Below are 115,343 nucleotides of genomic sequence, written 5' to 3' on the forward strand. Positions count from 1 at the left end.
ACGGTACCCAGAAAGGCTCGTTCGGCACCGTATTGGACAACTACGGGACGGTCTACGATCAAGCCATGCTGATGGTCGACCTCCTGCGAGCATCCGGTTACACCGCAAGTTTCACGACAGGTGTGATCAAGTACACCGCGGCTCAGCTCAATTCCCTTTACGGCATTGACACGTCGAATGTCTGTGCGGCCATCCACCTGTTGGGTGTGGGTGGAATCCCCGTCTATGCGACGACAGCGGTGAATCCAGGACAATGCCCAGGCAACACGTCGGCACTCGTCGATGTGTCCGTTGGCCATGTCTGGGTGAAAACGGTCATCAACGGTACGTCCTATTACTTCGATCCCAGCTTCAAGACTCACACGTTCAAGACGGGTATCGATCTCGCCAGCGCGAGTACGACCGGGTACAACGCGGCCGCGTATCTCAGTTCCGCCACGAGTGGTGCGACGATCACCGCCAATTACGTCCAGAATCTCAATCGGACAAACATCCGGAATAACCTCACAACATACGCCAACAACCTTGCGGCGTATCTGCGCGCGAACATGCCAACGGCCACAATCGATGATGTGGTGAGTGGCAAATCGATCGATCTGCTCTACGGCGCGATTCCGCACTATACGGCGCCCCCTCTGCAGAATACTGCATACCCTTTGCGGGATGTTACAGACGTTCCGACGTCAATGAAGGTGACACTGAGGATCCAGTATCAAGGGATAGACCAAACATATACGTCCGATGCAATCTATGGGCATCGTCTAACTATTACGTATAACGCGTCGAATCAGCCAATCCTCAGTTTGGATGGTAACGCTGTTGGCAGTCCCGGAATCGCGCCGACTGTTGGCTCGAACACGACCCTCACGATGGTCGTTACCCATAATGCGTTCGGAACAACAGGCGCTGACCAGACCGTCACGCAGACGATCGTCGCGAAACCGGGGAATGTCTTTGCGATTTCCGATGCATGGGGACCAACTAGTCGCGGCCTCGCGAACTTCTTCCAAACGTCACTTGGCAATTTGCGAGCATCCGGCGTCCCTGATACATCGGACGCGGTCGGGGGTACCACGTTGGCCCTGCTTGCCGCTCAGTGGCTCGGCCAGACTTCGCAGGCCTACTACTTGAGCGAACGCCTTTCTGGCACCTCGATCTTGCTATATCACGATGTCGGCGTAGCCGGTTATACCGGCGCGTCCTCCTACGTTGATTTGCCGGGCGGGTTGGTTGGGCTCGCCAACGTTGCCGGAGACTCGACGAAGGAGCCGCTTGCGTTGTATCAATCGGGGATGCATTCAAGCATCCTCGAATCGACCGTAGTTCAGCAGGTCAGCACTATCTCGGCCGCTTCGACAGTGAAACTCATTGATCTGGCGGCAGCTGCTGGGCAGCCAATTTACAACGCGACCTCAGCAAACTACGCGAGCGCGGTACAGCCGAATCTCGTGAATTGCAGCGCATATTTCGGAACATTCAGTAACTACCTCGCTGCCGGATACAACCTGATATTGCCGCAACACTGCGATATTACTGAGAATAGTTGGACCGGTGCGGGTTACTATTTTCTTGGCCCAAACATTTTGGGCTCGATGATCAAAGGAAACCTCGCCGGTGGGTTCATGACCCTCGGTCAATATCTGTCCACGCTTTCCCCGCTGGCGCTGCTCGCGGCGCCGTTTCCGCTCTCGATGTACAACCTTCCGGTCACTGTGCTCAATAATGGCGCCATCCAAATTGGGGCGCCCCTCCAAGGCGAGCCACTCAATTACGTCGGCGACCCGATCGGTCTAGTGGCCGGTAATTTTACGTACAACCGAGATGACCTTTCGTCAGGGGTGGGGGCCTTTCCGCAACGCCTCACCTTCAGACGCATGTACAGTTCGAGCGCCAAGAATCAGGACAGTGTTCTGGGGAAGGGCTGGGCACACAATTTCAATGTGACCGCGAAAGTAAATTCGGACGGTTATCAGGGGATGGGCGAAGATTCTGCACTCGATGCAGTAGCTGCGTTGGTCGAGATGAAGGCGTCGGTGGATTTGCTTGCGGATTCGTCACATCCTATTGAGAAGATGGTCATTGCGACTCTGGGGCAGCGGTGGTTCGGTGATCAGCTGATCAACAATACCGTGATCGTTACACAAGGTCTGAATGGCGAGGTGTTCGTGAAGTTGCCGGACGGCAGCTACAACCCGCCCCCTGGAAATTCGTCGAAACTGATACTGAACGGGGATGGGACGTACAGCTACGATACTGTTCACCACAATGCGATTCACTTCAACTCGTCGGGGAACATCGATACCTACAAGGACGGGAACGGTACGCAGGTCAACTACAGCTATTCCGGAAACAACCTGACCAGCGTGAGCAACGGCTTCTGGCGCACGCTAAATTTCAGCTACACGAACGGACGGATCAGCCAGGTCTCCGACGGTGCTCGAACCGTCCAATATGGCTACGACACGAATGGCAATCTGACGACCTTCACCGACACGATGTCGAAGAGTACGACCTACGGCTATGGGTTGCCAGGTCAGATGACGCAAATCTTTTACCCAAGCTTCCCGTCCGCCGCGGGCGTCACAAATGTCTATGACAGCCTGGGACGAGTCCAGACCCAGACGAATGCGCGTGGCAAAACGTACAGCTACTACTTCGCCGGATCGCGAGCTGTTGAATTAGCACCGGGTGGTATCACGAGGCTCAGCTATCTTGATGTGCTTGGGAATGTGTTACAGCAAGCGGACCCCCTATTCAACGTCACCCAATTCGCCTATGACGGGCAGGGACGGTTGATCACCAAGACGCTGCCACAGGGCAATGGGTTTTCGTACACCTACGACGATGCAACGTGCGCGAGCACCGAAAAGCGTTGTACGCAAAATGTGAAGTCGATCACGCAGTTCGCACCGCCCGGTTCTGGTCTCGCACCACTTGTTCGAAGCTTCACCTACGAGAGTGCATACAACAAAGTTGCAACAGAAACCGATGCGCGAAGCAATACCACGACGTACACCTACGCCCCCTGGGGCGACATCGCGACCGTAACCTCGCCAGTTGACGCGAGCGGGGTAGCGCCGTGGACCGCCTACGATTATTACTCGTGGACACCTACGGGCTTTCCCACGATGTATCTGCTGGCGAAGACAACGGTAAAGACGAGCGCATCCAATACCACCGCGACAACGAGGACCTATGATTGGGCGCACCATGAAGTACCCGCGACCACGACAGTCGACGCCGGCACTGGGACGCTGAATCTCACAACAACCTACACCTACGACGACATCGGCAACCTGACAGTGGTTGACGGACCGCGCACTGACGTGATCGATACGATTACGACGAGCTATGATAGTGAACGACGCCCGAGCGTCGTCACGGATGCGCTTGGGAAGCAATCTCAAACCACCTATGACGCAGACGGCCGGCCGATTGCTGTCGCCCGGCAGATCGGCGCTCAATGGTTAACAAATTGTTCGCGGTACAGCGCGACCGGAAAGGTTATCCGGGCATGGGGGCCTTCGTTGACTGCATCGGCGACAACCTGCCCATCCGAGGCTGCTCCGGTGCCGATCACGGACACCGCGTATGACGATCTCGATCGGCCATATCAGCAAACCCAGTATCTCGCGGCTGCAGATGGCGGGAACAGAGTCACGACGACGGTGTACAACGTTGACGACTCCATCAACACGATCCAGAAGGCGACTGGCACGGCGCAACAGCAAAACTATGTGCAGTACACCTATACGCCGAACGGTAAGCTCAATTTGAGTGCTGACGCGAAGAATAATCTGACCGTCTATGCATACAACGGATTCGATCGCCTGACGAACCGGTACTACCCAATGCCCAACTCACCGGGCTCGGCGAACAGCAATGATTACGACGGGTACACCTACGATCCGAACGGCAACGTGGTCACCATCCGCAAACGTAGCGGAGACACGATCACCCAGACTTGGGACAACCTGAATCGCTTGACCGCACGTAGCTATCCGAACAGTGCAAACAATGTTCAGTTCGGTTATGACCTGCGCGGACTACGCACCGCGTCGCAGTACGCGAATGGCAGCTACGCAGTGTCCTATGCCTGGGACAATGCGGGTCGGTTGCTCAACACGACCGCGGGTGGAAGGACACTCAGTTTCCAGTACGATGCCGCAGGAAACCGGACACAGACGACATGGCCAGATGGGTTCAACACGACTACTAGCTACGATGCGCTGAATCGGCCGAGCGTGATCAAGGAGAACGGAAGCACCGCACTAGCGACGTACACCTACGACGACCTGAGCCGGGCAGTTACGCTCTCTTTCGGAAACGGAACGTCGGTTCAACGCGGGTACGACAATCAAGGCGGCCTCGCGACGCTGACCAACCTACTGACTGCGCCTAGCGATCAGGTGCAGTTCACATATGCACGAAATCAAGTTCTGGACGTGAGTAGCGTCACACCGAGTAACCTCGCATATCAGTGGAGTGGTGGAACGACCGGCAGTCAGAGCTTTACCGCGGATGGCCTGAATCGTTACACGACTGCTGCTGGAGGCTCTGTCGGGTACGACAACAACGGGAACGTGACGAGCTATGGCGGCTGGACCTACAGCTACGATCTCGACAATCGCCTCGTCTCCGGAAGCACCGGTTTGTTTTCGACGGTCGGTCTATCCTACGATGCGGACGGGCGCCTGAGGCAGACCGTCGAGCCGAACGGGCTTTTCGGAAGTATTACTACCAATATGCTCTACGACGGGACACGACTCGTTGCCGAATACGATTCGTCAGGCAATATCCTGAGGCGCTACCTTCATGGCTTGGACGTTGACAACCCGCTCGTCTGGTACGAGGGTTCGGGGACTTCGAACAAGAGTTGGTTGTACACGGATCATCTTGGTAGCATTGTCGCGACGGCCAATGCAGCGGGAGCCAAGACGGCGGCCTATACGTACGGCCCGTTTGGCGAGCCGAACGCGACGAGTGGTATTCGTTTCCGGTACACGGGGCAGCAGTTCATTGGTTCGCTAGCCCTGTACTACTATAAAGCGAGGTTTTATTCGCCGGGGGCGGGACGTTTTTTTCAGATCGATCCGGTAGGCTATCAAGATGACCAGAATCTGTATGCATATGTAGGGAACAATCCCGCAAATCGTGCGGATCCGACCGGTATGACTGGGACCACTTTCGGGGAAGGGGAACTAGTTGCGGGGGTTATTACTAATCAGAGTCATTATATCGATCGTGTAGGGGCGGATAGAGTTAACGCGGTTTCTGGGGCGGCGATTGGGATTGCTTTGTCGCCCGGCTTCGTGGGGGGCACTAGCTTTGGCATGACCGTGGACGGCATAAACTACAACGTTCGAAGCTTTGTTCTTCCAAATGGAAACATTAATTTAGGGACGATTCATCCTGACGATGGCCGTAATATTGGAAGATGAGGGTCATATTTTTTAGGGTGATTATATGTTGAATGATGAATGGGCTATCCGCGATAACGAAATCGAACTAATAAGAGTTCTGCTTGATCATGCATTCCCTGGGGATACCTTATTTTCAGCTCAAATCGAGCAGATGGAGAGGGTGGTGTCATTCAATGGCGACGACACCATTCTGAAGATTGGGTTTGGCCAGAGTTACCATGCAATTAGAAAACAAGTTATCCGTCCAAATCTGAATGGATTTATTGAGGCGTCGGGGATCGACTCCGACGGTGCGGTGGTAAATGTCATGCTTTGGATCACTGACGGAGAAATCAAAGAACTGGAATTTCTTCGGCCTGATTCGAAGCCGGTTCAACGTAAACCGCGTCCTAGCGATCTTTCCGGTTTTCAATCCGCTATTTGAGCGGGAGCAACTCAATACAATACGCGATAGATCAGCAAAACTCCCTTGCCGTCGTCGGTAACGCGCCGAGCAACTCGGTCCGATCGACGAGCTTGCTCGCGATCAGGTGCCGCACCTTGCCTTCCGCCTGCCATACGCCGTAGACCGCGAGCAGCGCGGCGCCGAGCGCTTCCTTCCGAAACTTCTCCAGCAGGCCGGGCCACAGGATCACGTTCACCTGGCCCGTCTCGTCCTCGAGCGTCATGAAGAGCACACCGTTGGCCGTGCCCGGCCGTTGGCGCACCGTGACCAATCCACATGCGCGCGCGAGCTGCCCGCTGCGCAGTGTCGCGAGCTGCTCGGCCGACTGGAGACGATCGAGCGCCAGGCGATCGCGCAGCAGCGCCAGCGGATGCCGGCCGAGCGTGAAACCCATCGCGTTGTAGTCGGTCACGATCTCCATGCCTTCGGAGGCCTGCGGCAGCGCCGGCGCCGCGTCGTCGCGCTCGGTGCCGCGCAGCAGATCCCGCTCGGGCACGGCGGCGGCGGCCAGCCAGAGCGCGGCACGCCGGTTGTCGCCGGCGAGTGTGCGCAGCGCGTTCGCGCGCGCGAGCACCTGCAGGTCTTGCCGATCGAGCTGCGCTCGGCGCGCGAGATCCGCGACGTCAACAAACGGTCGCACCGCGCGCGCGAGTTCGATGCGGCCGGCCACGTCTTCGCGCATGCCGCGCAGCAGCGAGAAGCCAAGCCGCACGGGCGCCGATGTAGTCGGCCCTTCGATCGCAGAATCCCACGTGCTCACATTCACGTCGACGGGCAGTACCTCGACACCACGCCGGCGCGCGTCCTGCAGCAGTTGCGACGGCGTGTAGAAGCCCATCGGCTGGCTGTTCAGCAGCGCGGCGAGGAATACGGCCGGCTCGTGCCGGCGCAACCACACGCTCGAGTAGACGAGCAGGGCGAAGCTGGCCGCGTGGCTCTTCGGGAAGCCGTAGTCGCCGAAGCCTTTGATCTGCGCGAAGATCGCCTCGGCGAATTCGTGATCGTAACCGCGCGCGAGCATGCCGGTCACCAAGCGCTCGTGATACGGCTCCAAGCTTCCCTTGCGTTTCCAGGCCGCCATCGCACGTCGCAGCTGGTCGGCGCGATCGCGTCGCGGCCGCGCTCGTGCTCGAGCAGCAGCGCGAACGCAGCGACGTCCAGCTGCTTCGCGGTGAGCCAGCCCGTCAGCTGCAGGATCAGCCGGCGCGCGACGAACAACAGCGCCTCGGCGTGCTCGACGCGATCCATCAGTTCGACCCGCGTGTCGAACGACGGCGGCATGTCGAGCCAGTCATACGCGGCCGGCGCGGTGCCGGAGACCTGGTCGAGCCAGTCGAGCAGTTGCGTGCCGCACCGCTTCTTGAGGCCAGCGCGCAGCAGGCGCTGTAGGTCCGCGAGCGTTTCGCAGCCGAGTTCATCGAACCACGTCGCGTACCGGCGCGCGTCGGGCGCCACGCCGAGCGGCACGCGCGCGAGCGCGCGGCGCAACGATCGTGCGGACAGCGCGAGGCCGCCGCGCAGGCCGCGGGCGACTATCCATGCGGCCGGGCCGGTGGACGCGACGGAAATCGCCGCGGAGACGCCGAATGACGCGACGACGTCGCGCACGCGCCGGCGCAGCGCGCGGATGCCGTGAAAGAGGCGCAGGCTGGCCGTCACGTCGAGCAGCACCACGGCTTCGTCAGCGTCGACGACGCTCGGTGTGAACTGCAGCAACGCGTCGGCGACGCCGAGCACGAGTTCGCGCTCGCGCGCCACGACGCGGCCGCTGTTGCCGTTCGAAGTTTCTGCTAACGGTGACCACAGATACTGCTAACGGGTAAGCCCGTGGTAGCGCCGTCGGCAAAGGCTGAGAGCGATGTTCCTTTCGTGTCCGCACGCATTGCGAGAATGCAACAAAGGGAGGATGTATGTGCGAAGATTTTGCTAATGCGCCTTCAAGAGCTTGCAATGTCGGATGTGGCTCATGAGCGGCGTAATGAGGAAAGTTGCTCCTGACAAGAGCATGGTGTGCACGTAACCGATGATCAACAATGTGGGTGCGTGCGCAACAATATACCTCGCGTCCAGAAGACAGGGGGCGCAACTTTAATGCCTATTTTCCAAGGCAGGGGAGTCTGTCGACATTGAGCCGTGATGCGCGGCTATGTCGCGTTTCAACACCATCGCTGGGAATTTTACGCATGTCGATGAAATACCTCGCCAGCGACCTTATCGCCGTTCGCTTCCTCAGCTTGACGTTCGCCGCCCCGTATTAGCGAAATCACTGGACACGATTAGCGCACGAACGGACACCATTAGCAGTATCTACGAACTTCAACACGTGAACACGCATATAGGGATGCGCCGGGCGCGCGATTTTGTGGCTGACGATCGTGGCGGAACGTCTTTGCTCGTGGCCCGGAAACTGCCCGACTTTTCCGACTCTTGCCATGCTGCCACCCGCCCAGTGGCACCGTTACCGTTGAGCAGCGAGCAAACCGTGCCTGACTAGAGCGGCGTCCGTGCTGCTTTTTCGGAGCAGGTGCAAGTTTTGCTCAAATGGCTGGCCGTCATTCACCTTTAGACAGAGGGCCAGCCATGGCAAACGCGAACCAGACGCAGCGCATCAATCCTGACCGCGACGAAGCTGATAGTTCGTCAGCGACCGGCGCCATCGCCCTACTTGAGTCTGACCATCGAGCGGTCGAAAAGCTGTTCACTATTTTTGAAAGAACCGCCGACGAGGACCTCGATGCTAAGCACGCGCTCGTTAGAAGAGCCTGCGAAGAGTTGACCGTCCACGCGATGATTGAGGAACAATTTCTTTACCCAGCTGCGCACGATGTGCTATCCGGCGACCCGCAAAAGAAGGTCGACGAAGCCTACGTGGAGCACTTCCTCGTGAAGACGCTCATCGAGAAATTCGAAACCCTCAAGCCCGGTATGGAAGGGTTTGACGCCACTTTCAGGGTACTGATGGAAAACGTCCGGCATCACATCAAGGAAGAGGAGACGGAGCTCTTTCCAGAACTACACTCATCGGGACTCGACATTGCCGGACTTGGTCGCAAGCTCGCACAGCGAAAGGCGCAACTGGAGGCCCGACTACCGAAAGACGCCGGCGATCGGACATGACCGACGACCCAAACATATCGGTAGTCGCCAGCGAATAGACCACTGCCGTGTCGCGCGTGGGTGGGCGACGATGCCGCACGGATTGTCGTGACCGACCCACAACCGGTCGTGTGGGACGAGCGACTATTTCTGATGCCTCACGTCGGACAGTCTTAGCGACATCCTGATGAACTGCTAGAGTTCGCGACGATTGGCCGGCGAGGTCGCGCAACGCGGCGGCGTGGCCGCATCGTCGCTCCCCTTCCACGAAGCGAAGGGATGGGTCCACGGCCGACGTAGCGACGGCAACCGGTGCCGTCATGCACCGGCCACCGCGCCGCTGCCCCGAACACCGCGTTACCCGGCCTCGTCCGATAGTGCGACAGACGCCGCGTGTTGACCGCCACCGCCTCGCTCCGCTGTCGACCCCTCGCTCCGGCGGTAAGCGATATCGGCCCCGAGCGCGTGGAGGAGCGATCGGCCCTTCTTCGTCAGATACGCGCGCCGGCGGCCGGGAGCGCCATGTTCGAGCATGACGAGTTGTCGTTCGAGCAACGCATCGAGTTCGGCGCGATTCATGTCGAGCTGATCGGGCGCCTGGCACACCAGCATCAGCGTCGCGAATTCGTGCGGGCTCAGCATGGCCGCCTCCCGTCGCGCACGGAACCGCCGCCAGCAGGCGTGACGCGGAAAAACGAAACAGGGTGCGGCACGTGTCCAGCGGTGACGACGCGACGGCGCGGCAGCTTCGGTCGGCCGACCGCGGCGGGTTGGGCCGCGCGACGCAACGCGAATGGCTTGCGCGCGGCGCGTGCCCGAGCACCGATCGGCGCGAAGCGACCGTTGCCGTTGCGCGCGACCCGCAGGCCGGCTGGCAGGCCCTTGACGATGCGGGCGACGCGTCGTGGCCGGCGGCCGGCTTCCGTCGGCCGATCGGAGGTAAAGAAAGGATCGTTCATGATTCGCTCCCGGTTGGACCTCGCACGGAGGGCGAACCGGACCACGCGCTCCAGTTCGTCGATCCGCGAGAGGGCTCGCTGACAAACAAATCGAAACACGCAGCGCGTAAGCCGCGACTGCCTGAGCGATACCAAAATAGGACGGCAAGCGCGGATTTCAAGCGCCGTTTTGCGATGATTCGCGCGGCCCGGCGCGGCCACCGTCGACGTCGTACCGTCGCGCGTCGCAGGGCATCGCGAGACGAGCGACGGTCGGACGAACGCGGTTTCTGGTTGGAAACATTTTGTTACACATGCGCTTTCCTGGCCCTCTTGAAGCGCGCTTACCGCGCCACTATTTCGCTTTTCGCCAATCGATGGCACGCCGGTGCGTCGCTGTCTTTATGCGTGCAGGCGCCGGCGGATTCCCTTTTCCAGGTGATCTCATCGCTCAGGAGATGAAAATGCAGATTCGTCCCCTCTACGACCGGGTTATCGTCAAGCGAATCGAACAGCAGCGGACGACAGCCTCCGGCATCGTGATTCCCGATTCGGCCGCCGAACGGCCCGAGCAGGGTGAAGTGATCGCGGTCGGCAGCGGCCGGCTGCTCCAGGACGGCTCGCAGCGCCCGCTGCAGCTCCAGGTCGGCGACCAGGTTCTCTTCGGCAAATATGCAGGCCAGACCGTGAAGGTGAACGGCGAGGAACTGCTCGTGATGCGCGAAGAGGACGTCATGGGCGTACTCGAACCCGAATCGCCGGCTGCCAGGAAAGCGGCCTGAATGCCGATTCGGCCGCGTCGCACGGGTGAGTGCCCGATGCGCGCGGCATCCCGTTCAACGACTGTATCCGGAGCAAGAAAATGACCGTAAAAGACGTGAAATTCCGCGATGGCGCCCGCCAGCAGATCGTCAAGGGCGTGAACGTGCTGGCCGACGCGGTGAAGGTGACGCTCGGCCCGAAAGGCCGCAACGTCGTGATCGAGCGCGGTTTCGGCGCGCCCGTGATCACGAAGGACGGCGTGTCGGTCGCGAAGGAAATCGAGCTGCAGGACCGTTTCGAGAACATGGGCGCGCAGATCGTCAAGCAGGTCGCGTCGAAGACGGCGGACGTGGCCGGCGACGGGACGACCACCGCCACCGTGCTCGCGCAGGCGATCGTGCAGGAGGGCATGAAGCACGTCGCGGCCGGCATGAATCCGATGGATCTGAAGCGCGGCATCGACAAGGCCGTCGGCGCGGTGCTCGACGAGCTGCGCAAGCTGTCCCGACCGATTTCGACCCACAAGGAAATCGCGCAGGTCGGCGCGATTTCCGCGAACTCGGACGACGCGATCGGCAAGATCATTGCCGATGCGATGGAGAAGGTCGGCAAGGACGGCGTGATCACCGTCGAGGACGGCAAGTCGCTGGAGAACGAACTCGACGTGGTCGAAGGCATGCAGTTCGACCGCGGTTACGTGAGCCCGTATTTCATCAACGATCCCGCGAAGCAGGCGGCGTATCTCGACGATGCGCTGATTCTGCTGCACGACAAGAAGATCTCCAGTATCCGCGACCTCCTGCCGATCCTCGAAGCGGCGTCCAAGGCCGGCAAGCCGCTGCTGATCGTCGCCGAGGACGTCGAGGCCGAAGCGCTCGCGACACTCGTCGTGAATTCGATGCGCGGCATCCTGAAGGTCGCCGCCGTCAAGGCGCCGGGTTTCGGCGACCGGCGCAAGGCCATGCTGGAGGATCTCGCGATCCTGACCGGTGCGACGGTCATCTCGGAGGAAACCGGCAAGCAGCTCGACAAGGCCACGCTCGAGGATCTTGGCAGTGCGAAGCGTATCGAGGTGCGCAAGGACGATACGATCATCATCGACGGCGCGGGCGATGCGGCGCGCATCGATGCGCGCGTGAAATCGATTCGCGTGCAGATCGACGAAGCGACGAGCGACTACGATCGCGAGAAGCTGCAGGAGCGTGTCGCGAAGCTCGCGGGCGGCGTGGCGGTGATCAAGGTCGGCGCAGTGACCGAAGTCGAAATGAAGGAGAAGAAGGACCGCGTCGACGATGCGCTGCATGCGACGCGCGCGGCGGTCGAGGAGGGCATCGTGCCGGGCGGCGGCGTCGCGCTGCTGCGTGCGCGCGCGGCGCTGTCGGACATCCGGGGCGCGAATGCGGACCAGGACGCCGGCATCCGGATCGTGCTGCGCGCGCTGGAGGCGCCGCTGCGCGTCATCGCGGCCAACGCGGGCGACGAACCGTCGGTCGTGGTCTCGAAGGTGCTCGAAGGCAAAGGGAACTTCGGCTACAACGCGGCGACCGGCGAGTACGGCGATCTGGTGGAAGCCGGCGTGGTCGACCCGACCAAGGTCACGCGTACCGCGCTGCAGAACGCCGCGTCGATCGCGAGCCTGGTGCTGACGACCGATGCGACTGTCGCGCAAGCGCCGAAAGAGAGCAGCGCCGAGCCGGCTCCCGCGCCCGAACTCGGCTACTGAGCTGCATCGCAGGCCCGCCTGCGATCGTCGAACAGCCGCTGGCCGGAGCGGCTTTACCCGGCGCGCGCGACAGCGGGGAGCGTCGCGCCGCTTTTTTCATGTTTGCGAGACCAACCATGAAGCTCGAACTTTCGATCGACTCCAGGCCGCTGCACGTCGAACTCGACGACGTCATCGCCGGCCTGCTCGCCGCGCGGCTCGGCCTGCCGCCGGAGGGCGACCATCGCGGTGCGATCGGCCGCTACCTCGGCGACGCGGCGGGGCCGTGGACGCTGGATGACGACCATATGCGCAAGCGCGTGATGCGCCGCCTGATTCTCGACATCGCCGATCCGACGCTGGTCATCCAGTACCTGATGGCCGACCAGACCGACCAGACCGGCCCCGGCGAAGCAGGCGCCTGATGCGCGCCGAACGCGCGTCCGTCCGTTCGACGACGCATCGAGCGCTTCCTGTCGCTTCGCCGGCGCGCCGGGATCCTGGGCGCGCGCCCGGGAGCTTCGAGTCAGGCGCCGTCCGGCTTGCCCGGCTTGCGGCCTTGGGGGGCCGGCTGGCCCGTGCCGAGTTCGGCACCCGTCACCGGGTCGCTGTTCGGGTCGGAGGCGAGTCGCCGCGCCATCGCTTCGACGGCGTCCGCCTGCTGCGGCTCGAGCATGCCTTCCGGAATACCGCTGCCGCCGTCGACCGCGGGTTCGGCGGGGCGGATTTCGAGTTCGCCTCCGTGGTTCCATGGCCCGACCAGCGGTGCGGCGTCCGGCTGCATCCGGAAGTACACGTGATCGTACGGCGCCTTCGGCGGCAGCTTGCCCGGCGGGAAGTTCGCGGTGATCGCATACAGCGCCTTCTCGAACGACATCTGGTGCGACACCTCGCGCGTCATCAGGAAGCCGAGCGCGTCGCGAATATCCGGATCGTCGGTCACGTTGATGAGCCGCTCGTAGATGATCTTCGCACGTGCTTCGGCCGCGATGTTCGAGCGTAGGTCTGCCGTCGGTTCGCCGATCGTGTCGATGTACGCGGCCGACCACGGCACGCCGCCCGAATTGGTCAACGGTGCGCCCGCGCCGTACAGCACCTGCGTCACGTGGCTGTCGTTGCCCGCGCCGTGCAGCTTGCGGTACAGCTCGGCCTGTTCGTCGACCGCTTCGGCCAGTTCGCCCTTGGCGCCGCGATTGAGCATCGCGGCCATCGAGCCGATCACTTCGAGGTGGCTCAGCTCCTCGGTGGCGATGTCGAGCAGCATGTCCTTGCGGCCGGGATCCTCTTCGGTGATCGCCTGCGTGAAATAGCGCATCGCGGCGGCAAGCTCGCCTTGCGGGCCGCCGAACTGCTCGAGCAGCAGATTGGCGAGTCCTGGATTCGGCGCGCCCACGCGCACTGTGTACTGAAGCCGTGTGTTGTGGATGAACATGGCATCTCCGTGGAAAGGGTTGCGCGACATTCGCCGGATCGAGACAGCACGAATCGATCCCATGGTCGGCCGCCCGATCCAGCGCATGCGCGATGCCGACCGGTGCGGGCTGCGGCAGGCCCGGCTTCTCGTGGATGCGGGTGCGGTTCCTCGTGCGGCACGCGTGCATCGTGCCGACGGGCGGTGGCCGGGCCGGGCATGGATCGGCGCCGGGCGACGAAGCAGCAATCGTGCGGTCGGCGCGCGACGGGCAGCGTCTCGCGGGCGAAGCTGCCCGCCGCCGATGCAAGGACACCGCATGCGAATACGGCAGAGACGGCGGCGACTCGGGCGCGCGTCGCGTGACCCGCAACCCTGGTCGCCGGATTTTCAAGCGGTTGTCATTTCAACAGCCTGCCGGGCAGCGCCACGCCGGCCTGAATGCGCGCCGTGCGGCATGTCGACGGTGCGCGGGACCGAGCGTCTCGGTGACGCGTGATGCCGGATTCACAAAGGAGTACAGATGACGACGCGCGACGGAAACGCGGTGCCTCCGCATTGCCGGTGAGTCGGACGACGGCAGGCGCGCGGGCCGAGCGGCCCCCGCGCGCCTGCCGGCTCATCGCGCTTTCAGCATTTCGTCGGCGAGCCGATAGGCGCTGACCGCGCGCTTCGATTCGTAGTCCGCGATCGTGGACACGTTGCGACCGGCGTCACGCGACAGTAAACCTTGCAGTGCGGCGGCGGCGAAGAAATCGCGAAGATCCGGCGTAACGGATTTCGCCTCCGGTGGCGCGGCTTCGACGAGCGGATCCGGCTTCCAGAAAACGGGCGACAGCGGCGACGATTTGGATAGGGCGGCTGTCTGTTTGATGCTCACATTCTGGGACAACGGTGTCATTTCTTCCCCTTCGATCAGGTATCAAGTGGCGAAGCAGCGGAATATCCCCGATTGAATGAGCGAGCATCGTTTCGTTCTTTTCTGAGCGGTACTAACGATTGATCGACGCGAATGTTCGCCGGTAATACGAAATCCGTCAAAGAAAATAAATTGGCTCCACCTCGCGGTCGAACGAGCAGGATTCGTTCCCGCTCCGGGGAGGGCCGAAGCGGCGTTTTTCGCGCGCCGGAGTCGATGGTATGTCGGCACGGATGACGTTCCGGTGACGCGCCGTGGGCATCGTCGATTCCGGGTTTTCTGGCACCGACGGCGGTCGATATGGTGCGATTTATCCCGGCACGAACACGCCCATCGCCGCGACCGCCATCGCGAGCGTCGCGAGCCATCCTCCCCATGCCAGGGGGCCTTTGACGGCAAATTCGCCCATGACCCGCTTGCTTCTCGCCATCAGCATCATCACGACCATGATCGGGACGGCGCTCACCCCATTGATGACCGCACTCCAGTAAAGCGCGCGGATCGGGTCGAAATGCATGAACGTGAACGCGATTCCGCCGACGGTCGACAGGGCGATCACCGCATAGAATTCGGGTGCGACGCCCAGTTCTAGCGCGAGACTGTTGCGCCAGCGAAACGTGCCGGCCGCCGCATAGGCGGCCGATCCCGCGAGCACCGGCAGCGCCAGCAGGCCGGTGCCGACGATGCCGAGCGCGAACAGCACGTACGCGAAGTGGCCGGCAAGCGGCTCGAGCGCCCGCGCGGCGTCCGCCGACGTTTTGACGTCGATGTGATGCGCGTTGAGCGTGGCTGCCGCCGTCAGCACGATGAAGAATCCAATTACGTTCGATACGCCCATGCCGAACCACGTATCGAAGCTGATCCGGCGCAACTGCGCGGGCGCCTGGCCCGGCATGCGCCGCAGCGGCCTCTGATTCGGCACGGCGCGCAATTCCTCGACTTCCTGGGACGCCTGCCAGAAAAACAGATACGGGCTGATGGTCGTGCCGAGTACGGCGACGACCGTGGTCAGATAAGCGGCGCTCAGCTGCGCATGCGGCCGCACGATCGCGCGACCGACCTCGGCCCAGCTGACGGGCACGATCAGGGCGACCGCGACGTAGGCCAGCAGCGTCAGCGCCGTCCATTTGAGCAATCGCGAGTAGCGATCGTACGGGACGAAAACCTGCAGTACGACCGACACGCCGCCGAGGCACACGATGTAGAGCTGTTGCGGGCCGGGCAGCAACAAATTGACGGCGGCACCCATGGCCGACAAGTCGGCCGCGATGTTGATCACGTTGGCCGTGATCAGCAGCACGACGGTCCCGTACAGCAGCCATCCCGGGTAGTGCCTGCGCATGTTGGACGCGAGGCCCTTGCCCGTCACGCGGCCGATTCGCGCGCTGACCAGCTGGATGGCCGTCATCAGCGGGTACGTCAGCAGCAGCGCCCACAGCAGTTCGAAGCCGAATTGCGCGCCCGCCTGCGAGTACGTGCCGATACCGGAAGGATCGTCGTCGGCGGCGCCGGTGATCAGGCCGGGGCCCAGGCGACGGACCCACGTGACGGCGTTCGGGTCCGGTTCCGTCGGCTCGGGCTGAAGCAAATCGTTGTCGTTCATGATGGCGCGCCTCCCGAGGAGTGCAGCAGGCGCAATCGCCGTGCCCGCTCGACGGGCGCCTCGCGCGGGGCGGCCCAGGCGGACGCCCTGCGGTCCCGGTTTGCCCGCGATACGACGGCGCGCGACGGGCGTTACGTCGAGCTACCCGCACCGCCGGCGGGCGAGACCGTCGCGTGCATCGCCTGTTCGAGAAGGACATGCGCGGCTTGCCACGCGCGCGCGGCAGCCGCGGAGTCGTTGAACGCCCGCGCTTCGACCGTGGCGCCGTCCAGCAGCATCATGAAGACGATCGCCAGCCGGTTTGCGGTTTCCGCCGGCACGAGGGCTTCGATCAGTTCGGCGATCCATTCGACCATTTTGCGACGATAGCGGATCGCGACATCCGAGATCGGCGCATAAGCGGTGCCGAATTCGGCCAGCGCACGCTCGAACAGGCAGCCGGCAAATTCGGGCGTCCTGAACCATGCCGCGTACCAGTCGAAGATGGTCTTGACGCGCTCGACCGGATCGACGACGTGCTGCAACTGCGCGTCGATGCTGTCGACGATCAGGTCGTAGCGCTGGACCAGCACTTCGCGGATCAGTTCGTCCTTGCTCGCGAAATGCCGGTACAGCGTCATTCGGGCGACACCGGAATCGTCGATGATCCAGTCGACGCCCACCGGGTGGAATCCGTGCCTGGAGAACAGTTCGGTCGCTTTGTCTACCACCAGCTGGCGTTTGTTGGCTCGCACGAACAGCTTCCTCCTCGATATTTCAGCAGCATAGACCGATTATTCTAGCATCGTGCCGCGCAACGGAATCGGCTTCCCGGCGCTGTCCGACGGCATTGCCGCCATGGCAACCATGCTTGCCGAGCCGGTCATCAAGTTATCTTGACTATTAGATAGACCGATATGTATCATTTGGAAACCGTAAGCAGCGGTAGGTATTGTGCGGATTAAAGAGACGGAACAGGGCGGGGTCCCGCTTGCCGTTTTTCGCCGCATCGGATGCTGCAACGATGTTTCAAGTCGACAAGAGAACCTGAGAGAGCCTTGGCATGCGGGCCCGCGCACGATCTTCGCTGCGTCCCGCACCAGCCGGGGGCAGGCTCGCGGGCGAGCGCGCGAAGCAATCCGGCGCAAATAAAACGTGGGGAAAGCACAAATGATTCGCCGTTTACTCGCACCGGGGCTGCTGTTGCTGTTGGCCGCGTGCGCGCAGGATCCGTCCATCACGAGCAGGACCGTGCGGATCTGCGACGACACCGGTTGTTCCGATCGCCCTAAAGATCAGGTCTCCTATCAAAAAAAGGACGATTCGGACGACCGCGACGATCCGCGCATCGCCGCGCTCAAGCAAACCGCGAAAGCCCAGCCGAAGGCCGCCTACGACCTCGGCCTGCGCTACTTCCGCGGCGACGGCGTGCGCCAGGACAGCTACCAGGCCCTCAAGTGGATGCGCGAGGCCGCCGAACACGGCGACCTGAACGCGCAGAAGGCCCTCGGCAGTTTCTACCTGTTCGGCCTCGAGGAAATGGGCTCGGATGCGCGCGAAGCGGAGAAGTGGCTGTCGATCGCGGCGGCTCGCGGCGACAAGGAATCGAAAAAGCTGCTCGAGCTCGCGCGCAAGGCGAAGAAGGGAGACGAAGACGACTGGAAATGGCGCACGCAATGGCGTGATGTCTATTACGGCTACTGGTATTCGGGCTATCCGTACTACGGCGTCTGGAATCAGACGTCCTGGTACTACTGACCGAGCCTGAAGCAACGGGGGCAGCCGCGGGGAGACCACCATCGCGCGCCACGCCGGGGGGCTTATCGAAGTTCGCACGGACACATAAGCCGAACAACGACTCTAATCGATCGACAACGACATGAAGACCAACCTTTCCCAACGTCTCATTCAAGGTGCGCTGGTTGCAGCGCTTGGCGCGTCCGTCGCGGGGTGCGGCGGCGTGGTGACGCCCGGCGGGCAGAACGCCGGCGTGACGGGCGCGGCAGCAGGCGGCGCGAGCGCCGGCGCCGATTCGGGGCTGCAGCGCTGCACGTCGCCGCTCGGCACGATCGCGGTCGATGACGGCCGCAACGCCGACTGGTGGGGCCCGTTCGGCAGCGCGACCAAGATGACGACGATCGACCCGCTGCTGCGCCTGGCGGTGCAGCAGTCGAACTGCTTCGTGATCACGTCGATCGGCAACCAGAAGAGCGACGCGCGCCTGTCGCGCATCACGCAGTTGCAGCGCAGCTCGGGCGAATACCGCGCGGGCTCGAAGCAGCAGAAGGGGCAGCGGGTCGCGGCCGACTACTACATGGAGCCGCAGATCGTGATCAACGACTCGCCGATCGCCGGGATCGGCAGCATGATCGGCGGGCTGATCGGCAACAGCGCGATCGCGGCGGTGGCGGGCCACCTGCAGACGAAGGCGTCGGTCGTGACGCTGACGCTGTTCGACGTGCGCTCGGCGGTGCAGATCGCGGCGTCGGAAGGCAGCTCGACGGCGACCAACTACGGCGCGGCGCTGGGTGGCTTCGGCGGCGGCGTGGGCGGTGCGCTCGCAGGCTTTTCGTCGACGCCGGAAGGCAAGGCGACGGTCGTCGCGTTCATCGATGCATACAACAAGATGGTCGTCGCGCTGCGCAGCTACAAGGCGCAGGACGTCAAGGGCGGCCTTGGCCGCGGCGGTCAGCTCCAGGTCAACTGACGTCGTGGGGCCGGCGGGGGCCGCCGGCCGAGCGGTTCAGGCGAGAAAGTTGCTCGACATCTCCTCGACGCCGTCGCGGCGAGCGCAGGCGCAATTGGAACACGTGCGGGCCCCCTGATCGACACATGTCGACGCAGGCGGGTCTTCGCTCCGGACTGCGTATCGTGATCAATCAGGTGACGAACAAAAGCGTCTTCACTTGCCGGATCGCTATATGCAGCGCCTCATATCGTCCGACGAGCGTCTATACTTTTTGATCGTCATGTCGGCGCCGTGGGCGCTGGCGATTCTTCGCTATTGCCGGATTCGCGCCAGTTCTGCCATCACAACGGTGCTCGCCCATGCGCGGCGCTGGCTTTGAGCGCCCGATAGCCGCGAGAAGGCGCTGGCACCAGGAATGCCCGGCCCGTTCGCGCGCGATCAAATACTCCGGAGGTGTGTCATGACCTGGATCGGTACGTGGCGTAATCAATACGGCTCCACGCTTTCCATCACGGACGACGAGGAGGGCGCCATCCGTGGCGTATTCAGCACCGCGTTGCAGGACAGCGCCTTCTTCGGTCACGATCTGCCTGTCTCAGGCGTCTGGTTTGGCGATTGCATCAACTTCGCGTTCGGCATGTCGAATGACGTAGCTACCGCGATCTGTTCTTTCACCGGCATGCTGCGTGACGGCAAGCTGGAGACGGTATGGCATGTCGTGACCAGCAAGGCGCCTCGGCAAGGCTCGCGATCGTCGGAGTTTGGATGGGCACATGCCGTCCAGACCAATGCGGATACATTCCAAAGAGTCGCCGCGTAACGTACCCGCAAAATCGTGGTTCGGAGCGATTGTAAGCCGCGATGCCCGTCGCCGGCTCGAACGGCGCGGCCATGCGCGCGGCATGCAGGTTCGTGCAGAACGTCGCGACCGGGTCCGGCCGCCCCGTGCAGCCTCGCGCCTCAGTGAGGAGAGCAGCATGTCGAGCACTTTCGCGATGCCGTAGGAGTCGAGCAGCCCAAGATGCTGCTCGGCCACACAGTCGAATGCCACCGCACTTTTGACGGCGGGAAGCCTTGCCGATATTGGCGCACATCACGGGCACGATCCAGATATAAACGAAATGTGATCACTCGCGACCGCAAAATTTTGCACAATGGCGGCAGCGCGGCCTTCCGCCGCGCTTCGCGCCGGCTTCGATCGCCGCCCGACAACCGTGCCCCATCCCCGCTCCGACGTGCCGCCGCCCACCGCCATGGACCAACCGAAACGTATCCTGATCGTCGAGGACGACGCCGACATTGCCGACGTGCTGAGCCTGCACCTGCGCGACGAGCGTTACGAGGTCGTGCACACCGCGGACGGCGCCGACGGGTTGCGCCTGCTCGAACAGGGCGGCTGGGATGCGCTGATCCTCGACCTGATGCTGCCGGGCGTCGACGGCCTCGAAATCTGCCGGCGTGCGCGGGCGATGACGCGCTACACGCCGATCATCATCACGAGCGCGCGGTCGAGCGAGGTGCACCGGATCCTCGGCCTCGAACTCGGTGCCGACGACTACCTCGCGAAGCCGTTCTCGATGCTCGAACTCGTCGCGCGCGTGAAGGCGCTGCTGCGGCGCGTCGATGCGCTCGCGCGCGATTCGCGGATCGACGCGGGCACGCTCGACGTCGCGGGGCTGGCGATCGACCCGATCGCGCGCGAGGCGAGCGTCGACGGCGCACGCATCGACCTCACGCCGCGCGAATTCGACCTGCTGTATTTCTTCGCGCGGCATCCGGGCAAGGTGTTCTCGCGGATGGACCTGCTGAACGCCGTGTGGGGCTATCAGCATGAAGGCTACGAACACACGGTCAATACCCATATCAACCGGCTGCGCGCGAAGATCGAGGCCGATCCGGCCGAGCCCGTGCGGATCCTCACCGTGTGGGGGCGCGGCTACAAGCTCGCCGCGCCGGACGCATGATGAAGCTCACGCTCCCCCAGCGGCTGTCGCTCGTATTCTCGATCCTGCTGCTCGCGTGCTCGGGCGCGTCGGCGTGGCTGCAGATCCGCGCGAACGACATGCGCGAGAAGGAAGTCGTGCAGGCGCTGTCGCGCGACCTGGCCGCCAACATCGCCGGCAGCGCGCCGCTGATGGACGCGAACGGGTTGCGCCCCGACGCCGTGCGCACGCTGTTCGGGCAGTTGATGGGCGTGAACCCGAGCGTCGAGGTGTATCTGCTCGACAACGCGGGGCGCATCAAGGGCGACGACGCGCCGCCGGGCCACGTCAAGCGCGACCGCGTCGATCTCGCGCCCGTACAGCGCTTCATCGCGGGCCAGCCGCTGCCGATCCTCGGCGATGACCCGCGCAGCCCGGACGCGCGCAAGGTGTTCAGCGCCGCGCCGCTGCAGCGCGCCGGGCAACCGCCATCGGGCTACATCTACGTGGTGTTGCTCGGCGAGGCGCACGACCGGCTCGCCGCGCGCGTCGACGCCGGCAACGTGCTGCGCACGACGCTGTGGTCGATGGCGATCGTCGCGCTGCTCGGCCTGCTCGCGGGCCTCGTCGCATTCAGCTTCATCACGCGCCCGCTGCGCCGGCTGACGGCCGCGATGCGCGGCTTCGACGCGAACGGTGCACCCGGCGCGCCCGACACGCCGCCGCCGGTGCTGCGCTTGCCGCCGAGCCGTCGCGGCGACGACATCGCGGTGCTCGAATCCGCGTTCGCGCAGATGGCCGACCGGATCGGCGACCAGTGGCGCGCATTGACGCGCCAGGACCAGCAGCGGCGCGAACTGATCACGAACATCTCGCACGACCTGCGCACGCCGCTCACGTCGCTGCACGGTTATCTGGAGACGCTGTCACTGAAGGCCGACACGCTGGCCGAGCCCGAACGGCGGCGCTACCTGTCGATCGCGCTCGCGCAGAGCGCGAAGGTCGGGCGGCTCGCGCAGGCGCTGTTCGAGCTCGCGCGGCTCGAATCGGGCGGCGTGCAGGCCGAGCGCGAGCCGTTCTCGCTCGTCGATCTCGTGCAGGACGTGTTCCAGAAATTCGAGCTGGCCGCGCAGTCGCGCGGCGTCGCGCTGCATGCGCGGATGCCGCCGCGCGTGCCGGCCGTGTCGGCCGATCTCGGGATGATCGAGCGGGTGCTGACCAACCTGCTCGACAACGCGCTGCGGCACACGCCTTCGCACGGCGAGGTCGAGATCGCGCTGGAGCCGCAGGGCGACCGCGTGGTCGTGACCGTGTCGGATACCGGCGAAGGGATTCCGCCGGCGCGGCGCGAAGGGCTGTTCCAACGGCCGCAGCGGCCGATGAGCGGCGGCACGGCGACGAGCGGCGGGCTCGGCCTGTTGATCGTGCACCGGATGCTGGTGCTCAACGGCAGCGGCATCCGGCTCGTCGACCGGCCCGGGCGCGGCGCGGTGTTCGAGTTTGCGCTGACGGTTGCGTCGCCGGCGGCGGGCGACGCACGCTGAGCGCGGTCGGCGGCGTCAGCCGCCGCGCTTGCGCCGCACGTCGCTCGGCGTCGTGCCGGTCCAGCGCTTGAACGCGTGGCGGAATCCCACGGCATCGCTGAAGCCGAGCGTCAGCGCGATGTCCTCGGTGCTGAGCGTGGTCGTGCCGAGGTAGTCGATCGCGAGCGCCTTGCGCACGCTCGTCAGCAGTTCGCTGTACGACGTGCCTTCGGCTTCGAGCTTGCGGCGCAGCGTGCGCGAGGTCATGCACAGGATCCCGGCGATCGCGTCGATGTCCGGAAATTGTCCCGGCGTGCGGGTGAGCTCCTCGTAGACGCGTCGCGTGATGCCCGACTGGCTGCGCAATTCGTCGAGCAACCGCGCGCAGTGCGACGACACCTGCGCGGCCGTGATCGGATTCGCGAGCTGCGGCGCGCGCGTGAGCCATGCCGCCGGATAGCTGAGCACGTGATGCGGCTGGTCGAACGCGATCGGGCATTCGAGCGCGTCGGCCAGCAGCGCCCCGTGCGGCGGCCGCGGCTGCGCGAACTGCGCGCGCGCGGGCACACACCATCCGCCCATCACGTCCTTGATGATCGTCACGTGCAGCGCGAACTGCATGTCGATCAGGAAACGGTACAGCGGCTCGTCGAGATCGGGTAGCGCGACTTCGTGGCGGTCCGGAAACAGCCACGACGCGGTGTCGCCCTGTTCGACCCAGCGGATCGGCAGCATGCCGTTCGCGAGCCGGTGATATTTGACGGCCGAATCGAACGCGCGCGCGAGCGATTCCGAGCACAGCATCGCGTAGCCGTACATGCCGTAGCTCGACGCGCGCAGCAGGCGGCCGACGCGCACGCCGAGGTCGGGTCCGTCGTACCGGCCGACCGCGTTGCGCGCGGCCGTCAGGAACTGCAACGGCGACGTGAGCGTGAACGGATCCGCGACGTCGGCCGGCGCGAGGCCGGTGCCGGCGAGCACCGTCGCCGGGTCGAGGCCGGCTTGCGCGGCCACGTCGACCAGCACGGCCAGCTTGGCCGGCGTGAAGCGCTGCGCGCGCAACGCGTGGGCGGCTTCGGCGTCGGGCAGCCGGGGGGGACGGGCGTCCGTCGGTTTCAACAGCGCACTGCGCGACATGGCGGGATCCTGCGTCCGAATCGATATCGTTGACGGCCTGCAATTCTGCGCGGGAACGATCCCGTCCGCCACAGGGTTCACCCTGATGGGCTGACGGTACGGCCCGATCGGGCGGGCGTTCGCCGCGTGAAGCTACGTGGACGGGCGCATCCGCGTGTCCGTTTCGATCATGTTTTCGGCCGCCCGGATCATTTGCAAAGCGCGTCGCGCGGGCGATAGTCGCCGCTCAGGCGGCGGCCCGCGTCCTTCCGGCGTGCAGGCCTCCGTGCGAACGGCGCGCAGGCTGGCGTGCCGCCCCCAAGGAGTGAGACATGACGAAGAGACACTGGACCGGGTCGTACGGCTCGATCCCCGCCGAGATCGACGCCGATCGCCATCCTTCCGTCAGCGCGCTGCTGGACGACGCGATGCGCCGCTTCGCCGACCGTCCGGCGTTCCATGCGTTCGGCCGCACGCTCACCTATGCCGACGTCGAGCGCCTGTCGACCGCGCTGGCCGCGTATCTGCAGCAGGTCGTCGGCGTGCGTAAGGGCGATCGCGTGGCCGTGATGCTGCCCAACGTGCTGGCGTTTCCGGTCGTGTTCGTCGCCGTCGCGAAGATCGGCGCGATCCAGGTCAACGTGAATCCGCACTACACCGCGCGCGAGCTCGAGCATCAGCTCAACGACGCGGAAGTCGAGGCGGCGATCGTCTGCGGCGGGTCGATGGGCACGTTCGCGGAGGTGGTCGGCGGCACGCGCGTGCGCACCGTGCTGAGCGTGGGGCGCGAGGATCTCGGCGCCGTCGATGCGCCGGCGGGCACGTGCGACGCACTGCCGCCCGGTTCGACCGCGCTCGCGCACGCCATCGCCGCCGGCGAATCGCTCGCGTGCGAGCCGGTTGCGCTGCGCGGCGCGGACCTGCTGCTGCTGCAATACACCGGTGGCACGACCGGCTTGTCGAAGGGCGCGGCGCTGTCGCATCGCAACCTCGTCGCGAACGTCGCGCAGTTCGCGGCGATCGTGCCGGATGCGCGCCAGCCGGGCGAAGAGGTCGTCGTCACGGCGATCCCGCTGTATCACATCTTCGCGCTGACGGTGAACTTCCTGTCCTACTTCGCGATCGGCGCGCAGAACTGGCTCGTCGCGAATCCGCGCGACATGGACGGGTTCGTCGACGTGCTGAAGGCCGCGCGGCCCACGGTGTTCGTCGGCGTGAACACGCTGTACGCGGGGCTGGCCGGCCATCCGCGCCTGAAGGAGGTCGACTGGTCGCGGCTGAAGTTGTCGGCCGGCGGCGGGGCGGCGGTAATCGACGTGATCTCGGCACGCTGGAAGGCGGTGACGGGCAATTTCATCCGCGAGGGCTACGGGCTGTCGGAAACGTCGCCGGTCGTGTCGTTCAACCTGCAGTCGATCGACAGGTTCACGGGCACCACGGGCCTGCCGCTGCCGTCGACCGACGTGAAGCTGCTCGACGAGCAGGATCGCGAGGTGGCGATCGGCGAAGCGGGCGAGATCTGCGTGAAGGGGCCGCAGGTGATGAGCGGCTACTGGCGCAAACCGGACGCCAACGCGGCCGCGTTCACGGCGGACGGCTATTTCCGCACCGGCGACGTCGGCACGTTCGACGCGGCCGGCTTCCTGCGGATCGTCGACCGCAAGAAGGACATGATCATCGTGTCGGGCTTCAACGTGTATCCGAACGAGGTGGAAGCGGTGGCGACCGCGCTGCCGGGTGTTGCCGAATGCGCGTGCATCGGCGTGCCGGACCCGCGCACGGGCGAGGCCGTCAAGCTGTTCGTGGTGCTGGCGCCGGACGCCGACGTGACGGAAGCGCCGCTCGTCGCGCATTGCCGCGCGAGCCTGGCCGCGTACAAGGTGCCGAAGCTGGTTCGCTTCGTCGACCGGTTGCCGAAGTCGACGGTCGGCAAGATCCTGCGCCGGGAACTCAGCCGCGCCGACTGATGAGGGCGACGCGTCGCGCGGTCGCGGCTGCGCGGCCCGGTGCACCGAAGACCCGGAAGGTGGCGCGCGGCCCGCTCAAGTACAATGCGGTCGGTTCGATCGACGGGGACGTGATGACCGGCTCAGATTCACTTTCCGCCCGGCCCGGGCGTGCGCTGCCGTCGCCGAGCGCGACGGTGCCGATCTCGCTCGTCAACGGCTTTCTCGCGAGCGCGGGCGTGCAGCGCGACGTGGTCGAGCGCTACCTGCGCGGCGCCGGCATTCCGATCGAGCTGCTCGGCGAGCCGCACGCGCGCGTGACGGAGGAGCAGTTCTCGACGCTGTACCGCACGCTCGCGATCGATCTCGACGACGAGATGCCCGGCATTTTCTCGCGTCCGCTGCGCGGCGGCACGCTGAAGTATCTGTGCCTGAGCCTGCTCGATGCGCGCAACCTCGAAACGGCGCTGCATCGTTTCGGCCAATTCTTCCATATTCTGCTCGACGACTTCTTCGTCGAATCGAAGCGCGACGATCTCGTCGCGCAGGTGCTGCTGCGCCCGAACGACGCCATCGGGCCGATCGGTGCGCTCGGCCAGGAGCTGATGCTCAAGCTGGTGCACGGCGTGTGCTCGTGGCTGATCGGGCAGAAAATTCCGCTGCTGCAGATCGAGTTCGCGTGCCCGCGGCCGCGCCACGCGGTCGATCACCTGTACTTCTTCACCGGCTCCGTGCAGTTCGACCGCGAGCGCACGCTGATGCGCTTCAGCGCGGATTACCTCGGCGCGCCGATCCGGCAGAGCAAGCGCAACCTGGGCAAGTTTCTCTCTCGCGCGCCCGGCGACTGGATCTTCGAATCGTTCAGCGAACAGCTCGTGTGCCATCGCGTGCGGCAGTACCTGTCGGCGGCGCTGCCCGACCTGCCCGTGATCGACCAGGCGGCCGAGCACCTGCATTGTTCGGTGCGCACGCTGAGCCGCCATCTCGCGGCCGAAGGGACGACGTTCCAGGTGCTCAAGGACGAACTGCGGCGCGACATCGCGATCCAGCGGCTGACCGATACGCCCGACACGATCGCGGCGATCGGCGCCGACATCGGCTTCGACGATCCGAGCGCGTTTCATCGCGCGTTCCGGCACTGGACGGGGAGTACGCCGGGGACGTATCGGCGGCGCGCGTAGCGCGCGGCGCGTGCCGTCGTCGTTTCGAAGACGGTTCCCATGGCTGGCTCCCATCGGCGGTTCCCATAACCGGCTCCCTTCGCGATGGAAGCGAATCGCGGAATCTCCGAAGCGGCGACCCGCCCTGCGATGCGGACGCGGAATAAATCCGTGATTCGCGTGTTGTCGATAGATCTGCCATCGACACTGTTCCAGGAACGAAATGCGCTCATACACCGATACGCTGGATGCTTCCGTCGCCGCGTGGCACGAATCGATCGATGCGTTTTGCCGCTTGCAGGACGTGGGTTCCGTGACGACGGGCGTGCACGGAACGAAGTCGATCTACAGTGGCGCGCCCGTGCCCGTACTCAATGCGGTGATCGGCATGACGCGCGAGCCCGACGTCGAGGAGATCAGGCGCTTTGCCGAATCGTTCAGGGATTGCGAATTGCCGTGGAGTATCCAGACACGCGCCGTCGGCACGCAAGCCGCGGCAATTCGACGAATCGCGGGCGAATACGGTCTGACGCAATGCGTCGCGCTGCCGTTCATGACGAAGCGGCTGGATGGCGCCGCTGCACCGGCAGCCGGCGATGGCCGTGTGGTCGTGCGTCAGGTGGAGGCAGCGGACAGCGAACGGTACAACAGCACGCTTGCCGCGGGCTACGAGGCGCCGGGCCCGGTGTTTCGACGGCTGAGCGCACCGGCGGTTCTGGAGTCGGACGGGATGATGGGCTTTCTGGTGGAATGGGCCGGCATTCCGGTTGCGACATCATTCGGTGTCCTGCGCAACGATCAGGTTGGGGTATTCAATGTGTCGACCGTTCCCGCGTATCGGCGACGAGGCTACGCGCGAGCGGCGACCCAGGCGGTATTGAACGCCGCGGTCGCCAAAGGCGCGCATACCGCGTTTCTGCATTGCACGCCGGCGGGGCACCACGTGTACGAGTCGATGGGCTTTGCCGCCGGCGAGGCGTGGCAGGTGTACGTCGGCTAGTGACAGCGGGGGGCGAATATTCGACGAAGAACATTCAAAGCGATCGGGCTTTGGTCTCCGGTAACAGGAGAACCGCCAGCAGCACCACGCCATAGGCCGCCCCTGAAAAGATCGCGATGGCCATCGCCAGCCCGATCGAGTGGCTCAACATCCCGACCAGACTCGGAAACAAGGCGCCGATTCCGCGGCCGAAGTTATAGGTGAAGCTCTGGGCATTCGCGCGGAAGCCCGACGGAAACAATTCCGTCAGGTACGCACCGACCCCGCTGAAGATGCCGCACGAGGAAAATCCCAGGGGAAACCCGAGCCAGAGCATCTGCGCGTTGGACAGCGGAAGCGTCAGGTACAGGCATACCGATACGAGCGACAGCGCCGAAAACAACATGAAGTTGCGGCGCCGCCCCCAATAGTCGGAAAGGTACGCGCCGACGACGTAGCCGCAAAACGACCCCACGATGATCACGAACAGATAAGCGCCCGTGTTGAGCACGGAAAGATGCCGCTCGATCTTGAGGAAGGTCGGCAGCCAGATGGACATCGCATAGAAGCCGCCCTGGATGCCGGTGCAGAGCAGTGCGGCCAGTACCGTGCGCCGCAACTGCGAACGGGAGAAGATGACCCATGCCGAGGGCCGGCCGGCGCCTTGTTGCCGGGTGGCGGCCGCGTGCGCGAACACGTCGGGTTCCGGCACATTCCTGCGGATGTACAGGACGAGCAACGCGGGCAGGATCCCCACCCAGAAAAGGCTGCGCCAGGCGAGCGTCTCGGGCAGCACGGAAAACGCGATGCTGTAGAGAATCGCCGCGATACCCCACCCGACGGCCCAGCCGCTCTGCACCAGGCCGACCACCTTGCCGCGATGGGCGGGCGAGACGATCTCGCCGATCAGCACGGCGCCGACGGCCCATTCGCCGCCGAAGCCGAGCCCTTGCAACGCGCGCAGGACGAAGATCTGCTCGAAATTCCCTGCGAAGCCAATCGCGAGCGTACAGACCGAGAACCACAGGATGGTCCCTTGCAGGACCTTGACCCGCCCGTATCGATCCGCCAGGATGCCGGCGATCCATCCGCCGATCGACGAGAAAATCAGCGTCACGGTGCCCAGCAGGCCTGCCTTGCCGCGATCGAGCCCCCAGAGGTCGATCAGCGAAGCCAGCACGAAGCTGAACACCATGAAATCGAATGCATCGGTTACCCACCCGGCGAACGACGCGTTGAACGTGCGCCTGCCCGCAGGACCGAGTTCCGCATACCAGGACGGGCCGGATACCGCGGGTTGCGACACCTGCTCGACATTTCTCGTTGACGTCATCGTGCTGTCCGGGAGTAGAAACGGCCTTGTCAAAGCCGCGCGGGCGAGCGTCGGGCCGCCAGCGCCCGACGGACGACGTCCGGTGACGCGGGGGCTTCGCGGATGCGCACGCCGATCGCGTCATGGATCGCATTCAGGATGGCCGCGGCCGTCGGGACCAGCGCCGGCTCGCCGATGCCTTTTGCTCCGTAGGGGCCGACGGTCGTCGGTGCTTCGACGAAAATCGACTGCACCTCCGGCATGTCGTGCACCGTCGGAATCATGTAGTCGTGCAGATTGTTGTATTGCCCGGGGTGATATTTCTCCATCAGCGCCATGCCGACGCCTTGTGCCACCGCGCCTTCGATCTGCCCTTCGAGCAGCGTCGGATTGACCATCCTGCCGACGTCGTGTGCCGCCACGACCTTGAGTACCCGAACGCGCCCGCTCTCGCAGTCCACCACGACTTCCGCAATTTGCGCGCCGAACGCGTAGGCCGCGTAGGCGATGCCTTGCCCCGCCGCATCGAGCGATGTCGTCGGCGGATCGAAGCTTTCCTCTGCCGCGACGACGTAGCCGTGCGCATCGACGGGCAGGGTCCGGAGATCCAGTGCGACGCCGTCGACGGCGATCCCGCGCGTATCGGACGAAATCCGTGCATCGGGCGCCGCGGCTGCCAGCGCGAGCAGCCGGTGGCGCAGCGTCGTGCCGGCGAGAAAGGCAGCCCGACCGGTGACCATGGTCTGGCGTGACGCCGAAGTACGGCCGCAATCCGGCGTCAGCGCGGTGTCCGGACCGACGATCCGCAGGCGATCGACCGGCACGCCTAGCGCATCGGCCGCGATTTGCGGAATGACCGTGTTCGAACCCTGACCGGCATCCACCGCACCCTGATGCAACACGATCGTGCCGTCGGGACGAATACCGAAGCGGACGGTCGACGGATTCGGCAACGCGGTGTTGCCGCAACCATAGAAGAACGCGGCCAGGCCGACGCCGTGGCGAAGGGGGCCCGGCGATGCGCCATTCAGCGCGGCGACACGGGCTTGCGCTTCACGCCAGGCCGGCCGCAGCGCATCGAGGCACGCGACGAGGCCCACGCTATCGTCCAGGATTTGCCCCGTCGGCAGCAGGTCCCCGGGCCGCAGCGCGTTCATTGCACGAAACTCGAGCGGATCGATGCCCGTCTTGAGCGCCAGCTCGTCGACGAGTTGTTCCTGCGACATCGTCGTTTGCGGGACGCCAAAGCCGCGGAACGCGCCCGCGGGCGTGACGTGCGTATGAATCGCACGCGAGTGCGCCGTGTAGTGGGGAATGACGTACGGGCCGCCAGCATGCACCGGCACGCGATTGGCGACGGCGGTGCCCCACGAAGCGTACGCGCCGGTATTGAAGTCGCCGTCGAACGTCACGGCACACAGTCGGCCATCGGCATCGGCAGCCATGCTGGACGTCATTCGACCGGGATGGCGCTTGGTCGACGTGGCCATCGATTCCTCGCGCGAGAACACCATCGCAACCGGCCTGTCGAGATGCCAGGCCGCGATCGCGAGCAACGGCTGGACCGTCATGTCGAGCTTGCCGCCGAAGCCGCCGCCGACCGCGGTTGCCACGACGCGCACCTGCTCCGGCGGGACGGCGAGAATGCGGGCGAGATCGCCGCGATGCGGATGGGGTGCCTGCGTGGACGAATGGATTTCAATGGTGTCGCCCACGCGTCGTGCCCAGCCGGCCTCGGGCTCGAGGTACGCATGCTCGACGAAACTGGATTCGAACGTTGCGCTGACGACGTACGGGGCGCCCTGCATCGCACGTTCCGCGTCGCCGCGGCGCACGAGCCCCTCGATCAGCACATTGCCGGGACGATCGGCGTGCAGTTGCGGGCTGTCGTCCAGCACGGCGTCGACGATCGCGAGCACCGGGCTCAGCGGTTCCCATGTGACGGGGAAGCGGCTCAGGTCGAGCGCCGCGATGGCATCGCGCTCGCCGACCACCAGTGCAACCGCCTCGAGATGGTGTCGCGTCTCCGTTTCCGGAAGGACGGGCTGGTCCGCGTACGGCGTGGCGACACCGTGCAGATTCATGCCGGGCACGTCGGCGTGGGTCAGCACGCGCCGCACGCCCGGATGGGCTGCGACAAATGCGTCGAGGTCGCCGAACGCGAAACGAGCGCGGTGATGAGGGCAACGGACCGCGCGCAGGAACAGGCTGTCGGCCGGATAGTCGTCAGCGCCGAAACGCTGGCTTCCATCGACCTTTTCGGGCCCGTCGAGGCGCGTCAGCGGTACGCCGACGGACGGCCCTTCGGACGGGGCAACCGTACAGCGCCGCGTGGCAGCACCGCACCCGACCTCCGTCACGGCGTCGACGATCTTCCGGTAGCCCGTGCATCGGCACAGCACGCCATCGATGGCGGCCCGCGCACTGGCGCGGTCGGTCACGCGGCCGGCGTCGATGGCCGCCGCCGCGGCCGTCAGCATGCCCGGCGTGCAAAATCCGCATTGCACCGCCTGATGCGCGAGAAAGGTCTGCTGCAGGCGGCTGCCGCATCGGGTGCCGTCGGCCAGCCCTTCGACGGTGACGACGCGGCGCCCCGCGACCTGCCCCAACGGAATCAGGCAGGCATAACGTGCGTCGCCATCGACGATCACGGTGCAGCTTCCGCAATCGCCCTGGCGGCAGCCTTCCTTGGTCCCGAACTGCCGCAAGTCCGCGCGCAGGTAGTCGACCAGCCGCTGCGACTGGTCCGGCGGCAGGCGCAGCCGCGTGCCGTTGAGTTCGAACCAGTCGAGTGGCGGCGAAACCGGCGCGCTGTCGCTTGCGGTGATTTCGCGAACGTCGGCGAGCTCGTCAAGCAAGGGATGCGCCACGTGCGTTCTCCTCGATGCAGCTTCTGAAAGCGCGCGCCACGGCCAGCCGCGCGAGATGAATGCGATGCAATGCCGTCGCACGGCAGTCGTCGAGCGGGGACAGCTCCGCAAGCGGCGCCGCTTCGATCACGCCGGCCAGCTCTTCGCGCCGCCGGCCCGACAGCGCCGCCTCGAGCATCGGCATCCGCCGTGCAACGTCGGATGCGCCGCCCACGGCAATGGCCGCCGCTTCTACCGTGCCGCCCGCGGACACGCGCAGATGCGCGGCGGCCGACACGACGGCGATCGCTGCGCCGTCGCGATTCGTGCATTTGACGAACGACGTCCGATCCGGCGCGCGCGGCAGCGCAAACAGCACGGCAACCAGCAGTTCGTCCGCGTGCAGCGCGGTCCTGCGGCTGCCGGCCAAGAACTCGGCCAATGGCAAACGGCGCACGCCCCGCGTGCTCGCCAGTTCGACGCGTGCGTCGAGTGCCAGCAGCGGCGGGATGCCGTCCGCCACCGCGGAGGCATGGCACACGTTCCCGCCGATGCTGCCCTGGACGCGAATTTGCCGGGGCCCGACGGAAGCGGCAGCTTCCGTGAGCGCCGCGGGCAACCAGGCTGTCCGGGCGATGGCCTCCCAGGTGCTCGCCGCGCCGATACGGGCAATGCCGTCGCGCTGCTCGATGCCGCGCAATGCGTCGATGCGGCTGATATCCACCCATGCCGATCTGGCGGGCACCAGCCCGATATCCGCAAAGGCATCGGTTGCTCCGCAGACGATGCGCGGCCGCGGGTGCTCCGCGAGCCGGCCGAGCACTTCGTCGATGGTGTTGGCGCGAAGATAGTTCATCGCAAGGGTGCGTGCATCTTCATGGTCACGATGGTCGATATTGGCACCGGCGCGCGCTCAGCCGCCCGCCGACGCATCCTTGCGGACAACCCGCAGCACGCTGTCGATCACGAACGACTCCCAATGACGCACGGCATGCGGCGCATCCAGTTCCTCCCCGAGGAACACGGACAACGTGTAACGGTTCGACGTATAAAAATACGCCGTCGAGATGATCAGCAGGAACACGTCGCGCGCATTCAGGTCGTCACGAAACAGGCCTTGTTCGACGCCGCTGGCGAGAATCTTCGCGATGGTCTGCACCGCATGCGACGAGTATTCGCCCCGACGCTCCAGCTTGGACACGTGCTTGCCCTTGTGCAGGTTCTCCGTGTTGAGCAGCGTGATGAAATCGGGATTGCGCCAATAATAGTCCAGCTTGAAACGAATCACGGATTTGAGCGCTTCCACGGGATCCGCAGGATCGGGCGTCAGCTTGAGTTCCGACTCGTCCATCCGCCGATAGATGCCTTCGAGCACCGCGACGAACAGGCCCTCCTTGCTCCCGTAGTAGTAGTAGATCATCCGGTCATAGGACTTCGCCAGCCTGGAAATCCTTTCCACGCTGCCACCTTCGTAGCCGTAGCGCGCGAAGACCTTCGTCGCTGCACGAAGGATCTTGTCGCGGGTTTCCTGCGCCGCTGCTTCCCGGACGCCGGTTCCACGCACCGGCTTGCTTTTTGCTGCCTGGGCCATACTGCTCCTATGGCGGCCGACAACCTGGCCTTTGCCGCCTCAAAAAACTTCCAATAGCAGGCTTCCTCGACTTTCGTACAGGGAACGCTACATGAACTATGGATTCTACGGAACTCTCTTCGTGACTGCAACAAAACATAAAATCGCCATAAATTCAAAGACTTACTTTTGATGTTGTCTACCGTCCGGTCACTCGGGCGAGCCAGTCTTTCACCGCTTGCAGTTTTTATTTCCGGAAAGTGCTGCTACCATTCGTTTGTGGAGTACTCACTACATGAAACGCCGATTCCAGGTTGTCTTGGGCCGCTGTCCGGTAAGCAGGAGATAGACGAATGAACAACGAACTCGACGATCCCTGCAGCGCTTTCGCTGCGCGGAGTATCTGGAAATCGCCTTCCGACGCGAGCAATCCTGAAATGATCCCGGTCTTCGGCGGAGGTGCGTCTCAATCGCTGCTCGATCTGGACATGCACGCGTTGCGACATGTTTCCCGTGCGACGGCGAACGAGGTCGCACCGGCGGCGCGCATTGGAAAATTGCTCGAGGCCGCGATGCAGGGCGCGGCGGCGACCTGGGGACTGATTGCGGTCATGCGCGACGGCGGCTGGGAGGGTGCCGCCGAGGCGACGGCATCGGGTGCGCCGAACGTCGACGTGGAACGGCTGCCGATCGATCGGCTTCCGGCCTCCATCCTGGCGGCTGCCGTCCATCTGCGCAATGGACTGGTGCTGCACGACGCCCGTGCCGCCGATCAATGGCGCATGGACGACTATGTGCGCCGTCGCAAGCCGCGCGCCGTGATCTGCGTGCCGATCCGGTGCAACGGCGCATTGACCGGCGCGTTGTATCTGGAACACGGTGACGCGCCAGGCGTCTTCACGCCGGCGAACGCCGCGTTGGTCGAGATCATTGCACTGCATGCCGGGTTCGCGCTGGAGAACATTCGTCTTCGCGACGAGCTGGCCGCGCTGCACGCCCGCCTGGGCAGCACCGAAGCACGGATGCACGACACGCTGTCCCAGATGGATCGCGTCGATCGGCTGAAAGCCTATGGGGAGCTGGCGGCGTCGATCGTGCATGAAGTCGCCCAACCCGTCACGGCAATAGACACATCGGCGCGCGCCGGGCTGAAGTGGCTCGACCGCAGTGCCCCGAATATCGATGCCGCCCGCGAGATGCTCGCCCACATCTGTGCATGCGCCGTGCGTGCGCGAACCATCATCAGCGCGCTGCGCGCGAGGGCGCGGCACGCAGCGCCCGTCTTCACCGTGTTCGATCTCGCCGATGCGCTCCGCGAGGCGGCCGAATTCGTGGAAAGCACGCTGGACGCGATGAAGGTGAGCCTGCGCGTCGAAGGGTTCTCGTCCCCGATGCCGATGCGCGGCGAACGCGTGCAATTGCAGCAGACCGTCATCAGCTTGCTGATGAACGGCGCGGAAGCCATGCTTGGCATTCCAGAGGATGAACGAGTGCTCGTGCTGACATGCGAATCGGCCTCCAACCTCCTGCGCATCCGCGTCGACGATTGCGGCGACGGCCTCGATCCGCAGTTGGCGGAGCGCATCTTCGAACCGCTGTTCACGACCAAGCCGCATGGCATGGGCATGGGCCTTTTCATCTGCAAGTCCATCGTGGATGCGCACCACGGTCAACTGGAGCTGACGCCGCGCTCGGAAGGCGGTACTCGGGCAACGGTGACGTTGCCGCTCTTTTCGATGTGACGCACACGGGTTCCATCGCGAGCGGGCGATCAACGGGCGTGGCGGGATGGCGTGCGCATTCGGTAACGGATCGGGTGCCTATACGAACGTATGGGGCGACTTATCCCGACGCGTCATCCGGCTAGCTGCAGATTCAATGGATCGGGTCGGCACCGCGACTTATGCTCGTCCCACCGGTACACGAATCGCATTGACGACGGCTCGAGCGGCAGGTCGTCGAGTCGGATCGCGATGTGGCGGATATGTGATGCGTGTGCGTCGTGACGATGCAGACGACCGGAACGTGCGTGCTTCTCGATACCCGAAATCCAAGGAACCCATCATGAAACTCCGACGAATCGTTGCAAGCGGCGGCCTGGCCGTCGTCCTGACTGCCTGCTTGCATCTGCAGGCATTTGCCGATGAACGGCCCGATACGGCGGGCGCTGATGTCGCGGCGACCTCGACCACGGCGACTACGTCGGCCCAGTCCGCCGGCACGACGAAAAAGGCCGTGCGTGCAGCCAATCGCACATTCTCGCGCTCGGTTCAGAAAGTGCTGGCTCACACCAAAGGACTGGAAGGGAAGCCGATCACGGTATTCGGTAACGCTTCGACGGGGCGGGTGACGCTGGCAGGCCAGGTGGAAAGCGAAGACCAGGACCATCTGGCGGTCGAGGCGGCCAGAAAGGCTCGCGGCGTTACGTCGGTGAACAGCCGGATCACGCTGCGACCGCAAGGCGGAGCCTGAGCGCCGGGCGGGCGCACTGCCGGGCCGGATGGCATGGTATCGGTGACCTGCGTGCGCTCGCTTTCACATGACCGATCCGATTGGCTGGGAGAAGTGGCGATGGCGACAGTGCCTGAAGCGGACATCGTGGTTCGCACTTTGATCAATGTCCTCGATCCTTCGCTGGAACAACGCGATGTCTGCTTGCGAGCGCAGCGCGCGCGATACAAGTCGCGACGCTTCGGTGTGCGTCAATGCGACGAACCCGAGGTGCTCGCGCGGACCGAACCGCTTTCCAGCATAGCGGTGACGGAATGCCTTTCGCTATCCATGATCAGCGTGTCATGGAGCGACTCGTGTTCGGGGCGGTATACCGAGCAAATCTGGTGCAGGAGCCGCGCGCGCGTCCCGTCGGTCTGCGTACTGACCGGACGTGCAATACGGCGCGGCGATCCCGTGTTCCGTCCGCGTGCGAGCGATATCTGCCTGCCCTCCAACCGTCAGCGGATGATTCTCGCCGCGACCGTTCAACCATGCGACGGCGGGTCTGCACCCGATACGATCTAGCGGTACGCGCGAATCGGTCATGCATTCGCGGGTGTGGTGCGAGCCGGGCCTAAGGCGACGGGACCGTCACGACGATCAGTGCCGCACCGTGAAGACGTTCGGCCAGATCGAAGTGAACGGGACGCTCGCGCCACCAGCGCGCGAATCCGCTGCGGGCGCAATGCCCGACGACGACCAGGTCCGGACGGGTCGTCACCGCATGTGCCGCGATGGCGTCGGCCGGGCGTCCGAACCGCACGTAGCCGCGCGCGGCGATACCATCGTCCGCCAGTGCGCCGATCGCCCGTTGAAGCTCGTGACGCGCGAATTCCTCGATGCGGTGGTGGGCGAGATCGCCGAGCATTCCGGCCGCCTGCGCATTCGCGGTCACGGGGTCGACAACGGCCACGACGTCGACCTCCGCCGACAATGCGCGCGACAGCGCCGCACACCGCACGAGTGCGGCCTTTGCCTCATCGGTCCCGTCATAGACGAGCAGCATTCTGGAAAGCGATGACATGTGTTTCGCGTGGGTTGTGGGAATGAACGCGTCCGTGGCGAGCACCGGCATGCGTGGCGCGTGCCCGGATACTTCCGCCGCAGCGGACGCGGTTGTCTACACTGAACACGCAAGGCATCCCGTTTATTCCAGCGTCGTTCGAATGTCAGCCGCAGGTTTCGGTGTCGACGCAATTTTCCGTCGGCATGCGCGATTCGCGGGGCTCGTCGAACGCCACGCGGATCGCTTTGCGCGCGCGGGATATTCGGCTCATGATCGTGCCGACGGGTATATCGAGCGTATCGGCTGCTTCCTGATAGCTGAACCCGTCGATGCTGACCAGCAGCAACGCGATGCGTTGGGGTTCCGGTAACCGTGCCACGGCATCGATGATCTGCCGGACGGCCAGGCCGGTTTCGGACGTGGAGCGCGGATCGGCGACCGTTTCCATCAAGGCGTCGTTCCAGTCGAGCAGCAGGCGGTCGCGATGATTGCGTTGGCGCAATTCATTGAGCCATATCGAATGGATGATCGAGAAGACCCAACTCAATGGCGACGTATCGGAGCGCAGTTGATGAGCCCGCTCGAGCGCGCGAACGCAGGCACGCTGAACGAGTTCTTCTGCATCGTACCGATTCCCGGTTATGCGCATGGCGAACGACCGAAGGCGTGGCAGCATGTCGGGAAGCATCATTGAAAGTTCGGTTTGCTTCATGGGCTACTCGAGTCCGGCACGGGATCCCGGCTGCGCATCACGCGACGCGTCGACCTGCGGCACGCGCGGAATGGATCCCTTGGGAAAAGAATGTTCAGATGCGGCGGTTGGACCGACGACGTGGGTCGTTACGATCCGGGCAACCGTGCGATTTCTGTACCGACGTATTGGAACGTCGCAACGTATCGGGCTTATTTCGTCGGACGGGGTGAATGCAACGTCATGTACCTGCGACGCGTCCGGATACATGGAGAGACAATCGAAGGCTCGATATGGACGACGGCTTGCAAGCGCAGCGTCGTGACTCGACAGCGGTTCCCGTCATCGACGGGCACGATTGCGGGACGGCGGAGTTCGCGTGGCGGGATGGATCGCCGACGGCGGCGCAACTGCGCGGCATGCTCGAATATCGACGGGGCGGGTCGCCATCGGGTGACCGGTTGCCTCGATGCAGGGCTGGCGGCCAATGATTCGGGCAGCAGGTTGCACCTGTCGTGCAGGATGCGTGGAATCGGCGCGCGGGCGCGACACGGCGAACGTCTGGATGGAATCCAGGCCAGACGATTCGCCGGGCGGCCGGCCGCGCTGCACTCGAATCACTCGTCCGTCGGGCGGCCGTGCGGATCGAAACAAATGAACATTGGAACGGGACCGTATGCAGGGGCGGTCAGGGCGCTGCGGGCGTGCCGACATTGCACCGCCAGGGCCAGACCTGATAAAGAGGCCGGTGTTCAATGGCCGGAATACAGCTTCCTCAGTGCGTCGAGCTCGCCGCTCTGCCGCGCCCGCTCGAGTTCCTGGCGTACTTCCGTACGCGTCTTCGCCATCGGCGCCATGGCGACCGGTGCCCACTGATTGGTGGCCTGGGCATCGTGATTTCCCGTGATCGAATCCGCGGGGGTTGCCGCATAGACCGAGGCCGTCATCGCGAGCGCGGCGAACGCGAAGGTGATCTTGAATGTATTCATGTCGGAATCCTTAAAATAGATCGATCGGAAATTACGCACGGCATCTGATGAAGTCGGGAGCACGCATGAGCCAGCCGCGTGATGGTTCGTCGCCAGATTCCGTCGTGTGTGTATTGGGCGCCGGGAAGGTATCTCGCATGTGTCCGGGGCGCGGCATTTTGCAATGCCGTGTATCCGTCCATCGGCGGGATACATTCGGATACGAAATCGCCCGTCGTCGCGGGGCGCGAGCCGGCTTCGACGGCCGGCGCGCCACCGGTCGGTCGTGCTGCTCGCGTGTGCTGCCGGCCGTTCGGGAGGAATTGGGCGCCGCGCTCGTTTTTGCGTTTGGCGCGACAGGTGCTGAGCCCGGGAGAGGGAACGTCTCCGTCGGTGAAATCTCGGTCCGCTTTCACGCCGGTTCCGATCTGACAACAACGGCTGTACGTGTCGTCGAAGCGACGAAACGGGGACGACAGTCGATTCGGACGATGCACCGCCGGAAGCGGACCGATTCGAACGGGTGGGCTCGACTGTCGGGGCCGGCGCCGGAGGCGCGTGACCCCGGGTCGTGCCGAACCGGGGCCCGTTGTTGCGTTGGCGAATTCGGGCTGGAATAATCGGGCGGCTCACGTGTTTTCAGTGGTGCCGGCAGAAGGTCGTTGCGATCGGTGGGGGGCGGCAACGACCGAGTGGAGTCGACGTTGGGGAACCGGCCATGGCATGCGCCGCGGCTGCGTGTCCGGCCGAACGGATGCGGCCGGGTATCCCGCTCCGAGCCGGCGCACAGGTACCGACATGTCGCGTACCGCGCCGCCGTGCCAGCGGCGTCCGGGTTCATGCCTGCCACCGTTTCCTTACTGCATCCGCATGATCGAACTTTCGACACGACGCTTGATTGAGCTTTGCCCAGGGCCGCCACGGCTGCAACGTGCGATCGACGACAATGCGCCGTCCGTCCTGATCACCGGACACGGTGCGGCGGCACCGTCGGTCGCCGCGGCGATGCAACGCGAATATGCGTTGCGCGCGGTGCTGCGCGATGGCTGGTCCGCGGTTCCGCAAGCAATCGTGTCGCACGGCGGCGGAGCCGTGCTCGTCCTGGCCGATCCGGGTGGGGAGCCGCTGTCCGTTGCCGGTGCACCGCAGGAAGGGCCGGCCGCGTTCCTGCGGCTCGCGATTGCGCTTGCGACGACGGTGGGCGCAATGCATGCGGCCGGGGTCGTGCATCGCGCACTTGCGCCGCATCGCTTCCTGGTGGATGACGACGGCCGTGCGTTCCTGACGGGCTTCGGCCATGCCGTCTGCCCCGGTGCGATCTACCCGTTGCGCGACGCCGAGCTCGATTGGAACGTCGCGAATTTCGTCTACATGGCGCCCGAACTCGGCGCAGGCATGAACACAAGTGTCGACGCTCGGGCCGACCTCTACTCGCTCGGGTGCATTCTCTACGAGCGACTGGTCGGGGTGCCGCCGTTTGACGCGATCGATGCCGCCGCACTCGTGCATGCGCACGCCATGCATTCGGCGCGGGCGCCTCACGAGCGTGCCGGGCACGTACCCGAGCAGATCTCGCGGATCGTCATGAAGCTGCTCGAAAAAGCCCCGGAGCAACGCTACGGCACCGCCGCGGCGCTCGTCGCCGATCTGCGGCGATGCGAACGGCGCCGTCGCCGCGATGAGACTGCTGCTCAAGCCCGTTTACCCGATGTGCGGGGCGCCGGGCAGCGCTCGGAGGCGCTGGCCGAGGTGCGGCAACGGCAGGCCGCGCATGCCGGGGGTTTCGATGGGGCGGGCATTCTCACCGGGAATCGTTTGCACGAACTGGACGTCCGGGCGGTGCTGCGCATCTCGAATGCGCTGGCGAGCGACATCGTCCCGGCGCGCCTCGTGGAGACGCTGTTGCGCACGACGCTCGAAAGTGCCGGGGCCGAATACGGCGCGCTCGCGGTGCTGCGCGAGGGTGCATGGCATGTGCCGGCGCGCGCGGACGTGGTCGACGGTACGATCGTCGTGACGCAGGCGGCCGAGCCTTTCACGGCGGACGTGCTGCCCGTGTCTCTCGTGCAGGCGGTGGCGCGTACGCAGGAGGGCGCGGTGCTCGACGATGCGTCCGAATCGCCGGCCCACGCACAGGATGCGTACGTTCGGCGCAAGCGCCCCCGGTCGGTGATGTGCGTGCCGCTGATGCGTTATGCGACGCTCGTCGGTGTTCTGTACCTGGAAAACAATCTGGCGGCGCGAATGTTTACCGCGGCCAACGCAGCCCTGGTGGAAGTGATCGCGTCGCAGGCCGCGTTCGCGCTCGAGAATGCACGGCTCTACGAGGAACTGGTCGAGCAGAACCGTCAGCGCGCACATGCCGAGGAACAGCTGCGGGCCGCACTTGCCAGCCTCGAGCGCGCCAGCCGCCTGGAAGCGATGGGCGAGCTCGTCGCGTCGATCGTTCATGAAGTCTCGCAGCCGATTGCCGCCGTCGATACGTCGGCGAGCGCGGCATTGCGTTGGCTGAGCCGGGAGCCGCCGGACGTGGGCGAGGCGCGGGAAATGCTCGTGCATATCAACCGGGGGGCGGCGCGAGCCAAGAGCATCATCCAGGCCTTGCGCGCAAAGGCGTGCAAGGCCGAGCCGCAGTTCGCGACGGTCGATCTCAACGAGGCCGTCCAAGAGGCAGCGGTGCTCGTCGCGCGGCAACTCGACGCGCTCGATGTCGTGTTGGATCTGCGCGTCCAGGACAGCCCCGTCTATGTTCATGGCGACCGGATCCAGCTCCAGCAGGTCGTGATCAATCTGCTCACGAACGGTGCTGAAGCGATGGCGGGGCTCGCGACGGTGCGTTGCCTGTCGCTTGCTTGCGAAGCGGACGGCGTTGACAGCGCACGCGTGACTGTAGAGGATCTCGGCAGCGGTATTGCGCCGGATATTGCAGACCGGCTGCTCGAACCGCTCTTTACGACCAAGGAGAACGGGATGGGCATGGGCCTCGCCATCTCGCATTCCATCGTCGATGCACACGGCGGGACGTTGACGTTGTCGACCCGCGACGGCACCGGTACGCGCGCAATCATCATGCTGCCGCGGGCCGATCCATGACCGGGTCGTCCGCCGGCGCGCGGCGCGGCGGACCGACCGGTTCTTCGAGATGTCTTTGAGCCGCCACGCGGCCATCCCTGCAAATTCACCAGTGAATACTTCGATGCCCGAAACCAGAATGCCTTATTCGGATCCTTCATCTGCGGATCGGAACGGTCGTGTCGTCTACGTCGTCGACGACGACGAGTTCATTCGTGCCGCGCTGATCAGCCTGCTGCGATCGATTGACCTGGACGTTCGCGCATTTGCGTCGACCGAAGCATTTCTCGCGGCGCCGAAGGGCGCCGGACCGTCGTGCCTCGTGCTCGACGTCAGGCTGCGCGGGCAGAGCGGGATTGCATTCCAGAAGTCGCTGGTCGAGAACGGCGGTCCGCAGATGCCGATCATCTTCATCTCGGCGCACGGTGATATCGCGATGACGGTGAAAGCAATGAAAGCCGGTGCGATGGATTTCCTGACGAAGCCGTTTCACGATCAGGAAATGATCGATGCGGTGATCGCAGCGCTCGATCGCGATGCGAAACGACTGGAGGCCGATCACTCGCTGCTCGATCTGCGCGCATGTTGGGAATCGCTGACGCCGCGAGAATGCGAGGTGCTGCAACACGTCGCGGCGGGCTTGATGAACAAGCAGGTCGCGGCGAACATGGGCATTGCCGAGATCACGGCCAAGATCCATCGCGGTCAGGCGATGCGCAAGATGAAGTGTCGCTCGGTCGCGGAACTGGTGCGCAAGATGAGTGCGCTCGGCATCGGGCAGCCCTCATGTTAGCGGCGGCACCGTTATCGAGGGAAAACCTACCCCATACGTAGATATGGTGACGGTGCGGCGGCGTGGCGGTATGCTGGCAACTCGGGCAGCCGTAGTCGGGACGGTCCGGTCAGCTCACTCGCCATAAGCAGGGATGCCTTTTTCACTCTCAGCCACCGATCTCGTATCGATTGTCGACGACGACCCGTTCGTGCGCGCCGCCGCGAGAAGCTTCGTGCGTTCGCTCGGCGGGGAGGCGCACGAGTTTGCGTCCGGCCCGGCGTTCCTGGCTTCGGACGTGGCGTCGCGAACAGGCTGCCTGATCTGCGACATCCAGATGCCGGAGATGGACGGCCTCGAGGTGCTGGCCCGGATCGAAGCCCGCGGCCTGACCATTCCGACCGTGTTCGTCACGGCATTCGCCACTGCCCGCGAGCGCGAGCGCGTGCGGGCCAGCGCCGCGCTGTGTCTGCTCGAGAAGCCGATCGACGCGCAGGAGCTTCAGACGTGGCTCGCCCGCGCGCTCGGCTACGGCTGACCCGCCGCGGTTTGCCGCCGCGCCGACCTAAACCTTCGTAGGGGGTGGATGGCCGCTTGTTTGATGGTGCGAGCCCCCACCTGCGTGTTCTCATCGTTCCTGTACCGTCCGCCGTGGCGGCGACAGGAGAACGAAGATGGCGAACCTTCCTACCTTATCGTGCGGGGCCTTGTCCGAGTTCCGCATTGCGCGTCGCATCCGCAACGTCGCCCGCGTAGGGTTCCCGTATGTGCGCGAGTTCATCGTGTGGCCCGTCCGTCTTGTCGTCGCGGCCGGCGTGCTGCTCGTCGCGGAGCGCATGCATGACGCTCGTGCCATGCTGCCGAACGCGTTGCCTCCCGTGGCCGGCGGCAGTCTGCTGCTTGCAAGTGCGGCCGGTATCCTGTTTGCGCTGGCAGCGGTGCTGTGGCTGCGCACGCGGAGGCTGGACACGAGAATCCGGCAGCTCGCCGCGGCAATCGAGAATCATGGCGTCGAGGCGCTGCCCGATGCACTGGTCGAGCGCGGCGGCCCCTCGATCGCAAGGCTGACGCGCGCGATCAACGACGCGCATCGCCAGCAAGCGGAACGCGTGACGGAATTGCTGCATGTGCTGGCCGCGTACGCGCATGATCTGCGCACGCCATTGACGCGGATGATGCTGCGTAGCGGGATGCTGGACGATGGCGCGTTGCGTGACGCGATGGAGCGCGACCTTGCCGAGATGGGGGAACTGGTCGAAGCGAGCCTTGCCTGCGCACGACTTCAATGCAGCGTGGCGGAGCCGCCGCGGCGCGTCGACGCGGACGAGTTGCTCGGCGCGCTGGTCGGCAACTATCGCGACGCGGGCCTGACCGTCGGCCTCGACGGGCGGGTGGGCCGTCCGCTGGTCACTTGCCCGCACGCGCTGCGTCGCGTGCTCGTCAATCTGATCGACAATGCGCTGCGTTACGGCGGCGACGTCCGCCTGTGTGTCCGGGTCGAGGCAAGACGTGTGATGCTCAGCGTGGTGGATTCGGGGCCCGGCATTTTGCCGGCGGAGCTGGAGGCGGTGTTCGCGCCCTGGTATCGTGCGCCGCAGACAGCGGCGCGCGCGTCGGGATCGGGGTTGGGGCTGGCGATCGCGCGCCGTCTGACGCAGGCGATGCAAGGGGAATTGCAGTTGAACAATCGCAGTACCGGAGGCCTCGAAGCGAGAGTGACGTTGCCGCTCGCCGTCGCATGACGGCATGGGGAGATGATGGCGGCCGAAGAGGCCCGTCTTCATCGATGCGCAACGTCGGCCGCGTCGATAAATCGGCGCGCCATGGAATGACATGAACCGGTCAGGTGTTGTGAACAAGTAGCACGTCATCGGGTTGGCGCGCCGCCACTGAACCAGACCTCTTCCAGATGAATTCCATGGACTCGCCTCGGATTCCGGTTGTACCGCATCGTCCGCTGGCAGGCAGTGATCACCGAACGCTGGTACTCGCCGCGCTAGGCGGGGCACTGGAGTTTTACGATTTCGTGATTTATGTGTTTTTTGCGGCGGTGATCGGTCATCTGTTCTTCCCGCAGTCGATTCCGGACTGGCTGCGCCAGGTGCAGACATTCGGCGTGTTCGCGGCAGGCTATCTCGCGCGGCCGCTCGGAGGCGTGGTCATGGCGCACTTCGGCGATCTCGTCGGCCGCAAGCGCATGTTCACGATGAGCGTGATGCTGATGGCCTTGCCCACGCTGATGATGGGGCTGTTGCCGACCTATGAGTCACTTGGGGTGGCGGCACCCGTCCTGCTCCTGCTGTGCCGGGTGTTGCAAGGCGCCGCGGTGGGCGGCGAGGTGCCCGGGGCCTGGGTATTCGTCTCCGAACATGTGCCGTCGCGTCATGTCGGCTATGCCTGCGGTCTGCTGACGGGCGGTCTTACGTTCGGCATCCTGCTCGGCTCGCTGATCGCATCGGCGATCAACCATCATTATTCGCCCGCTGCAATCAGTGCCTATGCGTGGCGGATGCCTTTTGTCATCGGTGGCCTGTTCGGGATCTTGTCCGCGTTTCTGCGGCGCTGGCTCAATGAAACGCCCGTCTTCATCGAAATGAAGCAGAGCCGTTTGCTGGCCGGCGAAGTGCCGTTGAAAGCCGTGCTGCGCGATCACCGCCGGGCAGTGCTCGTCTCGATGATACTGACGTGGACGCTGACCGCGGCGATTGTCGTCGTGATCCTGATGACGCCGACGCTCGTGGCAAAACGCTTTCATATCGCGCCCGCGCTCGCGCTACAGGCGAATTCGGCGGCCACGCTCTGCCTGACGATCGGATGCGTGATCGCCGGTTCGGTGGCGGGGCGGATCGGCGCCGGTCGCACGATCTTCTTTGGCTGCCTGCTGCTCGGCGCATCGTATTTTCTGATGGTCACGCAACTCTCCACGAATCCGTCGTCGCTGCTGCCGCTCTACGCGGTATCCGGCTTCTTCGTCGGTGCGGTTGCGGCGATTCCGGTTGCGATGGTCAACGCGTTTCCGCCGATCGTGCGTTTTTCGGGCATCTCGTTTTCGTACAACGTCGCGTATGCCGTGTTCGGCGGTCTTACGCCGGTGTTCGTCTCGGTGATGCTGAAATCGAATCCGCAGGCGCCGGAAATTTATGTAGGCGTGCTGTGTATCGTTGGGGCGCTGGCAGGTCTCGCGTTGCGCCCCGTGCGCAAGCCTGTTATCAGCGTGAACGGGCCCTAGGCAGAGGCCGTTGCTGGCGCACCCAGCTTCGCACCGAAGAAATCGCCGAGCTTCGATACGGCGGCATCGACGTACGGCGCCTTGTCGTACAGGGCGACATGGGTGGCGCCTTCAACCCAGAACAGTTCCTTGGGTTCCTGCGCATTGGCGAAGGCGTCCGTCGACATCCACGACGTCACGGCCTCGGTGCCGACGATCATCAGCAACGGACGCGGTGCGATCAGGTCGATGAACCGGAATGCGTCGAAGTGTGCGATGCGATCCACACTGTTCCAGGTGAAGAACCTGGCCGAGCGCGGGTGATGCGCGCGCGGCGAGCAGTAGTACTCCCAGCCTTCGAACAGATGCAGGTTGCCCGTACGTGCCGGCTCTTCAGCCGGGAAAATCGGAAACCCACCCACGCCTTCGCCGTTGACCTCGGCAGTGCGCGCCGCTGCGGCGGCATCGAGCATGCGCTGGAAGATCGCGGGATCCTGCCGACCATCCGCGCCGAAGCGAAACTGCAGATTGATGTCCGCGGCGCTGACCGTCGCCACGGCCTTGATGCGATGGTCGGTGGCGGCGGCGGGAACGACATAGCCGCCAGATGCGCAGATGCCCAGCGCACCGATGCGGCTCGGATCGACGTCGTCGCGTGTCGTGAGGAATGAGACGGCGGCCTTGAAGTCCTCGACGCGGTGGGCGGGATCTTCGAGTCCGCGCGGCTCGCCCCCGCTCTCGCCCTGGTGTGCGGCGTCGAAAGCAAGCGCGATAAACCCTTGCTGGGCCAGACGCCGCGCGTACAAGCCTGCAGCCTGTTCCTTGACGCCGGCGCCAGGATGGCCGACGACGATTGCGGGACGCAAAATCCCGGCTTCGGCAGGCTGAAGATAGAGGTGGCCGGCGAGTTTCACCCCGGCGCTGTCGAAGGTGACGAATATTTTCATGGTCGATCCAGTGGCTTGCAAAAAGAGGCGCTTCCTGCATCGGCTCGCAGTAACCGTCAAGTTACGCCGAAGACTCGTGCGAATCACGATCCACATACATTCGTATGTTCATCGCCTAATGCCCGGGCCGACGTGAAGTCCCGCGCTTGCCACTGCGCCGCGTGCAAGCGGCGACAGCGGAAAGGAATCCAGCAGGCGTGCAATAGCCTCGCTGGAGGCGCCGGGCCGTCATGCCGTGCGCGCGTGCGTCGTGTCGCGATGCCGGTCGGGCGAAGTCGCATCGGCGGTATTGTCGCCTTGGGATTTCGACGGGCTGTTCTGGTCCGAGCGTGCGATCTGCAGCGCGGTGGCGATGTCGTCCGGATAGCGCGGTTCGCTGCGAGCCGGGTTGTAGCCGGCCTGTTCGAGTCGCACGAGATCGGCGCGCACGGCGGCGCGCGTGAGGCTGGGCCCGGCATCGGCGAAAGACACGAGGGGAACGACGGCAAGCACCGCGGCAGCAAGGATTCGAGTGGCTTTCATGTGAGCGCTCCTGAAGTCAAGTGATCGGATCGACCGTCGGACATCCGAATCAGCGTCGTATGTCGCATGTCTTCCGCATGTCGGCAGTAGAACTCGCCAACGTATCCGCCATGTTTCCGCTACCCGGGATTCGTGCATGCTGATGTTTCGGGAGCGGCTCTTGATACGGTGCGATACAAAATCGGGGGGTGCCGTATCAGTCTTGCCGCCACTGCTTGGCTCACTGCGTCACCCTCGATATGGTCCGGGGGCCAAACCATCGATGGTCCCGATCATCCCTTCGTACGAGTAGTCTTGCGCATTCGATTTCGATACCGTGTCTTCACTGCGACGCGGCGTGCGCTCGCAGTTCCGTTTCGCGGCGGCGCTCCGGCGCGTTGCCCGGGAAACCCCATACCGCTCGAGGATGAAGGCAAATGTCGATAAGTGAACGGATCCAGGCGTTCCTCGCCATCAGCGAGGTCTTTCTTCGTGGCGCCGGCCGGGACTTCGCCGACGAAGCGCGCATGACGACCGTGCGCACGATGTCGATGTGCCCGGCTACGGAATCGCCGCTTTCTGACGAGCGATGCCAAGCGACGGAGCCGTGTGGTCGCCATCGCGCAGTGGTTGCCGTGCGGGATTGAACATACGAACGTATGCGGTGCATCATCGGAACGGTTCGTTTCCCCGGCGGCAGATTGTGTGGATCATATTGCGACCGGCCGCCGACCTTGTCGCGATGGGCACGAATCGATGGGTATGTGCTCATGCGGGCGGCCAGTCGAACTCGACGCGCGCGGCCGCGCGTAACGCCACGCCGACGCGTCGCTGCGGCGCTGGCAGCTCGAATGGGCCGGATTTTTGAACAAGAGGAGCCATGATGGCCTATCCACGCACGATGTCCCCGCGCGTCGCGTCGTTCGGGCTACTCGGCGCGCTGCTGACTGCATGCGGATACGGCGCGACATTTCTTCTGTCGATGCATTTTCGTTCGGCAGGAGGCAACGACGTCGATACGGGGGCGGCACTGGCCGAAGCCATGGTCGGTACGCTGATCGGCCTGCCGCTGGTCGCGTGGCTTGCGCACGGAATCGGGGCGGCGCGGACGACCGCGCTGGCTGCGCTGGTCGTCGGTGCGGGCGTCGCCGGCTTTGCCGTGATCGGGCGCACCGGCTCGTTGAGCGTCGTGCCGGGATTGCTGGTCGGCGTCGGTTGGGGCGGGTTCTACCTTGCGGCGCCGATGATGCTGGCGGAGCGGACCACCGATACCGAGCGCGAGCGCTGGTTCCTGCGGTTCGGCTCGTTTCAGATGGCCGGAGTCGGGGGCGGGCCGGCAGTCGCCGCGCTCGCGATTCGCAATTGGCACTGGACGACGGGCGCGGTGTTCTGCACCGTCGGCGGATTGTGCGCGATGGCTGCGTTGATGCTGGAATGCTTCGGGCGCCTGTCGCCTGCGCCGCTCCCCGTCGTGCCGCCGGCACGGGAACGGTGGTTGCGCGAGATGCGTGCGATTGCCCGTACGCATGCGATCTACCCGATCGCGATCATCGCGCTCGGCTCCAGCGTCTTCTCGGGGCTGATGACGTTCCAGATGTCGATGGCGCAGGAAACGGGGGTGAAGGCGGGCACGTTCTTCGGCCTCTATTCGGCAACGGTTGTCGTCACGCGCTGGCTGCTCGGTGCGATCGTGATTCAGCTACGTGTCAGCGCGACCACGCAGATCCTCCTCGGCTTCATGATACTGAGCGTCGCCGTGACCTTCGCCGTGCCGCACAACACGATGCTTCATTCGGTCAGCGCCGTGCTGCTCGGGACCGGGTATGGCCTCATCTATCCGATCGTTCAGGCGCAAGCCGTCAACAGTACCGATGCGCGGCACCGGCACGCGGTGCTGACCTGGTTCGTGGCGTCCTATTTCGTCGGCGTGTTCGGATTCCCCGCTGTCGGCGGACTGGTGCTGGTCAGCATGGGCAAGACGACGCTGCTGCTGCTCATCGCCGCGTGTGGCCTGGCCGCGCTGCTGCTGTCGATCGTCGAACACCGGAAGAGAGCCTCGCTCGTGGCCGTCTGAAGGCACGGGAAAAGTCACCCCCCACTCGCCGGACAAACCGTGCGGATCAACGGGTGAAGATCTTTTCACGCGAAAAAATCTTCATTTGGCCTCGTCTTCAGCGTGACGGTGCCGTCACGGCTTCGTCGAGAATCGCCCGGACTTCGCCGAGCAGCCCGGGGATCGCGCCATGGCTCGTGTGCGTGAGCCGCAGTATGCCGTCGATCGTGCACACGCCGATGACCTGGTCGTCGGCGAAGCCCGAAGTCACCAGCGGGCCCCATAGCGCTTTGAGCGACAAGCTGTCGTAAGCGGCGGCAATGGGCTGATTGCCCAGATTCGACAGCAGAACGTCGAAGGCCAGCACGGCCGACAGGAATCCGGCCGCGTGTTGAACGTTCGGCCGCGCGGACATCGCGGCATCGAGCGTTTTTAGTTCCGCCGCGACGCTCGCGCGCGTTTGAAAAGGTGCGAGATCCTGTTTGATCTTGCGGGCGACGGTCCATAGATCGGTACCGCGCGGGTAGTCGTCGACCGTGATGGTCTGCGTGATGTACGCGCCGTTGGCGATGCCGATTTCATCGGCAAGATGGCGCACGTCGATCGGCGTGACGGTGCGCAACGCGCGCTCGGCCCATTCGCTCGACAGACGCCGGCCTGCTTCGTGAACGGCCGCGGCAACGGCGCCGTGCACGGTGGTTTGCTCGACACGCGCGCGGGCGATGAGCCGGCGCGTCGATTCAGCCGAAAGCTCGACGGCGTCGACACGCGGCACGTCCGCGGCGTCCGGGCGAAACGGCTTGGGCGCGGGCGCCGGCAGTGCGTCGGGCAAGACGGCGGTCCGGTTCAGGTCGGCGTCGAGCACGGCCTCCAGCGACGGCACCAGCGGCAACGGCGCCAGCGACTCGCCCGACAGCAATCGCAGCAGATCTTCGATCAGATACGCGCTGCCCATGCCGTCGACTACGGAATGATGCGCGACCAGGATCAGCGCCGAGTCGCCGTCGCCTTGCAGCACGGTCGCGCGCAACAGCGGCGCTGTCGACCAGTCGAAGCGCGTCGCGATTTCGCGGGCCGCTTCCGCGTGCCACGAAGTTCCGCTCTGCTCGATCACGCGCAATGGCACCACGGCATCAGGTGTGCCATGGAAGCCGGAATTCATCTGCGCGTCCGCGGCGATATAGGTCGACAACAGCGGATGCCTCCGCTGGAGCGCGCGAAAAGCCGCATGCCATGCTGTCGGCGGAAAACGGCGATCGATCTCCGCGACCATGGCGAAATGCGTCGGCCGATTCTGATCGAGCAACCAGAACAGGTGTTCCGTACCGCCGAGCCCGCGGACGAATGCCGGCACGGTCGATTGATCGTTGTCGATTTCCTGTTGCTGGTTCTGCATCGTCTCGCTCCTGCGGAAGAGGTGTCTGCATCACAGAACACGCGAGAACGGATCGCTATTCCGCCATTTTCGGATGACCCGATATGTCGGACTGCTTTTTGGCGTCGTCGGGGCTGTAGGTCACGTAGAGCTTGGTATAGCCCGGCGTGTCGAAATGCCCCGTCCATCCCTTGGGAAGCGTGACGGCTTCGCCGGTCTTCACGACCATCACCGAACCGTCCGACGACGTCAGCTTTACGCTGCCCGACAGAAAGTACAGGAACTCGTTGTACGGCAATCCTTGCGGCCCCTTGATTTCTTCACGCGAAGGCCCGGATCGATAGACGCCGGTCTGGTAAGCCGTATCGGTCGACGTGAACGTCACGACGTCGGCGCTCCGGTCGCCACTTTCGTCTTTTTTCACGACATCGGCGCGAGCGAATATCGCACCGGCCAGCTCGGACTTCGACGCCTTGATCGGCTTGATCGTTTCAGCGCGCGCGCCGGCCGAGGCCATGACGCCGATCAACACCAGCGTTCCGATTGCGTATCTGGTCATCGGTGATTTCTCCTTGGGTCTTCCTGTGGCAACGAGGCAAATGAGCGGGCTCGCCATTGCAGCGTCATTTCATTGGAGCGCCATTCTGTCGGAAAAGCGATCTTCATTTTGGAGCGTTAGCGAAAACGGAACGGCAGATTTGTTTCTTAATGTGTACGAGACCGGAATAGATACATGGCATTGCAATAGCCCCGTTATCAAGACACATGCCGGATACGTGGCCTGGATTTAATGCATCTCAACGACTGGATCCGATCGAGGCACTCGGGCAGACATCGCAGGATGAAGCCGCCACCGAGCGCCCGGACGGATTCTCGACCCTTGAATTGCTCCAGGAGAACGACATGCAAGCAAAGACGATCGCTTTGGCTTTTGCGGCTTGTGCCGCAGTTGCAACCGCTGCTTCTGCTTACGCAGGCATCCCCGTCGACACGAGCGCCAATGTCCAGGGCGCACAGCAAGCGCGCCAGTGGGCGTCGGTCGCGCCGAAGACGAAGACGCGTGCCGAAGTGCGCGAGGAACTGGTGCGGGCACAGAAAGACGGCCAGCTCGCGGCGCTCGACAAGCTCTATCGAGGCGGCTGAATCCCGGCTACCGACGCAACGCCGGTTTCAAGCATCGCCATTCACCACCACTGTCACCCACCCAGTTCAATACGACACCGATCATGAGCCAAGAAACGAAAGTCCTGTACACCGGCAAGACCCGCACCACCGGCGGTCGCGATGGCGCGGCCCACAGCTCGGACGGCCGCCTGGACGTCAAGCTGTCCGGTCCCGGTTCGGCCGCGCCCGGCACGAATCCAGAGCAGTTGCTGGCCGCAGGCTGGTCGGCATGCTTCATCGGCGCGATGGGCCTGGCCGCGCAACGGCTGAAGATTGCGCTGCCGCGCGACACGCATGTCGATGCGGAGATCGATCTGGCCATGAACGACGGTGCCTACTTCCTGCAGGCACGACTGAACGTCAGCGTGCCGGGCGTCGACACCGCCGTCGCGCAAGCGCTGGTCGACGCGGCGCACCAGACCTGCCCGTATTCGAAGGCCACGCGCAACAACATCGACGTCGTCGTCACCGTCGTTTGACTCGCCTGCTGCCGGACCCGCGCACGACGCCGTTTGCGTGATCGGCACGCCCGGCGTGGTGCGCGCTTCCGGCAGGCACTCCCGCGTGTCGCGTATCGATCGCGACATGCGGCCTTCTTCTCGCGCCAGGATACCCATCATGTCATCCACACCGTTTTCTCCCCGTCGACGCCACGTGCTTGCCGCTACCGCCGCTACCGCCGCCGTCGGTGCCATGGGGCTGATTCCCGGGTCGGTGTTCGCCGCAACCGGCAACACGGCCATTCGTCCGTTCAAGGCCAGCGTGCCCGAGGCCGCCCTCGTCGATCTGCGGCGCCGCATCGCGGCGACGCGCTGGCCCGGCAAGGAGACCGTCAACGACGAATCGCAAGGCGTGCGGCTCGCGAGAATGCAGGCGCTTCTCCAGTATTGGGGTTCCGACTACGACTGGCGCAAAGGCGAGGCAAAGCTGAACGCGTTGCCGATGTACATGACCGAGATCGACGGCCTCGACATCCAGTTCATTCACGTGCGTTCCCGCCACCAGAACGCGCTACCGTTGATCATGACGCATGGATGGCCGGGTTCGATTTTCGAGCTGATCAAGGTCATCGGCCCGCTGACCGATCCGACCGCGTACGGCGCCAGTGCGAACGACGCGTTCGACATCGTGATTCCGTCGCTGCCCGGCTTCGGCTTCTCCGGGCAGCCGAAAACGACCGGCTGGGGCTCGGATCACATCGCCCGTGCATGGGGCGAACTGATGGCCCGACTCGGCTACACGCGCTTCGTATCGCAAGGCGGCGATTGCGGTTCGGTGATTTCGCACCGCATGGCGATGCAGAAGGTGAAAGGGCTGATCGGCATCCATGTCAACATGCCGGCCACCGTGCCGCCGGACATCGCGACCTTGCTCGCGCTCGGCGAACCCGCGCCGGGCAGGCTGTCGCCGAAGGAAAAGGCCGCATACGATTCGCTCAACGTCTTCTACAAGGACAATTGCGGCTATTCCGCGATGATGGTCACGCGTCCGCAAACCGTGGGTTATGCGTTGGCCGATTCGCCCGCCGGCCAGGCTGCGTGGATGTACGACAAGATCTCGCAATGGACCTATAGCGGCGGCGTGCCGGAACGTTCGCTCACCCGCGACGAAATCCTCGACGATATCTCCCTCTACTGGCTGACGAACAGCGCGACCTCCGCCGCGCAGATCTACTGGGAAGATCATTCCAACAACTTCAACGCGGTGGACATTTCGATGCCGGCTGCCGTGACGATCTTCCCCGGCGAGATCTATCAGGCGCCGCGCAGCTGGACCGAGCGGGCTTACCACAACCTCATCTACTTCAACGAGGTCGACAAGGGCGGTCATTTCGCCGCGTGGGAAGAGCCGCAACTGCTCGCAAGCGAAGTGCGCGCCGCATTCCGCACGCTGCGCTGAGCAAGCAGGTTTCGACGGCGATCGCCTGCCGCGATCGCCGTCGCGTTCCGATGTCGCCGCAACGCGCGCACCGTGAAGCCAGGAACAGTCATGTCTCGATCCACCGATTCCACCGATTCCACCGATTCCACCGATTCCACCGATACCCGAAAGGCAGCCGCGGCCATCGCGCTGTTGATACTCTCGATTGCATTGCGCCCGCCCATCGTTTCGATCGGGCCGGTGCTCGAATCGATCCAGCAGAGCTTCGGCCTGAGCTACACGCAGGCGTCCCTGCTGACCGCGATTCCGGACGTCTGCATGGGTGTCTTCGCGCTCGCCGCGCCGGGTGTCGCGCGCAGATTGGGTACGGACAACGCGGTCGTGGCCGCGCTGGCCCTGCTGTGTGTCGCGATGGTCGCCCGCGCGCTGGCCGGCTCCGCCGGCGTACTGCTTCTGTGCACCGTCTTTGCCGGAATCGGCATCGCGATTTCGGGTTCGCTGATCGGCGGCTGGGTGAAGAAGCACTTCGCGCGCGACGCGACGTTCTTCATGGGGATCTACAGCGCGGGACTCAGCGTCGGCGGGACGGTCGCGGCGAGCGCGTCGGGTTACATCGCGCTGAGTTTCGGCGGCTGGCGCGTGGCCGTCGCATTGTGGAGCGTGCTTTGCATCACCGCGATCCTGAGCTGGCGCCGGCTGGCCCGGCGCTTCCAGGAGGCGAAGGCCGCCGAAGCGCAACCTCGGCAGCCTGCGCAAGTGCCGGCGGCGGTCGGTCTTCCGTGGGGCAACATCCGGGCGTGGCGGGTCGCGGCTTACTTCGGCGCGAGCCAGTTCATCGTGTACGCATGCTTTGCATGGCTCGCGTCGTCGAGTGTCGAACTGCATATCGAGACGCTGTCGCCCGGTCTGGTATTGGGCCTCTTCACCTGCGTGTTCGCGCTCAGCAGCTTCGGAATGGGCATGAAGGCCGGCCGCTCCACCGATCGGCGCGGCTGGCTCGGCCTCGCGTCGGCCATCACGGCGGCAGGCATCGGCGGGCTGGCATTTGCGCCGACCGCCTATCCGGCGTCGTGCATCGTCCTGATCGCGATCGGACAAGGCATGTGCTTCACGCTCGCGATGACCTTGCCGCTTGACCATACCCATTCGCCCGCCGAGACCAACGCGTGGAGCGTGTTCATGCTCTTCATCGGCTATCTGGTGGCCGCATTGGGGCCGCTCGCCTTCGGCTATCTCCGCGACCGGACGGACGGTTACTTCGCTTCCTATTTCATGCTGTTTCTGGTTGCCACCGGCATCACGCTGATGGTGCCGCTGCTTCGGCCCGCGTCGGCGCCGCAAAGCGAATCCATTCCCACGGTTTCCGAATCGCCCTGATTTCGCAGGGGTTTCGGCCAAATTCGTTATTGGCGGGCGGCAGCGGTGACAGTCGTCCCGCATCGCGTCGTCGGAATAAAGCCGGCATTCGGGTGTTCCGGTCCGCATGCAGGAATGACGCGGAGCGCCGAGCACGCCGGCTTTTCCTGAACGCGCTCCCCGGCCGCAACGAGCCGGGATCGGGCTGTTCGTTCAACACACGACGGCGATGGAATAACTTCGCCGACCAACTGTTTACCAGGGGGTATCGCCCGCTCAATTTCGCCTAAACCCATGGACACATGTCAGATGCTGCAGTTTCTCAACGTCGCCTTGGTCGCACCGCAGGAGGATCGACGTAGATGACCGCAGCCGAACTGTCCGCCATGCTGCCTTCGATGCTCCCGCGTCTGTGGGCATTCGCGCTACGGATCTCGGGTGATCGCCACGACGCTGAAGATCTCGTGCAGTGCGCGTGCCTTCGCGCGCTCGAGCGCGCGCATCAATTGCGACCGGGCACCGCGCCGCTGAGCTGGATGTTCTCGATCGTCCAGTCCACCTGGCTCAACGAACTCCGCGCACGCAGCGTGCGCAGGCGCTCGGGCATGGACTGGGACGACGACTTCCTCGAAACCGTCTCCGATCCCGCTGCACCGACGCTGGAGCAACAGGCCCTGGATGAACAGATCGTCAGGGCAGTGCAGCAGTTGCCCGAAGCCCAGCGCGTGGTCATGCTGCTGGTCGGTGTAGAGGGGCTCAGCTATAGCGAAGCGGCCGACGCGCTCGGCGTACCCATCGGCACGATCATGAGCCGGCTTTCGCGAGCCCGCCAGACGATCGGTTCCCTGTTCATCGATCGACAAGACCGACGTGTGAAAAGCAACGCGAATAGTGAGGATCAGGGGGCATGAAAATAGACGACATCCTGCTCATGGCATACGTGGATGGAGAGCTCACGTCACACCAGCGCGAGGAAGTCGAGAGGGCGATCGGAACGTCGCCCGATATCGCCACACGCGTTGCATGGCTCGAAGCATCGGTGTTGCCGTACCAGCGTGCATTCGAGCAGCAGGAATGGCCGTCGGTTCCGCAGAGCCTGGTGCACAAGGTCGCCGAAATCGCGCAGGCGTACGTCGCGTCTTCGGACGTCGTCGCGCGTGACGTCAGTCGTTCCGTCGATGCACCTGTGCCGCAACCCGAGGTACGTGAGGCGTTCGCCGCGCCGATACGCTCGCGGTTTGGCATGATGGCGCCTTGGCTCGCCGTGGCCTTCGTCGCGGGTGCGTTCTGCTTCGGCGCCATACTGCGCTTCGCGCCGGGCGCGGCGCGAGGTGGCTTCGCACCGCAGGCCGCACCGATGGCTACGCAGACGCGCGCGTCCCCCTGGATCATGGCGGCTGCGAATTATCAACGACTCTATACGCGCGATACCGTCGCGTTCGATTCGTCGAATCCCGCTGTCGCGGCGCATACGGTGGAAAACATTCGCCGTGACGACGGGCTGCCGATACGGATTCCGGATCTGCGCTCGGCGGGGCTGACGTTCAAGCGCATACAGCGCCTGCGCTTCAACGACAAGCCGTTGGTGCAGATCGTCTATCTGCCGGAAAAAGGCATGCCGGTGGCGCTGTGCCTGATGAAGGATGACAAGCCCGACACGGCGCTCGCCCGACAACAGGTCGGCGGCATGGACGTCGTGACATGGCGGCGTGCCAACCTCACTTATGCGCTGATCGCCCCGCCCGGCGACACCGATCTCGGCGCAATCGGCAAGCAGATATCCGAAAATGTCGTGGGGGAAAGGCTAGGTCAGGTGCCGCATGTCGATCTGGCGATCGCGAGTTGAAGGAAATCTCCGCGGCGTACAGCGCATTTCGATCACGCAGCGCGCATTCTGACGTGCAGACGAGCAACTTCGTTCTGCGGACCGGCGGCAAATCGCGCCGTTTTCGGCGGCCGTCCGGGCCGCAAATGACAGCGAACACCTGGCCGCGTCCGATCACGACCTTGCCGCGGCCTTCGCTTCCAGCATCTTCACGAACAGACAGAGCGTCTGATTGACCGGTGTGCCGATGCCGGCGGCAAGGCCGCGCCGAACGACCGCGCCATTCAGATGGTCGATTTCGCTGCGTTTGCCCCGCGCCAGATCCTGCGCCGTCGACGAATACTGACCCGGCGGAATCGTCGCTTCGATTTGCTCGACGATACGCGCCGGCGGGTCTGCGAAGTGGACACCCTCGGCGGCAGCGACGGCGAGGCACTCGGCGACGACTGCGCGCATGGTTTCGCTCAGTGCGTCGCGATGCGGCATTTCGCCCAACGGCAGTTGCACGATCGCCGAAATCGCGTTGTATGCGCAGTTCAGGATGAACTTCTGCCAGAGCGTCGCGCGTACGTCGTCGGCGATCCGGGTGGGAATGCCCGCCGCACGCAGGATGTGCGCGAGCGGTTCGCTGGGCGGCGCTGCTTCGATCGCGAGATCGCCGCGGCCGTGGTGCAACAGATGCCCCGGGCCGGCCATCTCGCTGGCGACATACACCGCCGCGCAAATGACGGGTTGCGAAATCTCGGCACGCAAGAGCGCGGCGTTGTCGACGCCGTTTTGCAGACTGACCACGGTGGCTTCCGGTGCGAGGACGCGGCTTAGCTTGCGCGCCGCTTCGGCGGTATCGCCTGATTTCACGCATACCAGAACGACGTCTGCCGATCGGGCCGCCTCGATATCGGTCGACGCGTTGGCGGGTACGTGCTTGTCGAACGCGCGCGTCTGGAGGCGCAATCCGAAATCGCGAATCGCGTCCACGTGCGACGGCCGGCCAATGAAGACGACATCGTGGCCGTGCAGCCCCAGCATGCCACCGAAGTAGCAGCCAACCGCGCCGGCGCCCAACACTGCAAACCGCATGATTGCTCCAAGGGAACCCGTGAACACTTCACGCATGCACGAAGTGCACGCGCACGACCGCCCCGTGGGGCCGTCCATCCACATTGAACACGCGAGTGCCGCCGTTTATTCCCGAAATCGTGAGAGGCGACGGCACGCTTGCGCGAGTGTTGACCCTGATGGCGGTGGTGAACCGGGCGGCGAGCCGCGCAGACCTCGTGACCCGCGCCGACTCCGGCCGCTCGCTCCCATGGCCGGCTCCTCATCCGCGATTCCCATAACCGGCTCCCATAAGCTCACGCGTCGTCAATGCGCTCGCTGCTTCGACCCCATCACTCGGGCATACCGATGGTCCGCCGCCGCCCCGATCCGGCCAAACCCTTATCCAGCCGTCCATTTCGGGCCGAGCCCACGCAATCTGTGGCCGATTTTGTCACCATGTGGGCCGGATATGACAACGCGAATCGGCCATTGCGGCATTACGATGGGTCACGTCGTCGCCCGGAGCCGGCCGGTTTTGGCGGACCGGCCCGGTAGCGCGCCTCATTCACCGCCTGATTTGGAACATCGACCATGAGCTATAACGCCCCCGTCAAGGACATGCTGTTCGTGCTGAAGGAACTCGCGGGTATCGACGCCGTCGCGCAGTTGCCGGGCTTCGAGGATGCGGGTTACGACACGGCGCAGGCCGTGCTCGACGAGTCCGCGAAATTCTGCGGCGAGGTGCTGGCGCCGCTGAACGTCGAAGGCGATCGCAACCCGAGCAGCTGGAAGGATGGCGTCGTGACCGCGACGCCGGGCTTCGGCGCAGCGTTCCGCCAGTTCGTCGAAGGCGGCTGGCAGGGGTTGCAGCATCCGGCCGAATACGACGGCCAGGGGCTGCCGAAGCTGATTGCGACGCCGTGCATCGAGATGCTGAACGCGTCGAACCTGTCGTTCGCGCTGTGCCCGCTGCTCACCGACGGCGCGATCGAGGCGTTGCTGACGGCCGGCACCGACGAGCAGAAGCAGCGCTACGTGCCTAAGCTGATCTCGGGCGAATGGACCGGTACGATGAACCTGACCGAGCCGCAAGCCGGTTCGGATCTCGCGCTGGTGCGCTCGCGCGCGGAGCCGCAGGGCGACGGTACGTACAAGGTGTTCGGCACGAAGATCTTCATCACGTGGGGCGAGCACGACATGGCGGACAACATCGTCCACCTGGTGCTGGCGCGCACGCCGAACGCGCCGGAAGGCGTGAAGGGCATCTCGCTGTTCATCGTGCCGAAGTTCATGGTCAACGAAGACGGCTCGCTCGGCGCGCGCAACGACGTGCACTGCGTGTCGATCGAACACAAGCTCGGGATCAAGGCGAGCCCGACGGCGGTGCTGCAATACGGCGATCACGGCGGCGCGATCGGCTATCTCGTGGGCGAGGAGAACCGTGGCCTCGAATACATGTTCATCATGATGAATGCGGCGCGCTTCGGGGTCGGGATGCAGGGGATCGGCGTGGCCGACCGCGCGTACCAGAAGGCGGCCGAATTCGCGAAGGAACGCGTGCAGAGCCGTCCGGTGGACGGCTCGGCCAGGCAGTCGGTGACGATCATCCATCACCCGGACGTGCGCCGGATGCTGGGCACGATGCGTGCGCTGACCGAAGGCGCGCGGGCGCTGGCGTATGTGGCCGCCGCGCACAGCGACATTGCCCACCGCCATTCGGACGAGGCGACGCGCTCGCGTCACCAGGCAATCTACGAATATCTGGTGCCGGTGGTGAAGGGCTGGAGCACGGAGATGGTGAACGACGTGGCGAGCCTGGGCGTGCAGGTGCATGGCGGGATGGGCTTCATCGAGGAGACGGGCGCGGCGCAGTACTACCGCGATGCGCGGATCCTGGCGATCTACGAAGGGACGACGGCGATCCAGGCGAACGACCTGGTCGGCCGCAAGACGATGCGAGATGGCGGCGCGGTCGCCAAGGCGCTGATCGCCGAAATCGGCGACACGGTGGCGGCGCTGGGCAAGCTGGAGGGTGCGGCGGCCGCGTCGATGAAGGCGCAGCTGGAGAAGGGCGCACGGGCGCTGTCGTCGGTGGTGGATTACGTGGTGGCGAACGCGAAGCAGGACCCGAACGCGGTGTTCGCGGGCAGCGTGCCGTACCTGAAGCTGGCGGGCGTGGTGCTGTGCGGGTGGCAGATGGCGCGCGCGCTGGTGGCCGCGCAGGCGAACCGTGCGAGCGACGTGGCGTTCTTCGACGCGAAGATCGCGATCGCGCAATGCTATGCGGAGCACGTGCTGGTGCAGGCGAGTGCGCTCGAAGCGTCGATCGTCGGCGCGAAGGGCAACGAGAGCGTGCTCGCGTTGACGGAAGACCAGTTCTGACCGGCTGACGGTCGGGACGCAGCAGGAGACAGGATTTTGACCACACAGGACTTGCTCGCGCAATACGGCCCGCGCGAATCGATGGAATACGACGTCGTGATCGTCGGCGGCGGCCCCGCCGGGCTGTCGGCGGCGATCCGGCTCAAGCAGCTGGCCGCCGAGAAGGGCACCGAGATCGGCGTATGCGTGCTCGAGAAGGGCTCCGAGATCGGCGCGCACATCCTGTCGGGCGCGGTGATGGACCCGCGCGCGATCACCGAACTGTTTCCCGACTGGAAGGAACGGGGCGCACCGCTCGATGTCGAGGTGACGGAAGACCGCTTCCTGTTCCTGTCCGAGAAGAGCGCGGTGACCACGCCGAACTGGGCGCTGCCCGAGAACTTCAAGAATCACGGCAATTACGTGATCTCGCTGGGCAACGTCACGCGCTGGCTCGGGGCACAGGCCGAAGCGCTGGGCGTCGAGATTTTCCCGGGCTTCCCCGCCGCGGAGATCCTCTACAACGACGACGGTTCCGTGAAAGGCGTCGCGACCGGCAACATGGGCGTGGGCAAGGACGGCGAGCCGACCGAGAACTTCCAGCTCGGCATGGAATTGCACGCGAAGTACACGCTATTCGCCGAAGGCTGCCGCGGCCACCTCGGCCGCCAGCTGATCTCGAAGTTCAAGCTCGACGCGAACGCCGATCCGCAGGCGTACGGGATCGGCATCAAGGAACTGTGGGAAATCGATCCCGCCAAGCACAAGCCGGGTCTCGTGATCCACACGGCCGGCTGGCCGCTGAAGTCGGATACGTACGGCGGCTCGTTCCTGTATCACATGGACAACAACCAGGTGGTGGTCGGCTTCGTGGTGGGCCTGGGCTACACGAACCCGTACCTGTCGCCGTTCGAGGAGTTCCAGCGCTACAAGACGCATCCGTCGATCCGCGCGTTCCTCGAAGGCGGCAAGCGCGTGTCGTACGGCGCGCGGGCGATCACGGCGGGCGGGCTGCTGTCGCTACCGAAGACGGTGTTCCCGGGCGGCGCGCTGATCGGCGATGACGCGGGTTTCCTGAACGCATCGCGGATCAAGGGCAGCCACGCGGCGATCAAGACCGGCATGCTGGCGGCCGACGCCGCGTTCGACGCGGTGCAGGCCGGCCGTCAGTCGGATGAACTGAATGCGTACCCGGATGCGTTCAAGCAATCGTGGCTGTACACGGAGCTGTACCGCGCGCGCAACTTCAAGCAGTGGATGGCCAAGGGCCTGTATCTGGGCACGCTGATGGTCGGGCTCGAGCAGAAGGTGATGGGCGGCAACGTGCCGTGGACGCTGCATCACCAGCATGCGGATCACGAGATGCTGAAGCCGGCGTCGCAGTGCGAGCCGATCGCGTATCCGAAGCCGGACGGCAAGCTGACGTTCGACCGGCTGTCGTCGGTGTTCATCTCGAACACGAACCACGAGGAGAACCAGCCGGCGCATCTGACGCTGAAGGATGCGAGCGTGCCGGTGAACGTGAATCTGCGCACGTACGCGGGGCCGGAGGCGCGGTTCTGCCCGGCGGCGGTGTACGAGTTCGTGAAGAACGACGACGGCGGCGATCGTCTGGTGATCAACGCGCAGAACTGCGTGCACTGCAAGACCTGCGACATCAAGGACCCGACGCAGAACATCGTGTGGGTCACGCCCGAAGGGGGCGGCGGGCCGAATTACCCGAACATGTAACGCAACGCATCCCCGCGCCCGCGGGCGCGAACGAACCGGAGTGAGACGATGAGCAATGCAGCGAAGGAAGTCGTGGTGGTGAGCGGTGTCCGTACCGCGATCGGTGATTTCGGCGGCAGCCTGAAGGATTTCTCGCCGACCGACCTCGGCGCGAAGGTAGTCGCCGACGTGCTGGCGCGCGCGAACGTGCCGGGCGATGCGGTCGGCCATGTCGTGTTCGGCCACGTCGTGAACACCGAGCCGAAGGACATGTATCTCGCGCGCGTCGCGGCGATCAACGGCGGCGTCGCGCAGCACACGCCGGCGCTCACCGTGAACCGCCTGTGCGGCTCCGGCCTGCAGGCGATCGTGTCGGCCGCACAGACGATCATGCTCGGCGATGCCGACGTCGCGATCGGCGGCGGTTCGGAGAGCATGAGCCGCGCGCCGTACACCGTGCCGGCCGCGCGCTTCGGCCAGCGCATGGGCGACGGCAAGCTCGTCGACATGATGCTCGGCGCGCTGCACGACCCGTTCCAGACGATCCACATGGGCGTGACGGCCGAGAACGTCGCACGCAAGTACGACATCTCGCGTGAAGCGCAGGATGCGCTGGCGCTGGAATCGCATCGTCGCGCGGCGCGCGCGATCGCGGAAGGGCGCTTCAAGGATCAGATCCTGCCGATCTCGATCCGCACGAAGAAGGGCGAAGTCGCGTTCGACACCGACGAGCACGTGCGGCACGACGCGAGCTCGGACGATTTCACGAAGCTCAAGCCGGTGTTCGCGAAGGAGAACGGCACCGTGACCGCCGGCAACGCATCGGGCATCAACGACGCGGCCGCTGCCGTGCTGATGATGAGCGCGGACGCCGCACGCGCGCAGGGCGTGAAGCCGCTCGCCCGCCTCGTCGCGTATGCGCACGCGGGCGTCGATCCGGCGTACATGGGCATCGGCCCGGTGCCGGCCACGCAGAAGGCGCTCGAACGCGCCGGCCTGAAGATCGCCGATCTCGACGTGATCGAAGCCAACGAGGCGTTCGCCGCGCAGGCCTGCGCGGTCACGCAGGAGCTCGGCCTCGATCCCGCTAAGGTCAACCCGAACGGCTCGGGCATCTCGCTCGGTCATCCGATCGGTGCGACCGGCGCGCTGATCACGGTGAAGGCGCTGTACGAACTGAAGCGCATCGGCGGGCGTTACGCGCTCGTGACGATGTGCATCGGCGGCGGCCAGGGGATTGCTGCCATCTTCGAGAACATCTGATAATCGACCGCTCAGCATCCGAATACACAGGACATTTCATGGCCATCGAAATCGTCGGCGTCGTGGGCGCCGGAACCATGGGTAACGGCATTGCGCAAACCGCCGCCGTTGCAGGACTGAACGTCGTGATGATCGACGTCAGCGACGCCGCGCTCGACAAGGGTCTCGCGACGCTGAAGGGCAGCCTCGAGCGGCTCGTGTCGAAGGACAAGCTCGACGCGGCCGCACGCGATGCGGCGCTCGCGCGCATCGCGACGTCGACGGACTACGCGAAGCTCGCCTCGGCCGACATCGTGATCGAAGCCGCCACCGAGAACGTCGAGCTGAAGGGCCGCATCCTGAAGCAGATCGAGGCCGTCGCGCGCCCGGACGCGATCATCGCGACCAACACGTCGTCGATCTCGATCACGGCGCTCGCGGCGCCGCTCGCCGATCCGTCGCGTTTCCTCGGCATGCACTTCTTCAACCCGGTGCCGCTGATGCCGCTCGTCGAGATCATCCGTGGGCTGCAGACGAGCGACGCGACCGCCGCGGCCGTGCGCGCGCTGACCGAGCGTTTCGACAAATCGCCGATCGGCGTGCGCAATTCGCCGGGCTTCGTCGTGAACCGGATCCTGGTGCCGATGATCAACGAAGCGTTCTTCGTGCTGGCCGAAGGCATCGCGTCGGCCGAGGAGATCGACGCGGGGATGAAGCTCGGCGCGAACCACCCGATCGGGCCGCTCGCGCTGGCCGATCTCGTGGGCCTCGACGTGTGCCTCGCGGTGATGGATGTGTTCCTGAAGGACTTCGGCGATCCGAAGTATCGCGCGTGCCCGCTGCTGCGCGAGATGGTGTCGGCGGGGCGGCTCGGGCGGAAGACGGGGCGTGGGGTGTACGACTACGGCAAGTAAGCGGCGCATCGGTGCCACTTCGCGCGGCCGCCTTCGGGCGGCCGTGTGCATTGTGCGGCGCGCGCGGACCGACAGACCGGGCCGGTCGGCCCACTCGGCGATCGTACGCCGGTCGCGCGTCCGTGCGCCGGCCCGCCTGAGCAGCGCGCTACAGCAGCCGTTCGGACAGTACGCGGAATGCGACGTCGGGCACGACGAAGCACAGCGGTTCGCCGGTCGCGCCGATGCGAGCGAGGAAGTCGCCGCCTGCGGGCCCGACCGTCTTCAGCGGCCGGACCGCGTCGACGTCGATCGGCAAATCGATCGACGCATACGCGAGGCGATCGCAGTCTTCGACATGAGCGATGGCCGCGTGCTGCAGCGACAGGGCGGCGACGGCCGCGCGCCAGTCGTCGAAGAATGGCGCGAATGCATCGGGCAGCGTCCGGTCGTGCGACGCTTCGGCCGTGCAGCGGAAGTCGGGGGCACTACCGCCGCCGCCGGCCAGCAGCGTGTCGTACTGTCCGTCACGCACCGCATGCGTGAACCGCCGCGCAAGATGCGACGGCAGCGCGTCGCTGAAGAGCCGGCTGCCGAGCGCATAGAGCGGGTGGTCGAACACGTTCTTCACGAACAGCACCGTGCGCTCGGCCGGCATTCCGTCCGGCAGCCCATCGACGTAGAGCCGCCAGTTGCTCTGCAGCGGCGACGGAAACAGGCGCCGCAGCGGGCCGGCAAGACGCGGGCCGAAGTGCCGGTGCGCGTAGGTGAGCGTCGTGAACAGCGTGCGGCCGTCGCGGCTCGCGAGCGTGACGCCGCGCGGCACCAGGTGCGCGACGGCCGCGACATCGACGACCCAGGTGCAATACACGACGTTCTCGACGTCGCTCGCGAGCTGCAGGAACGGCAGCCGCGACAGCAGCGCGCGGCGTGCGCGCAGCAGCGGGCGGCTCGCGACGATCCGGTTGGCGATCCGGCCGGCGAGGCCGGGGGACGGGTAAACGAAGGCGTTGTCGTAGCGCATGGGCGGCATTGTGCCGGGCTTGTCGCGTGCGCGGAAGAGGCGGGGTGGTGTCTTTGGCCCAACCGGGCGAATTTGCCGGGCGCCGCCGCATGGTGCCGCTCGTGCGATGGATCCCGCCGGCCGGTCTTCACGCGTGCCGCACGCGTGCGGATAATCGATCGCCACCGACCTTGCGGATCGAATGCGGATGTCAGCGCGCCGGAATCGATGGAACAATTTCCGTCGACCCGCGCGTACAGGAGAGGTGGCAGCGCTCCAGCGCTTCCGCCACGATTCATTCCGGCTCGGGTTCGTGCATCCGTTGCCGCGACACGTTCAGCCAACGCGCGATCCTGCCGCCCGCGAGTTGCCACTCGAACGGATTGCGGAAATCGAACGTGTACAGCTCGCGTCGAAGGTACGAACAGCACCCGCGTAGACTCCGGGACGCCCGGGAGCGTTCGATGCGCGAGGGCCGCCACGTGTTGTGCCACGGAAAGTTGGTCGCCATACTCGAGCGCCGTCGCGGTAACCGGAAATTGAGCGCATACGCGTACCGCGGCTGGTCCGAGAAGTTTGCCCCCGCGGCATGCAGCGTACGCCCCGCATGCACGGTGCAGTCTCCCGGCATCAACGGACACGCCACGGCGCGCGCCGGATCGAATCCGCCGACACACTCGAGTCCATGGGCGGTCACGTCGCCCCCGAGCGGTACATGCGGAAGCACGTCGTACAGATGAGACCCGGGGATGAACTGCATGCACCCGTTGTCGACCGAGACGGCTTGTAACGGAATCCAGAAGTTGACTTCGCGGTGGTCGATGCGCGCGTCGGTAAACGCGTCGTCCTGATGCCATGGCGTCACGGTGTCCGTATGCGACTGCTTCAGGAAAAAGCTGTCACCGGCAAAACGAACATTCGAGCCGAGCAGCGCCTTGGCGATATCGAGCGCGGCGCGGCGGATGCGGAGTTTCGATAGCCGACGCTCGAAATAGGAGGCCCAGTGGAGCTGGAGAAGTTGATGCTCGGAATCGCATCCGTTCGACTCGGGATAGAAATCAAACATCAGGCCCTCGGCGTAGCCCGTGCGGCTGCCGAGCAGACGATGGCCGATTTCGCGCAAGTCTTCGATCTCCGAGGTGTCGATCAGCCCGTTGATGATCGCAAAGCCGTCGTGATGGAACTGGGACCGAAGATTGGCTTGCATTGGAGCCTTGACGATGAGTTCACGGATCGCGAAGCGATGCAGACGGCCTCTGGTTTTCGATTTTCGTATTTCCGCGCAGGACGCTTCTGTTCGATACCTTACGTTGGCGGCCGACGGCGGAGCAGCCCGACGAGTTGTACGACAACGGTTATCGGGTCGTGGATGGTGCGGACGGCAACGCGCACGACGTCGCGATGCCGCCGCGTGCCGGGCGAGCGCAGTGGCCGGCCGTTCGTGCGTCAGTACCCCGTTCCGCCGCCGCCCTGATCGGTGACGATCGCCACCCCCGAACTCGTGCCGAGCCGCGTCGCGCCGGCTTCGAGCATCGCGAGCGCGGCCGCGCGGTCGCGCACGCCGCCCGACGCCTTCACGCCGAGCGTCGGCCCGACCGTGCGGCGCATCAGCGTAACGTCCGCAAGCGTCGCGCCGCCGTGGCCGAACCCGGTCGACGTCTTCACGAACGCGACGCCGAGATCGCGGCACATCTCGCACACACGCACCTTCTCGTCGTCGGTCAACAACCCCGTTTCGAGGATCACCTTGAGCGGCACCGTGCCGCAGGCGCGATGCACGGCTGCGATGTCGGCCTTCACGTCGTCGGCGCGGCCGCTTTTCAGCGCGCCGATGTTGATCACCATGTCGATCTCGCCGGCGCCTGCCGCGATCGCGGCGGTCGCCTCGAATGCCTTCGCGGCGGACAGCCCGGCGCCGAGCGGAAAGCCGACCACGGCACAGACGAGCACGCCGGTATCGGCCAGCTCGCTCGCGGCGAGCGGCACGTTCGCCGAATTCACGCAGACCGAGTAAAAGCGATGCTCGGCCGCCTGGCGGCAGAGTTCGCGGATCTGCGCGTCGCTCGCGTCGGGCGCGAGCAGCGTGTGATCGATGGCTTGGGCGAGTTGGGCGTTGGAAAGCGGCATGTGTCAGGACTCCACGGATCGTGTGCGGAAAGGGCACACGGAAAGTTGATGTTTTCACATCGGTTTGTTACAAATACGACATTCCGGCCGGGCCTGCGCGCCCGGCACGACGAGCGACTCACGCGACGGGCACGCAGGATACAGGCATGGAAACAAAGAAGGGCGAACGGATCAAGACATTGATGAACGTGCTGCAAGGGCAGAACGCGATTCATCTGAGGGAAGTCGCCGAGCTGTTCGGCGTGTCCGAAATGACGATCCGCCGCGATCTCGCGGACAATCCGCACGGCCTCAGCCTGATCGGCGGCTACGTGACGCGCCATTTCGCCGCGCAGCGCAGCGACATCGGCGAATACCTGATCAGCGCCGAGAACAACCGGCAGACCGAGGAAAAGCGCCGCATCGGCAAGCTGGCCGCGCAGTTCGTGACGACCGGCGACACGATCTTCGTCGACTGCGGGTCGACCACGCCGTTCATCGTCGATTTCATTCCGGACGACCTCGAATTCACGGCGGTCTGCAATTCGTTGAACGTGTTCGCGAAGCTGCAGCAAAAGCCGCATTGCAACGTGATCCTGTGCGGCGGCGCGTATCACCGCCAGAACATGGTGTTCGAATCGGTCGCCGAAACGGGCATCCTCGATTCGGTGCGCGTGTCGAAGGCATTCATCTCGGCGGCCGGCGTGAGCGACCGCTGCGGCGTCACGTGCTTCAACTTCCACGAAGTCGATGCGAAGAAGAAGGTGATGGCCCGCGCGCAGAACCGCTTCCTGCTGGTCGACCACACGAAGTTCGACGAAGTGCGGGCGGCCTATTTCGCCGAACTGACCGATTTCAATTACGTGATCTCCGACGGGCAACTGAGCCGCCGCTACGAAACGGCGATCCGCGAGCACGGGATCGCACTCGTGACCTGATGCGGCGCGGGCTTGCGGCGCGCATTGCATTGCGCTTTCCGTCACGCTTTGCATCGCATCACGCATCGCGTGCTTCAGCCGCGCTGAGGTAGCCGGTGACCACCTCGAAGCGGCGAAACGCGCCCGGCGCCAGCGCCGCGACGTGGCCCTTGCGGCGTTCGGCTTCGTAACCCTCCGGCTCGCAGGTCGACGGCAGCGCGAACGCGGCGACCTGCTGGTCCGCGTTGTGCAGGATCCAGCGCGTCGCATGCGGGAATTGCGCGGGGCGGTAAGCGGTATGGAACGCGCCGCCGTCCGGATGCGCGAGCCGGAAATGCGCGACGCCGTCGGCATCCGTTTCCACGTCGTTCATGAAGAACACGATCTCCGGGTCGTACAGCGCGGGTGCATCGAGCGTCGCGAGCCACGCCGGCTCGCGCGCGAGCGTGGCCGTGTAGTCGCGCCACGCGGCGGTCGGCTTCACGTGCGCGGGCACGCTGTCGCGCAGCCGCACGCCGCCACGCGGGAGCGATTGCACGAAGCGGCCGCCCGGCACGTACGCGTAGTTCAGGTGGGCCATGTACATCAGGTCCATCGGTGCGCCGCCGAGATTCGTCACGTCCATCGCGATCGTCATCCGGGCATCATGCTCCGTCAGCCGCACCGACGGACGCGCGACGTAGTGGCTGCCGAAGCCCTGCACGTACTCGTATTCCCCGGTCACTTCGACCGTTGCGCCGCGCGCATCCGTGCCGACGACCAGGCTCGCGCGATCCATCGGCGCGCACGGCATCTCGCCGTGCAGCGCATGCGTGTCGTCCGGCCCCGGGCAGCCGTTGCGCAGCAACCCGCTGTGGAACATGAAGCAGCCATAGGTATCGATGATCGACGTCGCGCGCCTCGGCTGCCGGAACATGTGCTTCATCGTCAGGTCGCGGCCGTCGAATTCGGCGGCCCAGATCATCTGGCCGAGATACGGCAGCACGACGAGATGACCGCGACGGTTCTCGAGCTTCAGTGCCTCGACGCCGGACGGATACGCGAACGCGGTGACGGTGATGCCGTCGGTGCGGTACAGCGTGCGCGGTGCCTCGCGGAAGTCGTCGCGCCGCAGTTCGATCTCGCCGCGCATGGTCAGGCTCCCGACGTGTTGCGCGTCGCGGCGTAGCGCGTGGACGCATGGCCGTCGGCCGCCGCGTCGGGCGTTGCCGCCGGCAGGTGACGCAGGCAGTAGAAGCCGTAGTAGACGATCACGACGAAGCACGCGAGCGGCACGACGAATGCGAGCTGCATGTTGCCGCCCGTGTGATCGGAGATCAGCCCCTGGATCAGCGGCACGACCGCGCCGCCGACGATGCTCATCACGAGGATCGAGCCGCCGTATTCGGTGTCCTTGCCGAGGCCGTCGATCGTCAGCCCGTAGATCGTCGGCCAGCACGGGCCGAGGAAGATGCTCACGCACACGGCCGCATAAACAGCCGTGATGTTGTGCACGCTGATCGTGTACGCGAGCAGCGCGATGCACAGGATGCCGTAGACGATCAGCACCTTGGCCGGTCCGACGCGTTTCATCACGAGCGTCGCGACCAGCTTGCCGACGAAGAACGCGAAGAAGGTCGCGAGCAGGTAGCGCGACGCACCGCGCTCAGTGAGGCCGCCGATCTGCATCGCGAGCCGGATCGTGAAGCTCCACACGCCGACCTGCGCGCCGACGTACAGGAATTGCGCGACCACGCCCGCGACGAAGCGCCGGTTGCCGAACAGGCGCGCGAGCGTGCCGCGTGCGTCGATCCGGTGCGTGACCGTGCCCGCACCGTTGCCCTTGCACGCCGGGTACGGCGTGAGCGCGAACACGATGAACACGGCGACGAGCACGACGATCAGCCACTTGTACGGTTCGAGCGTGGCCTGGATCATCGCGAGCTGGTGCGTGTGGGCGTCGGCGGCCGACATCGCCGCGAGCTGCGCATGCGACGCGTCGCCTTCCTTGAAGATCAGGAAGCTGCCCATGTAGACGCCGGCCATCGCGCCGAACGGATAGAACGTCTGCGAGATGTTCAGTCGCCGCGTGCTGGTGTCGCGCGGGCCCATCAGCGTCGAATACGAGTTCGACGCCGTTTCGAGGAACGACAGGCCCGCGGCGATCACGAACAGCGCGACGAGGAACATCCCGTACTTTGCCATCGACGCGGCCGGGAAGAACAGCAGGCAGCCGGTCGTGTAGAGCAGCAGGCCGACGAGGATCGTCGTCTTGTAGCTGAACTTCTTCACGACGGTCGCGGCCGGAATCGCGAGAAAGAAGTAGCCGAGATAGAACGCGGACTGCACGAACGCCGATTCGAAATCGGACAGGAAGAACGATTTCTTGAACTGCGCGATCAGCACGTCGTTCAGGTTCGCGGCGGTGCCCCACAGCGCGAACAGGCAGCACAGCAACGTGAACGCGAAGAGCGGCGTGCGATTCAGGTAATAGCCGTCGGGGGTGTGTTCGATCCGGGTTCGGCTCATGGGTGTCTCCTTCCCAATGTCTCGTCGATGAAGGCGCCGGTCAGAAGCCGGCGTCGCGGAGGAAGCGTTCGAACGTCGCGGCGTCGGCGTACGACTTCTGCGTGCCGAGGCCCGTGACCGAATGCGCGGCGTAGGCGGACGCGTAACGCATCGCGTCGACGGCGTCGCGCGACGCGGCATAGCAGTGCGCGAAGCAGCCGATATATGCATCGCCGGCGCCCGTCGTATCGCGCGCGTCGACCGGCACGCCCGGCACGTGACGCGCGCCGTCGCGCGACACCAGCAGCGAACCGTTGCTGCCGAGCGTGACGAGCACGTGCTTGAGGCCGCGCGCGACCAGCGCTTCGGCGGCACGGGTCGCGCTCTCGCGCGAATCGACCGGCATGCCCGACACGATCGCGAGCTCGGTTTCGTTCGGCACGAAGAATTCGACGGAACGGATGCGCTCGAAATCGAGGTCGGCTACGGCGGGGGCCGGGTTCAGCAACACGGGAATGCCGTGCCGCGCGCCGAATTCGATCGCGTGATAGACGGTGTCGAGCTCGATTTCGAGCTGCAGCACGATCAGCGCGCAGTCGGCGAGCATCGGCGCGGCCGCATCGATGTCGGCCGGTTGCAAATGGCGATTCGCGCCCTTGACGATCAGGATGCTGTTGCTCGAATCGGGCTCGACGAAGATCGGCGCGACGCCGCTCGGCACGCCGGCGACCTTGCGCACGTGCGTGGTGTCGATGCCTTCGCGCTCGAAGTTGCGGATCGTGGCGTCGGCGAACACGTCGTCGCCGACCTTCGTGACCATCACGACGCGCGCGCCGAGGCGCGCGGCCGCGACGGCCTGGTTCGCGCCCTTGCCGCCGCAGCCGAGCTCGAAGTTCGGCGCCTCGAGCGTTTCGCCCCGGGCGGGCATGCGCGTGACGTAGGTCACGAGGTCGACCATGTTGCTGCCGATGACGGCGATTGTCTCCATCTGCGTCTCTTCCTTGGTATGGGCGGCCGCGCGTGTGGGGTCGGCGGCGGCTCGCGACAGGTGATAATAAAATCACATTGGATGTGAAAATGCAATCCTATGGTGTTAGGAGGGTCACTTTGTGGCGGGTGGCAGGCGGGCGGACGAAATCTCCTGCCTCCGCGTCAGAGAGGTTTCGGATTCATCGGGGAATGGGGCAGTCGTCACGCGAACGATGTCGACAGAGAAGACGAACTCACCGGGAAGCGCCGCGTACGCGGGAGCGATCCGTACAGCGCCGCGCCGCGATGATCCAAACGGGAATCGCCGCCGGCTCTACGCAAACGGCACTCGGGGCGGGCGCCGCCGCGCCACGCCGGATGCTTGCTCGCGCGTCGCGACGATGCCCTCGCTCAGCGGTTCACGATCGAATACACGAGCGTGCCGGAGAACATCAACAGCACGAGCGACGCGCCGCGCAGCAGTGTCGACGTGCGGGCGGCCCACGCGCGTTGCGAAGTGAGGATCCCGCCGAGGGACGACCAGCCTACACCGATCGGCGTGAGCACGACCAGAAATACGAGGAGCGCCCATGCAAAATAGTGCGCCGACCTGAACGCGTCCAACGGAAACAGCGTGCTCGAGAACAGCAGCGCTTTCGGATTCATCATCGTCGCGACGAACACGTCGCGAAAGCGCACCGGTGCGATCGATACGTCCTGCAGCACGCGGCTATGCGTCCACAGCTTCAGCGCGAGGAAAAAGATGTAGACCGAACTCGCGAGCTTGACCACGTCATAAAGCCAGGGGCGGCCAGCAGCGAACGCCGACAGGAAGAATCCCCATACGGAAATCGCGATCGCGTAGCCGAGCGCCTCGGCGACCACCAGCGGCCAGGTGCCACGCAGGCCTACCTTCAACCCCGACGACAACAGCAACGTATTGGTCGGCCCCGGCACGATCAGCACCAGCGATACGTACATCGACATCTTCAGCAAGGCTTCCTGAATAGGCACGCGGCCTCCTCCATTCGTCAGTGTCGCGGTTCGCGTGCGGCCAAGGCTGGCGCACCGTCGAAATAGCGATTGCTCTTTACGCGCTGCGGTTCGATCGGCTCGCTCGGCACCGGCTGTCCGATGACGTCCCGGGCGGCTCGCTCTCCTGTTTCGTTGCGCGGCGCGATGCAGGCCACGTTGCACGCTTCGTGGCGGCACCCGGCCCGGTTCGTTTCAGTGCAAATGCGATCTGCGCTTGCATGAACACGCCCGTCTTCATCGCACGGCTTTCGTATTCGCGTGAGACACATCATGACGAATTTCTCTACTGACGAGTCGGATTATTTTTGGGTCGAGATCAATATCGTCGAAATTCGAAAAGGTCGCCATCTTTGTTCTGAAAACAGTGAATTCGTTATTTCTTTCCTGTGAATTCAGTATGCCATTTACCATTTTTTTGACCGCATGATATCGGGTGCGCATGATTAAAATGAAAAAATGAATTTTGTTGTTTCGAAAAAATTAAATCATTTGATTCGCGAAATTTCACCGATATTTTTCGGGATTTAGAATTTCTCTGAATCGCCTGGGATCGATATGAAATTTTTCGAGATATGCCGTCGTGAACGCTGCTATGGTGTGTCGGAGCGGTCAAGTGCATGGTGTGACAATCCTGGCAACAATTGATAAAACCGAAAATATCAATGAGCTGATGGCGATCGCTGCATCGCCAAGTCGATTTGTCGAGGCGTAATCCATTACGCGGTGTGCCGCCGCGTACGATGGGGGATTCGCATTTTTTGCTTAACCGCGCTGAGATTCGCTACGCCTTTTCGGTGCCATTTGTCGTGATGGGACAGGTGCGTCATGACGCGTTATCGGACGCATTTCCGGTTCAACTCGACGAGGCGGCACTATCCATTCAGGTTTTAAATCCTATGGGAAGCGTGTAATGACTAATCCGATCAAGAATATCGTCATCGTGGGCGGCGGCACGGCGGGCTGGATGAGCGCGTCGTACCTCGTGCGGGCGCTCCAGCAGCAGGCGAACATCACACTCGTCGAATCCGCGGCGATCCCGCGGATCGGCGTGGGCGAGGCGACCATCCCGAGTTTGCAGAAGGTGTTCTTCGACTTCCTCGGGATACCGGAGCGGGAGTGGATGCCCCAGGTAAACGGCGCGTTCAAGTCCGCCATCAGGTTCGTGAACTGGAGGAAGTCTCCCGACCGCTCGCGCGACGATCACTTCTACCATTTGTTCGGCAACGTGCCGAACTGCGACGGCGTGCCGCTGACCCACTACTGGCTGCGCAAGCGCGAACAGGGCTTCCAGCAGCCGATGGAGTACGCGTGCTACCCGCAGACCGAGGCGCTCGACGGCAAGCTGGCACCGTGCCTGGCCGACGGCACCCGCCAGATGTCCCACGCGTGGCACTTCGACGCACACCTGGTGGCCGACTTCTTGAAGCGCTGGGCCACCGAACGCGGCGTGACCCGCGTGGTGGACGAGGTCGAGCAGGTTCATCTGAACGAGCGCGGCTACATCTCCAGCCTGTCCACCAAGGAGGGGCGCACGCTGGAAGCGGACCTGTTCATCGATTGCTCCGGCATGCGGGGGCTCTTGATCAACCAGGCCTTGAAGGAACCCTTCATCGACATGTCGGACTACCTGCTGTGCGACAGCGCGGTCGCCAGCTCCGTGCCTGCCGACGACGCCCGCGTGGGGATCGAGCCGTACACGTCGGCGATCGCCATGAACTCGGGATGGACCTGGAAGATTCCGATGCTGGGCCGGTTCGGCAGCGGCTATGTGTTCTCGAGCAAGTTCACATCGCGCGATCAGGCCACCGCCGACTTTCTTCGCCTCTGGGGCCTCTCGGACGCGCAGCCTCTGAACCAGATCAAGTTCCGGGTCGGGCGCAACAGGCGGGCGTGGGTCAACAACTGCGTCGCGATCGGGCTGTCGTCGTGCTTTCTGGAGCCGCTGGAATCGACCGGTATCTACTTCATCTACGCGGCGCTTTACCAGCTCGTGAAGCACTTCCCCGATACGTCGTTCGACCCGCGGTTGACCGACGCGTTCAACGCCGAAATCGTCCACATGTTCGACGACTGCCGGGATTTCGTGCAGGCGCACTATTTCACCGCGTCGCGCGACGACACACCGTTCTGGCGCGCGAACCGGAACGACCTGCGGCTGTCGGACGCCATCAAGGAGAAGGTCGAACGTTACAAGGCGGGGCTGCCGCTGACCACCACGTCGTTCGACGATTCCACGTACTACGAAACCTTCGACTACGAGTTCAAGAACTTCTGGTTGAACGGAAACTACTACTGCATTTTTGCCGGCCTGGGGCTGCTGCCCGACCGGTCGCTGCCGCTCTTGCAGCACCGGCCGGAGTCGATCGACAAGGCCGAGGCGATGTTTGCGCGGATCCAGCGCGAGGCCGAGCGTCTGCGGACGAGCCTGCCGACGAACCACGATTACCTGCGCTCGCTGCGTGAGCGCGACGCGGGGCTGTCTCGCAGCGAGCCCGGGCCGACGCTCGCGACGCCGGAGATCCTGTAGTGGAGCGCGCGCTGGACCGGGTAGGCGCCATCGCGGCCACGCACGCCGCGGTGGCGGCCTGCGATCCGCTGCGGGCGCGCTCGCTCGTTCTGCAACTGCCGGCCCTGAACCGCAAGCAGGATGTACCCGGCATCGTCGGCGTGTTGCGCGAGTTCCTCCCGGCGCACGGCGTGCCCTCGGGCTGGGGCTTCGTCGAAGCCGCCGCCGCGATGCGGGACATCGGGTTCTTCCTCGGGTCGCTCAAGCGGCACGGCCACGAGCCCGTGGACGTGGTGCCCGGCCTCGAGCCGGTGCTGCTCGACCTGGCGCGCGCGACCGACCTGCCGCCGCGCGAGACGCTCCTGCACGTGACGGTCTGGAATCCCGCGGCGGCCGACACGCAGCGCAGCTACACCGGGCTAGGCGACGAAGCGCACCTGCTCGAGAGCGTGCGCATCTCGATGGCGGCCCTCGAGGCGGCCATCGCATTGACCGTCGAGCTGTCCGACGTGCCGCTGCGGTCGCCCGCGTTCGCGCAAGGGTGCGACGAGCTGACGGCCTACCTGCAGAAAATGGTCGACTCGATCGTTTACGCGTACCGCTTCATCTCGGTGCAGGTCTTCTACGACGAACTCCGCCCGTTCTACGAACCGATTCGAGTCGGCGGCCGGAGCTACCTCGGCCCCGGTGCCGTCGAGATGCCCCTCTTCGTGCTGGAGCACGTGCTGTGGGGCGCGCAATCGGACCATCAGCCTTATCGGGAATTCAAGGAGACGTACCTGCCCTACGTGCTTCCCGCGTTCAGGACGATCTACGCGCGCTTCGCCGATGGGCCGTCGCTCGTCGACCGCGTGCTCGGCGACGCGCAAGCGGACCGTGCGCGGGGCGAGCCCGTCGGGGCAGGGTTGGCGGCCCTCGACCGGGTGTTCGAGGTTCTGCTGCGCTTCCGGGCGCCGCACGTCAAATTGGCGGAGCGGGCGTACGAAGTCGGGCGAAGCGGCCCCACGATCGGCAGCGGCGGCTACGCGCCCAGCATGCTCGGCGATTTGCTCACGCTCACGCGTGCGGCACGGTCGCGCGTTCGCGCCGCGCTCGACGGGCCCTGACGCCCGACGCGCGCGGCCATGTGTTCCATCTCACCAGGAGAGTTAGCCCCCATGACTCAGCAGAGCCCCGCAAACGGGCGCGACAGCAACCACTTCGATGTGATCATCCTCGGCTCTGGCATGTCGGGCACCCAGATGGGAGCCATCCTGGCCAAACAACGGTTTCGCGTGCTGATCATCGAGGAGTCGTCGCACCCGCGGTTCACGATCGGCGAATCGTCGATCCCCGAGACGTCGCTGATGAACCGCATCATCGCCGATCGCTACGGCATTCCGGAGCTCGATCACATCACGTCGTTCTATGCGACGCAGCGTTACGTCGCGTCGAGCACGGGCATCAAGCGCAACTTCGGCTTCGTGTTCCACAAGCCCGGCGAGGAGCACGACCCGAAGGAGTTCACGCAGTGCGTCATTCCCGAGTTGCCGTGGGGGCCGGAGAGCCATTATTACCGGCAGGACGTCGACGCCTACCTGTTGCAGGCCGCCATCAAATACGGCTGCACGGTTCGCCAGAAGACGACCGTGACCGAATACCACGCCGACAAGGACGGCGTCGCGGTGGCCACCGCGCAGGGCGACCGGTTCACCGGCCGGTACATGATCGACTGCGGCGGGCCCCGCGCGCCGCTCGCGACCAAGTTCAATCTTCGCGAAGAGCCGTGTCGTTTCAAAACGCATTCGCGCAGCCTCTACACGCACATGCTCGGGGTCAAGCCGTTCGACGACATCTTCAAGGTCAAGGGGCAGCGCTGGCGTTGGCATGAGGGAACCCTGCACCACATGTTCGAGGGCGGCTGGCTCTGGGTGATTCCGTTCAACAACCACGCGCGTTCGACCAACAATCTGGTGAGCGTCGGCCTGCAGCTCGACCCGCGTATCCACCCGAAAACGGACATCTCCGCGCAGCAGGAATTCGACGAATTCCTCGCGCGGTTCCCGAGCATCGCGGCGCAGTTTCGGGACGCCGTGCCGGTGCGCGACTGGGTCAGGACCGACCGCCTGCAGTTCTCGTCGAGCGCGTGCATCGGCGACCGCTACTGCCTGATGCTGCACGCGAACGGGTTCATCGATCCGCTTTTCTCCCGCGGGCTCGAGAACACCGCGGTGACCATCCATGCGCTCGCGGCGCGCCTCATCAAGGCGCTGCGCGACGACGACTTTTCCCCCGAGCGCTTCGAGTACATCGAGCGCCTGCAGCAGAAGCTGCTGGACCACAACGACGACTTCGTCAGCTGCTGCTACACGGCGTTCTCGGACTTCCGGCTGTGGGATGCGTTCCACCGGCTGTGGGCGGTCGGCACGATCCTCGGGCAGTTCCGGCTCGTGCAGGCACATGCGAGGTTCCGCGCGTCTCGCGACGAGCGCGACCTCGATCGCCTCGACGACGAGGCCCCGTACCTCGGGTTCCTGTGCGCGGACATGGAGGGGTACTACCAGTTGTTCAACGACGCCAAAGCCGAGGTCGAGGCCGTGAGCGCCGGGCACAAGTCGGCGGAGGAGGCCGCGGCGCGGATTCACGCCCTCATCAACGAACGGGAATTCGCGAAGCCGATGTTCGGCTTCGGGTACTGCATCACCGGCGCCAAACCGCAGCTCAACAACTCGAAGTACAGCCTGCTGCCGGCGATGAAGCTGCTGCACTGGACGCAGACCAGCGCGCCGGCGGAGGTGAAAAGGTACTTCGACTACAACCCGATGTTCGCGCTGCTCAGGGCGTACGTCACGACCCGCATCGGCCTGGCGCTGAAGTAGTCGGTCGACCTCCGGAATGAAAATGATAGACGACGTTCAATTGAATCAGGTGGGTGCCCGGGAGCATCCCGCGGGGGCGTACGATGCGACCACGCGCGTGGCCGCGAGCTGGTACGTCGCGATGCGCTCGAGCGACCTCAAGGACAAGCCGGCGGCGCTGACGCTCTTCGGCCGGCCGTGCGTCGCGTGGCGCGGTGCGACGGGCCGGGCCGTGGTGATGGATCGCCACTGCGCGCACCTTGGCGCGAACCTGGCCGACGGGCAGGTCGAGGACGGGTGCATCCGGTGCCCGTTTCACCACTGGCGGTACGACGAGCACGGCCAGTGCGTGCATATCCCCGGCCACAGCGCGGCGGTGTGCCGGCTGGAGCCCGTCCCGCGCGGGGCGCGGCAGCCGACGTTGGTTACCGTCGAGCGGTACGGCTATGTGTGGGTCTGGTACGGCTCCCCACAGCCGCTGCATCCGCTGCCCGAAATCGCCGCGGCCGACGTCGACAACGGCGACTTCATGCACCTGCATTTCGCGTTCGAGACGACGACGGCGGTCTTGCGGATCGTCGAGAACTTCTACGACGCGCAGCACGCGACCCCCGTCCATGCGCTCCCGATATCGGCCTTCGAGCTCAAGCTCTTCGACGATTGGCGCGAATGGCCGGAGGTCGAGTCGCTGGCGCGGGCGGGCGCGTGGTTCGGCGCCGGGATCGACTTCACCGTGAACCGGTACTTCGGGCCGCTCGGCATGCTGTCGCGCGCGCTGGGCCTGAACATGTCGCAGATGAACCTGCATTTCGACGGCTACCCCGGCGGGTGTGTGATGACCGTCGCCCTGGACGGAGACGTCAAATACAAGCTGCTCCAGTGTGTGACGCCGGTGAGCGACGGCAAGAACGTCATGCACATGCTCATCTCGATCAGGAAGGTGGGCGGCGTCCTGCGCCGCGCGACCGACTACGTGCTGTTCGGACTCCAGACCAGGCAGGCCGCGGGGTACGACGTCAAGATCTGGAACGGGATGAAGCCGGACGGCGGCGGCGCGTACAGCAAGTACGACAAGCTCGTGCTCAAGTACCGCGCGTTCTATCGCGGCTGGGTCGACCGCGTCGGCGCGAGCGAGCGGCAAGGCATGAGTCGACAGCCCTAGCCGGAATCGGCGGCCGGCCGGCCGCCGCTCGGCATCGCGTCGATCGAGGTGGTGAACGCGAGCGAACGGAACGCGGACAGCTCCAACCCGCCGCCCGGCGTCGCGACCGCACGCCAGGATGACAGGCCGATTACCGTTTTGTCATCCACGCCGTTCGCGCCCGCACGGAGCGCGGCCGTGTCGCCGTTTCCGGGTAACATCGCCGGATGTTCCCACGAAAGCGACGGAGCCGGCCATGCGCATCCTGATAGTCGAAGACGAACCGAAGACGGGCGCGTACCTGAAGAAGGGGCTCGAGGAATCGGGTTTCAGCGTCGATCTCGCGAAGGACGGCGGCGAAGGGCTGACGCTCGCGCAGGAAGAGCGTTACGACGTGATCGTGCTCGACGTGATGCTGCCCGTGCTCGACGGCTGGGGCGTGCTCAAGCGGCTGCGCGACACGCATACGACGCCGGTGCTGTTCCTGACCGCGCGCGACGACGTGCAGGACCGCGTGCACGGCCTCGAACTCGGCGCCGACGACTACCTCGTGAAGCCGTTCGCGTTCGTCGAACTGCTCGCCCGCATCCGCACGCTCGCGCGTCGCGGGCCGCCGCGCGAGACCGAACACCTGGCGGTCGGCGATCTGGAAATCGACGTGGTGCGCCGCCGCGTGAAGCGCGGCGCCACGCGGATCGACCTCACGCCGCGCGAATTCTCGCTGCTGCAACTGCTCGCGCGCCGGCAGGGCGAGGTACTGAGCCGGACGCAGATCGCATCGTACGTGTGGGACATGAATTTCGACAGCGACACCAACGTCGTCGAGGTCGCGATCCGGCGCCTGCGCGCGAAGATCGACGACGCGTTTCCGGTCAAGCTGATCCATACGGTGCGGGGCGTCGGCTACGTGCTCGAACCGAAGGACGACGCATGACGCGCCCGCGTTCGCTGGCCGCGACGCTCGCGCTCGCCTTCGCCGCGACCACGCTCGCCGCGTTCGCGCTCGTCGGCGCGTATGTGTATGCGGGCCTCGAGCGGCAGGTGAACACGCAGGACGATCTCGACATCGTGCTGGCCGCGCGCCACACGCGCCGGCTCGCGGGCGAGCTCGAGTCGCTCGATGCGGTGCGCGCGCACACGGAGCGGCTGACGAGCCAGGTGCTGGGCAACGAGGCGATGTCGATGGCCGCCGTCGATGCGCGGGGCGACGTGCTCGTGCGCCACAACGTCCGGCTCGCCGCGCTCGACGATGCGCCCGCGGCCGCATCGGTTCCACTTGCCGACGCGCAGTTGTTCGCGCCGCACGCGGTGCCGATTCCCGCGAGCGACCGGATCACGGCCGATCGGCTCGTCACGTGGACTGCCGCCGGCGGCACGCCGATGCGCGGCGTCGTGATCGAGGCGGCGCTCGGCGATCGCACGCCGATCCGCATCGCGATCGCCCGCAACATGCGCGACCGGGCCGATCTGCTCGACGGCTACCGTGATCGGCTCAAGCTTGCCGGCGGCGTGGGCGCGTTGTTCGCGCTACTGCTCGGGTACTGGCTGATCCGCACGGCGCTCGCGCCGCTGCGCGAGATCGTCGACAACACCGGCCGGATCACGGTCGACAAGCTCGATACGCGGCTCGATGCGTCGCGCGCCCCTCCGGAATTGCGCGCGCTCGTCGATGCGCAGAATGCGATGCTCGGCCGCTTGCAGCAGGCGTTCGCGCATCTGTCGCAATTCAGCGCCGATCTCGCGCACGACCTGCGCACGCCGCTGAACAACATGCGCGGCGCCACCGAAGTCACGCTCGCGCGGCCGCGTTCGACCGACGAGTACCAGGCGTTGCTCGAATCGAATCTCGAGGAATACGATCGTCTCGCGCGGATGATCGAGAACGTGCTGTTTCTCGCCCGCGCCGAGCATCCGAGCTTCGTCACCCGGCAGCGCGCGTTCGACGTGCGCGACGAACTCGAGCGCATCGCGGAGTATTTCGAGGGGCTCGCCGACGAAGCGGGCTCGGCGTTGCGCGTCGAAGGGCAGGGGCAACTGACCGCCGATGTCGAGCTGTTCCGGCGCGCCGTCGGCAACCTGCTCGCGAACGCGCTGCGTTACACGCCCGCCGAGGGCGTCATCACACTGAGTGTCGATGAAACCGCCGATGCGGTGCGCGTCGTCGTCGCGAATCCGGGCGAGCCGATCGATCCCGCGCTGCTGCCGCGGATCTTTGACCGGTTCGTGCGCGGCGACCCCGCGCGTAGCGGCGGTGCGCCGGGCGGCACCGCCGGGCTCGGCCTCGCGATCGTGCGCTCGGTGATGGAACTCCACGGCGGCACCGCGCAGGTCGAAAGCGACGCGTTCGGCACACGTTTCGTGCTCACGTTCAACCGGCCGCCGGCAGCGTGACGGCGGGTCCGGACCGTGCGGCCGCCGCATGTTCCTTCGCGCCGATTTTCGATTCCGCGTCCGTGCCTGCGCTCGCCTGCCAGCCGCCGCCCAACGCCTTCAGCAACCCGACTTCGGCCTCGATCCGGCGCGCGTCGATCTGATCGGCCGTGCGCCGGTTCGTCAGCGCGATCGTCTGCGCGGTCACCACGTCCAGATAGCTGACGGCGCCCGCGTTGAAGCGATTCGTCGTCAGCCGCAGCGACAGGTCGGCCGCGTCGGTCGCGCGCTGCTGGCTGCCGGCTTCGGACGCGAGTGCATCGAGCGCCGATAACTGATCCTCGACCTGCTGGAACGCGACGAGCACGGTTTGCCGGTAGTCGGCGACCGCACTGTCGTATTGCGCATGCGCGCCGCGCAGCGACGCGCTGCGGCGCCCGCCGTCGAACAGCGTGCCGGCGAGCTGCGGGCCGAGCGACCAGAACAGGCTCGGCGCGGCGAGCCACGGCGCGAAGAACGAACTCTCGAGGCCTGCGCTCGCCGACAGCACGAGATCCGGGAAGAACGCGGCGCGCGCCTCGCCGATCCGCGCGTTCGCGGCCGCGACTCGGCGCTCGGCCGCCGCGATGTCGGGCCGCCGCTCCAGCAGTTGCGACGGCACGCCAGCCGGCACGGCCGGTACTTGGAACGGCTGCACGTGCGGCGGCAGCGTAAACGTCGACGCGCTCTCGCCGACGAGCGTCGCGATCGCATGTTGCAACTGCGCACGCGACGCGTCGATGTCGGTGTCCTGCGTGCGCGTCGATTCGAGCTGGGCCTCGGCTTGTGCGACCGCCGACGCATCGATCGCACCGGCCGCGAGCTGCTGCTCGAGCAGCGTCAGTGCGCGCGCGTACGCGCGCACCGTGTCGTCGAGCAGTTGCTTCTGCGTGTCGAGCGAGCGCAGCGCGAAATAGTCGGTCGCGAGTTCGGCCGTGACCGAGAGCTTTACGGCCTGCAGATCGGCCGCGCTCGCGGCGGCGTTCGCTTGCGCGCCCGTCACCGCGTCGCGTACACGGCCGAACACGTCGGGTTCCCAACTCGCGGCCACGCCCGCCTGATAGTCGGGCGTCGTCTTGCCGGCGAGCGACGAGCCGAGCCGGTTTTGCGATACGCGAGCACGGCTTTGCGCGGCACCCGCGGTGAGCGTCGGCAGGAGCCCGGCGTGTTGATAGTCGACCGTCGCGCGTGCCTGCCGCAACGCGGCGACGGCTTTCTTCACCGTCTGGTTCGACACGTCGACGCGCGCTTCGAGCGCGTTCAGGCCGGCGTCGTCGAAGACGGTCCACCAGGCGCCGCGCGCGGCGGCGTCGGCCGGCGTCGCGGCGCGCCAGCCGGCCTGCGCGGCCGGTGCGCCCGCGTAGTGCGCGGGCACCGCGACGGCGGGCGGCGAATAGGGCGGCAGCGTCGAGCAGGCGGTCAGTGCAGCGGCGGCGCCGAGTGCGGCGACACGGCGAGCGAACGGGAGCGGATGAAGGCAGCGCATGGCGGATATCTCTTGAGTCGTCGATGGTTCAGCCGCGCGCGGGCGCCGAAACCGGCGTCGACGCGGCCGTCGCGGCACCGTCAGCGCTGGCGGCGTGCATCGGCGGCGCGACGCGCGTGGCGGTGGCGGGTTGCGCGGGTCGAGTGGCAGAAGCGCCAACAGGCGCCGCATCGTGCGCGGTCGACACGATCTTCACGGCTTCGCCCGCCGTGATCGCATCGCCCGGGTTGTCGATCACGCGATCGGCTGCCGCGAGCCCCGCGACGATCTCGACGCGCGTGCCGAAATCGCGCCCGATCTGCACGGTCTTCAGCGCGGTTCGGCCGTTCGCGCCGACGGTGGCGACCGTCACGCCGTTCGGGCGGAACAGCAGCGCACTGACAGGCAGAGCGAGCGCCGGCGCCGCGCTCGGCACGGCGAGATGCGCCTGCGCATACGCGCCGGGCATCAGCGTGCCGTCGTGATTGTCGACGTCGATCTCGACGCGCAGCGTGCGCGTGACGGGGTCGATCGCGCCCGCGCTGCGCGCCACCCGCGCGGCAAGCCGCCGCCCCGGATACTGCGGCGTCGTCAGGTAGACCGGCGTGCCGGTCGATACGCCGGTCGCACTGTCCTGCGGCACGTCGACGAACACGCGCAGCGTGTCCGTCTGTTCGAGATGGAACAGTTCGCCGGACAGGCCCGGGCTGCCCGGCGTGCCGCCTGCGGTGACCAGCGTGCCGACGTCGACGTTGCGTGCGGTGATCACGCCGTCGAACGGCGCGGTGACGGATTCGTACGACACGAGTTCGGCAAGATGCGCGACGTTCGCCTGCGCGGACGCGAGCATCGCGCGCTTCGCGTTCATGTCCGCGACCTTCGTGTCGGTGTCCTGCTGCGACACCGATTGCGTTTTCAGCATGTCCTGCCAGCGCTGCGCGGTCGATTTCGCGTAGTCGTAGTTCGCCTGCGCGCTCGCTTCGTCGGCGCGCGCCTGGCGCAATTGCGCATCGAGATCGGGCGCCGAAATCCGCGCGAGCGTCTGGCCGGCCTTCACGTGCGTGCCGAGATCGGCGCTCCAGTGCGCGACGTAGCCGCTCGTGCGCGCATAGATCGACGCGTCCGCATAGGGCGCCACGGAGCCGGGCAACGTCAGCGTCTGGTCGGCCGGCGCCGCGCCGGGCACGACGACCGACACCGGCAGCGCCTGTTGCGCGGCTACCTGTGCACGCTGAGCGGCGCGTGCATCGATACGCGGCACGATGCCGAGCGCGAGCAGCGCGGCGGCGAATGCGACGGCCGCGAGCGGCACGGCCAGCTTGCGGCCGCGGCGGGCCGGCGGGGTGTCGGGGGTGGCGCCGCGCGCGGCGGGCGGCACGGCTGCGGCCGCGGCGGTCGCGGCGGTCGCTTCGGCGGCGGGCGGCGCGGCGACGGGTTCGATCGAATCGTTCATGATGGGTCCGGGGTCGGGCGAATCGAAGGATGAGAAGGGGCGGGCGTCCGCGCTCAATGCAGCGCCGGCGTATCGGGCGCGTGCTGCGCGCGCCGGGCGGCCGCCGCGTCGCGACGCCGCGCGAGCCACGCGTGGACGAAGCCGAACAGCACCGGCACGAACAGCAGCGTCGAGACCGTGCCGAACGCGAGGCCGCCGATCACCGCGCGGCCGAGCGGCGCGTTCTGCTCGCCGCCGTCGCCGAGGCCGAGCGCCATCGGCAACATGCCGATCAGCATCGCGAGCGCGGTCATCACGACGGGCCGGAAGCGGCTGAAGCCTGCATCGAGCGCGGCCTGCCACGGTGACGCGCCGGCCGCGAGCAGCTCGCGTGCGGCGTTCACGACGAGAATGCTGTTCGCGGTCGCGATGCCGATGCAGAGGATCGTGCCGGTCAGCGCGGGCACCGACAGCGTGGTGCGTGTGACGAACAGCATCCACGCGATGCCGGCGAGCGACGCCGGCAGCCCGCCGACGATCACGAGCGGATCGAGCCACGACTGGAAGTTCACGACCATCAGCAGGTAGACCAGCGAGATCGCGAGCGCGAGGCCGACGAGCAGGCCCGCGAACGACTCGTGCATCGCCTGCACCTGGCCGCGCAGCACGATTGACGAGCCGGGCGGCAGTTGCGCGCGCGCGGCGTCGACGAGCTTCGTCACGTCGGCCGTGACGCCGCCTAGATCGCGCCCCTGCACCGACGCGAAGATGTCGAGCACCGGCTGCACGTTGTAGTGCGACACCACGGCCTGCTGGGTCGAGCGCGAGAACGTGCCGAGCGAGCCGAGCAGGTTCTGCGCGGGCACGCCCGCGGCGGGGCCGCCGGCCGGCGTCTGCGGTGAGCGGGCGGTGCCGGCGGGCAGCGGCACGTTCGCGAGCGACTGCAGCGAATTCACCGTGTATTGCGGCGTCTGCACGAGCACCGGGTAGCTGACGCCGTTGCGCGGATCGAGCCAGAAGTTCGGCGTCGTCTGAGAGCTGCCGGACAGCGCGATCAGCAGGTTCTGCGCGACGTCGCGTTGGTCGAGGCCCGCCTGGATCGCCTTCGTGCGGTCCACGTTCACGTCGATCGCCGGTTCGTCGCCGGGCTGCTGGATGCGTGCGTCGACGAGTCCGCGCACGCCGCGCAGCTTCGCGAGCAATGCATTCGCGACCGCGCGGTTCGGGTCGAGCTTGTTGCCGACGATCTGGATGTCGATCGGCGCGGGCAGCCCGAAATTGAGGATCTGGCTGACGATGTCGGCCGGCAGGAACGCGAACGTCACGCCGGGGAACGACTGCGCGAGCACGTTGCGCAGCTTCGCGACGGTCGCGGCGGTCGGCGCGTGATTCGGCTTCAGCGTGACGAGCACGTCGGCGTCCTCGCTGCCGATCGGATCCGACGAGTCGTACGTGAGGTTGATCCCGCTCGCCGGCACGCCGATGTTGTCCAGCACGCTCGCGAGCTGGTTGGCCGGAATCGCGCCGCGGATCTTTGCTTCGACTTCATCGGTCAGCCGCGCGGTTTCCTCGATCCGCGTGCCGGTCGGCGCGCGCAGGTGCAGGCGGATCTCGCCGGTGTCGACCGACGGGAAGAAGTCCTGCCCGGCGAACGCGTAGAGGCCCGTCGACGCGACGCATGCGAGCAGGAACGCGGCCGCGAAGCGGCGGCGCCGCGCGATCGCCGCGGACAGCAACGCGCGATAGCGCAGCCGCACGGCCTCGAAGCGATGCTCGAACGCGGCCTGGAAACGCGCGATGCGTGCGAATACGCCGCGCGGCGGCCGGCCGTTCCCTTTCGCGCGCATCAGCGCCATCGCGAGCGTCGGCACCAGCGTGCGCGAGAAGAAGTACGACGCGATCATCGCGAAGATAACGGCCTCGGCCAGCGGTACGAACAGATAGCGCGCGACGCCCGTCAGCAGGAACATCGGCACGAACACGATGCAGATCGACAGCGTCGACACGAAGGTCGGCACCGCGATTTCGCCCGCGCCGGTCAGGATCGCGTCCTCGAGCGCCGCGCCGCGCTCGAGATGATGCGTGATGTTCTCGATCGCGACGGTCGCGTCGTCGACGAGGATTCCGACCGCGAGCGCGAGGCCGCCGAGCGTCATGATGTTGATGGTCTGGCCGAGCGCGGACAGCGCGAGCAGCGACGCGAGCACCGCGAGCGGGATCGTGACCGCGATGATCAGCGTCGCGCGCCAGCTGCCGAGAAACAGCAGGATCATCAGCGCGGTCAGGCAGGCGGCGATCAGCGCTTCGCGCACGACGCCCTGGACCGCCGCCTTCACGAACACGGACTGATCGTCGAGCGGCGAAATGTGCAGCGCCTTCGGCAGCCCGGCCGCTATCTTCGGCAGCATCGCCTTCACCTGGTCGATGATCGTCAGCGTCGACGCGCTGCCGGTTTTCTCGATGGTCAGCAGCGCCGCGCGCTTGCCGTCCGCGCGCACGATGTTGGTCTGAGGCGCGTAGCCGTCCCGTACGTGCGCGACGTCGCGCACGTACACGACACTGCCGCCGATCGTCTTCACCGGCAGGTCGTTCAGCGCGGCGACCGTCTGCGTGCTGCCGTTCATCTGCACGTTGTATTCGTGCGTGCCGATTTTCGCGGTGCCGCCCGGCAGAATCAGGTTCTGCGCATTGATCGCGTTGACGACGTCGATCGGCGCGAGCCCTTTCGCCTGCAGCGCGCGCGTATCGAGGTCGACGACGATCTGGCGGATCTTGCCGCCGAACGGCAGCGGCACGGCCGCGCCCTGGACCGTCGCGAGCTGCGTGCGGATGAAGCTGTTGCCGAGGTCGTACAGCTGCTGCTCGGCGAGCGTGTCGCTCGACAGCCCGAGCTGCAGGATCGGCACGGTCGACGCGTTGTACGTGATGATGTTCGGCGGCAGCGTGCCGGGCGGCAGGATGCGCAGGATCGACGCGGCGTTGCTCGCGGCTTCCGCGATCGCGCGATTGATGTCGGCGCCCGGGTGAAAGAAAATCTTCACGACCGACACGCCGTTCAGCGACTGCGACTCGATGTGCTCGATGTCGTCGACGTCGGACGTGAGCGCGCGTTCGTAGTTCGACGTGATCCGCTTGGCCATGTCCTCCGCGGAGAAGCCGTTGTACGACCAGACGATGCTGACGACCGGAATGTCGATGCTCGGGAAAATGTCGGTCGGCGTGCGCAGCAGCGCGAGCGGGCCCGCGATGAAGATCAGCAGCGCGAGTACGACGAACGTGTAAGGCCTGCGTAATGCCAGCCGGACGATCCACATGACGGTGCTCCTCGAAGCAGGGCTCGGATGCGCATTCGATGCGACGAGCGTGCAGTCTGCCGGTGCGGCGTTGACCCGATCCTGACCCGAAGATTACGAAACCGTTATCCGTGCGCCGCGGCGGCATCGGCCGTGCGGCGGGCCGCGCAGCGCGATGCGGGCTGGCTGAACCCTCGTCGCCGACGGGGTGCGCCGCTTCGTCCATATAATGTCCGGCGGCAAACCTTCGCTCATTCGCGTATCTCGCCGATTTCAGGAGCCAGACCGATGTCGTTGCGCACCGATGCAAACTTCTTCTCCCTTCTTGCCGACTCGTATAGCCGGCTCGTGAACCGCCCGCTCGTGCCCGACGGCATGAGCGCATCCGACGGCGCCGCGTGGCTGTACGATACGGCGCCGTTCGGCGTGCTTGCGCACGACACGTCGGCCGATCCGGTGTTCGTGTACGGCAACAAGCGCGCGCAGGCGATTTTCGAATACGACTGGGATGAACTGACGGCGTTGCCGTCGCGTCTGTCGGCGGAGCCGATGGAGCGACACGAGCGCCAGGTGTTTCTCGACAAGGTGATGCGCGACGGCTTCGTGTCCGAATACCGCGGCGTGCGGGTGACGAAGTCCGGCAAGCGGTTCTGGATCGAGTGCGCGACCGTGTGGCAGCTCATGGACGCAGACGGAATCGTGCACGGCCAGGCCGCGATGATTCCGGAAGTACGGCCGCTCGACGCGCCCGCATGAACTCGACGATCAACCGGCATACGGACCGCGTTGCGGGCCCGCGCCGTGCCCGGCGAACCGGAGTCGCCCACCCACGACGGGCGCAGGCGATCAGATAACAAAACCGTAATCGAAGCCTCACCTTCAGGAAAGCGCGCGAATCGCAGAATGGACACCACTCCTCATCGCATCGATGCGGAGCGGATGTCCGGCCTGATCTGCGGACGCGAACACGCCATCTTTGAGAGGTGAACATCATGAACGACCTGATTCGTGCAGTCCTGCTTTCCTGTGCGCTGAGCGCACCGATCGTCGCATTCGCGCAAACGGCCGACCATACGGCCACGCGCGCCGACGTGCGCGCCGACCTGATTCGGGCGGAGCGCGACGGTACGCTGCCGACGTCGAACTGGGACTATCCGCCGAGCACGCAGACGATCGCGCGCAATCGCGAACTGTATGCGATCGCCCATGGCGACCGGCACGCGGAAATGGCCGCGACGTCGGCCTCCGTATCGACCGCGAGCACGCAATGAAGCGGGGCGCCGTCTCGACACGCGCGACGGGGCTGGCGCTCGCCGCGTTGCTTGCGGCGGCAGCGGCCCCGACCGCGGCTTTCGCGCGCGGGCAGCCGCTACTGCCCGATGACGACGGCGGGCGCGCCAGCGTGCTGCGCGCGCTGAATCCCGAGTGCGATCCGTGCCGCGCGGCAGCCGACCGCCGGCCGGCGACCTTTCACGCAGTGCCCATCAGCCGCGCGCCGAGCGCGATCCCGCGCGCGGACAGCAGCGCCCCGGCCGCGCGCTGACGGGCGTCCCAGCCGGCCAGCGCGGCGTCGAACGCGGCGCCGCGCGCGACGTCGCGCAAGGCTTCGGCGAGACCGACCGCGTCGTCCGCCGCTTTCGCGACGCCCGCCGCCGTGTGCGGGCGCACGATGCATGCGGCGTCGCCGAGCAGGACGGCGCGGCCGAAGGCCATGCGTGCGACCGCGAGATCGAGGATCGCCTGCGCGAACGGCGCGGGTGTCGCATCGACGAGCGCGGCGAGCGTCGGTGCGAGCATCCGGTCGGCGGCGTCGACGAGTTCCGCGCGGTTGTCGTCGCGCATCGCGCCGGGCGGCAGCGACCCGTCGCGCTGCGTGCCGTCGCGCGCAAGGAACAGCGACGGCAGCCGGTCGGCTGCCAGACGCCGGTACCACACCCAGTTCACGCGCCGTTTGCCCGGTTCGGTCGCGCCGTCGGTGCCGGGCACGAGATAAGTCAGGAACAGGTGCCGGTCGCCCTGCTGGAACGTGAAGCGTTCGCGCAGCAGATACAGCACCTGCTCGGGCAGCGTATGTTCGTCGACGAGGCCGCGCCACGCGACGTAGCCCGCATACGTCGGCCGCACGTCGGGCAGCAACTGCGCGCGCACGGTCGAGCGACCGCCGTCCGCGCCTATCAGCAAACCCGCCGTCTCGGTGCGGCCGCTCGCGAAATGCGCGACGATCCGCTCGCCGCCCTGCTCGAACCGCTCGAACGCATCGCCGGCCTGGATGATCCCGGCCGGCAGCGCACGCTTGAGCGCCGTGTAGATCACGTTCCACGCGGTCTGCGTCTGCGGCATCGCGAGGCGCTGCACGATTCGGTCCTGCGCATCGACGTAGATCCGGTCGATCGAATCGACGCCGGCGTCGCGCGGCAGCGCTACGCCGCCGAACGCGAACGCGCGCTCGATCGGCGGCTGCAGCACGATGCCGCCGCCGCGGCTGTCGAGCGCATACGGCGATTGCTCGAATACGCGGACGTCCCAGCCGGCCGCGCGCAGCGCGGTCGCCGCGAACAGCCCGCCGACCGATCCGCCGGCGATGACGGCCTTGCGGCCCGATCCGTGTTCCATCCGATGCTCTCCCGGTGATGCCGCGTGCGGCGGGCGTCGCGTCAGCCGGCCCAGCCGCGCAGGAAATCGAGCAGCAGCGCGTTCACGCGCTCGGGCTGCTCTTCGTGCGGCAGATGCCCGCACTGCGCGATCGGCTCGGCACGCAGGTTCGTCGCCATGCCTTCCCATACGGCCTTCATGTCGAACATCTTGCCGACCGCGTAGAAATCCTCGCCCCAGATCGCCATGGTCGGGCACGCGATCCTGACGTCGGCATCGACGAGGTCCTGCCGCACGTCTTCCGCGTTCGCGCGATAGTCGGCCAATGCGCCGCGCACGGCCCCCGGGCGCCGATACGCGCGCACGTAGGTGTCGAACGCGTCGCCCGCGATCGCGTGCGGGTTGTAGCACCAGTCCGCGAAAAAGTAGCTGAGCCATTCGGCTTCCTTGCCGGCGATCAGCGCCTCCGGCAGGTCGGGCACCTGATGGAACAGGAAAAACCAGTATGCGCGCGCCGTTTGCGCGGTCATGTTCTGCGCGACGATGCGCGTCGGCACGTTGTCCATCACGACGAGCCGCTCGACGCGTTCGGGGAAGTCCTTCGCGAAACGCGTCGCGACGCGTGCGCCGCGATCGTGCCCGACGAGCGCGATGCGGTCGATGCCGAGCGCGTCGAGGAGCGCGGCGAGATCGCGCGCCATGTTGCGCTTGTCGTAGCCAGCCGCGGGCTTGTCGGTTTCGCCGTAGCCGCGCAGGTCGGGCGCGATCACGCGATAGTGCCGCGCGAGTGCGGGAATCTGGAAGCGCCACGCGAAGCTGGTTTCGGGGAAGCCGTGCAGCAGCACGACGACGGGCCCGGCGCCGGCGTCGATGACGTGCTGGCGGATGCCGTTCGCCGTAACGGTGTGATGGGTGAGTGCAAGCGTGTCGGTCGTCATGTGGGAATCCCGGTTCTGCGGACGGTGCGCAATACGGCACGCGTCCGATGCTGTCCGAGCATAGGGCAGGCGACGCGCGTCGCGGCTGAATCGTTATGAATCGGCTCGAGCGCGGCGCCGCTGCGTCGCCTGCGGCGCGGGCGCTTCGCGGATGCGCCGGACGCGACACGCTTCAGCGCGGCCGGCCACGCAGGCAGGCGGCCGCCGTGCCGAGCCGTGGCCGGTTCGGCGCTTTCAGAAAAATTCAGTTCGCCGCCATGACATTCAGGCTGGCGTTCCCTAGTCTTGCTTCCGAACCGCCGCACGTGCCGGGCGCCATCCTGTCGGCCCGGCACGCGGCGCAACCGGAACGGACCATGTCTCATCTGATCTCGCCGGGAGCCGGTATCGCAATCGGCTTCCTGTACCACCGCGTGCGCGTGCAATCGCCCGCGGCGCCGCTGATCGCGCCAGCGCGCCTGCTCGGCATCGTCGTTGACGAGCAGGCGGTCCCGCTCGCCGCGCAGGTCCGCGATGCGGACTCCGCCGACAAAACCGCGGAGGCGACGACATGCAGCCCGCGCAAGTAACGGCAGCGGGCGCGGCGGCCCCCGATCCCCTGCGCGGCGAGGACGTGTTCCTCGCATCGATCGCCGGCTATGTCGACACGCTCGGCTTTGTCGCGCTGTTCGGGCTCTTTACCGCGCACGTCACCGGCAACTTCATCCTGATCGGTTCGGGCCTCGCCGGCGTCGGCCAGGGCCTCACGATCAAATGGCTCGCGTTTCCGGCGTTCATCGCGGGAATCGTGGCCGCCCGCCTGCTCGATCACCGGATGCGCGTGCGCGGGCATGGCCCTCGGGCGCGCTCGCTGTACGCGCTGCAGACGATCCTGCTGGCCGGATTCATGCTCGCTGGCGTCGCGGCGTCGCCGATCGGCAGCGCCGATGCGCCCGCGACGATCGTCTGCGGGCTGCTCGGTGCGGCGGCAATGGGCGTGCAGAACGCGCACGGCCGGCTGACCGCGCGCGCCGTCGTCGCGAACACCGTGATGACCGGCAACGTCACGCAGGCTGTCATCGATGCATTCGACTGGCTCGTGCCGATCGCCGCGCCGGCCGAACGGGAAACCGCCCGCGCGCGGCTGCGACGCACGCTGCCGCCGGTCGCCGGTTTCGCGCTCGGCGCGGGCGCCGGCGCGAGCGCCTACCTGTACGCCGGGTTCTGGGCACTGGCGCTGCCGCTCGCGGCGCTCGGCTTCCTCACCTGGCGATCCGGCCGGACCGGCGAGCCGTACGCGTCGCGCTGAACGCCGATTCCGCACGCGGCATCGGCTGCCTGCGCCACCGGGGCTGCGGCGAGCCGCCCCGCGTTTTTCATTTCTTCAACGCTGATTTCAAGCACGGCTTGATCCAGGCCGGCAAGCGGGAGACGGCTCGACCGTTCGCGGCTGCTCGCGTGGAAGCCGGGACTCGGGGTGGCGGATGCACGAATCACGCACCACGCACATCGCGACCGACTCGAAGAAATCGATACCGAGCGTCCCAAGCACGCAGGCATCGTTCAACGTGATCGAGCAGCCCGGGAAGGCGTTGGAACCTGTCTGCGAACCGTTCGATCGACGCTGCGGGCGGTCACGGAAAGAGTCGCGTCACGCGCGCGCGGTGAACCGGTCGACGAGGTCCGGATGACCGAGCTGTTCGACCCACCAGCGCAGCGCGCGCCCGGCTTCGTCGGCGCGCCACGCGATATAGCAATGGGTCGTGTCGCGCATGCCGGTGACTTCCCGCGCGACCAGCCTGCCTTGCGCGATCGCGGGCGCCGCGATGCAGTCCGGGAGCGTACCCACCGCGAGTCCTTCGCATTGCGCGGCCAGTTTCGCCGCGAGCGTCGGCACCGCGAGATACGGTTGGCCAGCGTCAATCGCGACCGACTGCGGCTGAAGTTCGCGGGACGTGTCGGAGATCACCGCGCCGCGATACTCGACGATCGACGCCATCGACAGCGGTTCGGGCAGCGCCGCGAGCGGATGGGTAGGGGCGAGCGCGAACACGTGCCGGAGCGTGCCGATTGGCTGCGCCACGATGTCCGGCAGTTCGGGCGGCTCGCCCGCCGCGCCGACGATCAGATCGGTCCGCCGCGAAATCAGCGCATCCCAGGTGCCGCCGAGCACTTCGGTGGAGAGTCGCAGCCGCGTGTCCATGTCAAGCTCGTAGAACGCGTGGACGTATGGCCACATCATGTCGAAGGGCAGTATCTCGGCGATGCAGACGCGGACCTCGGTTTCCCACCCTTGCTGCGCGCGTTGTGCCTTCCGTTCAAGCTGTTCGGCAGCATGAAGAAGACGACGGCCTTCCTCGACGACGACGCGGCCCGCGCGCGTGAGCTTCGCACGACGCCCGCTGCGATCGAACAACGCGACGTCGAGGTCGCTCTCGAGCTTCTGTACGACGTACGTCAGTGCAGACGGCACGCGGTGCACCAACTCCGCCGCGTCAGCAAACGTACCGGTGCGTTCGATCGCGTCCAGTGCCTCGAGTGCTTCGAAAGACAGCTTCATGGCGAATTCCGCTAGGGCATCGGACGGTGTCGGACCGTCGCGCGACGCTGAATCCAATACTGTTCACGACGGTTCGTTACCCGACGTGCCGAGACACGCACGCCTGTGCGCCAACGGTCGGGTCGCCGCCGCGTTGGCTCGACGTCTGCCTGTCACGTCGGTGTCGATTCGCGGCGCTTCACGGAAGCGTCGGTGTGTGCGCCGGGCAGTGCGCCGAACATGTGCTGGCTGCACTTTGCGTCGCGCCACGCGGTTCCCGGCCGGATTCCGTCGATCATCCGTCGCACCACGGGAAGAATCTGTTCGCCGGCCAGAATGCCGAGCAGGCCGACCAGGGCGACGGCGGGCGGCGCCGGCGATTGCACGCCGATCAGCGCGTAAACGACGCCGGCGAGGATGCCGGCGAAAAGTGAAGCAGTGTACGGTTTCATAGGTCCGGAATGGAATGACGGCCGTTAAAAAATATGGATGAATACCGGTCTGGCGTCGATCCGAAAGTCTTGGGCCAGCCTATCAGGTCTGCGCGTTCGTCGTTGGCCCATTCAACGAAATTCAGATCTTTTCAGTCTGAATTTGGAGCGTGGCGAGAATCAGAACAATTAACTGGCGCGGTCGCATATTCACGTATTGAATGACGCAGGCCGACTGCCGACGCTTCCGACACCGCGCATTGGATGCTTCGGGGATTCGTCGGCCAGGCGAGCCTCATTTTCTCCGCGTCAAAGGACATCATCACCATGAGCAATCCGAAGCTTGAAGTACTTACTCCGCACAACAGCCAGCTGATCTTCATCGACCAGCAGCCGCAGATGGCGTTCGGCGTGCAGTCGATCGATCGCCAGACGCTGAAGAACAACGTCGTCGGGCTCGCGAAGGCCGCGAAGGTCTTCAACATCCCGACCACGATCACGACGGTCGAAAGCGAGAGCTTCTCGGGCCACACCTATCCCGAACTGCTCGACGTGTTCCCGAACCAGAAGACGCTCGAACGCACGTCGATGAACTCGTGGGACGACCAGAAGGTGCGCGACGCGCTCGCCGCGAACGGCCGCAAGAAGGTGGTCGTGTCGGGCCTGTGGACCGAGGTCTGCAATACGACGTTCGCGCTGTGCGCGATGCTGGAAGGCGACTACGAGATCTACATGGTCGCCGACGCATCGGGCGGCACGTCGCTGGCTGCGCACGACATCGCGATGCAGCGCATGGTGCAGGCCGGCGTGGTGCCGGTCACGTGGCAGCAGGTCCTGCTCGAATGGCAGCGCGACTGGGCGCACCGCGAGACGTACGACGCGGTGATGGCGATCGCGAAGGAGCATTCGGGCGCATACGGGATGGGCGTGGACTACGCGTACACGATGCTCCACAAGGCGCCGCAACGCACCGCGACGCCGCACGAGTCGATTCCGCCCGTTCCGGCGAAGTAAGCGCGGACGGCCTGCAACGGCTGATGCCGGTGCGGCGGGTTCGATGCGAACGCGCCGCATTGGCTCCATTGCCGCGGGCGGCGGACGTGACCGAAACACGAATGCCGCCCGCGGCATGCTGGTCGGAACACTGCGCCTGCATTTGAAATTGTCCGGGAGATTTATTGCATGGAACCTTATCTGGTTTCCCTTGGTGCGGGCGTGCTGATCGGTGTGATTTACAGCGCCATCAAGGTTCGCTCTCCCGCACCGCCGCTGATTGCGCTGGTCGGGTTGCTCGGCATGCTGATCGGCGTGCAAGCCTTACCCACCGTCAAACAACTCTTTGGCTTCTGATCGACAAGAGGTGATGCATATGACCGCAACCGTGACCCAACCGGATCTGATCCTGCATAACGGACGATTCACGACGCTCGACCGCGCGAACCCCGTCGCGACGGCGGTCGCGATTGCCGCCGGGCGCTTCGTCGCCGTCGGCAGCGAAGCGGACGTGATGCCGCTCGCGGGCCGCGCGACGAAGGTGGTCGATCTCGGCGGCCGCGGCGTGCTGCCGGGCCTGATCGACAACCACTGCCACGTGATTCGTGGCGGACTGAACTACAACATGGAACTGCGCTGGGACGGCGTGCCGTCGCTCGCGGTCGCGATGGAGATGCTGAAGCGCCAGGTCGCGATCACGCCCGCGCCGCAGTGGGTGCGCGTGGTCGGCGGCTTCACCGAACATCAGTTCGTGGAGAAACGGCTGCCGACGATCGACGAACTCAATGCAGTCGCGCCCGATACGCCCGTGTTCATCCTGCACCTGTACGATCGCGCGTTGCTGAACGCGGCGGCGCTGCGTGTCGTCGGCTATACGAAGGACACGCCGGAGCCGCCTGGCGGGACCATCCTTCGCGATGCCGCCGGCAATCCGACCGGCCTGCTGCTCGCGAACCCGAACGCTACGATCCTCTACGCGACGCTCGCGAAGGGCCCGAAGCTGCCGTTCGAGTATCAGTACAACTCGACGCGCCATTTCATGCGCGAGCTGAACCGGCTGGGCGTGACGGGCGTGATCGACGCGGGCGGCGGTTCACAGAATTATCCCGACGATTACGAAGTGATCCGCAAGCTGCACGACTCGGGCGAGATGACGATCCGGATCGCGTACAACCTGTTCACGCAGAAGCCGAACGCGGAGAAGGAAGACTTCGTGAACTGGACGAAGAGCGTCAAGTACCACGATGGAACCGACTACTTCCGCAATAACGGCGCCGGCGAGATGCTGGCGTTTTCCGCGGCCGATTTCGAAGACTTTCGCGTAGCACGGCCGGACCTGCCGGAGCAGATGGAGGACGATCTCGAAGGCGTCGTGCGCGTGCTCGCGGAAAACCGTTGGCCGTGGCGCATGCATGCGACCTACGACGAAACGATCAGCCGCGCGCTCGACGTGTTCGAGAAGGTCAACGCGGACGTCCCGCTTGAAGGGCTGAACTGGTTCTTCGATCACGCGGAAACGATCACCGAGAAATCGATGGATCGAATCGCCGCGCTCGGCGGCGGTATCGCGGTGCAGCACCGGATGGCGTACCAGGGCGAATACTTTGTCGAGCGCTACGGCGCGCAAGCCGCCGAGGCGACGCCGCCTGTCGCGAAGATGCTCGCCAAGGGGCTCAAGGTGTCGGCCGGCACCGACGCGACGCGCGTCGCGTCGTACAACCCGTGGGTGTCGCTCGCATGGCTCGTGACGGGCAAGACGGTCGGCGGCATGCGCATGTATCCGCAGCGCAACCTGCTCGATCGCGAAACCGCGCTGCGGATGTGGACCGAGTACGTGACGTGGTTCTCGAACGAAGAGGGCAAGAAAGGACGCATCGCGGTGGGGCAGCTTGCCGACTTGGTCGTCCCGGATCGCGATTTCTTCGCGTGTGCGGAGGACGATATCGCCGCCACGACCGCGTTGCTGACGGTGGTCGACGGGAAGATCGTGTGGGGCGCGGGGCCATTCGCATCGCACGACGCGCCGATCCCGCCGGCGATGCCGGACTGGTCGCCCGTGCGCGAGTTCGGCGGTTACGGCGGCTGGGGCGCGACGCAGCGCAACGGCGCGCCGCTGCAACGCGCGGCGGCCGCCGCGATGTGCGCCTGCGCGAATGAATGCACCGTTCACCAGCATGCGCACGCAGGCGCATGGGGGAGCGCGTTGCCGACGTCCGACGCGAAGGGCTTCTGGGGCGCGTTCGGGTGCTCTTGCTGGGCGATCTGATAGGGCGATGCATACCACTTGCGACTCCGCGGCATGGGTCCGCACGCGGGTGTCGCGGCCGTGGGTGCTGCCGAAATGGCCGCCGAGTTCTGGAACATGACACACATTGCGCGCTTCATGGCCCATAACGCATTTTTCGAAGCTCCGGGATTGATCGGTGGGCTCGTCCTCGTCACCGTGCTCGACGATAGACGAGACCCCCGCTCGCACGGTCCCGCAATTCGGTGATGTCGCGACGACCGTGCTGAAACGACGAGTCTGCTCCGGCCGGCCCGCCCGCCCAGGAAGTCGCGCGCGTCCGGTTGCGGCGCGCGCTGCCGCCGCGGTGCTCGTGTTTCCCGCCTGTCGTCCGGGCCGCCCGGATGAGCGGCCGGCATCCCGCTGAATCCAAATCCGCGCGCGGCCCGAGGCCGCGCGCGTCACCATCAAGGAGAAAACCGATGAGTTCACTGAACCTGCGCAACATGCTGCGCATGACCGCCGCGTCGTCGGCCGTGCTCGCCGCGCTGCTGGTCGGCGCGCCGGCACTCGCCGACGAAACTCACCTCGACGACGTCGCGTCGCCGGCCGCCGCGGCGCGCTTCCCCGCGATCGCGGTCGGCCCGCAGTACGACACGACTCACGTGTGCGTGGCGCCGGAAGACTTCGACCGGTTTACCGACAGCTTCGTCGCGACCTTCGGCGGCAAGAAGTCGAAGCAGGGCGTGTTCCAGGTCACGCCGACGCCGAGCCAGACGATGTCGCAGCTCGTGCTCACGCCGGTCGGCACGATCTCGGTGTTCGGCTTCAAGACGCCGATTCCGTATCCGTTCTGTGAGGAACGCACCGGCTATCTCGTCACGGACATGGACGTCGCGGTGAAAGCGGCGCGCGCGCATGGCGCGGACATCGTCGTGACGACGTTCCCCGATCCGATCGGGCGCGACGCGATCGTTCGCTGGCCGGGCGGCGTGAACATGCAGCTGTACTGGCACACGCAGGCGCCGAACTACGACGCGCTGCAGACGGTGCCGGAGAATCGCGTGTACGTATCGCCGGAAAGCGCGAGCAAGCTCGCACACAACTTCGCCGCGTTCTCGCACGGCAAGATCGTGTCCGACGTGCGCCATGCACCGGGCATCGAGATCGGCCGGCCGAACGACACGTATCGCCGCATTCGCATCGAATCGGGCTTCGGCAAGATGACCGTGCTCGCGACCGACGGCCACCTGCCTTACCCGTTCGGGCGCGAAATGACGGGCTACGAAGTGGCCGATCTCGCCGCGACGCTGAAGCAGGCCGAAGCGGCCGGCGTGACGGTGCTCGTGCCGCCGTTCAAGTCGGACGGCCGTGACGCGGCGCTCGTGCAGTTCCCGGGCGGCTACGTCGCCGAAATCCACGCGCGATCGAAATGACGGTGCGCCGGCCGATGAAGCGATCGTGGCGCGGCGCGCTGCCGTGCGTCGTGCTGGCGGGGGGCGCCGCGTTGCACGCGGGGGCGGCCGTCGGCGCCGATGCCGATGTAGCGGCGGCCGGCGCGGCCGCGTCGCCGGCCGCGGCCGCCGCGGCGTCGTGCACCGCGAAGCGCCCGACGGTGCTGTTCAACCGTTGGCAGGAAGACTGGTCGGTGCTCGCGAATCCGTGCGTGCCGCGCAAGCCGTTCGATGCGCTGAAGTACGTGAGGCTCGGCGACGATCCGTCGACCTATCTGTCGCTCGGCGCCAACCTGCGCGAACGCTTCGAGCTGAACAACGCGCCGCTGTTCGGCCTGGGCGCCGCGCATGACGACAACTACGTGATCCAGCGCGCGAACGTGCATGCGGACCTGCGGTATCGCGGGCATCTGCAGGCGTTCGTGCAGTTCGTCGATGCGCGGCCGTTCGGCAAGGACACGGTCGGCCCGGTCGACAAGGATCAGCTCGACCTCGAGCAGGCGTTCGTCGCGTACGTCGATCAACTGGGGCCGGGCACGTTCAAGACGCGGATCGGCCGGCAGGAGATGGCGTTCGACCTGCAGCGTTTCGTGTCGGTGCGCGACGGCCCGAACGTGCGGCAGGCGTACGACGGACTGTGGACCGATTACGAAATCGGCAAATGGCGGCTGATCGGCTATGTGACGCGCCCGGTGCAGTATCGCAATGCGGCCATGTTCGACGACGTGTCGAACCGGCACCTGCGATTCGACGGCGTGCGCGTCGAGCGCACCGGAACCGGGCCCGGCGATCTGTCGGCGTACTGGTCGCGCTATACGCGCGACAACGCGCGCTATCCGGATGCATCCGGCACCGAGCGGCGCGACGTATTCGACATGCGCTACGCGGGCAAGACCGACGGATTCGACTGGGACGTCGAGGCGATGCTGCAGACGGGCCACGTCGGGCAGGACACGGTCGGCGCGTGGGCGTTCGGCGCGCTGGGCGGCTACACGTTCGCGAAGACGGCCGGCACGCCGCGCATCGGCATCCAGGTCGACGGTGCGTCGGGCGACGCGCATCCGGGCGACCGGCGCGTCGGCACGTTCAACCCGATGTTTCCGAACGGCTATTACTTCACGCTCGCCGGCTATACCGGATACAGCAACCTGATCCATGTGAAGCCCTCGCTGACCTTCAAGCCGGCCAGTTCGGTCACGGTGCTCACCGCCGTCGGCTTCCAGTGGCGGCAGACGACTGCCGACGCGATCTACGGGCAGGGGATGTCGGCGGTGCCGGGCACGGCCGGCAAGGGCGGCGCGTGGACGGGGATGTACGCGCAGGCGCGCGTCGACTGGCTCGTCGACGCGAACGTCGCGCTCGCGCTCGAGGCCGTGCACTTCCAGCTCGGCTCGTCGATTCGCGCACTCGGCGCGCGCAATGCCGACTATGTCGGGATGGAAGCGAAGTTCGGCTGGTGACGCGTCGCGTCGCCGCGCGTATCAGCACTGCGCGCTGGCGAGCGATTCGACGCAATCGATGAACGCGGTCACGCGCTTCGAGCCGCGCTGGTTCGGCAGGTACAGGGCGGTGATCACCACGCGCCGAGCCCGGCGTCACGCCGTACTGTCCGAACAGCCGCTGCAGGCGGCCTGCTTCGAGATCCGCACCGACCAGTCAGTCGGGCAGCAGCGCGATGCCGGCACTGTCGAGCGCGGCCTCGGTGTCTTCAGGACAATTCAGGCGCCGCTCAGGATTTTCGCCGCGGCGCCCGATAAGCTGCGCGGCATCGCGTGTCGTGCGGGTCGTTCCGTTCATGGCCGGGCGCGCGCACGTTTCGTCACGGAGATCGCATGAAGACCCTGTTCCGGCACGCGTGCGTTGCGCATGCGGCCCGTTTGCTGATCGTGGCCGGGTGCGTGGGCCTGTCGACGCCTGCGGCGTTTGCGCAGGCCGGCGTGCAGCCCGACGTCCACGCCAATGCGCAACCCGAAGCGCAATCCACGGCGCAATCCATGGCGCCTGCCCCCGCCGCGGCCCGGCAGCCTCCCGGCTTCTACCGACTGAAGATCGGCGACTTCACGGTGATCGCGCTGTCCGACGGCACCCATCCGTTTCCGGTCGACACGGTGTTTCGCGACATCTCGAAGGCCGAGATCCGGCGCGACCTCGACCGCGCATTCCTGGAGCCGCCCGTGCAGGGGTCGATCAATGCGTTCCTGGTCGATACCGGATCGAAGCGGATCCTCGTCGATGCGGGCGCCGGCACGCTGTACGGCGATTGCTGCGGCAAGCTGCTCGACGACCTGCGCGCGGCGGGCTATGCACCCGAACAGATCGACGAAGTGCTGCTCACGCACCTGCACAAGGACCATGTCGGCGGCATTGCGTCGAACGGCGCGATGACGTTTCCGAATGCCGTCGTGCGGGTGAACGCGGTCGAGGCCGCGTATTGGCTCGATCCCGCCAACAAGGCGAAAGCGCCGGCGTTCCTCGCGTCGTTCTTCGATGCGGCCGCCGCGGCCGTCGCGCCTTATGTCAAGGCCGGCCGCTTCGAGACGTTTCGCGGCGAAGCGACGCTGGGGCCCGGCATTCGCGCGGTGCCGATGCCCGGCCATACGCCGGGCCATACGGCTTATCTGATCGAGAGCGGCCACGCGGGCCTGCTCGCGTGGGGCGACATCGTGCACGTGGCGGCGATCCAGTTGCGGGACGTGAACGCGACGGTCCAGTACGACAGCGATGCCGGCGCCGCACGCCGCACGCGGCGGGACACGCTGAAGCGCGTCGCCGATCGACGCTATCTCGTCGGTGCCGCGCATATCGCGTTTCCCGGGCTCGGCCACCTGCGCCGGGACGGTGCGCAATACGACTGGGTGCCGGTCAACTATGACGCGACGCCGGTGCGGTGACGCCCCGGCGTGCGTCCAGGCCGCCGGTCAGCGCGACCGTGCGCGCCGCCACGCGCCGGGCGGATGGCCGACGATCCGCACGAATACGCGGTTCAGATGGCTCTGGTCGGCGAAGCCGCACGCGACCGCGATGTCGGCCAGCGTCATATCGGACGTCTCGATCAGTTCGCGCGCGCGCATCACGCGCTGTTCGAGCAGCCACTGGTGCGGCGTGCGGCCGGTGGTGCGCGAGAACGCGCGGATGAAATAACCGCGCGACAGGTCGCATTCGTTCGCCACTTCCTCGATCGATACGCCGAGGTCCGCCTTTTCCATCAACAGTTCCTGGGCGAGCGCCACCTTCGCGGGCGACAGCACGCCCTTGCGCTCGAGTTCGCACGCACGCGCGTTGCCGTAGCGGCGCACGAGATGCGTGCCCATCGCGAGCCCGACCTGTTCGATGAACAGCGCGTTCAGCGGGCCGGGTGCGTCGAGGCTGTCCGCCACCGCGTGCGCGAGATGGCCGAGGACCGGATCGCGTACGTCTGGGCGGCACGTGAGGCCGCTGATCGGCTGGCCGCCGTGCTCGGGGCCGACGTGTTCGAGATACGCATGCGGCAGCTCGACCAGCACGAAGTCGAAGTTGCCGTACAGGTCCGCGTGGAAAGGGCGCGAGAAGTCGCGAATGTAGATCGAGTGATGCTGGAACCGGCGCTCGCTCGCGCCGGCGTGCCCATAGAGCGTGCGGCGATGGCCGCCGCCCAGCGACACGCCGACCAGGAAGCCGCGATCGCACGCGGGCATCTCGATCCGTTCGACGTGCGCTTCGCTCATGCATTTGCGGTGAAGCCTCAGGCCGCCGGCCGCCGTCTCGATATCCTTCGACAGCAGGCTCGACACGCAGCCGAGCGTGTCTTTCGGCCGCCGCGGTGGCGATGCCACCGCGGCGGCGATGACGGAGTCTGACATGGAATTCCCCAGCGAGGGACTCGGAGCTGAAATGACGAGTCCAGTTTAGATGCGCACGCGGACGTTCAAAATGAATTTGCATAAACGTCCGCTCGTCATCCTGACAATTTGCTTTCAATGCGAGCGTGCGGTGAGTGCGTGTCCCGGCGCAACGCCTGCGCAAGCGGCCCGGCAGAGTATAGCGCCCCACTTTTACACGCAAGTGATCGTGCGCCCGGGCCCGCCCGGAATGCGCGAACAGCGCATTTTCCTCCAAGATTTTCGGCGACCGTCCGTCTACACTCGGTCCGGAATTCGACATTTTCCGTCCGGTGCAAGGTGCGCCGGACGCGGACTTCCTGCCGGGTGAACTGCCGCGTTCATCCGGCAGTCATCTCGAGGGACCGGAGGCGGCCATGATTCAGATCGGAACTTTGTCGGTGGATTTCGAGCAACGCGACATTCGTCGTCAAGGCGCGTCGCTGCGCATCGGCGCGCGCGCGCTCGACATTCTCGAAGTCCTGCACCGCGCCAGCGGTTCGGTCGTGTCGAAAGACGACATCATGGACGCGGTCTGGCCGGGCCTGATCGTCGAGGAAAACCGGCTTCAGGTGCATGTGGCGACGCTGCGCAAGGCGCTCGGCGCGAGCCGCGATCTGATCAAGACGGTGCCCGGCCGTGGCTACCTCCTGGTGGCGAACGCGTCGTCCGGCCCGGACCTCGCGTCCGCGCCCGAAGCGCCGGCCGTCGCCGCACCGCCCGATGCCCCCGTGTCCTCGCAGATCGCACCGCTCGTCGGGCGCGACGCCGAACTCGCGCAGATCGTCGACATGCTCGAACGCACGCCGGTCGTCACGCTCGTCGGCGCGGGCGGAATCGGCAAGACGAGCCTTGCGGTGCGCGTCGCGCACGGCGTGCGCAGCCGCTCGCGCGAGCGCGTGCTGTTCGTGGAGCTGGCGCGCGCGTCGACGCGCGACGACATGCTGATCGCACTCGCCGCCGAGCTCGGCCTCGATACGCAGGGCGTGCCCGCCGTCGACCGCATCGCCGACGCGTTCGCGACGGCGCGTTGCCTGCTCGTGCTCGACAACGCGGAGCACATCGTCGATCTGGTGGCGAGCCTCGTCGAAACGCTGACGTCGAGCGCCGGCTCGCTGCGCGTGCTCGTGACGAGCCGCGAGCCGCTGCACATCTCGGCCGAAGCGGTGCTGCGCATGAGCCCGCTCGCGGTGCCGGACGGCAACGCGTCCCTCGACGAAATCGTCCGCTGCTCGGCCGTCGAGCTGTTCCTGGAACGCGTGCGCGCGGCCGCGCCGGATTGCGCGATCGATGAAACCGGCGTGCGGCTGATCGGCGACATCTGCCGGCGCCTCGACGGGCTGCCGCTCGCGATCGAACTGGCCGCGGCGCGCGTGGCGACGCTCGGGCTCGCGGTCGTCGCATCGCGCCTCGACGACCGGCTGAACCTGCTGACCGGCGGGCTGCGCTCGGCACTGCCGCGTCATCAGACGCTGCGCGCGACGTTCGACTGGAGCTATGTGCTGCTCGATGGGGCCGCGCGCGCCCTGTTTCGCCGGATGGGGTGCTTCATCGGGCCGTTTTCGTTCGATGCCGCGCGCGCGGTCGCCACCGAGCCCGGTACATCGGCTGCTGACTTGATCGCGGTGCTCGGCGAGCTGGTGGCGAAATCGCTGGTGACGGTCGAGTTCCATGGCGCGTATGCGCGCTACCGGCTGACCGAATCGACGCGTGCGTACGCGCTGGAAAAACTGCACAACGAAGGCGAGTTCGAGCGCATCGTCGCGCGCCACGCGGAGTACGAGCGCGAGCGAGCGCCGGCGCGTCCCGCGGCGCTGGCCGACGCGCCGGCCGCGGATGCGCACGCGCCGGCCGTGGATGAACCGGCGGACGCCGCCGAGGCCGCAGGCGTGCCCGAACCCGACCGACTGGCGCGCGCGCTGCTGGAGCCGTCGCGGATGCGCGCGTGCACGGCGCGCGCCCGCCAGGTACTCGACGAACTTGACACGGGCGCCGCGGGCCCGGTCGACGCCGCGCGCGAGATGCGGCTTCGGGCGGCCTGCGCATCGGCGCTGCTGCATACCGACGGCGACGCACTGGCCGCCGCCGCGATGTGGGACCGCACGCTCGGTCTCGCCACGCACATCGGCGACGATGCGTTCGATGCGCGCGCGCTGGTGGGGCTGTGGAACACGATGCTGACGCTGTCGGACATTCACGAATCGCTGCGCTACGCGACGCGTTTCGAGCGGGCGGCGGAGCGGCGCGGCGACCGTTCGCAGCGGTTGCTGGCGAACACGATGGTCGCGACGTCGCTGCATTACTTCGGCGAGCATGCGCAGGCGCGCGAGCGGCTGGAAGCGGCGACGGCCGAGCTCGCCGACGCGTGCGAGCCGTCGTGCGCGCAGCCCGCGCTGGGCGTCGACATGGCGACGCTGGGGCGCACGATGCTGATCCGTCTGCTCTGGATGCAAGGCGAACCCGAGCACGCGATGCGCATCGCCGCGCAAGCGGTCGAGCACGCGCGCCGCGGCCCGTCGCCGCTCACGCTGTGCATCGTGCTCGGCGCGGCCGCCGTGCCGATCGCCCTGCGCTACGGCGATCACGACATCACGACAGACTATCTCGCGACGCTGCGCGCGACCGCCGACGCGCACGGCTTCGACATCTGGCGCAGTCACGCGGAATGCCTGACCGGCCAGTTCGACATCCAGGCCGGCCATCCCGGCGCCGGCCTCGCCCGGCTCGAACCCGCGCTGCGGCACGTCGAGGCGAGCGGATTCCGGCGCGTGCTCGCGCCGTTGACCGTCGCGTACGCGGAGGGCCTCGTGCGAACCGGCCGCGCCGATGAAGCGCGCATCCGGCTCGATGCGACGCTCGCACGCTGCCGCGCGCACGGCGAGCACCTGTTCGTCCCCGAGCTGCTGCGCGTGAGAGGCGTCGCGATGCTCGAACAGGCGCGCACCGTCGGCGCGAATCTCGCCGCGGCGTACGAGGCCGACGGGCATCGTCATCTGCAGATGGCGATCCAGACCGCGAACGCGCAGGGCGCCGCGATGTGGGCGCTGCGCAGCTCGCTCGATCTCGCCGATCACCTGATCGAGCGCGGGCACACCGGGCAAGCATCGGCGCTGGTCGCCGGCGTCGCGCGGCACTTCGATCCGCATTCGCGCGCACACGACGTGCGTCGCTTGCTGCGCGTGCAGAACTTCGTCCGTCAGGATGCGCCGCTCGCGCCATGCCTGACCCGCGCGCGACGCGATGCCGCCGACGCGGCGCAGCAGGCCGCATGACGATGCGCGATTCCGGTGCAGCCGCGCGGCCGCGCGATCAAAGCGTGCGTCTCGACGTGCGCGGTGCAGCCGCTTTCCGGGCCGCGGCGAGAAGCGGGGCGTGCCGCGCGGCGCCGCGCACGAGCGCGCGCGGGAGGCCCGACGGTGCTTAGAGCGACGGAACCCGCGCGCTCGGCGGACCTCGTCGTCTTCAACGGCAAGATCGCGACCCAGGACGAACAGCGCTCGTTCGTCCGCGCGCTCGCCGTGAAGGACGGGACCATCGTCGCGACCGGCGACGATCGCGACGTGCTGCGCCATGCGCACGACGGCACGACCTGCATCGATCTGCATGGCCGCACCGTGATTCCGGGCCTGATCGATGCGCACCTGCAGGCGATACGCGGCGGGATGAACTTCAATCTCGAGGTGCGCTGGGACGGCGTGTCGTCGCTTGCCGACGCGCTCGAGCTGCTGGGCCGGCAAGTACGACGCACGCCCGCGCCGCAATGGGCGCGCGTGGCGGGCGGCTGGACCGCGCTGCAGTTCGCGGAAAAGCGCGGCCCGACGGCGGCCGAGCTCAACGCGATCGCGCCCGACACGCCGGTATTCATCCAGCATCTGGGCGACTGCGCGTGGCTGAACGCGGCCGCGCTGCGCGCGCTCGGCTACGGGCGCGACACGCCCGATCCGCCCGGCGGCGAACTGCGACGCGACCGCCATGGGCGGCCGACCGGGCTGCTGATCGCGCGTGCGGACCCGGCGGTGCTGTTCGCGGCGCTCGCCCACGCGCCCATGCTCGATGCGGCCGACCGGGTCAACTCGACGCGGCAGTTCATGCGCGCGCTGAACCGCGTCGGCGTGACGAGCGCGATCGACGCCGGCGGCGACGGCCTCGCGTATCCGGACGACTATGCGGCGGTCGCGACGCTCGCGCGGCGCGGCGAATTGACGACGCGCATCGCCTATGCGTTGGGCGCGCGGCACGCCGGCCGGGAGCTCGACGACTTCGCGAAATGGATCGCGCTGACGGCGCCCGGCGACGGCGACGCGTTCCTGCGCGCGAACGGCGCCGGCGCGCGGCTGCTGTTCTCGGCGGTCGATCTCGGGAATTTTCTCGAGCCGCGCGTCGACCTGCCCGCGTCGATCGACGTGGAGCTGGCGGCCATCGTCCGGCTGCTCGTGCACCACCGCTGGCCGTTCCGGTTGCATGCGACCTACGACGAATCGATCGGCCGCTTCCTCGACGTGTTCGAAGCGGTGGATCGCGACACGCCGTTCGACGGGCTGCGCTGGTGCTTCGATCGCTGCGAGGCGATTTCGGATGCCAATATCGCGCGTGTCGCGGCGCTGGGCGGCGGCATCACCGTGCAGCCGCGCATGGCGTTCCAGGGCGAAGCCTTCATCGCGCGCCATGGTGCGGCGGCGGCCACGCGTGCGCCGCCGATCCGCGCGATGCTCGCGGCCGGGCTACCGGTCGGCGCCGGCTCCGGCGCGATGGGCGCGGCGAGCTACAACCCCTTCGTCGCGCTGTACTGGATGGTATCGGGGCGCTCCGTCGGGGGCACCGCGCTGTATCCGGCGCGCAACCGGCTGGGCCGGATGGAGGCGCTGCGCCGCTACACGGTCGGCAGCGCGTGGTTCTCCACGGACGAGCACCGCAAGGGCGCGCTGGTGCCCGGCCGGTATGCCGATTTCGCGGTGCTGAGCGACGACTACTTCACGATCGACGCGCGGCGCATCCCGGCGTTGTCGTCGGTGCTGACGGTCGTCGGCGGCAAGGTCGTGCACGCGGAGCAGGAATTCTCGCCGCTCGCGCCGCCGCCGCCGCCCGTCAGCCCCGCATGGTCGCCGGTCGCCGAGGGCCGCGTCGACGATGCGGCAGGCGCCGGCGGGCGCGACCGATCGCACGCGGCGGCGGCGGGCGACGCGTGCCCGGCGCCCGGTATCGATGCGTGCCGCGTGCGCGGCCATGGACGCCGCTTCGCGCGGCCGCGCTATCCGACGGCGAGTGCGGACGCCGAACCCTGCGAAGCCTTCGGCCGCTGCTGCGTCGCGTTTTGAGCGGTGCGAGCCGGTGCGCGACGCGCTGCCGGGGCGCCGCCATGCATTGAACGATTTTCCGCCCCGGGTACGGGGCACGAAGGAGACAGAATGAATGTTGCGCACACGCGCGCATTGGCCACCGGCGACGAAGTGGCCGGCGTTCGCATTCCGCGCACGCCCGTTGCGGTCGAGGCAGCCGACGCGGCCCGCGCGTCGTTGCCCGCCGCGCTCGCCGACCATGCGGCGCGCGTGTTCGTGTTCGCGTCGCTCGCCGCGCGGCGTGCAGGCGACGCGTGCGACGCCGACGCACTGTACGTCGCCGCGATGTACGCGAACATGGGATTGAGTCCGGCGTACTGCCGGTCGGCCGAACGCTACGAGCTCGACGGGGCGGACGCCGCGCACGCGCTGCTGCTGCGGCATCGCCGGTCGCGGCGCATGCGCGACGACGTGTGGCACGCGATCGCGCTGCATACGACGCCGGGTGTGGCCGCCCGTACGTCGCCGCTCGCGCGCGCGTTGGCAGGTGCGGTGTCGACGGACCTGATGGCGACCGACTTCGACGCCTACACCCTCGACGAGCGCACGGCGCTGCTCGCGACTTACCCGCGCGGCAGCGGCTTTCGCGAAGCGTTTCTCGACACGGTCGCGCGCGGCGTCGAGCATCGGCCGCAGTCGACGTTCGGCACGTGGAGCGCGGACGTGCTCGAGCGCGCGGATCCGGATTTTCATCGGCCGAATTTCTGCGGGCGCGTACTGGGCGCGCGGTGGAACGACACGTGACGGCGCTGGTCCGGCGTGCGGAGCCGGACGGACGACCGGCTGCATCGCGACACCGCGCGCGGCATGTCGCGCCGTGCGGATTCAGCCGCGTTTGCCCTGCAGCGTCGGAATCTGCTCGAACAGGCTCGCGAGCCAGTCGACGAACACCTTCAGCTTGACCGGGATGTGGCGATTGGGCGGATACAGCACCGAAATCGGCTTGGGCGGCGCGTTGAAATCGGTCAGGACCTCGCGCAGCCGCCCCGACTTCAGGTACGGCTCGACGAGGTACAGCGACGTCTTGATCAGCCCGATGCCGGCGACGCCGCATTCGATGTAGTTGTCCGCGTCGTTGACGGCCACCGTGCCGCACATCTGCACGATGCGCGGCTCGCCGTCGACGACGTAGTCCCACGCACGCGGCCGCCCGGTGTCGGCCGAGATGTGGCTGACCGCCACGTGCTGCGCGAGATCGTCGACGGTCGCGGGCTCGCCGCACCGCGCGAGATAGGCGGGCGACCCGCAGGTGCAGGTGGTCAGGCTGCCGATCCGCCGCGCGATCATCCCCGAATCGTCGAGCGCGCCGATGCGCACCACGCAGTCGACCCCTTCGCCGACGAGATCGATCTGCCGGTCGGTGACGCCGAGTTCGATCATGATGCCCGGATGGGCGTCGAGAAACGCCGGCAGCGCGGGCACCACGACCTGCTTGGCCATCGCGGGCGGCAGGTTCACCTTCAGCCGGCCGCGCGGCACGTTGCGGGCCTGCGAGACCGACGCCTCCATGTCGTCGATCTCGCGCAGCACCGCGACGGAACGTTCGTAATAAGCCTGGCCGTCCTCGGTCAGCGAGATCCGGCGCGTGGTGCGGTTCAGCAGCCGGCAGCCGAGATGCTGCTCGAGTGCGCTCAGCAGCGCGGACACGCGCGGGGTGGTGAGGCCGGTCGTGTCGGACGCGCGCGTGAAGCTGCCGGTTTCGACGATGCGCGTGAACACGCGCATCGAAAGCAAGGTATCCATCGTCGGAAGTTCTCCAGCCTGTCGGCATGCGACGCCGGTGCGTGCCGGCGCCGTCTGGTCGCGTATCGGGTAGCGCGTAGCGGGTGCGACCAAACCGCTATGCGTCGATGCGTTGTCTCAGTGCGTCGCCGGCGAACGGCATTTCGCGCATGCGCTGGCCGGTCGCATCGAAGATCGCGTTGGCCAGTGCGCCGGCGGTCGGCCCCATCGACGCCTCGGCGGCCCCGAGAAACGGCGCGCCGGGGCGATTGACCAGATGGACCGTCACGTTCCGCGGCACGGCCGAGAAGCGCAGGATCGGGTAGCTGCTCCAGTCGAAGCTGCGAATCCGCTCGGTGTCGTACTTCAGCGCCTCGTACAGCGTCCAGCTCGCGGCCTGCACGATGCCGCCCTCGATCTGGTTGCGGATGCCGTCCGGCGACACGATCTGGCCTGCGTCGACGGCGGCTTCCGCGTGTTCGAGCGTCACGTGGCCGGTTTCCGGCACGACCGACACCTCGACCGCGATCGCGACGTAGGCCATCAGGTTCTTGTACTTGCCGAACGCGAAGCCGACGCCGCGGTTGCGCGCGCGCGGCGGCCTCGGCCAGCCGAAGTGCTTCGCGGCGAGCCGGATCACCTGGCGCGCGCGATGGTCCTCCATGTGACGCAGCCGGAATTCGACCGGATCGACGCCGGCTGCGTGCGCGAGTTCGTCCATGAAACTTTCGATCGCCCAGATGTTCGTGTGCGCGCCGAGCGAGCGCATCGCGGACGTCTGCAGCGGCATCGTCGGCGAGAAGTTATTGACGATGTGCTGGTTCGGCAGCGCATACAGCGGAATCGCGTTGCGGTCGGCGCCGCCCTCGGGCTGCAGCATCGGCGTGGACGGCGCGGGCACGAACGGCGGCTCCAGCATGCGCGCGGGCAGCAGCCGGCCCGCGTTGACGATTCGCTCGTTGTGCGAGCTGCTCCACAACGCATAGTTCCAGTCGACGATGCGGCCGCCCGCGTCGAGCGATGCGCTGACCTCGGTCACCATCGCCGGCGTGAAATGATCCCACGTGTGCTCCTGTTCGCGCATCCATTGCACGCGGATCGGCTTGCCGGGCATCGCGGCGGCGATCAGCGCGGCATGCGCGGCCGCGTCGTCCGCCCCGTTGTGTCCGTAACAGCCCGACCCTTCGGTGTGAATGCAGCGCACGCTCGCCTTCGGCATCGACAGCATCTCCGCGAGCGCGTCGCGCAGCGGATAGACGCCCTGCGAGTGGGTCCAGACCGTCATCGTCCCGTTCTCGAGATGCGCGACCGAACACGACGGCCCGATCGACCCGTGCAGCAGGTAATTCTTCAGGAACGTCGCGTTGAGCGTCTTCACGGCCGGCGCGGTGGCCGCATGCGTGTTCGCGATCTCGATGCGCTGCGTCGAGATCCGCTTCAGATCCGCGTGCACGGTGCCGCGATCGGGCAGCGTGCGGCCCGGCGACCAGCGGCAGCCGGAGGCGAGCGCGCGCTGCGCGACCACCGCCTGCCATTCGCCCTGCGCGACCACCGCGAGCATGCTGCCGTTGCGCACGACTCGCACGACGCCCGGCAGCTTCAGGATCGCGGCTTCGTCGAACGACAGCAGCTTCGCGTCGTATACCGGCGGCATCACGACGCGTGCGTGCAGCATGCCGGGCAACTGCATGTCCTGCACGTAGCTGACGCCGCCCGTGACCTTGTTCGGGATGTCGACGCGCGGCAGCGACGTGCCGATCACGGCGAACGTCGCCGGGTTCTTCAGCGGCGACGTGGGCGCAGCATTGCGGTGCAGGTCGACCGTGCGAATCGCGTCGCCGTAGGTCATCGTGCGGCCGTCCGGCGCCTTGATCACCGCGTCGGCGGTCGTCAGCGTGCGCGGATCGACGCCGAAGCGTTTCGCCGCGCCTTCCACCAGCAGCGCGCGCACCTGCGCGGTCGCGTTCAGCAGCGCGGAGCCGCTGTCCGCCATCGTATGGCTGCCGGCGGTCAGTCCTTCGTCCGGCGACGCGCCGGTGTCGGCGGTCAGGAACGTGATCAGCGACGGCTTCATGTCGAGTTCCTCGGCGGCCACCTGCAGCAGTGCGGTGCGCACGCCGGTGCCGAGCTCCACTTTGCCGGTGAACACGGTGACCTTGCCGTCGGGCGCGATCTTGACCCACGCGTCGAGCAAGGGATTGGTCTTCAGGCTGCCGGCCAGCGTCTGAGTGGCTTTCGCGACATGCACGGCCGCGCCTTCGTCGGCGATCACCAGTTGCGCGGCCGCGCGCGACGCAGGCGCGAGGCTGAACGCGACGAACAGCGCGCCGGAGACGATGAAGTGCCGGCGGCCTTCGTCGATGTCGTCGTGGGAATTCATCACAGCCCCTTGCTGATCGTGACGGGAGCGGAAGCGGGTTCGGGGGGCGGCAGCCCCGCGACCGAGCGCACCGCCGCGAGAATCCGCATGTGCGTGCCGCAGCGGCACAGGTTCGGTTCCATGTGCGTGCGCAGTTCCTGCTCGCTCGGCTTCGGATTGCGTTCGAGCAGCGCCTGCGCGCGCATGATCATCCCGGCGATGCAGTAGCCGCACTGCGCGGCCTGGTGCTCGATGAACGCGCGTTGCAGCGGGCCGGGATGCTCGGCGGTGCCGAGGCTCTCGATGGTGCGCACGCTGCGCGAGCCGAGCGCGGCCACCGGCATCAGGCACGAGAAGGTCGGCTTGCCGTCGACGATCACGGTGCAGGCGCCGCATTGTCCCAGGCCGCAGCCGAACTTCGCGCCGTGCAGGTGCAGGTCGTTGCGCAGCGCGTACAGCAGCGGCGTGGACGGATCGATGTCCAGCGTGTGCCGCACGCCGTTGACGGTGAGGGTAATCATCGTGCGGAGTCCTCTTTTCTGAGCCTGGCGGCCATCGCGTTCACGCCGGACCATGCGGGACGATCGGTATAGGTCTCGCGCACGTATGCGGCGAGATCGGCGATCTGCGCGTCGTCGTACTGGTCGATGAACGAAGGCATCATGTTCAGCGTGTCCTCGCCGTGCCAGCCGATGCCGTTGAACATCATCTGGATCGCGTTACGCGGCGTATCGGCGTTGACCGCCGTGCTGAACGCGAGCGTCGGCCGCTCGCCGAGCGACTGCATCGGCGCGGCCGGCCCGTGGCACTGCGCACACGACGCCTGGAACAGCGTTGCGCCGCGCCGCGCGGCCGGCGTCGTCGCGGCGCGCTCTACCGGATTCGCGGCCGCACGCGCGTTCGCCGGTTTCTGGATCGACAGAATGTAGGCGGCGATCGCCTCGACGTCCTCCACCGGCACCGTCGCGAGATCGCGCGTGACCGGCAGCATCGGCCCGGCCGCCGCGCCGTGCTCGCTCGCTCGGCCGGTGCGCAGGTACGTGACGAGCTGCGCCTGCGTCCACGGGCGCGTCGCATGGCCCAGCGTATTGAGCGACGGCGCTTCCCAGCCGTCGACGATGCCGCCGTCGAACGCCTGGCCGCTGCGTTCGCCGCCGATCGCATTCAGCGGCGAATGGCACGACGCGCAGTGGCCGAGCCCGTCGACGAGCATCCTGCCGCGGTTCCATTGCGCGGACTGCGCGGGGTCCGGTTGATACGCGCCTTCGCGCAGGAACAGCACGTTCCAGAACGCGACCAGCGGCCGGAAGTTCAGCGGAAATATCAGGTCGTTGGCGGGCGCCGTCGCGTGTACCGGCTCGCGGGTCATCAGGTAGGCGTACGCGGCGGCGATGTCGTCGTCCGACATCCGCGTGAAATGAACGTACGGAAACGCCGGGTAAAGCGGCCGGCCGTTGCGTCCGATGCCGGTGCGCAGCGCACGAGCGAAGGCATCGCGCGACCAGCGGCCGATCCCCGTTTCGGCGTCCGGCGTGATGTTGGTCGCATAGATCGTGCCGAACGGCGTCGCGAGCGGCAGCCCGCCCGCGAACGGCTTGCCGTCCTTCGCGGTGTGACAGACGACGCAGTCGCCGAGCGCGACGACGCGCGCGCCGGCGCGCACCAGCTGCGGATCGAACGAAGCAGGGGCGGGCGGATCGATCGGCGCGATCGACGGCCGCACCATGATGCCGATCGCGACCGCGAGGCCGACGATCGCGATGCCGGCCGCGCCGAACCAGAGTCGTTTGTGCTTCATGTGCGCTCCAGGCGATGCGGTGCGCCGCAAGCCGTGCGATGCGCGGCAACACCGGACGATGCGTGTCGGCGATGCGTGGTCGTTCGATGCGGCCGCGACCGCCTTACCGCACGGCGATGATTGGCGACGGGGATCATATTGTCACTCCAGCAGTCGATGACGAGCGCAAGCGCCGTCCTGCGCGGCCGCTCATGAAGGCAGTCTACGCAGAGGCCGCGATGATTGCCTGAAGCGCGGGCTGAAACGTTCTGAAAGGTGTCCGGCCCCGGATCGACCGGGGTTCGGCGCCGGGGGCGGATGACGGCCGAGCGGGGGATACGCGGCATTGTGCGGCGCCGCGTCGCGGCCGGACCTTGATTGTCATGAAGCGGCCCGCGCGGCCCGCGCGTCGAGCGCCGGCGGCGTCCACCCGCCGCCCAGCGCACGCACGAGGCTCACCGTCGCGACGGCCAGCGCCTGCCGGCTGTGAATCAGCTGGCGCCGCGCATTCAGTGCATCGCGATCGGCGTCGATGACTTCCAGATAGCTGACGTAACCATGCGCGTAACGGCTCAGCGACAACCGCGCCGCCGCGTCCGTCGCGCGCGCCGCGTCGTCGTAGCGCACGATCCGCTCCTTTTGCGCGGCGATGTCGTTGAGCGCATCCTGCACGTCGCGCAATGCACCGATCGCGGTCGCGCGATAGTTTGCGTCGGCGATTTCGGTGCCGGCCCGCGCGGCGGCCACCGCGGCATCGCGCTTGCCGCCGTCGAACAGCGTCAGCGCGACGTTCGCGCCGAGACTCCACAGCGAGCTGTTGCGGTCGAGAAACGACCGCAGGTCGCGGGTGGCGAAACCGCCGTCGGCGGTCAGCGTCAGGGTCGGCAGCCACGCGGTGCGTGCGATGCCCAGTTCGAGCGACGCCGCATCGGCGCGCCGTGCCGCCGCGAATACGTCCGGGCGTTGGGCGAGCAGCGCGGACGGCAGCCCGGCCGGCACATCCGGCACGCGCACGGGCACGGCGCGCGTGTCGATGTCGAACGCGGTCGGCGATACGCCGGTCAGCACCGCAATGGCGTCGACGAGGTTCTCGCGCAGCCGGCGGCTCTCCGCGAGATCGGCATGCGCGGTATCGAGATCGGCCGACGCGCGCAGCCCGTCGAGATCGCTTGCCGCGCCGGCCCGCACGCGTGCGGCGATCACGTCGAGCGCGGTACGCCGCAACCCGATCGCGCGCATGAGTGTCATGAGATCGTCGTCGACGTAGCGCAGCGTCAGGTAGTCGACGGCCACTTCGGTTGCCACCCGAAGACGCACCGCATCGCGGTCGGCCGCCGCCTGCAGCACGTTCTGTCTGCCGATGTCGGCATCGCCGCGCAAGCGCCCCCACAGATCGACTTCGTAGCTCGCGGCGACGGGAACCGACCAGTTGTGCATCGTGCGCTTCGGCAGCGCGTTGTCGACCGTGCCGGATACGCGCGAGCGGCTGAACGACGGGTCGACGCGCACGCTTGGCGCCAGCGCGGCATCGCGCATGCCGAGCAGCGCTTGCGCCTGATCGACCCGCGCGGCCGCCGCGCGCAGGTCGAGGTTGTGCGCGAGCGCGGCGTCGACGAGGCGGCCGAGCTGTGGATCGCCG

94 protein-coding genes and 3 pseudogenes (2 of these 97 cut by a window edge) are annotated in these 115,343 nt (G+C 66.2%); 54 read left to right on the forward strand and 43 right to left on the reverse strand.

Annotated features, from left to right (window positions below; genetic code table 11):
* Window positions 1–5,441, forward strand: the 3' portion of a protein-coding gene (locus HWX09_RS21715) for an RHS repeat-associated core domain-containing protein (protein ID WP_051421434.1). 580 nt of this gene lie to the left of the window's left edge; only the last 5,441 of its 6,021 coding nucleotides appear in the window; the start codon falls outside the window, past its left edge; it ends in the stop codon at window positions 5,439–5,441.
* A gap of 25 nt (window positions 5,442–5,466) precedes the next feature.
* A complete protein-coding gene (locus tag HWX09_RS21720; RefSeq protein ID WP_143751682.1) occupies window positions 5,467–5,847 on the forward strand; it encodes a hypothetical protein in 381 nt (126 codons plus the stop codon).
* 31 nt (window positions 5,848–5,878) lie between these two features.
* On the opposite strand, the pseudogene HWX09_RS21725 reads toward HWX09_RS21720, so the two are convergent.
* Together HWX09_RS21725 and HWX09_RS21730 are read right to left on the reverse strand one after the other, a co-directional pair.
* Window positions 5,879–6,970, reverse strand: a pseudogene (locus HWX09_RS21725) (OB-fold nucleic acid binding domain-containing protein); the annotation flags it as partial.
* Window positions 6,964–7,623 (reverse strand): annotated as a pseudogene (locus tag HWX09_RS21730) (DNA polymerase Y family protein); the annotation flags it as partial. The pseudogenes HWX09_RS21730 and HWX09_RS21725, both read right to left, overlap by 7 nt.
* 825 nt (window positions 7,624–8,448) lie before the next feature.
* On the opposite strand from HWX09_RS21730, the gene HWX09_RS21735 reads away from it, so the two are divergent.
* Complete coding sequence (locus HWX09_RS21735; protein WP_034185512.1) at window positions 8,449–8,985, forward strand: hemerythrin domain-containing protein; 537 nt, start codon at window positions 8,449–8,451, stop codon at window positions 8,983–8,985.
* A 336-nt stretch (window positions 8,986–9,321) separates the two neighbouring features.
* Here HWX09_RS21735 and HWX09_RS21740 read toward each other — a convergent pair whose 3' ends face one another.
* Together HWX09_RS21740 and HWX09_RS33670 are read right to left on the reverse strand one after the other, a co-directional pair.
* Window positions 9,322–9,606 (reverse strand): hypothetical protein, encoded by a 285-nt coding sequence (locus HWX09_RS21740; RefSeq protein WP_027786202.1) that lies wholly within the window; start codon window positions 9,604–9,606, stop codon window positions 9,322–9,324.
* The gene (locus tag HWX09_RS33670; RefSeq protein ID WP_227789563.1) at window positions 9,600–10,124 is read right to left on the reverse strand and encodes a hypothetical protein; all 525 of its coding nucleotides are present in this window, start codon (window positions 10,122–10,124) and stop codon (window positions 9,600–9,602) included. The genes HWX09_RS21740 and HWX09_RS33670 overlap by 7 nt, the downstream gene beginning before the upstream one ends.
* Before the next feature lie 242 nt (window positions 10,125–10,366).
* Between HWX09_RS33670 and HWX09_RS21750 the strand changes: the two genes are divergently transcribed.
* The 3 genes from HWX09_RS21750 (at window position 10,367) to HWX09_RS21760 (ending at window position 12,791) form a co-directional block, all read left to right on the forward strand.
* Window positions 10,367–10,684, forward strand: a complete 318-nt coding sequence (locus HWX09_RS21750; protein ID WP_006482399.1) for a co-chaperone GroES — start codon at window positions 10,367–10,369, stop codon at window positions 10,682–10,684.
* A gap of 80 nt (window positions 10,685–10,764) precedes the next feature.
* Window positions 10,765–12,387, forward strand: coding sequence for a chaperonin GroEL (gene groL, locus HWX09_RS21755; RefSeq protein WP_027786201.1), 1,623 nt, complete (start codon window positions 10,765–10,767; stop codon window positions 12,385–12,387).
* Between the two features lie 116 nt (window positions 12,388–12,503).
* Window positions 12,504–12,791 (forward strand): hypothetical protein, encoded by a 288-nt coding sequence (locus HWX09_RS21760; protein ID WP_027786200.1) that lies wholly within the window; start codon window positions 12,504–12,506, stop codon window positions 12,789–12,791.
* A gap of 101 nt (window positions 12,792–12,892) precedes the next feature.
* Here the strand turns inward: HWX09_RS21760 and HWX09_RS21765 are convergent, their stop codons facing one another.
* From HWX09_RS21765 to HWX09_RS21780, 4 genes are all read right to left on the reverse strand, one after another.
* Window positions 12,893–13,798 (reverse strand): manganese catalase family protein, encoded by a 906-nt coding sequence (locus HWX09_RS21765; protein ID WP_027786199.1) that lies wholly within the window; start codon window positions 13,796–13,798, stop codon window positions 12,893–12,895.
* A 598-nt stretch (window positions 13,799–14,396) separates the two neighbouring features.
* A complete protein-coding gene (locus HWX09_RS21770; protein ID WP_027786198.1) occupies window positions 14,397–14,678 on the reverse strand; it encodes a hypothetical protein in 282 nt (93 codons plus the stop codon).
* Between the two features lie 328 nt (window positions 14,679–15,006).
* The gene (locus HWX09_RS21775) at window positions 15,007–16,299 is read right to left on the reverse strand and encodes a divalent metal cation transporter (RefSeq protein ID WP_027786197.1); all 1,293 of its coding nucleotides are present in this window, start codon (window positions 16,297–16,299) and stop codon (window positions 15,007–15,009) included.
* A 131-nt stretch (window positions 16,300–16,430) separates the two neighbouring features.
* The gene (locus tag HWX09_RS21780; protein WP_027786196.1) at window positions 16,431–17,033 is read right to left on the reverse strand and encodes a TetR/AcrR family transcriptional regulator; all 603 of its coding nucleotides are present in this window, start codon (window positions 17,031–17,033) and stop codon (window positions 16,431–16,433) included.
* Between the two features lie 415 nt (window positions 17,034–17,448).
* Between HWX09_RS21780 and HWX09_RS21785 the strand changes: the two genes are divergently transcribed.
* The 6 genes from HWX09_RS21785 to HWX09_RS21810 all read left to right on the forward strand — a co-directional run bounded on the left by HWX09_RS21785 (window position 17,449) and on the right by HWX09_RS21810 (window position 22,433).
* Window positions 17,449–18,036, forward strand: coding sequence for a tetratricopeptide repeat protein (locus tag HWX09_RS21785; RefSeq protein WP_027786195.1), 588 nt, complete (start codon window positions 17,449–17,451; stop codon window positions 18,034–18,036).
* 121 nt (window positions 18,037–18,157) lie between these two features.
* Window positions 18,158–18,985 (forward strand): hypothetical protein, encoded by an 828-nt coding sequence (locus HWX09_RS21790; RefSeq protein WP_027786194.1) that lies wholly within the window; start codon window positions 18,158–18,160, stop codon window positions 18,983–18,985.
* Between the two features lie 214 nt (window positions 18,986–19,199).
* The gene (locus tag HWX09_RS21795; protein ID WP_155257382.1) at window positions 19,200–19,346 is read left to right on the forward strand and encodes a hypothetical protein; all 147 of its coding nucleotides are present in this window, start codon (window positions 19,200–19,202) and stop codon (window positions 19,344–19,346) included.
* A gap of 81 nt (window positions 19,347–19,427) precedes the next feature.
* Window positions 19,428–19,787: an avidin/streptavidin family protein gene (locus tag HWX09_RS21800; RefSeq protein WP_027786193.1), complete on the forward strand. Its 360-nt coding sequence runs from the start codon at window positions 19,428–19,430 to the stop codon at window positions 19,785–19,787.
* A gap of 433 nt (window positions 19,788–20,220) precedes the next feature.
* Window positions 20,221–20,931 carry a response regulator transcription factor gene (locus HWX09_RS21805; protein WP_027786192.1) on the forward strand — a complete coding sequence of 237 codons (711 nt, stop codon included), beginning with the start codon at window positions 20,221–20,223 and terminating at the stop codon, window positions 20,929–20,931.
* On the forward strand, window positions 20,931–22,433 hold the full coding sequence (locus HWX09_RS21810) for a HAMP domain-containing sensor histidine kinase (RefSeq protein ID WP_027786191.1): 1,503 nt from the start codon (window positions 20,931–20,933) through the stop codon (window positions 22,431–22,433). Before HWX09_RS21805 ends, HWX09_RS21810 begins: the two co-directional genes overlap by 1 nt.
* 15 nt (window positions 22,434–22,448) lie before the next feature.
* Here the strand turns inward: HWX09_RS21810 and HWX09_RS21815 are convergent, their stop codons facing one another.
* Entirely contained in the window at window positions 22,449–23,549 is a 1,101-nt protein-coding gene (locus tag HWX09_RS21815) for an AraC family transcriptional regulator (protein ID WP_027786190.1), read from the reverse strand.
* A gap of 311 nt (window positions 23,550–23,860) precedes the next feature.
* On the opposite strand from HWX09_RS21815, the gene HWX09_RS21820 reads away from it, so the two are divergent.
* From HWX09_RS21820 to HWX09_RS21830, 3 genes are all read left to right on the forward strand, one after another.
* Complete coding sequence (locus HWX09_RS21820; protein WP_027786189.1) at window positions 23,861–25,495, forward strand: AMP-binding protein; 1,635 nt, start codon at window positions 23,861–23,863, stop codon at window positions 25,493–25,495.
* On the forward strand, window positions 25,495–26,655 hold the full coding sequence (locus HWX09_RS21825; protein ID WP_027786188.1) for an AraC family transcriptional regulator: 1,161 nt from the start codon (window positions 25,495–25,497) through the stop codon (window positions 26,653–26,655). The genes HWX09_RS21820 and HWX09_RS21825 overlap by 1 nt, the downstream gene beginning before the upstream one ends.
* Before the next feature lie 202 nt (window positions 26,656–26,857).
* Window positions 26,858–27,634 (forward strand): GNAT family N-acetyltransferase, encoded by a 777-nt coding sequence (locus tag HWX09_RS21830; RefSeq protein WP_027786187.1) that lies wholly within the window; start codon window positions 26,858–26,860, stop codon window positions 27,632–27,634.
* Window positions 27,635–27,668: 34 nt separating this feature from the next.
* On the opposite strand, the gene HWX09_RS21835 is transcribed toward HWX09_RS21830, so the two are convergent.
* Genes HWX09_RS21835 through HWX09_RS21850 form a run of 4 tightly spaced genes read right to left on the reverse strand, consistent with a single transcriptional unit; the run spans window position 27,669 to window position 33,365 of the window.
* Complete coding sequence (locus tag HWX09_RS21835) at window positions 27,669–28,946, reverse strand: MFS transporter (protein WP_034185511.1); 1,278 nt, start codon at window positions 28,944–28,946, stop codon at window positions 27,669–27,671.
* Window positions 28,947–28,975: 29 nt separating this feature from the next.
* Entirely contained in the window at window positions 28,976–31,795 is a 2,820-nt protein-coding gene (locus HWX09_RS21840) for a molybdopterin cofactor-binding domain-containing protein (RefSeq protein ID WP_027786185.1), read from the reverse strand.
* Window positions 31,776–32,630, reverse strand: a complete 855-nt coding sequence (locus HWX09_RS21845; protein WP_027786184.1) for an FAD binding domain-containing protein — start codon at window positions 32,628–32,630, stop codon at window positions 31,776–31,778. Before HWX09_RS21845 ends, HWX09_RS21840 begins: the two co-directional genes overlap by 20 nt.
* A 57-nt stretch (window positions 32,631–32,687) precedes the next feature.
* Window positions 32,688–33,365, reverse strand: coding sequence for a TetR family transcriptional regulator (locus HWX09_RS21850; RefSeq protein WP_027786183.1), 678 nt, complete (start codon window positions 33,363–33,365; stop codon window positions 32,688–32,690).
* A 332-nt stretch (window positions 33,366–33,697) separates the two neighbouring features.
* Here HWX09_RS21850 and HWX09_RS21855 point away from each other — a divergent pair, with 332 nt between their 5' ends.
* From HWX09_RS21855 to HWX09_RS21865, 3 genes are all read left to right on the forward strand, one after another.
* Window positions 33,698–35,086 (forward strand): ATP-binding protein, encoded by a 1,389-nt coding sequence (locus HWX09_RS21855; RefSeq protein ID WP_027786182.1) that lies wholly within the window; start codon window positions 33,698–33,700, stop codon window positions 35,084–35,086.
* 322 nt (window positions 35,087–35,408) lie between these two features.
* Window positions 35,409–35,816 carry a BON domain-containing protein gene (locus HWX09_RS21860; RefSeq protein ID WP_027786181.1) on the forward strand — a complete coding sequence of 136 codons (408 nt, stop codon included), beginning with the start codon at window positions 35,409–35,411 and terminating at the stop codon, window positions 35,814–35,816.
* A 99-nt stretch (window positions 35,817–35,915) separates the two neighbouring features.
* Window positions 35,916–36,362: a DUF3331 domain-containing protein gene (locus HWX09_RS21865; protein ID WP_080681406.1), complete on the forward strand. Its 447-nt coding sequence runs from the start codon at window positions 35,916–35,918 to the stop codon at window positions 36,360–36,362.
* A 49-nt stretch (window positions 36,363–36,411) separates the two neighbouring features.
* Here the strand turns inward: HWX09_RS21865 and HWX09_RS21870 are convergent, their stop codons facing one another.
* The 3 genes from HWX09_RS21870 to HWX09_RS21880 form a co-directional block, all read right to left on the reverse strand.
* Window positions 36,412–36,843 (reverse strand): universal stress protein, encoded by a 432-nt coding sequence (locus HWX09_RS21870; protein WP_027786180.1) that lies wholly within the window; start codon window positions 36,841–36,843, stop codon window positions 36,412–36,414.
* Between the two features lie 163 nt (window positions 36,844–37,006).
* On the reverse strand, window positions 37,007–37,555 hold the full coding sequence (locus HWX09_RS21875) for an RNA polymerase sigma factor (protein ID WP_027786179.1): 549 nt from the start codon (window positions 37,553–37,555) through the stop codon (window positions 37,007–37,009).
* 731 nt (window positions 37,556–38,286) lie between these two features.
* Window positions 38,287–38,523 carry a DUF4148 domain-containing protein gene (locus tag HWX09_RS21880; protein WP_027786178.1) on the reverse strand — a complete coding sequence of 79 codons (237 nt, stop codon included), beginning with the start codon at window positions 38,521–38,523 and terminating at the stop codon, window positions 38,287–38,289.
* Window positions 38,524–39,372: 849 nt separating this feature from the next.
* On the opposite strand from HWX09_RS21880, the gene HWX09_RS21885 reads away from it, so the two are divergent.
* The 5 genes from HWX09_RS21885 to HWX09_RS21905 all read left to right on the forward strand — a co-directional run bounded on the left by HWX09_RS21885 (window position 39,373) and on the right by HWX09_RS21905 (window position 45,575).
* The gene (locus HWX09_RS21885; protein ID WP_051421433.1) at window positions 39,373–41,595 is read left to right on the forward strand and encodes an ATP-binding protein; all 2,223 of its coding nucleotides are present in this window, start codon (window positions 39,373–39,375) and stop codon (window positions 41,593–41,595) included.
* Between the two features lie 103 nt (window positions 41,596–41,698).
* Window positions 41,699–42,367 (forward strand): response regulator, encoded by a 669-nt coding sequence (locus tag HWX09_RS21890; RefSeq protein ID WP_027786177.1) that lies wholly within the window; start codon window positions 41,699–41,701, stop codon window positions 42,365–42,367.
* Window positions 42,368–42,500: 133 nt separating this feature from the next.
* Window positions 42,501–42,884, forward strand: coding sequence for a response regulator (locus tag HWX09_RS21895; protein WP_027786176.1), 384 nt, complete (start codon window positions 42,501–42,503; stop codon window positions 42,882–42,884).
* Window positions 42,885–43,020: 136 nt separating this feature from the next.
* Window positions 43,021–44,088 carry an ATP-binding protein gene (locus HWX09_RS21900; RefSeq protein WP_051421432.1) on the forward strand — a complete coding sequence of 356 codons (1,068 nt, stop codon included), beginning with the start codon at window positions 43,021–43,023 and terminating at the stop codon, window positions 44,086–44,088.
* 167 nt (window positions 44,089–44,255) lie between these two features.
* Window positions 44,256–45,575 (forward strand): MFS transporter, encoded by a 1,320-nt coding sequence (locus HWX09_RS21905; protein ID WP_027786175.1) that lies wholly within the window; start codon window positions 44,256–44,258, stop codon window positions 45,573–45,575.
* On the opposite strand, the gene HWX09_RS21910 is transcribed toward HWX09_RS21905, so the two are convergent.
* Together HWX09_RS21910 and HWX09_RS21915 are read right to left on the reverse strand one after the other, a co-directional pair.
* Complete coding sequence (locus HWX09_RS21910) at window positions 45,572–46,501, reverse strand: alpha/beta hydrolase (RefSeq protein ID WP_027786174.1); 930 nt, start codon at window positions 46,499–46,501, stop codon at window positions 45,572–45,574. The genes HWX09_RS21905 and HWX09_RS21910 overlap by 4 nt on opposite strands.
* A 228-nt stretch (window positions 46,502–46,729) precedes the next feature.
* The gene (locus HWX09_RS21915) at window positions 46,730–47,023 is read right to left on the reverse strand and encodes a DUF4148 domain-containing protein (RefSeq protein WP_027786173.1); all 294 of its coding nucleotides are present in this window, start codon (window positions 47,021–47,023) and stop codon (window positions 46,730–46,732) included.
* Between the two features lie 859 nt (window positions 47,024–47,882).
* Between HWX09_RS21915 and HWX09_RS21920 the strand changes: the two genes are divergently transcribed.
* Complete coding sequence (locus HWX09_RS21920; protein WP_080681405.1) at window positions 47,883–49,076, forward strand: MFS transporter; 1,194 nt, start codon at window positions 47,883–47,885, stop codon at window positions 49,074–49,076.
* Between the two features lie 97 nt (window positions 49,077–49,173).
* Here the strand turns inward: HWX09_RS21920 and HWX09_RS21925 are convergent, their stop codons facing one another.
* Together HWX09_RS21925 and HWX09_RS21930 are read right to left on the reverse strand one after the other, a co-directional pair.
* Window positions 49,174–50,451 (reverse strand): condensation domain-containing protein, encoded by a 1,278-nt coding sequence (locus HWX09_RS21925; protein WP_027786171.1) that lies wholly within the window; start codon window positions 50,449–50,451, stop codon window positions 49,174–49,176.
* A gap of 55 nt (window positions 50,452–50,506) precedes the next feature.
* Window positions 50,507–51,046, reverse strand: coding sequence for a cupin domain-containing protein (locus HWX09_RS21930; RefSeq protein ID WP_227789564.1), 540 nt, complete (start codon window positions 51,044–51,046; stop codon window positions 50,507–50,509).
* Window positions 51,047–51,195: 149 nt separating this feature from the next.
* Between HWX09_RS21930 and HWX09_RS33675 the strand changes: the two genes are divergently transcribed.
* The 6 genes from HWX09_RS33675 to HWX09_RS21960 all read left to right on the forward strand — a co-directional run bounded on the left by HWX09_RS33675 (window position 51,196) and on the right by HWX09_RS21960 (window position 56,677).
* Window positions 51,196–51,573, forward strand: a complete 378-nt coding sequence (locus HWX09_RS33675) for a DUF4148 domain-containing protein (protein WP_227789565.1) — start codon at window positions 51,196–51,198, stop codon at window positions 51,571–51,573.
* Between the two features lie 83 nt (window positions 51,574–51,656).
* A complete protein-coding gene (locus HWX09_RS21940) occupies window positions 51,657–52,073 on the forward strand; it encodes an organic hydroperoxide resistance protein (protein WP_027786168.1) in 417 nt (138 codons plus the stop codon).
* Window positions 52,074–52,212: 139 nt separating this feature from the next.
* Complete coding sequence (locus HWX09_RS21945) at window positions 52,213–53,493, forward strand: epoxide hydrolase family protein (protein WP_027786167.1); 1,281 nt, start codon at window positions 52,213–52,215, stop codon at window positions 53,491–53,493.
* A 90-nt stretch (window positions 53,494–53,583) separates the two neighbouring features.
* Window positions 53,584–54,852 (forward strand): MFS transporter, encoded by a 1,269-nt coding sequence (locus HWX09_RS21950; RefSeq protein ID WP_080681404.1) that lies wholly within the window; start codon window positions 53,584–53,586, stop codon window positions 54,850–54,852.
* 341 nt (window positions 54,853–55,193) lie between these two features.
* Window positions 55,194–55,742, forward strand: a complete 549-nt coding sequence (locus tag HWX09_RS21955) for an RNA polymerase sigma factor (RefSeq protein WP_027786166.1) — start codon at window positions 55,194–55,196, stop codon at window positions 55,740–55,742.
* The gene (locus tag HWX09_RS21960) at window positions 55,739–56,677 is read left to right on the forward strand and encodes an anti-sigma factor (protein WP_027786165.1); all 939 of its coding nucleotides are present in this window, start codon (window positions 55,739–55,741) and stop codon (window positions 56,675–56,677) included. Before HWX09_RS21955 ends, HWX09_RS21960 begins: the two co-directional genes overlap by 4 nt.
* Window positions 56,678–56,830: 153 nt before the next feature.
* Here HWX09_RS21960 and HWX09_RS21965 read toward each other — a convergent pair whose 3' ends face one another.
* Window positions 56,831–57,736: a ketopantoate reductase family protein gene (locus HWX09_RS21965; protein WP_027786164.1), complete on the reverse strand. Its 906-nt coding sequence runs from the start codon at window positions 57,734–57,736 to the stop codon at window positions 56,831–56,833.
* 552 nt (window positions 57,737–58,288) lie between these two features.
* On the opposite strand from HWX09_RS21965, the gene HWX09_RS21970 reads away from it, so the two are divergent.
* Genes HWX09_RS21970 through HWX09_RS21985 form a run of 4 tightly spaced genes read left to right on the forward strand, consistent with a single transcriptional unit; the run spans window position 58,289 to window position 63,924 of the window.
* Window positions 58,289–60,079 carry an acyl-CoA dehydrogenase gene (locus tag HWX09_RS21970; RefSeq protein WP_027786163.1) on the forward strand — a complete coding sequence of 597 codons (1,791 nt, stop codon included), beginning with the start codon at window positions 58,289–58,291 and terminating at the stop codon, window positions 60,077–60,079.
* Window positions 60,080–60,115: 36 nt separating this feature from the next.
* Entirely contained in the window at window positions 60,116–61,789 is a 1,674-nt protein-coding gene (locus HWX09_RS21975) for an electron transfer flavoprotein-ubiquinone oxidoreductase (protein ID WP_027786162.1), read from the forward strand.
* Window positions 61,790–61,837: 48 nt separating this feature from the next.
* Window positions 61,838–63,031 carry a beta-ketothiolase BktB gene (gene bktB, locus HWX09_RS21980; protein ID WP_027786161.1) on the forward strand — a complete coding sequence of 398 codons (1,194 nt, stop codon included), beginning with the start codon at window positions 61,838–61,840 and terminating at the stop codon, window positions 63,029–63,031.
* A 38-nt stretch (window positions 63,032–63,069) separates the two neighbouring features.
* The gene (locus tag HWX09_RS21985; protein ID WP_027786160.1) at window positions 63,070–63,924 is read left to right on the forward strand and encodes a 3-hydroxybutyryl-CoA dehydrogenase; all 855 of its coding nucleotides are present in this window, start codon (window positions 63,070–63,072) and stop codon (window positions 63,922–63,924) included.
* A 148-nt stretch (window positions 63,925–64,072) separates the two neighbouring features.
* Here the strand turns inward: HWX09_RS21985 and HWX09_RS21990 are convergent, their stop codons facing one another.
* The 3 genes from HWX09_RS21990 to deoC form a co-directional block, all read right to left on the reverse strand.
* Window positions 64,073–64,936, reverse strand: a complete 864-nt coding sequence (locus HWX09_RS21990) for a DUF2071 domain-containing protein (protein ID WP_027786159.1) — start codon at window positions 64,934–64,936, stop codon at window positions 64,073–64,075.
* Between the two features lie 265 nt (window positions 64,937–65,201).
* On the reverse strand, window positions 65,202–66,113 hold the full coding sequence (locus tag HWX09_RS21995; RefSeq protein WP_027786158.1) for a phytanoyl-CoA dioxygenase family protein: 912 nt from the start codon (window positions 66,111–66,113) through the stop codon (window positions 65,202–65,204).
* Between the two features lie 239 nt (window positions 66,114–66,352).
* Window positions 66,353–67,033, reverse strand: a complete 681-nt coding sequence (gene deoC, locus HWX09_RS22000) for a deoxyribose-phosphate aldolase (protein ID WP_027786157.1) — start codon at window positions 67,031–67,033, stop codon at window positions 66,353–66,355.
* A gap of 146 nt (window positions 67,034–67,179) precedes the next feature.
* Here deoC and deoR point away from each other — a divergent pair, with 146 nt between their 5' ends.
* Window positions 67,180–67,950 carry a DNA-binding transcriptional repressor DeoR gene (gene deoR / locus HWX09_RS22005; protein ID WP_027786156.1) on the forward strand — a complete coding sequence of 257 codons (771 nt, stop codon included), beginning with the start codon at window positions 67,180–67,182 and terminating at the stop codon, window positions 67,948–67,950.
* Between the two features lie 58 nt (window positions 67,951–68,008).
* On the opposite strand, the gene HWX09_RS22010 is transcribed toward deoR, so the two are convergent.
* From HWX09_RS22010 to HWX09_RS22025, 4 genes are all read right to left on the reverse strand, one after another.
* Window positions 68,009–69,061, reverse strand: coding sequence for an aldose 1-epimerase family protein (locus tag HWX09_RS22010; RefSeq protein ID WP_027786155.1), 1,053 nt, complete (start codon window positions 69,059–69,061; stop codon window positions 68,009–68,011).
* A gap of 2 nt (window positions 69,062–69,063) precedes the next feature.
* On the reverse strand, window positions 69,064–70,437 hold the full coding sequence (fucP, locus tag HWX09_RS22015) for an L-fucose:H+ symporter permease (protein WP_027786154.1): 1,374 nt from the start codon (window positions 70,435–70,437) through the stop codon (window positions 69,064–69,066).
* A 40-nt stretch (window positions 70,438–70,477) separates the two neighbouring features.
* Entirely contained in the window at window positions 70,478–71,404 is a 927-nt protein-coding gene (rbsK, locus tag HWX09_RS22020) for a ribokinase (protein WP_027786153.1), read from the reverse strand.
* A 392-nt stretch (window positions 71,405–71,796) separates the two neighbouring features.
* Entirely contained in the window at window positions 71,797–72,399 is a 603-nt protein-coding gene (locus HWX09_RS22025; protein ID WP_027786152.1) for a LysE family transporter, read from the reverse strand.
* Window positions 72,400–73,330: 931 nt separating this feature from the next.
* On the opposite strand from HWX09_RS22025, the gene HWX09_RS22030 reads away from it, so the two are divergent.
* Genes HWX09_RS22030 through HWX09_RS22045 form a run of 4 tightly spaced genes read left to right on the forward strand, consistent with a single transcriptional unit; the run spans window position 73,331 to window position 78,925 of the window.
* Window positions 73,331–74,947: a tryptophan halogenase family protein gene (locus tag HWX09_RS22030; RefSeq protein WP_027786151.1), complete on the forward strand. Its 1,617-nt coding sequence runs from the start codon at window positions 73,331–73,333 to the stop codon at window positions 74,945–74,947.
* Complete coding sequence (locus tag HWX09_RS22035; RefSeq protein ID WP_034185509.1) at window positions 74,947–76,032, forward strand: monodechloroaminopyrrolnitrin synthase PrnB family protein; 1,086 nt, start codon at window positions 74,947–74,949, stop codon at window positions 76,030–76,032. The genes HWX09_RS22030 and HWX09_RS22035 overlap by 1 nt, the downstream gene beginning before the upstream one ends.
* A gap of 51 nt (window positions 76,033–76,083) precedes the next feature.
* Entirely contained in the window at window positions 76,084–77,784 is a 1,701-nt protein-coding gene (locus tag HWX09_RS22040) for a tryptophan 7-halogenase (protein WP_027786149.1), read from the forward strand.
* 25 nt (window positions 77,785–77,809) lie between these two features.
* Entirely contained in the window at window positions 77,810–78,925 is a 1,116-nt protein-coding gene (locus tag HWX09_RS22045) for a Rieske 2Fe-2S domain-containing protein (protein WP_027786148.1), read from the forward strand.
* Here the strand turns inward: HWX09_RS22045 and HWX09_RS22050 are convergent.
* Entirely contained in the window at window positions 78,922–79,074 is a 153-nt protein-coding gene (locus tag HWX09_RS22050; RefSeq protein ID WP_155257381.1) for a hypothetical protein, read from the reverse strand. The two genes, HWX09_RS22045 and HWX09_RS22050, sit on opposite strands and share 4 nt — an antisense overlap.
* Before the next feature lie 86 nt (window positions 79,075–79,160).
* On the opposite strand from HWX09_RS22050, the gene HWX09_RS22055 reads away from it, so the two are divergent.
* Both HWX09_RS22055 and HWX09_RS22060 read left to right on the forward strand, forming a co-directional pair.
* A complete protein-coding gene (locus HWX09_RS22055; protein WP_027786146.1) occupies window positions 79,161–79,838 on the forward strand; it encodes a heavy metal response regulator transcription factor in 678 nt (225 codons plus the stop codon).
* Window positions 79,835–81,295, forward strand: a complete 1,461-nt coding sequence (locus HWX09_RS22060) for a heavy metal sensor histidine kinase (RefSeq protein WP_027786145.1) — start codon at window positions 79,835–79,837, stop codon at window positions 81,293–81,295. The genes HWX09_RS22055 and HWX09_RS22060 overlap by 4 nt, the downstream gene beginning before the upstream one ends.
* Here the strand turns inward: HWX09_RS22060 and HWX09_RS22065 are convergent.
* Genes HWX09_RS22065 through HWX09_RS22075 form a run of 3 tightly spaced genes read right to left on the reverse strand, consistent with a single transcriptional unit; the run spans window position 81,273 to window position 87,524 of the window.
* The gene (locus HWX09_RS22065) at window positions 81,273–82,799 is read right to left on the reverse strand and encodes an efflux transporter outer membrane subunit (RefSeq protein WP_027786144.1); all 1,527 of its coding nucleotides are present in this window, start codon (window positions 82,797–82,799) and stop codon (window positions 81,273–81,275) included. The two genes, HWX09_RS22060 and HWX09_RS22065, sit on opposite strands and share 23 nt — an antisense overlap.
* Before the next feature lie 28 nt (window positions 82,800–82,827).
* Window positions 82,828–84,231, reverse strand: coding sequence for an efflux RND transporter periplasmic adaptor subunit (locus HWX09_RS22070; protein WP_027786143.1), 1,404 nt, complete (start codon window positions 84,229–84,231; stop codon window positions 82,828–82,830).
* Window positions 84,232–84,284: 53 nt separating this feature from the next.
* Window positions 84,285–87,524 carry an efflux RND transporter permease subunit gene (locus HWX09_RS22075; RefSeq protein ID WP_027786142.1) on the reverse strand — a complete coding sequence of 1,080 codons (3,240 nt, stop codon included), beginning with the start codon at window positions 87,522–87,524 and terminating at the stop codon, window positions 84,285–84,287.
* A 267-nt stretch (window positions 87,525–87,791) separates the two neighbouring features.
* Between HWX09_RS22075 and HWX09_RS22080 the strand changes: the two genes are divergently transcribed.
* Window positions 87,792–88,259 (forward strand): MEKHLA domain-containing protein, encoded by a 468-nt coding sequence (locus tag HWX09_RS22080; RefSeq protein ID WP_027786141.1) that lies wholly within the window; start codon window positions 87,792–87,794, stop codon window positions 88,257–88,259.
* A gap of 236 nt (window positions 88,260–88,495) precedes the next feature.
* Window positions 88,496–88,774, forward strand: a complete 279-nt coding sequence (locus tag HWX09_RS22085) for a DUF4148 domain-containing protein (protein WP_027786140.1) — start codon at window positions 88,496–88,498, stop codon at window positions 88,772–88,774.
* 199 nt (window positions 88,775–88,973) lie between these two features.
* Here HWX09_RS22085 and HWX09_RS22090 read toward each other — a convergent pair whose 3' ends face one another.
* Both HWX09_RS22090 and HWX09_RS22095 read right to left on the reverse strand, forming a co-directional pair.
* The gene (locus HWX09_RS22090; protein ID WP_027786138.1) at window positions 88,974–90,116 is read right to left on the reverse strand and encodes an FAD binding domain-containing protein; all 1,143 of its coding nucleotides are present in this window, start codon (window positions 90,114–90,116) and stop codon (window positions 88,974–88,976) included.
* Window positions 90,117–90,157: 41 nt separating this feature from the next.
* Window positions 90,158–91,033, reverse strand: coding sequence for an alpha/beta hydrolase (locus tag HWX09_RS22095; RefSeq protein WP_027786137.1), 876 nt, complete (start codon window positions 91,031–91,033; stop codon window positions 90,158–90,160).
* A 95-nt stretch (window positions 91,034–91,128) separates the two neighbouring features.
* Between HWX09_RS22095 and HWX09_RS33680 the strand changes: the two genes are divergently transcribed.
* Both HWX09_RS33680 and HWX09_RS22105 read left to right on the forward strand, forming a co-directional pair.
* Window positions 91,129–91,602: a DUF1427 family protein gene (locus tag HWX09_RS33680; RefSeq protein WP_227789567.1), complete on the forward strand. Its 474-nt coding sequence runs from the start codon at window positions 91,129–91,131 to the stop codon at window positions 91,600–91,602.
* Complete coding sequence (locus tag HWX09_RS22105) at window positions 91,584–92,321, forward strand: YoaK family protein (protein WP_027786135.1); 738 nt, start codon at window positions 91,584–91,586, stop codon at window positions 92,319–92,321. Before HWX09_RS33680 ends, HWX09_RS22105 begins: the two co-directional genes overlap by 19 nt.
* Window positions 92,322–92,663: 342 nt before the next feature.
* Here the strand turns inward: HWX09_RS22105 and HWX09_RS22110 are convergent, their stop codons facing one another.
* Entirely contained in the window at window positions 92,664–93,572 is a 909-nt protein-coding gene (locus HWX09_RS22110) for a LysR family transcriptional regulator (protein ID WP_027786134.1), read from the reverse strand.
* Window positions 93,573–93,724: 152 nt separating this feature from the next.
* Window positions 93,725–94,003: a XapX domain-containing protein gene (locus HWX09_RS22115; protein ID WP_027786133.1), complete on the reverse strand. Its 279-nt coding sequence runs from the start codon at window positions 94,001–94,003 to the stop codon at window positions 93,725–93,727.
* Window positions 94,004–94,309: 306 nt separating this feature from the next.
* Between HWX09_RS22115 and HWX09_RS22120 the strand changes: the two genes are divergently transcribed.
* From HWX09_RS22120 to HWX09_RS22140, 5 genes are all read left to right on the forward strand, one after another.
* Entirely contained in the window at window positions 94,310–94,996 is a 687-nt protein-coding gene (locus HWX09_RS22120) for a hydrolase (protein ID WP_027786132.1), read from the forward strand.
* A gap of 168 nt (window positions 94,997–95,164) precedes the next feature.
* Window positions 95,165–95,332, forward strand: coding sequence for a DUF1427 family protein (locus HWX09_RS22125; protein ID WP_034185508.1), 168 nt, complete (start codon window positions 95,165–95,167; stop codon window positions 95,330–95,332).
* Window positions 95,333–95,351: 19 nt separating this feature from the next.
* Complete coding sequence (locus tag HWX09_RS22130) at window positions 95,352–97,241, forward strand: amidohydrolase (RefSeq protein ID WP_027786131.1); 1,890 nt, start codon at window positions 95,352–95,354, stop codon at window positions 97,239–97,241.
* A 440-nt stretch (window positions 97,242–97,681) separates the two neighbouring features.
* The gene (locus HWX09_RS22135) at window positions 97,682–98,635 is read left to right on the forward strand and encodes a glyoxalase (protein ID WP_027786130.1); all 954 of its coding nucleotides are present in this window, start codon (window positions 97,682–97,684) and stop codon (window positions 98,633–98,635) included.
* Between the two features lie 14 nt (window positions 98,636–98,649).
* Complete coding sequence (locus HWX09_RS22140; protein ID WP_027786129.1) at window positions 98,650–100,113, forward strand: alginate export family protein; 1,464 nt, start codon at window positions 98,650–98,652, stop codon at window positions 100,111–100,113.
* Window positions 100,114–100,134: 21 nt separating this feature from the next.
* Here HWX09_RS22140 and HWX09_RS33995 read toward each other — a convergent pair.
* Window positions 100,135–100,354, reverse strand: a pseudogene (locus tag HWX09_RS33995) (LysR substrate-binding domain-containing protein); the annotation flags it as partial.
* 131 nt (window positions 100,355–100,485) lie between these two features.
* Between HWX09_RS33995 and HWX09_RS22150 the strand changes: the two are divergent.
* Window positions 100,486–101,544, forward strand: coding sequence for an MBL fold metallo-hydrolase (locus HWX09_RS22150; RefSeq protein ID WP_027786127.1), 1,059 nt, complete (start codon window positions 100,486–100,488; stop codon window positions 101,542–101,544).
* A 27-nt stretch (window positions 101,545–101,571) separates the two neighbouring features.
* Here HWX09_RS22150 and HWX09_RS22155 read toward each other — a convergent pair whose 3' ends face one another.
* Window positions 101,572–102,492, reverse strand: coding sequence for an AraC family transcriptional regulator (locus tag HWX09_RS22155; protein WP_027786126.1), 921 nt, complete (start codon window positions 102,490–102,492; stop codon window positions 101,572–101,574).
* A 395-nt stretch (window positions 102,493–102,887) separates the two neighbouring features.
* On the opposite strand from HWX09_RS22155, the gene HWX09_RS22160 reads away from it, so the two are divergent.
* From HWX09_RS22160 to HWX09_RS22170, 3 genes are all read left to right on the forward strand, one after another.
* Complete coding sequence (locus tag HWX09_RS22160; protein WP_027786125.1) at window positions 102,888–105,782, forward strand: winged helix-turn-helix domain-containing protein; 2,895 nt, start codon at window positions 102,888–102,890, stop codon at window positions 105,780–105,782.
* 144 nt (window positions 105,783–105,926) lie between these two features.
* A complete protein-coding gene (locus tag HWX09_RS22165) occupies window positions 105,927–107,825 on the forward strand; it encodes an amidohydrolase (RefSeq protein WP_027786124.1) in 1,899 nt (632 codons plus the stop codon).
* 90 nt (window positions 107,826–107,915) lie between these two features.
* Entirely contained in the window at window positions 107,916–108,590 is a 675-nt protein-coding gene (locus tag HWX09_RS22170) for a hypothetical protein (RefSeq protein WP_027786123.1), read from the forward strand.
* Between the two features lie 81 nt (window positions 108,591–108,671).
* Here HWX09_RS22170 and HWX09_RS22175 read toward each other — a convergent pair whose 3' ends face one another.
* The 5 genes from HWX09_RS22175 to HWX09_RS22195 all read right to left on the reverse strand — a co-directional run.
* Window positions 108,672–109,589, reverse strand: coding sequence for a LysR family transcriptional regulator (locus HWX09_RS22175; RefSeq protein ID WP_027786122.1), 918 nt, complete (start codon window positions 109,587–109,589; stop codon window positions 108,672–108,674).
* A gap of 97 nt (window positions 109,590–109,686) precedes the next feature.
* Complete coding sequence (locus HWX09_RS22180) at window positions 109,687–111,948, reverse strand: molybdopterin cofactor-binding domain-containing protein (RefSeq protein ID WP_027786121.1); 2,262 nt, start codon at window positions 111,946–111,948, stop codon at window positions 109,687–109,689.
* Window positions 111,948–112,448: a (2Fe-2S)-binding protein gene (locus HWX09_RS22185; RefSeq protein WP_027786120.1), complete on the reverse strand. Its 501-nt coding sequence runs from the start codon at window positions 112,446–112,448 to the stop codon at window positions 111,948–111,950. The genes HWX09_RS22180 and HWX09_RS22185 overlap by 1 nt, the downstream gene beginning before the upstream one ends.
* Window positions 112,445–113,725 (reverse strand): c-type cytochrome, encoded by a 1,281-nt coding sequence (locus HWX09_RS22190; protein WP_027786119.1) that lies wholly within the window; start codon window positions 113,723–113,725, stop codon window positions 112,445–112,447. The genes HWX09_RS22185 and HWX09_RS22190 overlap by 4 nt, the downstream gene beginning before the upstream one ends.
* Before the next feature lie 360 nt (window positions 113,726–114,085).
* Window positions 114,086–115,343 carry the 3' portion of an efflux transporter outer membrane subunit gene (locus HWX09_RS22195; protein ID WP_027786118.1) on the reverse strand. The gene runs 173 nt beyond the window's last position, so the window shows 1,258 of its 1,431 coding nt (coding positions 174–1,431); its start codon lies beyond the right edge, outside the window — the gene reads right to left on this strand; the stop codon is at window positions 114,086–114,088.

Origin of the sequence: Burkholderia sp. BCC1208 (genome assembly GCF_902833095.1) — a bacterium.
In the GTDB taxonomy this organism is placed as follows: domain Bacteria; phylum Pseudomonadota; class Gammaproteobacteria; order Burkholderiales; family Burkholderiaceae; genus Burkholderia.

Bases quoted from the DNA above. Each gene is read 5' to 3' on its own strand.
- HWX09_RS21990 (WP_027786159.1), bottom strand. From the start codon at position 64,936: ATGCCGCCCATGCGCTACGACAACGCCTTCGTTTACCCGTCCCCCGGC.
- HWX09_RS21985 (WP_027786160.1), top strand. From the start codon at position 63,070: ATGGCCATCGAAATCGTCGGCGTCGTGGGCGCCGGAACCATGGGTAAC.
- HWX09_RS21885 (WP_051421433.1), top strand. From the start codon at position 39,373: ATGATCGAACTTTCGACACGACGCTTGATTGAGCTTTGCCCAGGGCCG.
- HWX09_RS22135 (WP_027786130.1), top strand. From the start codon at position 97,682: ATGAGTTCACTGAACCTGCGCAACATGCTGCGCATGACCGCCGCGTCG.
- HWX09_RS21910 (WP_027786174.1), bottom strand. From the start codon at position 46,501: ATGAAAATATTCGTCACCTTCGACAGCGCCGGGGTGAAACTCGCCGGC.
- HWX09_RS22085 (WP_027786140.1), top strand. From the start codon at position 88,496: ATGAACGACCTGATTCGTGCAGTCCTGCTTTCCTGTGCGCTGAGCGCA.
- HWX09_RS21740 (WP_027786202.1), bottom strand. From the start codon at position 9,606: ATGCTGAGCCCGCACGAATTCGCGACGCTGATGCTGGTGTGCCAGGCG.
- HWX09_RS21825 (WP_027786188.1), top strand. From the start codon at position 25,495: ATGAGGGCGACGCGTCGCGCGGTCGCGGCTGCGCGGCCCGGTGCACCG.
- HWX09_RS21835 (WP_034185511.1), bottom strand. From the start codon at position 28,946: ATGACGTCAACGAGAAATGTCGAGCAGGTGTCGCAACCCGCGGTATCC.
- HWX09_RS21995 (WP_027786158.1), bottom strand. From the start codon at position 66,113: ATGCAAGCCAATCTTCGGTCCCAGTTCCATCACGACGGCTTTGCGATC.
- HWX09_RS22095 (WP_027786137.1), bottom strand. From the start codon at position 91,033: ATGACGACCGACACGCTTGCACTCACCCATCACACCGTTACGGCGAAC.
- HWX09_RS22065 (WP_027786144.1), bottom strand. From the start codon at position 82,799: ATGCGCTGCCTTCATCCGCTCCCGTTCGCTCGCCGTGTCGCCGCACTC.
- HWX09_RS22140 (WP_027786129.1), top strand. From the start codon at position 98,650: ATGAAGCGATCGTGGCGCGGCGCGCTGCCGTGCGTCGTGCTGGCGGGG.
- HWX09_RS21950 (WP_080681404.1), top strand. From the start codon at position 53,584: ATGTCTCGATCCACCGATTCCACCGATTCCACCGATTCCACCGATTCC.
- HWX09_RS33680 (WP_227789567.1), top strand. From the start codon at position 91,129: ATGAATCGGCTCGAGCGCGGCGCCGCTGCGTCGCCTGCGGCGCGGGCG.
- HWX09_RS21860 (WP_027786181.1), top strand. From the start codon at position 35,409: ATGAAACTCCGACGAATCGTTGCAAGCGGCGGCCTGGCCGTCGTCCTG.
- HWX09_RS22130 (WP_027786131.1), top strand. From the start codon at position 95,352: ATGACCGCAACCGTGACCCAACCGGATCTGATCCTGCATAACGGACGA.
- HWX09_RS21775 (WP_027786197.1), bottom strand. From the start codon at position 16,299: ATGAACGACAACGATTTGCTTCAGCCCGAGCCGACGGAACCGGACCCG.
- HWX09_RS21770 (WP_027786198.1), bottom strand. From the start codon at position 14,678: ATGACACCGTTGTCCCAGAATGTGAGCATCAAACAGACAGCCGCCCTA.
- HWX09_RS21970 (WP_027786163.1), top strand. From the start codon at position 58,289: ATGAGCTATAACGCCCCCGTCAAGGACATGCTGTTCGTGCTGAAGGAA.
- HWX09_RS21795 (WP_155257382.1), top strand. From the start codon at position 19,200: ATGCAGCGCCTCATATCGTCCGACGAGCGTCTATACTTTTTGATCGTC.
- HWX09_RS21890 (WP_027786177.1), top strand. From the start codon at position 41,699: ATGCCCGAAACCAGAATGCCTTATTCGGATCCTTCATCTGCGGATCGG.
- deoR (WP_027786156.1), top strand. From the start codon at position 67,180: ATGGAAACAAAGAAGGGCGAACGGATCAAGACATTGATGAACGTGCTG.
- HWX09_RS22190 (WP_027786119.1), bottom strand. From the start codon at position 113,725: ATGAAGCACAAACGACTCTGGTTCGGCGCGGCCGGCATCGCGATCGTC.
- HWX09_RS21875 (WP_027786179.1), bottom strand. From the start codon at position 37,555: ATGAAGCAAACCGAACTTTCAATGATGCTTCCCGACATGCTGCCACGC.
- HWX09_RS22105 (WP_027786135.1), top strand. From the start codon at position 91,584: ATGCAGCCCGCGCAAGTAACGGCAGCGGGCGCGGCGGCCCCCGATCCC.
- HWX09_RS21870 (WP_027786180.1), bottom strand. From the start codon at position 36,843: ATGCTGCTCGTCTATGACGGGACCGATGAGGCAAAGGCCGCACTCGTG.
- HWX09_RS21900 (WP_051421432.1), top strand. From the start codon at position 43,021: ATGGCGAACCTTCCTACCTTATCGTGCGGGGCCTTGTCCGAGTTCCGC.
- HWX09_RS21735 (WP_034185512.1), top strand. From the start codon at position 8,449: ATGGCAAACGCGAACCAGACGCAGCGCATCAATCCTGACCGCGACGAA.
- HWX09_RS21960 (WP_027786165.1), top strand. From the start codon at position 55,739: ATGAAAATAGACGACATCCTGCTCATGGCATACGTGGATGGAGAGCTC.
- rbsK (WP_027786153.1), bottom strand. From the start codon at position 71,404: ATGGAGACAATCGCCGTCATCGGCAGCAACATGGTCGACCTCGTGACC.
- HWX09_RS22075 (WP_027786142.1), bottom strand. From the start codon at position 87,524: ATGTGGATCGTCCGGCTGGCATTACGCAGGCCTTACACGTTCGTCGTA.
- HWX09_RS22060 (WP_027786145.1), top strand. From the start codon at position 79,835: ATGACGCGCCCGCGTTCGCTGGCCGCGACGCTCGCGCTCGCCTTCGCC.
- fucP (WP_027786154.1), bottom strand. From the start codon at position 70,437: ATGAGCCGAACCCGGATCGAACACACCCCCGACGGCTATTACCTGAAT.
- HWX09_RS22040 (WP_027786149.1), top strand. From the start codon at position 76,084: ATGACTCAGCAGAGCCCCGCAAACGGGCGCGACAGCAACCACTTCGAT.
- groL (WP_027786201.1), top strand. From the start codon at position 10,765: ATGACCGTAAAAGACGTGAAATTCCGCGATGGCGCCCGCCAGCAGATC.
- HWX09_RS22055 (WP_027786146.1), top strand. From the start codon at position 79,161: ATGCGCATCCTGATAGTCGAAGACGAACCGAAGACGGGCGCGTACCTG.
- HWX09_RS21785 (WP_027786195.1), top strand. From the start codon at position 17,449: ATGATTCGCCGTTTACTCGCACCGGGGCTGCTGTTGCTGTTGGCCGCG.
- HWX09_RS21925 (WP_027786171.1), bottom strand. From the start codon at position 50,451: ATGCAGAACCAGCAACAGGAAATCGACAACGATCAATCGACCGTGCCG.
- HWX09_RS22115 (WP_027786133.1), bottom strand. From the start codon at position 94,003: ATGAAACCGTACACTGCTTCACTTTTCGCCGGCATCCTCGCCGGCGTC.
- HWX09_RS22170 (WP_027786123.1), top strand. From the start codon at position 107,916: ATGAATGTTGCGCACACGCGCGCATTGGCCACCGGCGACGAAGTGGCC.
- HWX09_RS21895 (WP_027786176.1), top strand. From the start codon at position 42,501: ATGCCTTTTTCACTCTCAGCCACCGATCTCGTATCGATTGTCGACGAC.
- HWX09_RS21865 (WP_080681406.1), top strand. From the start codon at position 35,916: ATGGCGACAGTGCCTGAAGCGGACATCGTGGTTCGCACTTTGATCAAT.
- HWX09_RS22120 (WP_027786132.1), top strand. From the start codon at position 94,310: ATGAGCAATCCGAAGCTTGAAGTACTTACTCCGCACAACAGCCAGCTG.
- HWX09_RS21750 (WP_006482399.1), top strand. From the start codon at position 10,367: ATGCAGATTCGTCCCCTCTACGACCGGGTTATCGTCAAGCGAATCGAA.
- HWX09_RS21720 (WP_143751682.1), top strand. From the start codon at position 5,467: ATGTTGAATGATGAATGGGCTATCCGCGATAACGAAATCGAACTAATA.
- HWX09_RS22125 (WP_034185508.1), top strand. From the start codon at position 95,165: ATGGAACCTTATCTGGTTTCCCTTGGTGCGGGCGTGCTGATCGGTGTG.
- HWX09_RS21965 (WP_027786164.1), bottom strand. From the start codon at position 57,736: ATGCGGTTTGCAGTGTTGGGCGCCGGCGCGGTTGGCTGCTACTTCGGT.
- HWX09_RS21945 (WP_027786167.1), top strand. From the start codon at position 52,213: ATGTCATCCACACCGTTTTCTCCCCGTCGACGCCACGTGCTTGCCGCT.
- HWX09_RS21820 (WP_027786189.1), top strand. From the start codon at position 23,861: ATGACGAAGAGACACTGGACCGGGTCGTACGGCTCGATCCCCGCCGAG.
- HWX09_RS21765 (WP_027786199.1), bottom strand. From the start codon at position 13,798: ATGTTCATCCACAACACACGGCTTCAGTACACAGTGCGCGTGGGCGCG.
- HWX09_RS22185 (WP_027786120.1), bottom strand. From the start codon at position 112,448: ATGATTACCCTCACCGTCAACGGCGTGCGGCACACGCTGGACATCGAT.
- HWX09_RS21955 (WP_027786166.1), top strand. From the start codon at position 55,194: ATGACCGCAGCCGAACTGTCCGCCATGCTGCCTTCGATGCTCCCGCGT.
- HWX09_RS22080 (WP_027786141.1), top strand. From the start codon at position 87,792: ATGTCGTTGCGCACCGATGCAAACTTCTTCTCCCTTCTTGCCGACTCG.
- bktB (WP_027786161.1), top strand. From the start codon at position 61,838: ATGAGCAATGCAGCGAAGGAAGTCGTGGTGGTGAGCGGTGTCCGTACC.
- HWX09_RS21905 (WP_027786175.1), top strand. From the start codon at position 44,256: ATGAATTCCATGGACTCGCCTCGGATTCCGGTTGTACCGCATCGTCCG.
- HWX09_RS22070 (WP_027786143.1), bottom strand. From the start codon at position 84,231: ATGAACGATTCGATCGAACCCGTCGCCGCGCCGCCCGCCGCCGAAGCG.
- HWX09_RS22155 (WP_027786126.1), bottom strand. From the start codon at position 102,492: ATGTCAGACTCCGTCATCGCCGCCGCGGTGGCATCGCCACCGCGGCGG.
- HWX09_RS22090 (WP_027786138.1), bottom strand. From the start codon at position 90,116: ATGGAACACGGATCGGGCCGCAAGGCCGTCATCGCCGGCGGATCGGTC.
- HWX09_RS21915 (WP_027786173.1), bottom strand. From the start codon at position 47,023: ATGAAAGCCACTCGAATCCTTGCTGCCGCGGTGCTTGCCGTCGTTCCC.
- HWX09_RS21855 (WP_027786182.1), top strand. From the start codon at position 33,698: ATGAACAACGAACTCGACGATCCCTGCAGCGCTTTCGCTGCGCGGAGT.
- HWX09_RS22180 (WP_027786121.1), bottom strand. From the start codon at position 111,948: ATGAATTCCCACGACGACATCGACGAAGGCCGCCGGCACTTCATCGTC.
- HWX09_RS21880 (WP_027786178.1), bottom strand. From the start codon at position 38,523: ATGAATACATTCAAGATCACCTTCGCGTTCGCCGCGCTCGCGATGACG.
- HWX09_RS21830 (WP_027786187.1), top strand. From the start codon at position 26,858: ATGCGCTCATACACCGATACGCTGGATGCTTCCGTCGCCGCGTGGCAC.
- HWX09_RS21845 (WP_027786184.1), bottom strand. From the start codon at position 32,630: ATGAACTATCTTCGCGCCAACACCATCGACGAAGTGCTCGGCCGGCTC.
- HWX09_RS21800 (WP_027786193.1), top strand. From the start codon at position 19,428: ATGACCTGGATCGGTACGTGGCGTAATCAATACGGCTCCACGCTTTCC.
- HWX09_RS21940 (WP_027786168.1), top strand. From the start codon at position 51,657: ATGAGCCAAGAAACGAAAGTCCTGTACACCGGCAAGACCCGCACCACC.
- HWX09_RS21805 (WP_027786192.1), top strand. From the start codon at position 20,221: ATGGACCAACCGAAACGTATCCTGATCGTCGAGGACGACGCCGACATT.
- HWX09_RS22030 (WP_027786151.1), top strand. From the start codon at position 73,331: ATGACTAATCCGATCAAGAATATCGTCATCGTGGGCGGCGGCACGGCG.
- HWX09_RS21920 (WP_080681405.1), top strand. From the start codon at position 47,883: ATGATGGCCTATCCACGCACGATGTCCCCGCGCGTCGCGTCGTTCGGG.
- HWX09_RS21760 (WP_027786200.1), top strand. From the start codon at position 12,504: ATGAAGCTCGAACTTTCGATCGACTCCAGGCCGCTGCACGTCGAACTC.
- HWX09_RS22175 (WP_027786122.1), bottom strand. From the start codon at position 109,589: ATGGATACCTTGCTTTCGATGCGCGTGTTCACGCGCATCGTCGAAACC.
- HWX09_RS22010 (WP_027786155.1), bottom strand. From the start codon at position 69,061: ATGCGCGGCGAGATCGAACTGCGGCGCGACGACTTCCGCGAGGCACCG.
- HWX09_RS22150 (WP_027786127.1), top strand. From the start codon at position 100,486: ATGAAGACCCTGTTCCGGCACGCGTGCGTTGCGCATGCGGCCCGTTTG.
- HWX09_RS22160 (WP_027786125.1), top strand. From the start codon at position 102,888: ATGATTCAGATCGGAACTTTGTCGGTGGATTTCGAGCAACGCGACATT.
- HWX09_RS21815 (WP_027786190.1), bottom strand. From the start codon at position 23,549: ATGTCGCGCAGTGCGCTGTTGAAACCGACGGACGCCCGTCCCCCCCGG.
- HWX09_RS21930 (WP_227789564.1), bottom strand. From the start codon at position 51,046: ATGGCGAGCCCGCTCATTTGCCTCGTTGCCACAGGAAGACCCAAGGAG.
- HWX09_RS21850 (WP_027786183.1), bottom strand. From the start codon at position 33,365: ATGGCCCAGGCAGCAAAAAGCAAGCCGGTGCGTGGAACCGGCGTCCGG.
- HWX09_RS21790 (WP_027786194.1), top strand. From the start codon at position 18,158: ATGAAGACCAACCTTTCCCAACGTCTCATTCAAGGTGCGCTGGTTGCA.
- HWX09_RS22110 (WP_027786134.1), bottom strand. From the start codon at position 93,572: ATGAAGCTGTCTTTCGAAGCACTCGAGGCACTGGACGCGATCGAACGC.
- HWX09_RS21810 (WP_027786191.1), top strand. From the start codon at position 20,931: ATGAAGCTCACGCTCCCCCAGCGGCTGTCGCTCGTATTCTCGATCCTG.
- deoC (WP_027786157.1), bottom strand. From the start codon at position 67,033: ATGCCGCTTTCCAACGCCCAACTCGCCCAAGCCATCGATCACACGCTG.
- HWX09_RS33675 (WP_227789565.1), top strand. From the start codon at position 51,196: ATGCCGGATACGTGGCCTGGATTTAATGCATCTCAACGACTGGATCCG.